This window comes from Enterobacter cloacae complex sp. P15RS, assembly GCF_014895905.1.
Taxonomy (GTDB): domain Bacteria; phylum Pseudomonadota; class Gammaproteobacteria; order Enterobacterales; family Enterobacteriaceae; genus Enterobacter; species Enterobacter quasihormaechei.
In genome coordinates this window covers 155,471-239,907 of record NZ_JADBQL010000025.1, presented here as the reverse complement: position 1 = coordinate 239,907, position 84,437 = coordinate 155,471, and the positions used below count along the sequence as shown (strand labels likewise).

The following is an 84,437-nucleotide window of genomic DNA, read 5'->3' as shown; positions in this document are numbered from 1 at the left end:
ATAATACATTAAGTATTTCTAATTTCATATTGTCGATATTTTCAGGTGGTTTTAATTAAATATTTATGGTCTTTATGCGATATTAAGCCAGTATTGGGCGTTTCATAACCCATGTGACATATTTTAGAAAGTGCGAGTATTAAGCCGTTTTGTACTTAGGGATGCAAGCGTGTTTAACCTCGTAGGGTTTGCTCGTCATTAAATAAATGTATTAAAGACATGGAGGGTCTATGTTGCCATTGAATGGTAAACACGGAGTTGTGATCAGTAGAGTACCCGTAATGCAAAATGGGTTAGGGGGCGTCATGACGCGCCATTTTCCCGATTTTGAGATAACGTACTGCCGTTCGATGCAGGAGTTGACGCTACTCCAGCTGCGTCGCGCTGGGGTCGTTATTGCCGATATTTCGGGTGAATATCGTAATCCGCGTGGCACGCTTGAGCAGTATTATGGATTAATGAATCAGTACCGGGATATTCACTGGATTTTTCTCGTCTCGCGTCCTCTTTATCCGCTTGCGGTAGAGCTGCTTATGCGCCCGGAAAGCACGCTGCTTTCAGATATGGAACCGATTGAAGGCGTAATTAACGCTATTCGCGCGGGCAGTGAACGTGCCGAGCGAATAAGCCAGACGTTATTAATACCAGAAAATCCTGATATTGAAGAGGAGAGTGAGCAAGCGATCGCGCTCACCCACTCTGAACGTAAGGTGTTGCGTTTATTGGGTAAGGGTTGGGGAATCAACCAAATAGCCACGCTGCTGAATAAAAGTAATAAAACGATCAGTGCACAGAAAAACAGTGCAATGCGCCGCTTATCACTGCGCAGCAATGCCGATATGTACGCGTGGATAAGCAGTACTCAGGGAATGCGAGAACTCAGTTTAATGTCGGCTTATGGAGAGTTTGAGGAATGGAAAAGACCACTGCAACAAGACATATCGCCGTCATCGAAAGCTGCTCAATGAGCGCTGTGGGGCTGAAGCATCTCTTTGCGATGCCCGTCCTGAGCCCTTACCAGGTGCATCTGTTTAGCCGATTCGACAGCTTCAGAGCGGCGCTCTCGGAAATCTCATTCTTTTCGGTAATCTATTCATTGTCTGATGAGCGTGAGGAGCGGCGAAACTGTCTGGCCTGTTTGCGGGATCTCACTTTCACCCACAGCGACGTCCAGCGTATCGTGCTGGCTTCTGATGAAATGGAGGCGAGGCTGGTCAGCCAGCTTTCGCCTTCTCGCTTACATGGGATCATCAGTAAATCGGTTCCGCTAAAGCAATTATTGGAAGGGCTGGAGACACTGCTCAGCGAAACACATCAGGTGAATGATAACGTGTACAATCAAGGGGATATGAGCCAGAATCGCATGTTAAGCCCAACCGAAAGGGCCATACTGCGCTATATGTCCTCGGGTTTTTCGATCCCTGAAATTGCGGCACAGCTTGAACGCAATATTAAAACCATTCGGGCGCATAAGTTTAACGCAATGGTAAAGCTGGGCGTCAATTCTGACGTGGGGTTACTGGATGCGGCGGATATCCTGGCGCATCTCCCCGCCAGGGAAGTGCATCGCTCCGCTCTCACCGTTCCTTCCTTCTCTTAGCGTTAAGAGGTGCGCCAGAGTGCTTCTGGCGCAACGTTCAAATACAGACATCAACCCATTTTGCTGCGGTCAGTTCCGCCATTCTGTCGGGCGAGATACGCACCGCGCTGTGGATGGCACCCGCTGCGGGTAATACTTCCGCGTACTGTTTTAATGTGATGTCACAGTAAACAGAGAGGGGGTTTTCCAGCCCGAAAGGGCAGACGCCGCCCACAGGATGACCCGTCAGGGTGACGACCTCATCGCTGCTGAGCATGCGGGCTTTTGCACCGAATGTCTCTTTGAGCTTTTTGTTATCAAGACGCGCATCGCCTTTTGCGACCACCAGAATCACGTCATTTTTAATCTTCAGTGATAGCGTTTTGGCAATCTGGCCGGGTTCAACGTTGTGCGCGGCAGCAGCAAGTGCAACAGTCGCTGTGCTTTGATTAAGCTCAATGATCTCTATATCCGGAGCGTGTTCGGCGAAAAACTGCTGTACAGACTGCAAACTCATTGATTCCTCCTGACAAATATCCTGCGTAATCTGTCATAAGAATTTAGTCGCTGTAAATATCCCTTAAGTAACAAATATTCGTCAGGGTCGATTTCTGGATCGCCTTCACATTCACAGAAACCGGTTACAGTAACCGGTTGCAGAGCGTGATGCAGAGATGAATACTGAGGGTGTAACTTCCCCTGTATCTAATAATAAGAGCTAATTATGAAACCATTCCGTTTGAGCAGTACCGCGGGTACACGATCCGGCAAGGTTGTGACGCTGAATTATGGAACAACGTGTGACGTGAGAACGTCCGAAACGAACGTCTGACAGGAGATCTGCTATGTCTGCCAACCATGCTGCATTTAATCTGATTTTCCGCTTCGTTGAGAATTACGTCAGCCCCGTTGCCGGGCGGATCTCTTCTCAGCGTCATGTGATGGCGATTCGCGACGGGTTCATCTCGGCGATGCCGTTTATGATCGTGGGTTCGTTTTTGTTAGTGTTCGCTTATCCACCTTTTTCGCCTGATACCACCTGGGGTTTTGCCCGCGCCTGGCTGGATATGGCGAAGCAGTTTGAAGGACAAATTCTGACGCCGTTTGATATGACGATGGGCGTGATGTCCCTTTATATCTGTGCGGCTATCGCCTACAACCTGGGCAAACATTACGTTAAAACCCATCAGCTGGATCCGTTCATGTGCGCCATGCTGTCGCTAATGGCGTTTCTGCTGGTGGCGGCCCCTAAAACCAAAGGCGCTTTGCCAGTCGATAGCCTGGGAGGGACCGGGATTTTCACCGCGATTCTGGTGGCGATTTATTGCGTTGAGATGATGCGTTTTCTGAAGGCACACAACATCGGGATCCGTCTGCCGGACCAGGTGCCGCCGATGATCAAAAACTCGTTTGACCTGCTGATCCCGGTACTGGTGGTGGTGTTGACGCTTTATCCGCTGAGCCTGCTGATCCAGTCGCAGTTCGGCATGCTGATCCCGCAGGCCATTATGTCGATCTTTAAGCCGCTGGTCTCTGCGGCTGACTCGCTGCCTGCCATCCTGCTGGCGGTGCTGATTGGCCACCTGCTGTGGTTTGCCGGGATCCACGGCGCAGCGATTGTCTCCGGGATGCTGCAAATGTTCTGGCTGACCAACCTGGGGGCGAACCAGACCGCGCTGGCGGCGAGCCTGCCTTTGCCACACATCTTTATGGAGGCCTTCTGGACGTTCTTTATCGTTATCGGTGGGTCCGGCGCGACGATGGGGCTGGTGTTCTGCTACCTGCGCAGCCGCTCCGCGCACCTGCGTTCGATTGGCCGCCTCAGCGTGGTGCCGAGCATATTCAACATCAATGAACCGGTAATTTTTGGCACGCCGATTGTGATGAACCCGGTGTTCTTTATTCCTTTTCTGCTGGCGCCGATGGTCAACGCCGTGCTGGCCTGGGCAGCGATGAAGTTTGATCTGATTGGCCGCGTGATTTCCGTGGTGCCGTGGACGGCGCCGGCGCCGGTTGGTGCGGCCTGGGCGCTGGGTTGGGATTTCCGCGCCGCCATTCTGGTGCTGGTCCTGGCCTGCGTTTCCGCCATTATCTATTTCCCGTTCTTCAAGGTGTACGAGAAGCAGCTGCTTCAGCAGGAAGCGGAAGAAGCACAGCGTAACGGGGAAGAGGAAAATCAGCAGATAGCGTAGGTAAAAGCAAAACGGCAACGCAGGTTGCCGTTTTTAGTGTTTGTTGCCTCTCCCCCGTGGGTGAGGGCATCAAGTCCGGGGCAGACTACTTAAGCGTGCAATCGCCGCACTGCTGCACGTCCGGCAGACGGTAGCGCTGGCAGCAGGTACGACGCACCAGAAGTCCCTCACGCGGAACGACGGTGCGGTAAAGAGGGTTATCCCGTCCATCTGAAAGCTGTTTGGCAAAGAAACAGCTCTGACGCAGTGCATCCACTTTTTCGTCGCCGAGCAGCGGCTTCATCTCCGTCAAATACCAGTGGATAAGATATCCGGTATTACTCCAGATCAGTTTGCCGTTAATCTCTCCCGTCGCTTCCAGGGCATCCACCACCGGAACCAGCGCACGCGTAATAAGCGATTCCATACGCGCCTGCGCAGACAGGTGCATCGCGCTGCGATCCTCATGCACGTCAATCCAGAAACAGGCGGCACGCCCGGTCTCATGAAATTCTACGTGGAAATGCTCCGAAGAGAGATCGAGCATGGTTTCCTGGGTCAACAACGCCAGCATGATCGGTGGCACCATCAGCCCGATATACCACTGAGCCCAGAGGGAAAGCAGCGGTTTGTTTTCCCGCGCAAGCGTAGGCTGATTACGGTAGATATGATCGGAATAGGCCGCCAGCAGTGAGCGCAGCTCGGCAGGACGTTGCCACTGGGACAGCGTCAGAGCATGATGCGGTGGGGCTTCATCCAGCTTGATGAAATCCAGCAGATGGGCGCGCGTTACGGCGATTTTTTCCCGAATGGCGTCCGCAAGCGTCGTCTCCCCGGCGGAGAGTGGAGCGCGCCAGAGCAGGGGCTCAACGATGTGTGCAGTACGAGTCGCCATAGTGTGGATTACAAATCTAAATGATAATGATTGCCAATCCTAACTATAGATAAAACCGAGCGCAAGAGATTTATCCTGGCTCTGTGAGGGGGGTCAGGCGGTATGCAGCTCTTCGCTCATCAGAATGCTGTTGCGTCCCATGTGCTTGGCTTCATAGAGGGCTTTATCGGCTTTCGCCAGCGCACCCTCAACGTCTTCACCTTCGTACATGGCAATGCCAATGCTGATGGTCACGTTAGTGGCGACGCTTTCGTTAAACATATGGGGGATTTTAAGATCGTAAACTTTCTGGCGTATGCGTTCTGCCGTCTGGCGTGCTTGCTCCAGCGGAATGTTACTCAACAGAACCATAAATTCTTCCCCGCCAAACCGGGCGACCACGTCGCGTGAACGCACGGCATCGCGGATCGCTGCCGAGACGCGGATCAACGCCTGATCGCCCATCATATGGCCGTAATGGTCGTTATAGGCTTTGAAATGGTCGATATCCATCAGCAGCACGAAGTGCTCGCCGCCGTCGGGCGTGGGGAGATTCTCCAGCCGGCTTTGCAGCCCACGACGGTTATACAAGCCGGTCAGCGGGTCCATCATGCTGAGATCGGTCAGGGTTTCACGCTCCTCCAGCAGTTCGGAGAGCAGCTCCTGAGCGAAACGGTCGTTGCGCCGCTGGATCACGTGATGAATGCCAATGGCGACCATAGGCAGCGCGAAGAAATAGGTCATTCTCAGCCAGTTTTCGGCAGGGCTTAACCACAGGCAGATAATAAACGCAGGTAATGAATGTAGCGTAAATGCTTTGATATTACTGGCAAACGCCAGAGCCCCTATAAAAAGCACCGTTAAAAGCGCCATCATTAAAAACGGCGCGCGATCGTGCGTGATAACCAAAAATTTAGAGACGATCTGCCAGGCCCATAAAAAGCCGAAAATCGCGGAAACCGCAGGAATATTTATTTTCCGCGCGCTGTTTTTCCAGTGCCAGATGAGTAAGCCGGTGCTGATAGTCAATACGGCAACCAGGGGCACCGATAACACGCGCACGGAATAGAGCGGGTTTGTTATCGAGAACAGCGCTGAGGCGGCATTCAGAAATAAAAATAAACGTAAAGATAACTGATATTTCTTGTTGACCAAAGACAGCCAGGATTGTGATGTCATATGCGTGCGTTTTTATTAAAACTCAATTAAAACAATGCGCCAGGCGTTATTTATTCGTTATGGATGCAAGGAAATTGAATTCTTATTATCAGAAAAACTTTATAGAAAGTTAACAGGTGTGCAATTTATCACCTTACACATTCTCTGTCATTATGGGAAAGCGATTGTCGAGGCAATTTGTGCCCGCGCATGCTGACAGGTGATAATTATTATCATATGATATTGGTTATCATTATCAGTGTGAGAGGATAAACCATGTTGAGCAAAGCGCTGGGAAGTGGGTGGGGGATTTTACTGCCTGGTGTCATCCTTGGCGGCCTGACGTTTGCCGATCTCTCCATTGACGTCTGGAAGGCGATCATTGTTTCAGGGCTGCTGGTGACGTCAGCGATGATCTGGCATAAACAGCTTCGGCATTACGTGCTGCTGCCGTCTTGCGTTGCGCTGGTCAGTGTAATACTGGTGATTTTGATGAGTCTGAAATAGCCGGGAAAAACGAGAGGTACTGCCGGGAGGATGTAAGATAATTGGTGCGAGGGGGGGGACTTGAACCCCCACGTCCGTAAGGACACTAACACCTGAAGCTAGCGCGTCTACCAATTCCGCCACCTTCGCATACCATCGACACTGTAAAAGTATCGTAACCACGGAGGCGCATTCTAGATGTTTTCAGCTTTACGTCAACAGAAAATTGCGCACGTTGTTTTGATTGCTGCAAAAATGGGCGATGGCAGCGTCAGCCATCGCCGGACAAAGGCGGGGATTACTTTTTCGCCTGGCGCGTCATTACGGTGCGATACACCTTAAAGCGGCCCGTCTGGGCGATCACCTCGTGGAAGCCAAAGGTTTCATCCAGCACTTTCGGATAGGCCAGGAAGGCGTTCGCCACGATACGCAGCTCGCCGCCGCTGTTAAGGTGACGGGTTGCGCCACGGATCAGGGTTTGCGCCGCTTCGAGGCTGGTTTCCATCCCGTCGTGGAACGGCGGGTTAGAGATGATCATATCAAAGCGACCGGTCACGTCGGAGAAGACGTTGCTGGCAATAACGTCGCCTTCAATACCGTTCGCCGCAAGCGTGGCGCGGCTGGCTTCCACCGCCGGAGCGCTCACGTCACACAGGGTTAAACGCACCTTCGGCGAGTGGCTGGCGAGAACCGTTGACAGCACGCCCGCGCCACAGCCAACGTCCAGCACCTTGCCTTTGGTGTGCGGCGTCAGGGTGGACAGCAGCAGCTTGCTGCCCGTATCGAGCGCGTCACGGCTGAATACGCCCGGCAGCGTTTTGATGGTCAGACCGTCGAGCTGATACTCGTCCCAGAAGGTGTCGGCATCAAAGGTTGTCTGTTTTTCCAGACGGCCATGATACAGGCCGCAGCGACGGGCGCTGTCGATTTTCGTCAGCGGCGCGTAGGCTTCGAGCATCTGCTCTGCGCTACGCACTCCGCAGCGGTTCTCACCGACGACGAAAATATCGCAGCCGACCGGCAGCAGAGAAAGCAGGTTCATCAGCTGGAACTGGGCTTCCGGTTTGTTCTTCGGCCAGTAGTAAATGAACGTATCGCAGTCAGCAATATCGCTCTGCTCCGCCACCAGGCTAAAGCGCGCGCGCTCGCCCATCTGGCGGCTCAGTACCTGCCAGTGGTGGTAGTACTGGGTGTGGGCACGGCTTTCAGCACAGTCGAAACGCGCGGGCAGGTCATCCTGCATATCTCCGGCAAACAGAATACGGCTTTCTTCGAAATCATCACTGTGACGCAGCAAGACTTCACTTGCCGGGGTAAATGCAGACATGAATTGTTCCTCAATAAACTCAGGCGGGGATTATAGTAGGTAGATGGCGCAGTTTCGACACATTTGCTATATTTGCGCGCCTGAGAGACAGGAGTTTTCGCTATGACATCCCGACGAGACTGGCAGTTGCAGCAGCTGGGCATCACCCAGTGGGCTTTGCGTCGCCCGACGGCGTTGCGGGGCGAAATAGCCATCTCCATCCCTGCGCATGTCCGCCTGGTGATGGTGGCAGACGCGCCGCCTGCCCTGAATGAACCCCTGATTGAAGATGTCCTTCGCAGCCTGAAGGTGACAAACGATCAGGTATTACAGCTGGCGCCCGAAAGCGTCGCGATGCTTCCCCCTGACAGCCGCTGTAACAGCTGGCGAATCGGGGCGGTGGATGAGCTACCCCTTGAAGGCAGCCAGATCAGCTCGCCAGCGCTGGACGAACTGAAAGCCAACCCAAAGGCGCGTAGCGCGCTATGGCAACAAATTTGCGAATATGAACACGATTTCTTCCCTCACGACGGCTGACCTGACCACCGCGTTCGCGATTGAAACCCGCGCCCATGCCTTTCCGTGGAGCGAAAAGACGTTTGCCAGCAATCAGGGCGAACGCTATTTAAATCTGCGCCTGGACGTGGACGGCACCCTGGCCGCGTTTGCCATTACGCAGGTTGTTCTGGACGAAGCGACGCTGTTTAATATCGCGGTCGATCCCGCTTACCAGCGCCGCGGGCTGGGCAGAGAACTGCTTGAGCACCTCATTCGTGAGCTGGAAACCCGTGACGTTTTCACTCTGTGGCTGGAGGTGCGCGCGTCTAATGTCGCCGCCATCGCACTTTATGAAAGCTTAGGCTTTAACGAGGCGACCATCCGCCGTAACTACTACCCCACCGCAGAGGGACGTGAAGACGCCATTATCATGGCTCTGCCGATTGGATAACGAAAATAAGGTTGTAACGATGAAATGGGACTGGATTTTCTTTGATGCCGACGAAACGCTGTTTACGTTTGACTCGTTCGGCGGCCTACAGCGGATGTTTCTCGACTATAGCGTGACCTTCACCGCTGAAGATTTTCAGGACTATCAGGCGGTGAATAAACCGCTGTGGGTGGACTACCAGAACGGAGCCATCACCGCGTTACAGCTTCAGCATCAGCGTTTTGACGCCTGGGCGGAGCGGTTAAAAGTCAGTCCAGGGGCGCTGAACGAGGCGTTCCTGAATGCGATGGCGGATATCTGCGCGCCGCTGCCCGGCGCCGTTTCCCTGCTGGATTCACTGAAAGGAAAGGTGAAGCTTGGGATCATCACCAACGGTTTTACCGCGCTTCAGCAGATCCGCCTTGAGCGTACCGGCCTGCGCGATCATTTCGACGCGCTGGTGATCTCCGAGCAGGTGGGCGTACCGAAGCCGGATCCGCGTATTTTCGATTATGCGCTGGCGCAGGCTGGCAATCCTGACCGCGATCGTGTGCTAATGGTGGGCGATACCGCAGAATCTGATATTCTGGGGGGTATGAAATCGGGTCTGTCGACCGTCTGGCTGAACGCGCATGGTCGCGAGCTGCCGGAAGGCATCAAGCCGACCTGGACCGTCACGTCATTGAACGAACTGGAGCAGCTCCTGTGTAAACAATGATTGCCTGCCCCCTGTTGATGGGTAAAATAGCCGCATTTTCCGTATTCCATGATGCGCGGCCTGCTGCCGCGCCTACCTAAGAAGAATTGATTATGACGTTGTCTCCTTATCTGCAAGAGGTGGCCAAACGCCGCACTTTTGCCATTATCTCGCACCCGGATGCCGGTAAAACGACCATCACCGAGAAGGTGTTGCTGTTCGGACAGGCGATCCAGACCGCGGGTACCGTTAAAGGCCGTGGCTCCAGCCAGCATGCAAAATCTGACTGGATGGAGATGGAAAAGCAGCGTGGTATTTCGATTACCACCTCCGTGATGCAGTTCCCGTATCACGACTGCCTGGTGAACCTGCTGGACACCCCGGGGCACGAAGACTTCTCCGAAGATACCTACCGTACCCTGACGGCGGTGGACTGCTGCCTGATGGTGATCGACGCCGCGAAAGGTGTTGAAGATCGTACCCGCAAGCTGATGGAAGTGACCCGTCTGCGCGATACGCCGATCCTCACCTTTATGAACAAACTCGACCGTGACATCCGTGACCCGATGGAGCTGATGGATGAAGTGGAAAACGAGCTGAAGATCGCCTGCGCGCCCATCACCTGGCCGATTGGCTGCGGCAAGCTGTTCAAAGGGGTTTATCACCTCTATAAAGACGAAACCTACCTGTACCAGACCGGTAAGGGCCACACCATTCAGGAAGTCCGCATTGTAAAAGGTCTGGACAACCCGGAGCTGGACGCCGCCGTCGGTGAAGAGCTGGCCGCCCAGCTGCGCGATGAGCTGGAGCTGGTGCAAGGCGCCTCTCACGAGTTCGACAGAGAGCTGTTCCTGAGCGGTGAAATTACCCCGGTCTTCTTCGGTACCGCCCTCGGCAACTTCGGCGTTGACCATATGCTCGACGGTCTGGTTGAGTGGGCCCCGCAGCCGATGCCGCGTAAAACCGATACCCGTGAAGTCGAAGCGAAGGAAGAGAAGTTCTCCGGCTTCGTCTTTAAAATTCAGGCCAACATGGACCCGAAACACCGCGACCGCGTCGCCTTTATGCGCGTAGTGTCCGGTAAATACGAGAAGGGCATGAAGCTGCGTCAGGTGCGTATCGGCAAAGACGTAGTGATCTCCGACGCGCTGACCTTCATGGCGGGCGACCGTTCGCACGTGGAAGAAGCCTATCCGGGCGATATCATTGGTCTGCACAACCACGGTACCATTCAGATTGGCGATACCTTCACGCAGGGCGAAATGATGAAGTTCACCGGTATCCCGAACTTCGCGCCGGAACTGTTCCGCCGCATTCGCCTGCGCGATCCGCTGAAGCAGAAGCAGCTGCTGAAAGGCCTGGTTCAGCTTTCCGAAGAGGGGGCTGTACAGGTGTTCCGCCCAATCGCCAACAACGATCTGATCGTGGGCGCGGTGGGTGTGCTTCAGTTTGACGTGGTGGTTGCCCGTCTTAAGAGCGAGTACAACGTGGAAGCGATTTACGAATCGGTGAACGTGGCGACCGCGCGCTGGGTTGAGTGTTCAGACGTGAAGAAATTCGAAGAATTTAAGCGTAAGAACGAAGTTCAGCTGGCGCTGGATGGCGGCGATAATCTGACCTATATCGCCCCAACCATGGTGAACCTGAACCTGACGCAGGAACGTTATCCTGACGTTCAGTTCCGCAAAACGCGCGAGCATTAATTCCCTCTCAGAGCACGGCAGCCGCCGTGCTCTTCTTTAATTCCTGTGTTATTAAACCCTTGCGGAATGTTCTTAATTCAACGCAATTTTTCGCTATTCGTTCGTTTTTTCCCCAATTCTGAATGCACCCCCGTAATTGTGATCTATATTTAACTCAGTGTTTAGCACCGGGCATGGATGAATTAACTGTTCAATGCATGTCCACTGGTTCTCCATTTCGCCCGTGTGTTAATTCGCAATATATAAAACCAAGATTTAGGGAAGTATGTCGCCCGAATAACGGGCAAAACACAGGAATAAATCGATGAATATGACAAGACTGAAGATTTCTAAAACTCTGCTGGCTGTAACGTTGGGTAGTGTCCTGGTAAGCGGTTCTGCTCTGGCGGAAACCAGCACCATGGATAAAGCACAAAATACTGCCAATACCGCAGGGGAAAAAATCGATAGCTCTATGAATAAAGTCGGTAATTTCATGGATGACAGCTCTATCACAGCAAAAGTGAAAGCCGCACTGGTGGATCATGAATCCATTAAGAGCACCGATATTTCTGTTAAAACCGACAACAAGGTTGTCACCCTGAGCGGTTTCGTTGAAAGCCAGACCCAGGCCGAAGAGGCCGTTAAAGTGGCCAAAGGCGTTGAGGGCGTAAGCTCCGTCAGCGACAAACTGCACGTACGTGACAGCAAAGAGTCTTCGGTGAAGGGTTATGCCGGAGATGCAGCAACTACCAGCGAAATCAAAGCTAAACTGTTAGCGGACGACATCGTGCCGTCCCGTATGGTGAAAGTTGAAACCACCGATGGTGTGGTTCAGCTGTCCGGTACGGTTGAGAACCAGGCACAAAGCGATCGTGCTGAATCAATTGCGAAAGCGATTGATGGTGTGAAAAGCGTTAAAAACGATCTGAAAACGAAGTAAAGCAGCACCACTCGCCCGTCTGGCTTAACGCCGCGGGCGAAATAAAAACGACTCTGGAAAAACGCCGGTGAGTGGCCTGAGCGCTCACGTTTAGCGGCCGACATTAACTATGGTAAAGGAGAGGCTTATGTTTCGTTGGGGCATTATATTTCTGGTTATCGCGTTAATTGCCGCCGCATTGGGCTTTGGTGGACTGGCGGGTACCGCGGCATGGGCAGCGAAAATTGTCTTCGTCGTCGGTATTATTCTGTTCCTGGTGAGCCTGTTTACGGGTCGACGTCGCCCGTAGCAAACGCAATATTCATTAAACAAACTCAAGCCAGTCCTCGTGACTGGCTTTTTCTCGTTTGAGAACCGGCAGGGATCTGCGTTACTGTGTCTGAACATAATAATGAAAACAGGAAGGCAGAGGTGGGGCAGCGAATTCCCGTGACGATCGGCAATATTGCGCCGCTGACGTTAAAACCATTCCATGCAGGCCAGCTTGCGCTGGTCTGTGAAGGGGGCGGACAGCGCGGTATTTTCACAGCAGGCGTGCTGGACGAATTTATGCGCGCTGAGTTTAACCCGTTCGATCTCTATTTCGGCACCTCTGCCGGGGCGCAGAATCTCTCTGCCTACGTCTGTAACCAGCCCGGCTATGCGCGCAAAGTGATTATGCGCTACACCACCTCCAAAGCGTTCTTCAACCCGGTACGCTTCGTGCGCGGCGGGAACCTGATCGATCTCGACTGGCTGCTGGATGCCACCTCCAGCCAGATGCCGCTGGCCATGGATACCGCGTCACGACTGTTCGATACCGGAAAAGAGTTCTGGATGTGCGCCAGCCGCGGCGATGACTATTCACCGGGTTACTTTTCGCCGCAGAAAGAGAACTGGCTGGATATCATCCGTGCCTCCAGCGCGATCCCCGGATTCTACCGCACCGGCGCGCTGCTGGAGGGGATCAGCTATCTTGATGGCGGTATCAGCGACGCGGTACCGGTACAGGAGGCGGCGCGGCGTGGGGCGAACACCATTGTGGTGATCCGTACGGTGCCTTCGCAGATGTATTACACCCCACAGTGGTTTAAGCGTATGGAACGCTGGCTGGGCGACAGCAGCCTGCAACCGCTGGTAAATATCGCAAAGCAGCATGAAACGACCTACGGCGCGATGCAGCGCTTTATTGAAAAACCCCCGGGCAAGCTGCGCATCTTTGAAATTTATCCGCCTAAGCCGCTGCTGAGCATGGCGCTGGGCAGCCGGCTGCCTGCGTTGCGTATGGACTACAAAACGGGGCGGCTGTGCGGACGTTACTTCCTGGCGACCGTCGGGAAAATGCTGGCCGAGCAACCGCCGCTTCATCGGCATAAAAGCATCATATTGCCGCCCGCCGTTGTGGCCAATGACGCGGTGGCGATGCCGCTGGTGGACGCGCCACAGGCCAACGATAGCCTACTCGATAATGAGGATCTGGCGTGACGCACTGCTTTATCGATACCCATTGCCACTTTGATTTCCCCCCGTTTAGCGGTGAGGAAGCCGCAAGCATCGCGCGCGCGGCTCAGGCCGGCGTGAGGGCCATTATTGTCCCGGCTATTGAGGCGGCGAGGTTTGAGAAAGTCCTGGAACTTGCCCGCGTTCACGATGCGCTGTACGCCGCGCTGGGTCTGCATCCGATCGTGATTGAGCACCATCTTGATGAACATATCGACAGGCTGGATGCCTCGCTGCAAAACGCGGATACGAAGCTGGTTGCTATCGGGGAGATCGGCCTCGATCTCTATCGTGAAGATCCGCAGTTTGAACGCCAGCAGACGATCCTGGATGCGCAGCTCCGGCTGGCAAAGCGTCACGATCTGCCGGTGATCCTCCACTCCAGACGTACCCATGACAAACTGGCGATGCACCTGAAGCGCATCGATTTGCCGCGCACGGGCGTGGTCCACGGTTTCGCCGGCAGCCTTCAGCAGGCGCAGCGTTTTATCGGGCTGGGCTATAAGATTGGCGTCGGCGGCACCATCACCTATCCGCGAGCCAGCAAAACCCGCGACGTGATGGCGCAACTCCCCCTGTCTTCGCTCCTGCTGGAAACGGATGCGCCTGACATGCCGCTGAATGGTTTTCAGGGCCAGCCCAACCGCCCGGAGCAGGCGGCGCGCGTTTTTGACGTGCTGTGTGAACTGCGTCAGGAACCTGAAGAGGTGATTGCCGGCGCGCTGCTGGAAAATACCCGCGCGGTCTTTGGCATCACGCTATAGATAAAGGGCCGGGCGGATCACCGTAATGTGCTGCTGTTCCAGCGCCCGCGCCAGCGGCTCGACGTCCTCCGGCGTGGCGCTCCGCCATTGCGCCGCCTCCCCGTAAACCCCATGGGCATGAAACGCGTTGATCCGGACCGGAACGTTCCCCAATGCGTGGATAAAAGCGGTCAGCGATGGCAGATGTTGCAGATAATCACACCGATCGGGGATCGCCAGCAGGCGCAGTTCCGTCAGGCGATGACGCTCGGCCAGCCAGCGGATGCTCTGCTTGATCAGCGAATTTTCGCGCCCGGTCAGAAAACGGTGATGCTCATTGCCCCAGGCTTTCAGATCCACCATCGCGCCGTCAAACACCGGTAACAGCTTTTGCCAGCCGGTTTCGCTTAACATACCGTTGCTGTCTACCAGGCACGTCAGATGGCGCAGGGACGGATCGGCTTTGATCGCGGTGAACAGCGCCACCACAAACGGCAGCTGTGTGGTGGCTTCACCCCCGCTGACGGTCACGCCCTCAATAAAAGGCGCAGACGTGCGGACCCGGGCGAGGATCTCCTCGACGCTGTAGCGCTGCGCCATCGGCGTCGCCTGCTGCGGACACAGGTGCAGACAGGTGTCGCACTGCTGACAGTGACTTTCCTGCCACCAGACGCGCCCGGCCTGAAGAGTCAGCGCGTCATGAGGGCAGTGAGGAACGCACTCGCCGCAGTCGTTGCAGCGCCCTATCGTCCACGAATTGTGGCAGGTTTTGCAGCGCAGGTTACAGCCCTGGAGGAACAGCGCCAGGCGACTGCCCGGCCCGTCCACGCAGGAGAAGGGGATGACCTGACTAACTAAAGCGCATCTGTTGTTCATGACTAATCACGCGCGGCTGACGTTCCAGAATACGGGTATTGCGCGCGGCCTCTTCACCCAGCCACGTGGTGTTCGTTCTCGAACCCGCTTCCCGGTATTTCTCCAGATCCGACAAGCGAACCATATACCCGGTAACGCGCACCAGTTCGTTTCCCGCCACATTCGCGGTGAATTCACGCATACCGGCGTTAAACGCCCCCAGGCACAGCTGCACCACCGCCTGAGGATTGCGTTTGACCGTCTCATCAAGGGTAAGAATATCGCTGATCCCCGAGTGATAGTGTTTATGGTGTGGCGCTACGGCGAGCAGGTGGCTGATGGGATCCGGCTCGTCACCGTACGGCAGACGCGCCCCCGGCGTGGTGCCCGAATCAGAACTGATCCCTGACTGCGCATGCAGCATTGCGCGATGCTGCCAGCCGTATTTCACCGGCGTGTTTTCAACAAACGCCGCAAGCTGTTCACTGATGCGGTAGCCCAGCGCATTGGCCTGCTCGCTTTTACCGTACCGTCCCGCTATGCCTGCTTTCTCGCACAGTACGTTCACCGCTTCGGCCAGGCCGTACATACCAAACATCGGCACAAAACGATCGGCATCAATCAGCCCCTCTTTTACCAGGAAGCTATTCTCAAAGAAGCCGGACTGCTCATATAAAAAATCGCAGCGCGCGTCGATTATTGCGATTTGCTGCTGACAGTAGTGGGGCAGGGTACGGGTGAAAAAGTCTTCCGGGGAGTGGCTGTGCTCCGCAATCGCTTTCAGGTTAAGGCGCACCAGCGTGCTGCCGCCGCCTGCGAGCGGCAGGGAGTTGTAACAGCTCACCACGCCATAGCGACCTTTTGTGAAAATTTTATCATTCACCGGACCGTTGGAAATATGCGGCTTGCTGCACTCACAAATGTTTTTCGCCACGCTCAGCAGCAAATCGTCGGGGGTAACGTCCGGGTCGTAGATAAAGGTCAGATTCGGCGCAACCTGCTTCAGTTCAGCATCTGCGCGCAGAATGGCGCGGGTGACGGGCGTATCCGCCGGGCCGATATTAGCATGCATAAAGGCGTCTGGCAGGGTGCGGTCCAGATAGCGCCAGAAACGTTTTATTCGGCTATCGATTTCATCCTGTGTTAGAATTTTAACATAAGGACTGAGGATTTCATCAAGCTGGCCCAGATAGACCGGCATGGACGTGACGGACGGAACGTGGTGGTAAAGGATAGTGAGCAGCGAGAGGGCATCATCCAGATCGTTCGCCCCTTCCAGCTCCAGCCATTCTGAACCGTTAGCCAGGAATTTAGCGTAGTCCGGCAGCACGTAGCGCGGTTTGTAAGGCGCATGGCCTTCGAACATGTCGCAGATAAATCCCTCATCCAGCGCGGCGCGTGCCGCCTCTGGCAGAGCGGGATAGGGCAGATTGTTTTCCGCTTCCAGCGCCAGAAAATGACGTTTTTGTTCCGGGGTTAACACCGGGCTTGTCACAATGTGCTGGCATCGTTGTTGCAGGGCGTCGGGCATGTTCAACTTCCTTGAGGGTTCTGCGGATGGTGAACGAATTGTAGAAAGCCAGCCCGTTGGCGCTTTTGATCCGACAGGGGGTATCGCTGCTTTAGTCGGCGGTTGGTGCATGAAAGTTTGAAGAAGATCTCATTACAGTAATGCAAATTTGCACACAGTTTTCATTAACTGTGATGAATGTCGAAGTGTAGAGGCGGGTGAATGTTAGAATACTCACAGACCCGCAAGGTAAAATTGATACGGCACTGCCGTTGGAGAATGTTATGACCGATTTAACTGCAAGCAGCCTGCGCGCGTTGAAGCTGATGGACCTGACCACCCTGAACGATGACGACACCAATGAAAAAGTCATCGCCCTGTGCCATCAGGCGAAAACGCCAGTGGGTAACACCGCCGCCGTTTGTATCTACCCGCGCTTTATCCCGATTGCCCGCAAAACGCTGAAAGAGCAGGGCACGCCGGACGTGCGCATTGCAACCGTGACTAACTTCCCGCACGGCAATGACGACATTGAGATTGCGCTGGCGGAAACCCGCGCGGCGATTGCCTACGGCGCAGACGAAGTTGACGTGGTCTTCCCGTACCGCGCGCTGATTGCCGGCAATGAGCAGGTTGGCTTTGACCTGGTGAAAGCCTGTAAAGACGCCTGTGCGGCGGCAAACGTGCTGCTGAAAGTGATCATCGAAACCGGCGAGCTGAAAGAAGAAGCGCTGATTCGTAAGGCGTCTGAAATCTCCATCAACGCTGGCGCAGATTTCATTAAAACCTCTACCGGTAAAGTGCCCGTCAACGCCACGCCGGAAAGCGCGCGCATCATGATGGAAGTCATTCGCGATATGGGCGTATCCAAAACCGTTGGCTTCAAACCTGCGGGCGGCGTACGTACCGCCGAAGACGCGCAGCAGTTCCTGGCAATTGCCGACGAGCTGTTTGGTGCCGACTGGGCGGATTCCCGTCACTACCGTTTCGGCGCGTCCAGCCTGCTGGCCAGCCTGCTGAAAGCGCTGGGTCACGGCGACGGTAAGAGCGCAAGCAGCTACTGATTGCCAGACAATGCCGGATGACGCTTCGCTTATCCGGCCTACAGGATCGCAGGGCGGGTAAGTGTACCCGCCACAACTCCCCCGATTCCGCATGGAGGTTACCGTGTTTCTCGCACAAGAAATTATTCGTAAAAAACGTGATGGTCTTGCTTTAAGCGACGAAGAGATCCGCTTCTTCATCAACGGCATTCGTGACAACACCGTCTCAGAAGGGCAGATTGCTGCCCTGGCGATGACCATTTTCTTCCACGATATGTCGATGCCTGAGCGCGTGTCGCTGACCATGGCGATGCGAGATTCAGGAACCGTTCTGGACTGGAAAAGCCTCAACCTCAACGGCCCGATTGTGGACAAACACTCCACCGGCGGCGTGGGGGATGTGACTTCGCTGATGCTCGGCCCTATGGTGGCAGCCTGTGGCGGTTACGTTCCCATGATCTCCGGGCGCGGCCTGGGCCACACCGGCGGTACGCTCGACAAACTGGAAGCCATTCCGGGCTTCGATATCTTCCCGGATGACAATCGCTTCCGCGAGATTATTAAAGACGTTGGCGTGGCGATTATCGGCCAGACCAGCTCTCTTGCGCCGGCAGACAAGCGTTTTTACGCGACGCGCGATATTACCGCCACCGTAGACTCCATTCCGCTGATCACCGCCTCTATCCTCGCCAAAAAACTGGCGGAAGGGCTGGACGCGCTGGTGATGGACGTGAAGGTGGGCAGCGGCGCGTTTATGCCGACCTATGAACTCTCTGCTCAGCTTGCCGAAGCGATCGTTGGCGTCTCCAACGGCGCGGGCGTGCGCACCACCGCACTGCTGACCGACATGAACCAGGTGCTGGCCTCCAGCGCCGGTAACGCCGTTGAAGTCCGCGAAGCCGTGCAGTTCCTCACTGGCGAATACCGCAACCCGCGCCTGTTCGACGTCACCATGGCGCTGTGCGTGGAGATGCTGATTTCCGGCAAGCTGGCCAAAGACGATGCGGAAGCCCGCGCGAAGCTTCAGGCGGTGCTGGACAACGGCAAAGCGGCGGAGATCTTTGGCCGTATGGTGGCGGCGCAGAAAGGCCCGACCGACTTCGTGGAAAACTATGCGAAATACCTGCCAACCGCGATGCTCAGCAAGGCGGTCTACGCGGACAGCGAAGGTTTTGTCTCCGCCATAGACACCCGCGCGCTCGGCATGGCTGTCGTGTCTATGGGCGGCGGTCGTCGTCAGGCATCGGACACCATTGATTACAACGTCGGCTTTACCGATATGGCCCGTCTGGGCGACAGCGTTGACGGTCAACGTCCGCTGGCGGTGATCCACGCGAAGGACGAAGCCAGCTGGCAGGACGCGGCGAAAGCGGTGAAAGCGGCAATATCTCTTGACGATAAAGCACCGGAAACCACACCGACGGTCTATCGTCGTATCACTGAATAGCGGTATACTGATCTGATCGCATTTTTATGAAGCACTAAGTACGGAGAACAATTATGAAACGTGCATTTATTATGGTGCTGGACTCATTCGGCATCGGCGCAACCGAAGATGCAGAACGTTTTGGTGACGTGGGTTCCGATACCCTGGGTCACATCGCGGAAGCCTGTGCAAAAGGCGAAGCGGATAACGGTCGTAAAGGCCCTCTGAACCTGCCAAATCTGACCCGCCTCGGGCTGGTAAAAGCGCATGAAGGCTCTACCGGTAAAATCGCAGCCGGTATGGACGGTAACGCGGAAGTCGTGGGCGCCTACGCCTGGGCGCACGAGCTCTCTTCCGGGAAAGATACCCCGTCCGGCCACTGGGAAATCGCCGGTGTGCCGGTGCTGTTCGACTGGGGTTACTTCTCCGATCACGAGAACAGCTTCCCGCAGGAGCTGCTCGATAAGCTGGTGAAGCGCGCCAACCTGCCGGGCTACCTCGGTAACTGCCACTCTTCCGGTACCGTGATTCTGGATCAGCTCGGCGAAGAGCACATGAAAACCGGCAAGCCGATTTTCTACACCTCTGCTGACTCCGTGTTCCAGATTGCCTGCCACGAAGAGACGTTTGGCCTGGATAAACTCTACGAGCTGTGCGAAATCGCCCGTGAAGAGCTGACCGAAGGCGGCTACAACATTGGCCGCGTGATCGCACGTCCGTTTATCGGCGACAAAGCGGGTAACTTCCAGCGTACCGGTAACCGTCACGACCTGGCCGTTGAGCCACCGGCACCTACCGTGCTGCAAAAGCTCGTCGACGAGAAAGGCGGTCAGGTCGTTTCCGTCGGTAAAATCGCGGACATTTACGCCAACTGCGGCATTACCAAAAAGGTCAAAGCGACCGGTCTGGATGCGCTGTTCGACGCTACCATCAAAGAGATGAAAGAGGCGGGCGATAAGACCATTGTTTTCACCAACTTCGTGGACTTCGACTCCTCCTGGGGCCACCGTCGCGATGTAGCAGGTTACGCGGCAGGGCTGGAGCTGTTCGACCGCCGTCTGCCAGAGCTGATGGAGCTGGTGGGGGAAGATGACATTCTGATCCTGACCGCCGACCACGGCTGTGACCCAACCTGGACCGGTACCGACCACACCCGCGAGCACATTCCGGTGCTGGTGTACGGCCCGAAAGTAAAACCGGGTTCGCTGGGGCACCGTGAAACCTTCGCGGACATCGGCCAGACAATTGCGAAATACTTTGGTACGTCTGACATGGAATATGGCAAGGCTATGTTCTGATGTCATTGCCGGGTGGCGGCTGAGCCTAACCCGGCCTACAAAACCGTAGGCCCGGTAAGCGAAGCGCCACCGGGCAAAAAAAAACAAATGAAAAGGAACTGAAGATGGCAACTCCTCACATTAATGCAGAAATGGGTGATTTCGCTGACGTCGTATTGATGCCTGGCGACCCGCTGCGCGCGAAGCACATTGCAGAAACTTTCCTCGAAGACGTGCGTGAAGTGAACAACGTGCGCGGCATGCTGGGCTTCACCGGTACCTATAAAGGCCGCAAAATCTCCGTTATGGGCCACGGTATGGGTATCCCGTCCTGCTCCATCTACACCAAAGAGCTGATCACCGATTTCGGCGTGAAGAAAATCATCCGCGTTGGCTCCTGCGGTGCGGTGCGTATGGACGTTAAGCTGCGTGACGTGGTGATCGGCATGGGCGCGTGTACCGACTCTAAAGTTAACCGCATCCGCTTTAAGGATCACGATTTTGCGGCAATCGCCGACTTCGACATGGTGCGTAACGCGGTTGACGCGGCAAAAGCACTGGGCGTTGACGCGCGCGTGGGCAACCTGTTCTCTGCCGATCTGTTCTACTCGCCAGAAGGCGACATGTTCGACGTGATGGAAAAATACGGCATCCTGGGCGTAGAAATGGAAGCGGCCGGTATCTACGGCGTGGCGGCTGAGTTTGGTGCGAAAGCGCTGACCATCTGCACCGTGTCTGACCACATCCGTACCCACGAGCAGACCACCGCTGCCGAGCGTCAGACCACCTTCAACGACATGATCAAAATCGCGCTGGAATCCGTTCTGCTGGGCGATAAAGAGTAAGAGCTGTTGTGCCGGGTGGCGGCTTTGCCTGACCCGGCCTACGGTTTTCCAGGCCCGCTAAGCGCAGCGCCAGCGGGCTTTTTTACTAGCGTACTGCCTGCGCAATCCACGCCGATAAGTCCCGCAACTCTTGTTCCTGTTCCGGAAAATCAACAAGTACCGCGTCACACTCCTGTTGCAGCATATCCGCCCGATACAAACAGCCCTGCAACCGTGCCGCCAGCGCCTCCAGCGGTGCCGGATTCAGGCTATCGGTAAACACCTGCGTACGGGTGATATGGCCTTTTTCCACGTCAAAGTGCAGCTCGACGCCGCCCCAGGTGAAGCGCTCGTCCAGCAGGTGTGAAAACGCCGGTGCCTGGCCGAAGTTCCACTCCCAGCTGCTCTGGCGGGCAAAGGTTTCAGCGAAGTTGGGCAGGTCGGGGGTCTTATCGGGGGAGATCACTTCCGCCTCCACGCGCTCGCCGTAATGCTCAAAGAAGGCTTCACGGATCGCATCGCAAATTTGCTCGTGAGTAATGCCCGGCAGCAGTTCCACCAGATTCGTCACGCGACCGCGTACGGAGGTGATCCCTTTCGCCTGGAGCTTTTTCTTGTCCGGGTTGAGGTAGTTCGCCAGACGGCTCAGGTCGGCGTTCAGCAGGAGGGTACCGTGGTGGAATCCGCGATCCAGGGTCTCGCGGTAGGCGGAGCCTGACACTTTCCGGTCGCCCTCGGGCGTTTTCACGACCAGATCGTTACGTCCGGAGGCTTCGGCCTTCACGCCGAGCGCATTGAGCGCGTTGAGGACAATGGTGGTCGAGATGGTTTTATCGTATTCAGGCTTGCCCGCCATAAAGGTAAAGCAGGTATTGCCCAGATCGTGAAACACCGCGCCGCCGCCGCTGCTGCGGCGCGCAAGGCGGACGTTGTCCTCTTCCATACGGCGGGTGTTACACTCTTTCCACGGGTTTTGCGCGCGGCCAATGACGACCGTATCGGCGTTGCGCCAGAGAAACAGCACGCGCTGAGTGGCGGGCATCTGGCGGAAGATGCACTCTTCCACCGCGAGATTAAACCAGGGATCGTAAGAGTCAGAGATAAGCAGGCGTAACGTCGTCATGGCAGAGTTCCTTTTCCGAATCATCTGCCTACTTTATCACTATTCTTTCTTCTCGCTCTCTTCCTCTTCGGGAACCGGCTTGCTGGCGGTTAGCAGGAACGGCGACTGCTGCCAGCGGGTACGTTTGCCTTGCAGCAGCGTACGCGCCAGTACCACGCCAATCGCCAGCGAGAGGAGCAGCATCAGGCGCAAAATATTGGTGGTGTTATCCACCTGTTTGGCTTCGGTTGGCAGGGTGTGGGTATCGAGCGTCAGGCGTAAATAGCCGAGTGGACCATTTTTGCCCTCAATAGGTTCGACGATTTGCTGACTGAAATAACCGCCGGCTTTTTTGCCGTCCAGCGCCAGCCTGTCGCGCACGTCGACATGCTCACCCGCGCGGGCAATCAGGTCGCCCTGTTCATCGTACACGCCCGCATCCAGAATGCGGCTGTTTTCCGTGAGCTGGCGCAATACCTGGGCTATCCGCTTGTCGTCCGGCGTTTCGGTGCGCATAGACGGCGCGACGTTAAGCGTCACCTGGCGCGCCAGCGTGCGGGCCAGCTCTTCAAACTGCGGGTTACGTTGCCGTTGGTGATTCTGGCTAAACCAGGATGCCCCCTGCATCAGCGCCACTAACAGGGCGAGACAGATCAGGACAATCACGGCGCGATGAAGCCGGAATTTCAGTTTTGCGCGAGCCATATTCCACCTGCTGAAAATTTACGGCTTAATGTTGCCAGAAGTGATGGTTACAGGGTAGCCTCATGCGTTATTTTCCCTCGGGAACCTTCCGGCGCGAACGAAATTACAGGAGCTTCAATGCCGAACATTACCTGGTGCGACCTGCCAACGGATGTCTCTTTATGGCCAGGATTGCCGCTCTCGTTAAGTGGCGATGAGGTGATGCCTCTCGATTACCACGCTGGCCGTAGCGGCTGGCTGCTGTACGGACGCGGCCTGGATAAGCAACGCCTGACCCAGTATCAAACCAAACTGGGCGCAGCGATGGTCATCGTTGCGGCCTGGTGCGTGGAAGATTATCAGGTCATTCGCCTCGCGGGTTCCCTGACGCAGCGCGCTACGCGCCTGGCACACGATGCCGGGCTGGACGTTGCCCCGCTCGGCAAGATCCCGCACCTGAAAACGCCGGGCCTGCTGGTGATGGACATGGACTCTACCGCCATTCAGATCGAATGTATCGACGAGATCGCTAAACTGGCGGGCAGCGGCGAGCTGGTGGCGGACGTCACCGAGCGCGCGATGCGCGGCGAGCTGGATTTCACCGCCAGCTTGCGACAACGCGTGGCGACGCTGAAGGGAGCCGATGCGAACATTTTGCGTCAGGTGCGCGATGAACTGCCCCTGATGCCGGGGCTGACGCAGCTGGTGCTCAAGCTGGAGACGCTCGGCTGGAAAGTGGCGATTGCCTCCGGTGGGTTCACCTTCTTTGCCGATTACCTGCGTGACAAGCTGCGTCTGACAACCGTGGTGGCAAACGAGCTGGAGATCATGGACGGCAAGCTGACCGGACAGGTCATCGGCGACATCGTGGATGCGCAGTACAAAGCCAGTACGCTGACGCGTCTGGCGGAAAAATATGACGTTCCGGTCGAGCAGACCGTCGCCATCGGCGATGGCGCGAACGATCTGCCGATGATCAAAGCTGCCGGTCTGGGTATTGCCTACCACGCCAAGCCAAAAGTGAATGAAAAGACGGAAGTCACTATCCGTCACGCTGACCTGATGGGGGTGTTCTGCATTCTCTCCGGCAGCATCAACCAGAAATAACGGTCTGCGCTGTAGGCCGGGTAAGCGTAAGCGCCACCCGGCACGCAGGCCGCACAGAAATAACGAGGTAAACCGTGGCGAAAGCTCCAAAACGCGCATTTGTCTGTAATGAATGTGGTGCGGATTATCCGCGCTGGCAGGGGCAATGCAGCGCCTGTCATGCCTGGAACACCATCACCGAAGTGCGTGGTGTGGCGGCTTCGCCGAGCGTGGCCCGCAATGAACGGCTGAGCGGCTATGCGGGCAATGCAGGCGTGTCGAAAGTACAAAAACTTTCGGATATCAGCCTTGAGGCGCTGCCGCGCTTCTCAACCGGATTCAAAGAATTTGACCGCGTGCTCGGCGGCGGCGTGGTGCCGGGCAGCGCGATTCTGATCGGCGGTAACCCGGGCGCGGGCAAATCGACCCTGCTGCTGCAAACGCTCTGCAAGCTCGCCGAACAGATGAAAACCCTGTACGTGACGGGTGAAGAATCCCTCCAGCAGGTGGCGATGCGCGCTCACCGTCTCGGCCTGCCGACCGGTAACCTGAATATGCTGTCGGAAACCAGCATCGAGCAAATCTGCATGATCGCCGAAGAAGAGCAGCCGAAGCTGATGGTGATCGACTCCATCCAGGTGATGCACATGGCGGACATTCAGTCCTCGCCGGGCAGCGTGGCGCAGGTGCGTGAAACGGCTGCGTATTTAACGCGCTTTGCCAAAACGCGCGGCGTGGCGATTGTGATGGTCGGCCACGTCACCAAAGACGGCTCGCTGGCGGGGCCGAAGGTGCTGGAGCACTGTATCGACTGCTCGGTGATGCTCGACGGCGATGCGGACTCCCGCTTCCGTACCCTGCGCAGCCACAAAAACCGCTTCGGCGCGGTGAATGAGCTGGGCGTTTTTGCCATGACCGAGCAGGGGCTTCGCGAAGTCAGCAACCCGTCGGCCATCTTCCTGAGCCGTGGCGACGAGATTACGTCCGGGAGTTCGGTGATGGTGCTGTGGGAGGGGACGCGTCCGCTGCTCGTCGAAATTCAGGCGCTGGTGGATCACTCGATGATGGGCAACCCACGGCGCGTGGCGGTCGGTCTGGAACAGAACCGCCTGGCGATCCTGCTGGCGGTGCTGCACCGTCACGGCGGCCTGCAAATGGCGGATCAGGATGTGTTCGTCAACGTGGTGGGTGGCGTAAAGGTGACCGAAACCAGCGCGGACCTGGCGCTGCTGCTGGCGATGGTCTCCAGCCTGCGCGACAGACCGCTGCCGCAGGATCTGGTGGTGTTTGGCGAAGTGGGGCTGGCGGGCGAAATTCGCCCGGTGCCGAGCGGACAGGAGCGTATCTCCGAAGCGGCAAAACATGGCTTCCGCCGCGCGATTGTTCCGGCCGCCAACGTGCCGAAAAAAATCCCGGAAGGGATGCAGGTTTTTGGCGTTAAAAAACTCGCTGATGCGTTAAATGTCTTTGACGACTTATAATTACGTATTCGATTTTGCAGGAGGCACCGTAATTTATGTCATCATTTGACTACATCAAGACCGCGATCCGCCAGAAGGGCTGCACGTTGCAGCAGGTGGCGGACGCCAGCGGCATGACCAAGGGCTACCTGAGCCAACTGCTGAACGCCAAAATCAAAAGCCCCAGCGCGCAGAAGCTTGAAGCGCTGCACCGTTTTCTGGGGCTTGAATTTCCGCGGATGCAAAAGAACATTGGCGTGGTGTTCGGCAAGTTCTACCCGCTGCATACCGGGCACATCTATCTGATCCAGCGCGCCTGTAGCCAGGTCGACGAGCTGCATATCATCATGGGTTACGATGAGACCCGCGATCGCCAGCTGTTTGAAGACAGCGCTATGTCGCAGCAGCCCACGGTGCCGGACCGCCTGCGCTGGCTGCTTCAGACGTTTAAGTATCAGAAAAATATTCGCATTCATGCCTTTAATGAAGAGGGCATGGAGCCGTATCCGCACGGCTGGGACGTGTGGAGCAACGGCGTCAAAGCGTTTATGGAAGAGAAGGGCATTACGCCTAACTGGATCTACACCTCTGAAGAGTCCGACGCGCCGCAGTTCCGCGAGCATCTGGGCATCGAGACGGTGCTGATCGATCCTAAACGCACCTTTATGAACATCAGCGGGGCGCAGATCCGCGAGAACCCGTTCCGTTACTGGGACTACATCCCGACCGAGGTGAAGCCGTTCTTCGTGCGTACGGTGGCGATCCTTGGCGGCGAGTCGAGCGGCAAATCGACGCTGGTCAATAAGCTGGCGAATATCTTCAACACCACCAGCGCGTGGGAGTACGGACGCGATTACGTCTTCTCACACCTCGGCGGTGACGAGATGGCATTGCAGTATTCCGACTACGATAAAATTGCGCTGGGACACGCCCAGTACATTGATTTTGCGGTGAAATACGCCAACAAAGTCGCGTTTATTGATACTGATTTCGTCACCACGCAGGCGTTCTGTAAAAAGTACGAAGGACGCGAGCACCCGTTTGTGCAGGCGCTGATTGACGAATATCGCTTTGACCTGGTGATCCTGCTGGAAAACAACACGCCGTGGGTGGCCGACGGCATGCGCAGCCTGGGCAGCTCGGTAGACAGGCGCGAGTTCCAGACCATGCTGGTTGAGATGCTTAACGAAAACAACGTTGAGTTTGTGCATGTTGAAGAGTCGGACTACGACACCCGTTTCCTGCGCTGCGTCGAGCTGGTGAAAGAGATGATGGGGGAGCAGGGTTAGGGTGAGGGGAATTATCCACTCAGCACTCAACCACTACTCCCCACGCATACACCCCTGCGGCGCAATCATTTCACTGACCTGTGCTCCTCGATGAAATGCGTCTTGTTGAGGCTAGTCTGGTAAGGGGTCAGCTGCGTGATAAGATGGACAATCCAGAGCTCACCGTTCGCACGGGGTGAACAATCATGTTTAAACAGCTTCAGGATATGGCGCTGTTTGCGCTGGTGGCTGAAATGGGCAGCTTTACCGCGGCGGCGCTGAAAGCTGAGCTGCCGAAATCCAGCGTCAGCCAGCGCATCAGCCAGCTTGAACAGCAGGTGGGGATCCGTCTGCTGAATCGCACCACGCGCAGGATCAGCCTGACGTTCGCGGGCGAGCACTATCTGGTGCACTGTCGCGAGATGCTGGCGGCCAGCGAGCGGGCGGAGTATGCCATTCAGCGCCTGCGCGAAAACCCCAGCGGACGGCTGCGTATTACGTGTCCGGCGGGGATTGGCGCGACCCTGCTGGCGCATATGAATGCCGAGTTCCAGCTTCGCTATCCTGACGTTTCGCTCGATGTCTCAATTTCAGATGATGTCCTCGATCTTGTGGAGTCGGGTTTCGACGTTGCCCTGCGAACCGGGAAACCTCAGGACTCTTCCCTGATCGGCCGCATGATAGGGCACTGTCCACGCTACATGCTGGCATCGCCCGACTATCTGGCGCGCCGGGAGCCGTTAACCCATCCCCGACAGCTGGTGGATCACCGTTGTATTATCCATAAATCCTGGGCTGAATGGTTGTTGCAGAGCGAGAGCGAGGATTATCGCTTTCTGCCGGATAACGCCCATCTGACGGATAACCTGGTGTACGCCCGCGAGTGCGCGATTGCCGGGGCGGGGATCACGCTGTTACCCGCATTCCTGCTGGAAGACAAAATCGAAAGGGGCGCGCTGGTGAAAGTGCTGCCCGAGTGGAGCGTTGAGGGAAACGATCTGTGGCTGGCCTATCCGAGCCGTAAGCTCAATTCGCCCGCGCTGATGAGCTATATCGAGTTTGCGATGCAGTTTGACGAGGTGAAGCGGTATTACGTGGGCAAATAAAAAAGCCGGGTGGCGGCTTCGCCTTACCCGGCCTACAAACAGCGCAGAACCTTAGGCCGGGTAAGCGTGAGCGCCACCCGGCTTTTTTGGGCACTTACTTAGCAATACGCTTGTACTTAATACGCTTCGGCTCCAGCGCGTCAGCGCCCAGCGTGCGTTTCTTGTACTCTTCGTATTCGGTGAAGTTACCTTCGAAGAACTCCACTTTACCTTCGTCCTGGTAGTCCAGGATGTGGGTCGCGATACGGTCCAGGAACCAGCGGTCGTGCGAGATAACCATGGCGCAGCCCGGGAACTCCAGCAGGGCGTTTTCCAGCGCGCGCAGGGTTTCGATGTCCAGGTCGTTGGTCGGTTCATCGAGCAGCAGAACGTTGCCGCCAACCTGAAGCAGTTTCGCCAGGTGCAGACGACCACGCTCACCGCCGGACAGCTCGCCCACGCGTTTGCCCTGGTCGGTGCCCTTGAAGTTAAAGCGGCCAACATAGGCGCGGCTTGGCATCTCGGTATTGCCGATACGCATGATATCCAGCCCGCCGGACACTTCTTCCCACACGGTTTTGCTGTTGTCCATCGCGTCGCGGAACTGGTCCACGGACGCCAGCTTCACGGTCTCACCGAGGGTGATAGAGCCGCTGTCAGGCTGCTCCTGACCGGACATCATGCGGAACAGGGTCGATTTACCCGCGCCGTTCGGACCGATAATGCCCACAATCGCACCTTTCGGTACGGAGAAGGTCAGATCGTCGATCAGCAGGCGGTCGCCGTATGACTTACGCAGGTTGGTCACTTCAACCACTTTATCCCCCAGACGTGCTCCAGGCGGGATAAACAGTTCGTTGGTTTCGTTACGCTTCTGGTATTCGGTGTTGTTCAGCTCTTCGAAGCGCGCCAGACGGGCTTTGCCCTTGGACTGACGGCCTTTCGCGCCCTGACGAACCCACTCCAGCTCTTTCTCAATAGACTTACGGCGCGCCGCTTCCTGAGAAGCTTCCTGCGCCAGACGCTGATCTTTCTGCTCCAGCCAGGAGGAGTAGTTGCCTTCCCACGGAATCCCTTCACCGCGGTCCAGCTCCAGGATCCAGCCTGCCACGTTGTCGAGGAAGTAACGGTCGTGGGTAATGGCCACCACAGTACCTTCGAAGTCGTGCAGGAAGCGCTCCAGCCAGGCCACGGATTCCGCATCCAGGTGGTTGGTTGGTTCGTCGAGCAGCAGCATGTCTGGTTTTTCCAGCAGCAGGCGGCACAGCGCCACGCGGCGGCGTTCACCACCGGAGAGATTCGCGATTTTCGCATCCCAGTCCGGCAGACGAAGGGCATCCGCCGCGCGCTCCAGCTGCACGTTCAGGTTGTGACCGTCGTGCGCCTGGATAATCTCTTCATATTTGCCCTGCTGAGCGGCCAGTTTGTCGAAGTCCGCATCCGGCTCGGCGTATTTGGCATACACTTCATCCAGACCTTTCAGCGCGTTAACCACCTCGGACACCGCTTCTTCAACGGATTCACGCACGGTGTGCTCCGGGTTCAGCTGAGGTTCCTGTGGCAGGTAGCCGATCTTGATGCCAGGCTGCGGACGGGCTTCACCTTCGATGTCTGTATCGATGCCGGCCATGATGCGCAGCAGGGTGGACTTACCGGCACCGTTGAGACCCAGAACACCAATTTTTGCGCCCGGGAAGAAGCTCAGCGAGATATTTTTAAGAATATGACGTTTCGGCGGGACAACTTTGCCGACACGATGCATGGTATAAACGAATTGAGCCACGTTGGACTTCGCCTCTTTTATCGTGATGAGAATGAATTTCAGCCTCGAAGTGTAGCCTTTTTCACGCCCTAATCCCAGCCAGGAACGTCGGGAGTGTTAAAACGCGCAAGAAAGGTAAAAAAGTGTCCACGACGTGGCGCGTTGTGGGATGCCTGGTTAGCATAAGTTGAGGTAACTTTGACGTGGCAAGACGCTGCAACTAACGAAAAACAATGAGGAAGAGCTTGTGGAAAAAGCCAAACGGGTGGTCTGGCGTCTGCTGGCTGCCAGCGTATGCGTAATGGCGGTAAGCCAGGCGGTGCATGCCGATTCACTGGATGAACAACGTAACCGCTATGCCCAGATTAAACAGGCATGGGACAACAAGCAGATGGATACCGTGCAGGCGCTGATGCCGACGCTGAAGGATTATCCGCTGTATCCGTACCTTGAGTATCGCCAGATCACGGACGATCTCATGAATCAACCGACCGTCACCGTGAATAACTTCATTCAGGCGAACCCGACCCTGCCGCCTGCGCGCACCCTGAAATCCCGGTTCGTGAACGAGCTGGCCCGTCGTGAAGACTGGCGCGGCCTGCTGGCCTTCAGCCCGGATAAACCGGGTGCGACGGAAGCGCAGTGTAATTACTATTATGCGAAATGGGCGACCGGTCAGCAGGAGGAAGCCTGGGCCGGGGCGAAAGATCTGTGGTTGACGGGCAAAAGCCAGCCAAACGCCTGTGACCCGCTTTTCAGCGCCTGGCGCGCCTCGGGCAAGCAGGATCCGCTCGCTTACCTGGAACGTATTCGCCTGGCAATGAAGGCCGGAAACACCCGACTGGTCAACGTGCTGGCGGGCCAGATGCCAGCGGATTATCAGACCATTGCGTCTGCCGTTATCGGTCTGGCAAACGATCCCAACACCGTGCTGACGTTTGCGCGTACCACCGGCGCGACCGATTTTACCCGTCAAATGGCGGCGGTAGCCTTTGCCAGCGTGGCGCGTGACGATGTGGAAAACGCGCGGCTGATGATCCCGCAGCTGGTGCAGGCTCAGCAGCTTAATGACGATCAAACCCAGGAGCTGCGCGACATTGTAGCGTGGCGACTGATGGGCACGGATGTCACCGACGAACAGGCGCGCTGGCGTGACGATGCGATCATGCGCTCAAACTCGACCTCGCTTGTCGAGCGCCGCGTGCGCATGGCGCTGGGCACGGGCGACCGCCGCGGCCTCAATACCTGGCTGGCGCGTCTGCCGATGGATGCCAAAGAGAAAGATGAGTGGCGTTACTGGCAGGCGGACCTGCTGCTGGAGCGTGGCCGTGAAGACGAAGCCAAAGCGATCCTCCACTCCCTGATGCAGCAGCGCGGCTTCTACCCAATGGCGGCGGCACAGCGTCTGGGTGAGGAGTACACGCTTAAAATCGACAAAGCGCCCGCCAACGCGAACCCGGCGCTGACCCAGGGGCCAGAAATGGCCCGCGTGCGCGAGCTGATGTACTGGAATCTGGATAATACCGCGCGCAGCGAGTGGGCCAATCTGGTGACCAGCCGTACCGTCGATGAGAAGGCGCAGCTTGCCCGCTACGCGTTTGATAATCGCTGGTGGGATCTGAGCGTACAGGCGACGATCGCCGGCAAGCTGTGGGATCATCTCGAGGAGCGTTTCCCGCTGGCGTACAACGATCTCTTTGAGCGCTACACCCGCGACAAAGATATCCCGCAGAGCTACGCAATGGCGATCGCGCGCCAGGAGAGCGCCTGGAACCCGAAAGTGCGTTCTCCGGTGGGGGCCAGCGGCCTGATGCAGATTATGCCGGGCACCGCGACGCACACGGTGAAGATGTTTAATATCCCGGGATACAGCAGCCCGTCCCAGCTGCTGGATCCGGATACCAACATCAATATCGGTACCAGCTACTTGCAGTATGTCTATCAGCAGTTCGGTAATAACCGCATCTTCGCGTCAGCGGCGTACAACGCAGGGCCTGGGCGCGTGCGGACGTGGCTCGGCAACAGCGCAGGGCGACTCGACGCCGTGGCGTTCGTTGAAAGCATTCCGTTCTCGGAAACGCGCGGATACGTGAAGAACGTGCTGGCGTATGACGCCTACTATCGGCACTTCATGGGGGAGAAAGATGCCCTGATGAGCGATGCCGAGTGGCAGAGACGTTACTGATCGGCGTGGGTTGTGTTATGCTGTACTCGTTAATGAGTACAAGAGGCAGCATAACATGACCCAGCATTCCCCGTATTCCTCGGCCATGGCCGAACAGCGTCATCAGGAGTGGCTTCGTTTTGTGGAGCTGCTTCGACAGTCTTACGAGCAGGATTTGCACCTACCCCTCATGCAGCTGATGCTTACGCCGGACGAGCGTGAGGCGCTGGGCACGCGCGTGCGGATTATTGAAGAGCTATTACGCGGTGAGATGAGCCAGCGCGAGTTGAAAAACGAGCTGGGCGCGGGCATCGCGACGATCACCCGTGGATCGAACAGCCTGAAGTCTGCGCCGGTTGAGCTGCGCCAGTGGCTGGAAGCGGCATTGCTGAAAAACGCCGGATGACGGCTTCGCCTTATCCGGCCTACAAACTTAACGATAAATCGCGTTATGAAACGGGCTCAGCGCCAGGATCACCGCCTGGTGATAAACGCTCGAACGGGTGAGCTTGCCGGCGGTAAAGACGCCAATCGCCCCTTCTTTACGCCCAATTTCATCAATGCCGGTGTACTGTGACATCACCGGCCCGAGCGCTTCACCTGCGCGGACTTTTTCCAGAATGACCTCCGGCAGCGGCAGGGTGGCTGAACGCGCTTCGCCGCGCTGCTCGCGGCTTTCGATGACAACCCAGCTAAAGGTTGCCCCTCCGTCGATGCCCGCTTCAATCGCGACCCAGAAGTCAGCGTCGGGTGCGGCGGCTTTTGCATTCGCCACGCGATTTCGTGCGCCAGCGCGCGTTTCCTCGCTGCCAAACGGCTGTTCCGGCACGCCACTCTCGACGCCGACGGCGTCCATATGGCAGGATCCTTCGCCGAAGATCTCTTCAAATGCCCTTAGAATTGCCTGAATTTTGGCAGGATTGGTGGTAGCAGAGACAACATGGTGCATAATTAAGCTCGATTAAAAAATTCATCGCAGTATAACGGAAAAAAAGCATGTTACAGGTATACCTTGTTCGCCACGGTGAAACGCAGTGGAACGCCGAGCGACGTATTCAAGGCCAGTCAGACAGTCCTCTCACCGACAAGGGTGTGCAACAAGCGTGGCAGGTGGCGGAGCGCGCCAGAACGCTGGGCATCACTCACGTTATCTCCAGTGATTTAGGCCGCACGCAGCAGACGGCACGCATCATCGCCGATGCCTGTGGCTGTGACGTCACCCTCGAACCGCGCCTGCGCGAGCTGGATATGGGCGTGCTGGAAAAACGTCCTATCGATACGCTGACGGAAACCGAAGAAGGCTGGCGTCGCATGCTGGTGAACGGTACCGAAGATGGTCGCATCCCGGAGGGGGAATCCATGCAGGAGCTGAGCGTGCGTATGCATGCCGCGCTGGCCGAGTGCCTGAAGCTTCCGGCTGGTAGCCGTCCGCTGCTGGTGAGCCACGGTATCGCGCTGGGTTGCCTGGTGAGCACCATTCTGGGTCTGCCGGCTTACGCCGAGCGCCGTTTGCGTCTGCGCAACTGTTCCATTTCCCGTATCGACTATCAGGAAAGCGCCTGGCTGGCATCGGGGTGGGTGGTTGAAACGGCAGGGGACATTTCGCATCTTGATGCCCCTGCACTGGACGAATTACAGCGTTAACGACGTACCGGAATCAGGAATTCCATACGCAGATTGATAGGGCCTTCTTCCGGTTTAGCATCCTGTGCCGGATAGTAGCGCTCAATGTCCTGACCTTTACGGCGATTCAGATTCAGCATCGGCATGCAGGTCCCGTAAACGGTCAGGATGAACTCCTGAACGCCCGTTCCTAACCCTTCGTATGAGAACATTACATATTCGCCGCCTTCCAGCACGACAGGCTGCGAGCCATGAATGTACCCGTTCGCCATGTCAGGCGTGAGCGCCGTGGTATAAAACACCTCCTGCTCGTCGTCTTTTTCCTGGCTTGGATGCGTTTCGTTCAGGCCATACAGAATCGGCGGGATCGCCGGCGCGTGGCTTAAAAATTCGCGCCAGAACTGAACGCGCATCTGATGGCGGAACTCGGAGATCTGCTCCAGGGAACAGGAGTAGCTCTGGGTGGTGCCGACCAGGTGCGTTTCCGGCAGGGTGATGATTTCATATTTTGGCATCGCAAATTCGCCCAGACGCAGCGGCGGACGCATACCAAAGGAGCTCCAGTCAGGCGAGCGGCGATAAAGCGCAGGCGTTAACGAGAACTGTTTCTTAAAGGCGCGGGTAAAGGTTTGCTGTGAATCGAAGCGATATTGCAGGGCAATATCGAGGATGGGTCGCGCGGTCAGGCGCAACGCAACAGCAGACTTTGATAACCGACGTGCACGAATATAGGCACCGATAGCATGACCGGTGACATCCTTGAACATCCTTTGCAGATGCCACTTGGAATAGCCTGCTTTTGCCGCCACATTATCCAGTGACAATGGCTGGTCGAGATGACCTTCCAGCCAGGTGAGCAGGTCGCGAATAATTCCAGCCTGATCCATATACTATCCTCATCCTTAAAACTGCCGCAGGTGCCTGTTTACAGGTTAGCGGATAATAGCATTTTTTGACGTTTTAGCATTCAGTGTTTTTTTTGCGCATAAATGCTTTTTGTAGGGGTTTATGTGCGGATATATTCTAATCCTGTGATCTTGCTACATTTTTAGCTAACGTGTTGAATAATCGCTCAGCGTAATTTTTTATGAATGGTAACAATATGAAATACAAGGCTTTACTCTTTACGGCGTTGGTACTCATGGCGGGAAGCGCAGCGCAGGCTGAACAGGTGGGCTCTGTGGATACCGTGTTCAAAATGTTTGGGCCGGACCACAAAATTGTGGTGGAGGCCTTTGACGATCCGGATGTTAAAAACGTCACCTGCTATGTCAGCCGGGCAAAGACGGGCGGGATTAAAGGCGGGCTGGGGCTGGCTGAGGATACGTCTGACGCGGCCATTTCCTGCCAGCAGGTCGGCCCGGTTGAATTGAGCGACAAAATCAAAAACGGCAAAGCGCAGGGCGACGTCGTATTCCAGAAACGGACCTCGCTGGTGTTCAAAAAGCTACAGGTGGTGCGTTTCTACGATGCGAAACGCAACACGTTAGCTTATCTGGCTTATTCCGACAAAGTCGTGGAAGGCTCACCGAAAAACGCGATCAGCGCGGTGCCCATTATGCCGTGGCATTGATAAAAAAAACGGCGCAAATGCGCCGTTTTTTACTGCGTGACGTGACGGATTATTCCTGTAGGTCACCGCAGAAACGATAGCCTTCACCATGGATGGTGGCGATGATTTCCGGCGTATCAGGCGTAGATTCGAAATGTTTACGAATACGACGGATGGTAACGTCAACGGTACGATCGTGTGGCTTCAACTCACGACCGGTCATTTTCTTCAGCAGTTCTGCACGGGACTGGATCTTGCCCGGGTTTTCGCAGAAGTGCAGCATCGCGCGGAATTCACTGCGCGGCAGTTTATACTGCTCACCGTTCGGGCTAATCAGCGAACGGCTATTGATATCAAGTTCCCAGCCGTTGAATTTGTAGCTGTCGACGCTACGACGCTCTTCACTGACCGTACCCAGATTCATGGTGCGGGACAGCAGGTTGCGTGCACGAATGGTTAACTCGCGTGGGTTAAACGGCTTGGTGATGTAGTCGTCCGCGCCGATTTCCAGACCAAGAATTTTATCAACCTCGTTGTCACGGCCTGTCAGGAACATCAACGCGACGTTCGCCTGTTCACGCAACTCGCGCGCCAGAAGAAGGCCGTTTTTGCCCGGCAGGTTGATATCCATAATCACCAGGTTGATATCATTTTCAGAAAGGATCTGATGCATCTCTGCGCCATCGGTCGCTTCAAAGACATCGTAGCCTTCTGCTTCGAAAATGCTCTTTAACGTGTTGCGTGTTACCAACTCGTCTTCAACGATAAGAATGTGCGGGGTCTGCATGTTTGCTACCTAAATTGCCAACTAAATCGAAACAGGAAGTACAAAAGTCCCTGACCTGCCTGATGCATGTCGCAAATTAACATGATCGGCCTAACGTGACTAAAGTACGTAATTGCGTTCTTGATGCACTTTCCATCAACGTCAACAACATCATTAGCTTGGTCGTGGGTACTTTCCCTCTGGACCCGACAGTGTCAAAAACGGCTGTCATCCTAACCATTTTAACAGCAACATAACAGGCTAAGTGACACCGGACACCCAATAAAACTACGCTTCGTTGACATATATCAAGTTCAATTGTAGCACGTTAACAGTTTGATGAAATCATCGTAGCTGAATGCTAGCCTTTGTCACAATTTTTCAATAAACCAACTAGTTGCGGACATTGATTGATAAACGATACGAATCCAATCAGAAAAGAGTATTCATATGGTCATTATCATTACAAAACATAAGGATAATAGACTTCTGTTAACATTCTAACTGATTGTTCAGTCACAAAATAGTTTAGCTTTTTTTAATTGTTATGAAACGCTATTTCGGTGATTTGTGTTGCAAAATTGTAAATTCGTGCTGCGTAATATGTTGAAGTGAATCACATTTTTACCTGCTAACTGATTAAAAAGAGAGCATAAATGCATCTGTCGATTGTGCTGGTGGCACCAGCAAGAGCTGAAAATATTGGCGCTGCGGCGCGTGCCATGAAGACCATGGGTTTTACCGATTTGCGTATTGTAGACAGCACGGCGCATCTGGAGCCTGCCGCACGGTGGGTGGCGCACGGTTCGGGTGATATTCTCGATAATATAACCACTTACGCGACGCTCGCTGACGCCCTGCACGATATTTCCTTTACCGTCGCGACCACCGCGCGCAGCCGGGCGAAGTTTCACTATTACGCCACGCCTGCTGAACTGGTGCCCATGCTGGAAGAAAAAAGCCAGTGGCTGGAGAAAGCCGCGCTGGTGTTTGGGCGCGAAGATTCGGGGCTGACGAATGAAGAGCTGGAGCTGGCTGACGTGCTGACGGGCGCGCCGATGGTGGCGGATTATCCGTCACTTAACCTGGGCCAGGCGGTGATGGTTTACTGCTATCAATTAGCATCCTTAATACAAATTTCTCAGCCACCGGTGACAGCAACGGATGAAAACCAGCTGGCGGCCCTGCGCGTTCGCGCTGACAAACTGCTTATGCAGCTGGGCGTGGCTGACGATCGGAAAATGGTGGACTGGTTGCAGCAGCGCTTGGGGCGTCTGGAACAGCGCGACACGGCAATGCTGCACCGATTGCTCCATGATATTGAAAAAAAATTAGCCGAGTAAAATGCTGTTATAAGTTTTTAATATGGCCGATCTTGCTGATAAATGGGGTTGCATATGGGGTATTCGGATGAAAATAAATCTGCTCGCAGCGGGACGTGAGAATGTCCCGAAGTGTGATCAAAGTAAAAATTCATTGACTTAAGGTGCCCGATCCTTTAACCCTAAAAGAATAGAGCACAGACAGATAATAATGACAGAGTACACAACATCCATGAAACGCATCAGCATCACCACCATTACTACAACCACCATCATTACCACAGGTAACGATGCGGGCTGACGCGTACAGGAAAAACAGAAAAAAGCCCGCACCTGAACAGTGCGGGCTTTTTTTTCGGCTAAAGGAAATGAGGTAGAACCATGCGAGTGTTGAAGTTCGGCGGTACGTCAGTGGCAAATGCGGAGCGTTTTCTGCGCGTTGCCGATATCCTGGAAAGCAACGCCAGGCAGGGGCAGGTTGCCACCGTGCTCTCTGCCCCGGCCAAAATCACGAACCACCTGGTGGCGATGATTGAAAAAACCATTGGTGGTCAGGATGCACTTCCGAACATCAGCGACGCTGAGCGTATCTTCACCGAGCTGCTTCAGGGGCTGGCAGATGTCCAGCCGGGGTTCCCGCTGGCGCAGCTGAAAACCACCGTTGAACTCGAATTTGCCCAGATTAAACAAGTCCTTCACGGTATCAGCCTGCTGGGTCAGTGCCCGGACAGCATCAACGCGGCGCTGATTTGCCGGGGTGAAAAACTCTCCATCGCCATCATGGCGGGCGTGCTGGAAGCGCGCGGTCACCGCGTGACGGTCATCGACCCGGTTGAAAAACTGCTGGCGGTGGGCCACTACCTCGAATCCACCGTTGATATTGCCGAATCAACCCGCCGTATCGCTGCGAGCAAAATCCCTTCTGACCATATGATCCTGATGGCGGGCTTTACCGCCGGGAACGAGAAGGGCGAATTAGTCGTGCTGGGCCGTAACGGCTCTGATTACTCCGCCGCCGTGCTGGCCGCGTGCCTGCGTGCAGACTGCTGTGAGATCTGGACTGACGTCGACGGCGTTTATACCTGCGATCCGCGCCAGGTGCCGGACGCCAGGCTGCTGAAGTCCATGTCGTATCAGGAAGCGATGGAGCTTTCCTACTTCGGCGCCAAAGTACTTCACCCGCGTACCATCTCCCCGATTGCCCAGTTCCAGATCCCATGCCTGATTAAAAACACCGGTAACCCGCAAGCGCCGGGCACGCTGATTGGCGCCAGCGCGAATGAAGATGACCTGCCGGTGAAAGGCATTTCAAACCTGAATAACATGGCGATGTTCAGCGTCTCCGGCCCGGGTATGAAGGGGATGGTCGGCATGGCTGCACGCGTGTTTGCCGCCATGTCCCGCAACGGGATCTCGGTGGTGCTGATCACCCAGTCCTCTTCCGAATACAGCATCAGCTTCTGCGTACCGCAGGGCGATTGCCTGCGCGCCCGGCGTGCGCTGGAAGAAGAGTTCTATCTGGAGCTGAAAGAGGAGCTGCTGGAGCCGCTCTCTATTCAGGAGCGTCTGGCGGTGATCTCCGTCGTTGGCGACGGCATGCGCACCCTGCGTGGTATCTCTGCCAAATTCTTTGCCGCGCTGGCGCGTGCCAATATCAACATCGTGGCGATTGCGCAGGGCTCGTCCGAGCGTTCAATTTCAGTTGTAGTCGATAACGACGATGCGACCACCGGCGTGCGCGTGGTTCACCAGATGCTGTTCAACACCGATCAGGTCATCGAGCTGTTCCTGATTGGCGTCGGCGGCGTCGGCGGTGCGCTGCTGGAGCAGGTGAAGCGCCAGCAGGAGTGGCTTAAGAAAAAGCACATCGATCTGCGCGTCTGCGGAATTGCGAATTCGAAAGCGCTGCTCACTAACGTCCACGGTCTGAACCTGGAAAACTGGCAGGCGGAGCTGGAAGAGGCGAAAGAGCCGTTCAACCTGGGCCGCCTGATCCGCCTGGTGAAAGAGTATCATCTGCTCAACCCGGTGATCGTCGACTGTACCTCGAACCAGGCCGTGGCCGACCAGTACGCGGACTTCCTGCGCGAAGGTTTCCACGTGGTGACGCCGAACAAAAAGGCCAACACCTCGTCGATGGATTACTATCACCAGCTGCGTCTGGCGGCGAGCAAGTCGCGCCGCAAGTTCCTGTACGACACTAACGTGGGCGCGGGCCTGCCGGTCATCGAGAACCTGCAAAACCTGCTGAACGCGGGCGACGAATTGCAGCGCTTCTCCGGCATCCTCTCCGGCTCCCTGTCGTTTATCTTCGGCAAGCTGGATGAAGGGATGAGCCTCTCGGAAGCCACCCGTGCCGCGCGCGAGCTGGGCTACACCGAGCCGGATCCGCGCGACGATCTCTCCGGGATGGACGTGGCGCGCAAGCTGCTGATCCTGGTGCGCGAAACGGGCCGCGAGCTGGAGCTTTCGGATATTGTGATTGAGCCGGTGCTGCCAGCAGAATTTGATGACAGCGGCGACGTCAGCGCCTTTATGGCGAATTTACCTCAGCTTGACGATGCCTTTGCCGCACGCGTGGCGAAAGCCCGTGATGAAGGTAAGGTATTGCGCTATGTTGGCAACATTGAAGAGGATGGCGTCTGCCGGGTGAAGATTGCCGAAGTGGATGGCAACGATCCGCTGTACAAGGTGAAAAACGGCGAGAATGCCCTGGCGTTCTACAGCCACTATTATCAGCCACTGCCGCTGGTGCTTCGCGGCTATGGCGCAGGGAATGATGTGACGGCGGCGGGCGTGTTTGCCGATCTGCTGCGTACCCTGTCATGGAAGTTAGGAGTTTAAGATGGTTAAAGTATATGCCCCGGCTTCCAGCGCCAATATGAGCGTCGGATTTGACGTGCTGGGTGCGGCGGTGACGCCGGTGGACGGTTCGCTGCTGGGCGATACGGTAACGGTTGAGGCGGCAGAGCGCTTCAGCCTGACTAACGTGGGCCGTTTCGCCAGCAAGCTGCCGCCTGAACCACGCGAGAATATTGTTTATCAGTGCTGGGAACGCTTCTGTCAGGAGATCGGCAAAAACGTGCCGGTCGCCATGACGCTGGAAAAAAGCATGCCGATTGGCTCGGGACTGGGCTCCAGCGCGTGTTCGGTAGTCGCCGCGCTGGTGGCGATGAACGAGCACTGCGGCAAGCCGCTGAACAACAGCCGTCTGCTGGCGCTGATGGGCGAGCTGGAAGGGCGCATCTCCGGCAGTATTCACTATGATAACGTCGCACCGTGCTTCCTCGGCGGCATGCAGCTGATGATTGAAGAAAATGGCATCATCAGCCAGCAGGTGCCCGGGTTTGACGAGTGGCTGTGGGTGCTGGCCTATCCTGGCATTAAGGTCTCGACTGCGGAAGCGCGCGCGATCCTGCCGGCGCAGTATCGTCGTCAGGACTGTATCGCTCACGGGCGTCACCTGGCGGGCTTTATTCACGCCTGCTACACCCGCCAGCCGCAGCTGGCGGCGAAGCTGATGAAAGACGTGATTGCCGAGCCGTACCGTACGAAGCTGCTGCCCGGCTTTAACGAGGCGCGACAGGCTTCAATGGATATCGGCGCGCAGGCATGCGGCATCTCCGGCTCCGGCCCGACGCTGTTCGCCCTGTGCGACAAACCAGACACCGCGCAGCGCGTGGCGGACTGGCTCTCTAAACACTACCTGCAAAATCAGGAAGGCTTTGTTCATATTTGCCGTCTGGACACGGCTGGCGCACGAGTACTGGGATAACGAATGAAACTCTACAACCTTAAAGATCATAACGAGCAGGTCAGCTTCGCGCAGGCGGTCACGCAGGGGCTGGGCAAAAATCAGGGGCTGTTCTTCCCGCACGACCTGCCGGAATTCCAGCTGACCGAAATCGATGAGCTGCTGAAGCAGGACTTTGTCACCCGCAGCACCAAAATTCTGTCTGCGTTTATTGGCGATGAAATCCCGCAGGAGCTGCTGGAAGAGCGCGTGCGTGCGGCGTTTGCTTTCCCGGCTCCGGTTCAGCAGGTTGAGCCGGACGTCGGCTGTCTGGAGCTGTTCCACGGCCCGACGCTGGCGTTTAAAGACTTCGGCGGCCGCTTTATGGCGCAGATGCTTACCCACATCAGCGGCGACAAACCGGTGACGATTCTGACCGCGACCTCCGGCGATACCGGTGCGGCGGTGGCCCATGCGTTCTACGGCCTGAAAAACGTCCGCGTGGTGATCCTCTATCCGAAGGGCAAAATCAGTCCGCTTCAGGAAAAACTGTTCTGCACCCTTGGGGGCAACATTGAAACCGTGGCGATCGACGGCGATTTCGATGCCTGTCAGGCGCTGGTGAAGCAGGCCTTCGACGACGAAGAGCTGAAAGTGGCGCTGGGCCTGAACTCCGCCAACTCGATCAACATCAGCCGTCTGCTGGCGCAGATCTGCTACTACTTCGAAGCGGTGGCGCAGCTGCCGCAGGACGCGCGCAATCAGCTGGTGGTTTCCGTGCCAAGCGGCAACTTCGGCGACCTGACGGCGGGCCTGCTGGCGAAATCACTCGGTCTGCCGGTGAAGCGCTTTATTGCCGCCACTAACGCCAACGACACCGTACCACGCTACCTGAAAGACGGGAAATGGGCGCCGAACGCGACGCAGGCCACGCTCTCCAATGCGATGGATGTGTCACAGCCTAACAACTGGCCGCGTGTAGAAGAGCTGTTCCGCCGTAAGGTCTGGCGTCTGGGCGACCTCGGCTACGCTGCGGTGACGGATGAAACCACCAAAGCGACCATGCGTGAGCTGAAAGCCGTGGGCTATACCTCTGAGCCGCACGCGGCGATTGCTTACCGTGCGCTGCGCGACGCGCTTCAGCCGGGCGAGTATGGCCTGTTCCTCGGAACCGCTCATCCGGCGAAGTTTAAGGAGAGCGTGGAAGCGATCCTGGGTGAAACGCTGCCGCTGCCAAAAGAGCTGGCCGAGCGCGCCGATCTGCCGCTGCTGTCCCATGAGCTGCCGGCAGATTTTGCGGCACTGCGTAAGCTGATGATGACCCGAGCGTGATTCTCTTGCCCGGTGGCGGCTACGCCTTACCGGGCCTACAAGATCCATAACGACCCCAACGAACCCAATCGTAGGCCGGGTAAGGCGCAGCCGCCACCCGGCTTTTTTATGGAGAAATTAAGGAGAAAAACAGCAGGAAAAAAGCAGAAATTCCCAATAAATGCGGCCACTTAGCGTTTAGGATTGCAGAGAATAACATCCGCCGTTCCCATCACGTACTCTCCTTACATCGGCCCACGCTGGGCAAGAAGAATAAGGAGTCACCTATGTCTACCCTGAAACCTGCACTCATCGCGCTCTCACTGATGCTGGTCGCTCCCATGGCGGTGCAGGCCGCTGAGATCACCCTCGTGCCTGCGGTAAAGCTGCAAATTGGCGATCGGGATAATAAGGGACACTACTGGGATGGCGGCCGCTGGCGCGACCATGACTGGTGGAAAGCGCACTATGACTGGCGCGACAACCACTGGCGTCCGCACGATAAACATCGCGATCGTCACGATCGCCACCGTCATGACGATCATCGTCCGGGCCCGGACAGGAAACACCATTAACACAAACCCCGCCAGCTGGCGGGGTTGTCTTTTATTGCTCGTGACGCTTAAACACCAGCTCGTTTTTGCCTGACGATGCCTCGTCGAAGAAATACCCTTCGCTGTTAAAAGCGGTGAGCTGCTCCGGCTTTGTCAGGCGGTTTTGAATGATGAAGCGGCTCATCAGACCGCGCGCTTTTTTGGCGTAGAAGCTGATCACTTTAAATTTGCCGTTCTTCTCGTCGAGGAACACCGGCTTGATAATATCCGCATTCAGCTTTTTCGGCTTCACCGATTTGAAGTACTCGTCGGAGGCCAGGTTGATCACCACGTTATCTCCCTGGGCTTGCAGCGCCGCGTTAAGCTTGTCGGTGATCACATCGCCCCAGAAGTGGTACAGATCTTTGCCTTTGGCGTTTTCCAGGCGAATACCCATCTCCAGACGATACGGCTGCATCAGATCCAGCGGGCGCAGTACGCCATACAGGCCGGACAGCATGCGCAGATGCTGCTGGGCAAAATCGAAGTCGGCTTCGCTAAACGTTTCTGCTTGCAGGCCAGTGTAGACGTCACCTTTAAAGGCCAGCAGCGCCTGGCGCGCGTTGTCGGGCGTGAAGTCAGGCTGCCACTCGTGAAAACGGATGGCGTTCAGGTCGGCGAGTTTATCGCTGATGCTCATCAGCGAGGCGATCTGCGGAGCCGACAGTTTACGCGCCTCGTGGATCAGCTGTTGCGAGTAGTCCAGCAGTTCCGGCTGGGTATAACGCTCAGTGGCGAGCGGGCTCTGGTAGTCGAGCGTTTTTGCAGGTGAAATCAGAATTAGCATATCCAGTCCTTGCAGGAAATTTAGAGCGACTTTAACAAAAAATCGCCCTGATTTGATCGATAGCTGTTATTGCCGCGGCAAATCATCCCAGGTGCCAGGGGCAATTTGTGACTCGATTTCGGGATAGCGTGTGGCGTCAAAGACGGGCGGCACGCCAAGCTTGCGCTGACGCAGATAATCCCGCGCGATCAGCGCCACAACCGGTGAAAGCAGCAAAATGGCCGTCAGGTTAGTGATGGCCATCAGCGCCATAATGACGTCCGCTATTTGCCAGACCAGCGGCATGCTGAGCAGGGAGCCGACGAACACCATCCCCAGCACAGCCGCGCGAAGGACGTTGCGCGCCAGACGCGAATCGACGTTCAGGAAGACAAGGTTGTTTTCGGCATAGATATAGTTCACCGCAATGGAGCTGAAGGCAAAAAGCCCCACGACAAGGGCGACAAGACCGGCGCCCCAGCCGCCAACGAGTGAGACCAGCGCCTGTTGTACCCAATGAATGCCTGCCGTACTGCCGGATGGATGTTCAACGGCGCCGGCCAGCAGCATTATCATCGCACTGGCGGAGCAGATAACAATGGTGTCCGTGAAGACGCCAATCATCTGCACAATGCCCTGCGCGGCGGGATGCGGGGGCCAGGATGCGGCCGCGGCGGCGGCATTTGGCGTGGAGCCCATTCCCGCTTCGTTGGAGAACATCCCCCGCTGAAACCCGGCAGTGAGGGCCTGGCTAACGGTGTAACCCAGAGCGCCGGACGCCGCTTCGCGCCAGCCAAACGCGCTTTTGAAAATGGTGGCGATGACGTTCGGCACCTCGTCGATATGTATCGCGCATACCAACAGGCTGGTGGACACCCACAGCAGCGCCATCAGGGGAACCAGCCACTGCATCAGGCGGGCTACCCCTTTAAGACCGGTCACAATGGTCAGCAGGGTGAGAAGGGCAAGCGCGCCGCCCGTCAGCCACTCCGGACAATTGAAGGCAAAGCGCAGCGCGTGGGCGACGGAATTTGCCTGAACGGTATTGAAAATCAGGCCATACGCCACCAGCAAAAAGATCGAGAACAGAACGCCCATCCAGCGCATTCCCAGCCCGCGAGCCATATACCAGGCAGGTCCGCCGCGAAACTGGCCTTTGCTGTCTTTTTCTTTGTAGAGTTGGGCCAGCGAGCACTCGGCAAAGGCGGTGGCCATGCCGATAATCGCCGTCACCCACATCCAGAACACCGCGCCCGGACCGCCCGCGCCGATCGCCAGCGCAACACCGGCCAGGTTACCGCTGCCGATGCGTGCGGCGAGGCTGGTACAGAGCGCCTGAAACGAGGTCAAACCGCCCGGCTGCGGGGTGACGCTGTTTTTCAGACTTCTGCCAAATTTGCGGATATAGCGAAACTGAATCAGCCCGCTGCGCCACGTAAACCAGATACCTGCCCCTGAAAGCAGGTAAATCATGATCGAACCCCAGAGGACTTCGTTGATAAAGAAAAAGAAATCAGGCACTAACGTCCCTCTTGTTGATGCCAACGTGAATATGTAAGCGCTACCACTGATTGTGCATGCTGTTACTTAGCAGCCTGTTAATATTATGAGTTTATCATACTCTGCCTAAGCGCACTGTCTGCGGTTGCGCTGCCTCTCACTCGTGTTATCATCAGGGCAGACCGGTTACATCCCCCTAACAAGTAAACCTGTCATTTTTCCGCTGCTGGCAGGCTGTCGGTAGTGTGAATTATCCAGGGAACGTTAAAAGAGAAACACTATCATGACGGATAAATTGACCTCCCTTCGTCAGTTCACCACTGTCGTCGCTGACACCGGAGATATTGCGGCAATGAAGCTGTACCAGCCGCAGGATGCTACAACCAACCCTTCTCTGATCCTTAACGCTGCGCAGATCCCTGAGTATCGCAAACTGATCGACGAAGCGGTGACCTGGGCGAAAGCGCAGAGCAATGACCGCGCGCAGCAGGTTGTGGATGCTACCGACAAACTGGCGGTGAACATCGGTCTGGAAATTCTGAAACTGGTTCCTGGCCGTATCTCAACTGAAGTTGATGCTCGCCTGTCCTACGACACCGAAGCGTCTATCGCCAAAGCAAAACGCCTGATCAAACTGTATAACGATGCGGGCATCAGCAACGACCGTATCCTGATCAAACTGGCCTCTACCTGGCAGGGCATTCGCGCCGCCGAGCAGCTGGAAAAAGAAGGGATCAACTGTAACCTGACTCTGCTGTTCTCCTTCGCGCAGGCGCGTGCCTGTGCCGAAGCTGGCGTATACCTGATTTCTCCGTTCGTGGGCCGTATTCTGGACTGGTACAAAGCCAACACCGACAAGAAAGAGTACGCGGCGTCTGAAGATCCAGGCGTGATTTCCGTGACGGAAATCTACGAATACTACAAACAGCACGGCTATGAGACCGTTGTGATGGGCGCAAGCTTCCGTAACGTCGGTGAAATTATCGAGCTGGCCGGCTGTGACCGCCTGACCATCGCCCCTGCGCTGCTGAAAGAGCTGGCAGAAAGCGAAGGCGCTATCGAGCGTAAACTGTCTTACACCGGTGAAGTGAAAGCGCGCCCGGAGCGTATCACGGAATCCGAGTTCCTGTGGCAGCATAACCAGGATCCAATGGCAGTAGACAAGCTGGCGGACGGTATCCGTAAGTTTGCTATCGACCAGGAAAAACTGGAAAAAATGATCGGCGACCTGCTGTAATCATTCTGCGTGACCGGGCTCCCGGTCACGCGTCTTTCCCCCGCCTCTGTCTGAATTTTCTCTCTGCGTGTATCATTCCCAATAATCAGTACTTTTTGAATGGAATGGATATGAATACCTTACGCATCGGCTTAGTGTCGATTTCTGACCGCGCCTCCAGCGGTGTTTATCAGGATAAAGGCATCCCTGCTCTGGAAGAATGGCTGGGCAGCGCGCTGACTACCCCGTTTGAGATCCAGACTCGCCTGATCCCGGACGAGCAGCCGATCATCGAGCAGACCCTGTGCGAGCTGGTGGATGAGATGAGCTGCCACCTGGTGCTGACGACGGGCGGAACCGGCCCCGCGCGCCGCGACGTGACGCCTGACGCGACGCTGGCTATCGCCGATCGGGAAATGCCGGGCTTCGGTGAACAGATGCGCCAGATCAGTCTACACTTTGTTCCGACGGCCATTCTTTCCCGTCAGGTCGGGGTGATCCGCAAACAGGCGCTGATCCTGAACCTGCCGGGGCAGCCGAAGTCGATCAAAGAGACGCTGGAAGGCTTAAAGGCCGAGGATGGTAGCGTCATCGTCCACGGTATCTTTGCAAGTGTACCGTATTGTATACAACTGCTTGACGGGCCGTACGTTGAAACTGACGACAACGTGGTAGCAGCATTTCGTCCGAAAAGCGCCCGCCGCGAGACAATCTCCTGAAGTTGATTAAAATGTGACATTCGCGCCAGCGGCAGTAGCGTGTAAATGGATTTACGATATAGTAATTTTTTCTTTACGATTGCTGTAAAAATAAATCCACAACACACGCACAATGGTTCGCTATGTCACATAACGCCCGACCTCTGAATCGACAGGACTACAAAACCCTCACGCTCGCTGCCTTAGGCGGCGCGCTGGAGTTTTACGACTTCATCATCTTCGTCTTCTTCGCCGCCGTCGTGGGTGCGCTGTTCTTCCCGGCGGATATTCCGGAATGGCTGCGCCAGGTGCAAACCTTCGGCATTTTTGCTGCCGGGTATCTGGCGCGTCCGCTGGGCGGCATCGTCATGGCGCACTTTGGCGATCTGGTCGGGCGCAAGAAGATGTTTACCCTCAGTATCCTGCTGATGGCCGTGCCGACGCTGGCCATTGGCCTCTTGCCGACCTATGCGTCGATGGGCATTATCGCTCCGTTATTGCTGCTGCTGATGCGCGTGCTCCAGGGCGCGGCCATTGGTGGAGAAGTGCCGGGCGCGTGGGTGTTTGTCGCCGAGCACGTCCCGGCGCGCCGTATCGGCATTGCGTGCGGAACGCTGACGGCCGGGCTAACGGTTGGCATTCTGCTTGGCTCCGTGGTGGCAACCCTCATCAATACCAGCATGACGCAGCAGGCCGTTTACGACTGGGGCTGGCGTATTCCTTTCCTGCTGGGGGGAGCGTTCGGGCTGGTGGCGATGTACCTGCGTCGCTGGTTGCAGGAGACGCCAATATTTCTGGAAATGCAGCAGCGGAAGACGCTGGCACAAGAACTGCCGGTAAAAACGGTGGTGGGGCGGCATAAAAAAGCGGTGGTGGTGTCGATGCTGCTCACCTGGCTGCTGTCTGCGGGTATCGTGGTGGTCATTTTGATGTCGCCGGTCTGGCTGCAAAAGCAGTACGGTTTTGCGCCTGAGGTAACGTTGCAGGCAAACAGCATCGCGACGATTATGCTCTGCTTTGGCTGTCTGGCCGCCGGGCTGGCGGCGGATCGTTTTGGTGCCAGCGTGACCTTTATCGTCGGCAGTCTGCTGCTGGCCGCGTCGAGCTGGGCTTTTTATCATCTGGCGGGCACCCATCCTGAACAGCTGTTCCTGCTGTACGGCATCGTTGGGCTGTGCGTGGGGGTCGTTGGCGCCGTACCGTACGTGATGGTCCGGGCCTTCCCGCCGGAGGTACGCTTCACCGGGATCTCGTTCTCTTATAACGTCTCGTATGCCATTTTCGGCGGGCTAACGCCAATAGTGGTTACGGTGTTGATGGGCGTGTCGCCGCTCGCACCAGCGTGGTATGTGCTGGCGTTATCGCTGATGGGGCTGGTATTGGGGATATGGCTTCGTCAGTCTGGGGGTTATCGTGCCCGCGATGCGGGCACGACAGAGGGATCAGTGTTTTTCACCAATCGGTAATACGGTGCGGCCGAACTGTTCGTTCAGCACTTCACCCATTGCCAGGTAGATAGCGCTTGCGCCGCACACCAGACCGACCCAGCCGGCAATGTGAACGATGCCTTCGTTATCCGCCAGGTGACCCATTGCCAGCAGGGCGAACAGCACGGTCAGGCTCAGGAAGACGAATTGCAGTGCGCGGTTCGCCTTCAGGGTGCCGAAGAACATGAACAGAGTGAAGACGCCCCACAGTCCCAGGTATACGCCCAGGAAGTGGGCGTTTGCCGCATCCGCCAGGCCCATTTTAGGCATCAGCAGAATCGCGACCAGCGTCAGCCAGAACGAACCGTAAGAGGTAAAAGCGGTTAAGCCGAAGGTATTGCCTTTCTTATATTCCAGCAGGCCCGCGAAGATTTGCGCGATACCGCCGTAAAAAATGCCCATCGCCAGGATTACGCCGTCCATCGGGAACATCCCGATATTGTGCAGGTTCAGCAGAATGGTGGTCATGCCAAAACCCATCAGGCCCAGCGGAGCCGGATTAGCCAACTTAGTGTTGCCCATAAGTCCTCAAAAAAATCATCATTAAAATGGTGAAATGGTTAAACCCGCGTCAGTTCTACCTGACAGGGCGCGGCATCATAATGGGCGGCATCGGCGCCGTCTATGATCTCATCAGGGTGAAATTAAAAATTTTTTTATGTCTCCCCCTTGATGGATGACGTTGCGACCCCATCTTGTAAGCAACCGCAGTGTGTGGACCTGAAAAAAATCAAATCTGGGCAGTTGAAAAAGCACGTTCTGCCCTTATTACAGGTACACAACCACATGTTGACTGAATTTTTAGTGGAGACGTTTAGATGGGTAAAATTATTGGTATCGACCTGGGTACTACCAACTCTTGTGTAGCGATTATGGATGGCACTACTGCACGCGTGCTGGAGAACGCCGAGGGCGATCGCACCACGCCTTCTATCATTGCTTATACCCAGGATGGTGAAACTCTGGTTGGTCAGCCGGCTAAACGTCAGGCAGTGACAAACCCGCAAAACACCCTGTTTGCGATCAAACGCCTGATTGGCCGCCGCTTCCAGGACGAAGAAGTTCAGCGTGACGTTTCCATCATGCCTTACAAAATCATCGCAGCCGATAACGGCGATGCATGGCTTGATGTGAAAGGCACCAAAACTGCACCTCCGCAGATCTCTGCTGAAGTGCTGAAGAAAATGAAGAAAACCGCTGAAGATTACCTGGGCGAACCGGTAACTGAAGCTGTTATCACCGTACCTGCTTACTTCAACGATGCTCAGCGTCAGGCAACCAAAGATGCTGGCCGTATCGCAGGTCTGGAAGTAAAACGTATCATCAACGAACCAACCGCAGCGGCACTGGCTTACGGTCTGGATAAAGAAGTCGGCAACCGTACTATCGCGGTGTACGACCTGGGTGGTGGTACTTTCGATATCTCTATTATCGAAATCGACGACGTTGACGGCGAAAAAACCTTCGAAGTTCTGGCAACCAACGGTGATACCCACCTGGGTGGTGAAGACTTCGATACCCGTCTGATCAACTACCTCGTTGACGAGTTCAAGAAAGATCAGGGCATTGACCTGCGTAACGACCCGCTGGCGATGCAGCGCCTGAAAGAAGCCGCTGAGAAAGCGAAGATCGAACTGTCTTCCGCTCAGCAGACCGACGTGAACCTGCCGTACATCACCGCAGACGCGACCGGTCCTAAACACATGAACATCAAAGTGACCCGTGCGAAACTGGAAAGCCTGGTAGAAGACCTGGTGAACCGTTCTATCGAGCCACTGAAAGTTGCATTGCAGGACGCTGGCCTGTCCGTGTCTGACATTCAGGACGTTATCCTGGTAGGTGGTCAGACCCGTATGCCAATGGTTCAGAAGAAAGTGGCTGAATTCTTTGGTAAAGAGCCACGTAAAGACGTGAACCCGGACGAAGCGGTAGCTATCGGTGCTGCGGTTCAGGGTGGTGTATTGACCGGTGAAGTGAAAGACGTACTGCTGCTGGACGTTACCCCGCTGTCTCTGGGTATCGAAACCATGGGTGGCGTGATGACTCCGCTCATCAACAAAAACACCACTATCCCGACGAAACACAGCCAGGTGTTCTCTACCGCTGAAGACAACCAGTCTGCGGTAACCATCCATGTGATTCAGGGTGAGCGTAAGCGTGCGGCAGATAACAAATCTCTGGGTCAGTTCAACCTGGACGGTATCAGCCCGGCGCCACGCGGTATGCCACAGATCGAAGTCACCTTCGACATTGATGCTGACGGTATCCTGCACGTGTCTGCGAAAGACAAAAACAGCGGTAAAGAGCAGAAGATCACCATCAAGGCATCTTCTGGCCTGAACGAAGCGGAAATCGAAAAAATGGTTCGTGATGCCGAAGCTAACGCGGAATCCGACCGTAAGTTCGAAGAGCTGGTTCAGACCCGTAACCAGGGTGACCATCTGCTGCACAGCACCCGTAAGCAGGTTGAAGAAGCGGGCGATAAACTGCCAGCGGAAGACAAAACTGCGATCGAAACTGCACTGAGCGCGCTGGAAACGTCTCTGAAAGGCGAAGACAAAGCGGACATCGAAGCGAAGATGCAGGAGCTGGCACAGGTTTCTCAGAAACTGATGGAAATCGCTCAGCAGCAGCACGCACAGCAGCAGGCGGGCGCTGATGCTTCGGCGAACAACGCGAAAGACGACGACGTTGTCGACGCTGAGTTCGAAGAAGTGAAAGATAAAAAATAATCGCCCTGATGCAGGGTAATTAATCGGCACGGGCGTAGGAGAATTCTCCACGCCCGTGCTCGCATGTTAAGGGGCTTAAAAAAACCAATGGCAAAGCAAGACTATTACGAGATTTTAGGCGTTCCGAAAACTGCGGAAGAGCGTGAAATCAAAAAGGCGTATAAGCGCCTGGCCATGAAATATCATCCAGACCGCAATCAGGGTGATAAAGAGGCTGAAGCCAAATTTAAAGAGATTAAAGAAGCCTACGAAGTCCTGACCGACGCGCAAAAACGCGCGGCTTATGACCAGTATGGTCACGCGGCCTTTGAACAGGGCGGCATGGGCGGCGGTGGATTTGGTGGCGGCGGCTTCGGCGGCGGCGCTGATTTCAGCGATATCTTTGGTGATGTATTCGGCGATATCTTCGGCGGCGGTCGTGGTCGCCAGCGCGCGGCGCGCGGCGCAGACCTGCGCTACAACATGGAGCTGACGCTGGAGGAAGCGGTTCGCGGCGTCACCAAAGAAATCCGTATTCCGACGCTGGAAGAGTGTGACGTTTGCCACGGCAGCGGCGCGAAAGCGGGGACTCAGCCACAAACCTGTCCAACCTGTCACGGTTCCGGTCAGGTGCAGATGCGCCAGGGCTTCTTCGCGGTGCAGCAGGCGTGTCCGCACTGTCACGGTCGCGGTACGCTGATCAAAGATCCGTGCAACAAGTGTCACGGCCACGGTCGCGTTGAGAAAACCAAAACCCTGTCCGTTAAGATCCCGGCAGGCGTCGATACGGGCGACCGCATCCGTCTGGCAGGCGAAGGCGAAGCGGGCGAGCACGGCGCACCGGCAGGCGATCTGTACGTTCAGGTTCAGGTGAAGCAGCACGCCATTTTCGAGCGTGAAGGCAACAACCTGTACTGCGAAGTGCCGATCAACTTCGCGATGGCGGCGCTGGGCGGCGAAATCGAAGTGCCGACGCTGGACGGTCGCGTGAACCTGAAGGTGCCGGGCGAAACACAGACCGGCAAGCTGTTCCGCATGCGCGGCAAAGGCGTTAAATCCGTTCGCGGTGGCGCGCAGGGCGACCTGCTATGCCGCGTGGTAGTCGAAACGCCAGTTGGCCTGAACGACAAGCAGAAACAGCTGCTGAAAGAGCTTCAGGAAAGTTTTGGCGGCCCGACGGGTGAGAAAAATAGCCCGCGCTCCAAAAGCTTCTTCGATGGCGTCAAAAAATTCTTCGATGATTTAACCCGCTAACCCGTCAGCTGGTTACTATCCTTTAAAGCCCGGAAGCGATTCCGGGCTTTTTCTTTACAGCGTTATTGCTCGGTTAAACTGAATCCATACCCAATATTAATCTGTTTTTACCGATCTGTTTGCGCTGATATTATGGTTTTACCGAGGTATTGTTGTAAAAGAGAGAATTAACGTGAAATTACTACACCGTTTCTTTAGCAGTGAGGCATCCGGCGGCGTCATCCTGATTATTGCTGCTGCGGCCGCCATGCTGCTCGCCAATATGGGTATGACGCGCGATCTCTATCACGCATTTCTGGAAACGCCCGTCGAGCTGAAGGTCGGGGCGCTGGAAATCAACAAAAACATGCTGCTGTGGATCAACGATGCGCTGATGGCGGTATTTTTCCTGCTGGTGGGCCTGGAGGTCAAACGTGAGCTGGTGAGCGGCTCGCTTGCCAGCCGTCAGCGCGCGGCGTTCCCTGCGATCGCGGCGATTGGCGGGATGATCGTGCCGGCGCTGCTTTTCCTCGCGTTCACGTGGCAGGATCCGGTTGCGCGCGACGGCTGGGCGATCCCGGCCGCAACGGATATCGCGTTTGCGCTCGGGGTATTAGCCTTGCTCGGTAGCCGCGTCCCGGTAGCACTGAAAATTTTCCTGATGGCGCTGGCGATTATCGATGACCTGGGCGCTATCGTGATTATCGCGCTGTTCTACACCAGCGATCTGTCCGTTCTGTCGCTGAGCGTGGCGGCCGTGGCTATCGCGGTGCTGGCGTTGCTGAACGTCTTCAACGTCCGACGCACGAGCATTTATATCCTGGTGGGAATGGTGCTGTGGACGGCGGTGCTGAAATCCGGCGTGCACGCCACGCTGGCGGGCGTCATCGTTGGTTTCTTCATCCCACTGAAGGAGCAGGACGGCAAATCGCCTGCCAGACAGTTAGAGCACGTGCTTCACCCGTGGGTAGGCTTTATGATCCTGCCGCTGTTTGCGTTTGCCAACGCGGGCGTTTCCCTGGCAGGGGTGACTTTGGACGGCCTCACCTCCGTGCTGCCGCTGGGTATTATCGCCGGTCTGTTTATCGGTAAGCCGCTGGGCATCAGCCTGTTCTGCTGGCTGGCGCTGAAGCTTAAGCTGGCGTCATTGCCAAACGGGACCACCTTTAGTCAGATTATGGCCGTCGGGGTGCTGTGCGGTATTGGATTCACCATGTCGATCTTTATCTCGACGCTGGCGTTTGGCGCAAGCGCGCCTGAGCTTATCGTCTGGGCGAAACTCGGCATTCTTATCGGGTCGCTGCTGGCCGCGGTTATCGGCTATACCTTGTTGAAGGTGAAGTTGTCCGGACAGGCTGTCCAGGCATAACGGGAAACCGGGAGGAGGGAAGCCTTCTCCCGATAAACTATCAGGGAGTGAAAACGTGATGTCTCATTTGAACTACAACCATCTCTATTACTTCTGGCATGTCTACAAGCAGGGCTCGGTCGTGGGAGCCGCAGAGGCGCTCTACCTGACGCCACAGACCATTACCGGGCAAATCAAAGCCCTGGAAGAGCGCTTGCAGGGCAAGCTTTTTAAGCGGAAAGGGCGTGGCATTGAGCCGAGCGAGCTGGGTGAGCTGGTGTTCCGTTACGCGGACAAGATGTTCACCCTGAGCCAGGAGATGCTGGATATCGTTAACTATCGCAAAGAGTCTAATCTGCTCTTTGACGTGGGCGTGGCGGATGCGCTATCCAAACGGCTGGTGAGCGGCGTGCTGGATGCGGCGGTGGTGGAAGATGAACAGATTCATTTACGCTGCTTTGAGTCCACCCACGAGATGCTGCTGGAACAGCTGAGCCAGCATAAGCTGGATATGATTATCTCGGATTGCCCCATCGACTCCACCCAGCAGGAAGGCTTGTTCTCGGTGAAAATTGGCGAGTGCGGCGTCAGCTTCTGGTGCATCAATCCGCCACCGGAAAAACCGTTTCCGGCCTGCCTGGAAGAGCGTCGCCTGCTGGTGCCGGGAAGACGGTCAATGCTCGGACGTAAGCTGCTGAACTGGTTTAACTCCCAGGGGTTGAACGTGGAAATCCTCGGTGAGTTTGACGATGCCGCGCTGATGAAAGCCTTTGGCGAGGCGCACAACGCGATCTTCGTTGCCCCGACGCTGTACGCGCACGATCTCTATTCAGACGACAAGATTACGGAGATTGGCAGGGTGGAAAACGTGATGGAAGAGTATCACGCCATATTCGCCGAAAGGATGATTCAGCACCCCGCGGTGCAGCGTATCTGCAACCGGGACTACTCGGCGCTGTTTACGCCACCGGCAATCTGAAGACATAAAAAAACCCGCGTTAAGCGGGTTCTTTCAAACAAGCAACAACAAGTGGCGATTAAGCCAGTTTGTTGATCTGCGCGGTCAGGTTTGCTTTATGACGCGCTGCTTTGTTTTTGTGGATCAGACCTTTAGCAGCCTGACGATCCACGATTGGTTGCATTTCGTTAAATGCGTTCTGCGCTGCAGCTTTGTCGCCAGCTTCGATTGCTGCGTATACTTTCTTGATGAAAGTACGCATCATAGAGCGACGGCTTGCATTGTGCTTACGAGCCTTTTCAGACTGAACGGCACGTTTCTTAGCTGATTTGATATTAGCCAAGGTCCAACTCCCAAATATGATCTATGTGGACAATTCAAAGGCCGAGGAATATGCCCTCTATACCTTCTTTTGTCAATGGATTTGTGCAAATAAGCGCCGTTAATGTGGCGACGCTACGTTACGTAGTGATGGCGCAGGATTCTACCAGCTTGTCGTCCGTGAATACAGCTTTTCGGCGTAAAAAACGCTGTTCGCGGGCAGATTTTTTTGCTGTGAAAGGTCAGCGTGATGAAATCATACGGCTTTCTGTTTCGCGTGAACAATCGCCGGTTAACCTTAACCGCTGTACAAGGTATACTTTGGCGATTTTCACTGTTTTGAGCCAGTCATGAAGCTGATACGCGGCATACATAATCTCAGTCAAGCCCCGCGCGGGTGCGTGCTGACCATTGGTAATTTCGACGGCGTGCATCGTGGGCATCAGGCGCTGTTGCAGGGATTGCGTAAAGAAGGCGAGGCGCGAGGCCTGCCCGTCGTGGTGATGATTTTCGAGCCTCAGCCGCTGGAGCTGTTTGCGGGTGAGAAATCCCCCGCACGGCTGACCCGCCTGCGCGAGAAGTTACGCTATCTGGCGGAGTCCGGTGTGGACTACGTCCTGTGCGTACGTTTTGACCGTCGCTTTGCCGCGCTGACCGCACAAAACTTTGTCAGCGATCTGCTGGTCAGGCAGCTTGGCGTGCAGTTCTTAGCGGTAGGGGATGATTTCCGCTTTGGCGCTGGTCGTCAGGGCGATTTCTTGTTATTACAGAAGGCTGGTCTGGAGTACGGGTTTGACGTCACCAGTACGATGACCTTCTGCGAGGGCGGCGTACGCGTCAGCAGCACGGCGGTACGCCAGGCGCTGGCGAACGATGATCTGGACACGGCAGAAACGCTGCTGGGCCACCCGTTCACGATTTCAGGTCGCGTGGTCCATGGCGATGCGCTGGGCCGCACCATAGGTTTCCCGACGGCGAACATACCGCTGCGTCGTCAGGTCTCCCCGGTTAAAGGGGTATATGCGGTGGAAGTGACAGGACTGGGCGAGAAGCCTTTCTACGGTGTCGCCAACATTGGCACGCGTCCAACGGTTGCCGGTGTGCGTCAACAGTTAGAAGTACACCTGCTGGACGTTGTAATGGACCTCTACGGTCGCCATATAGATGTGATACTGCGTAAAAAAATACGCAATGAACAGCGATTCGCTTCGCTGGACGAGCTTAAGGCGCAAATCGCGCGAGATGAATTGACGGCCCGCGAGTTTTTTGGGCTTTAGAACCGGCTTAACTGCCTACGTGATAAATACGGAACCGAGAATCTGATGAGTGACTATAAATCAACCCTGAATTTGCCGGAAACAGGGTTCCCGATGCGCGGCGATCTCGCCAAGCGCGAACCGGGAATGCTGGCGCGTTGGACCGATGATGACCTGTACGGCATCATTCGTGCAGCCAAAAAAGGCAAAAAAACCTTCATTCTGCACGATGGCCCTCCATATGCGAATGGCAGCATTCATATTGGTCACTCTGTAAACAAGATTCTGAAAGACATTATCGTGAAGTCCAAAGGACTCGCGGGATATGACTCGCCTTACGTTCCGGGCTGGGACTGCCACGGCCTGCCAATCGAGCTGAAAGTTGAGCAAGAGTACGGCAAGCCAGGCGAGAAGTTCACCGCCGCTGAGTTCCGCGCGAAATGCCGCGAATATGCTGCCACCCAGGTTGACGGCCAGCGCGCAGACTTTATCCGTCTGGGCGTGCTGGGCGACTGGTCGCACCCGTACCTGACCATGGACTTCAAAACCGAAGCCAACATCATCCGGGCGCTGGGCAAAATCATCGGTAACGGTCACCTGCACAAAGGCGCTAAGCCGGTGCACTGGTGCGTGGACTGCCGTTCTGCGCTGGCAGAAGCGGAAGTGGAATATTACGACAAAACGTCTCCTTCTATCGACGTGGCTTTCGAAGCGGTCGATCAGGACGCGATCAAAGCTAAATTCGGTCTGCCTGGCGTAAGCGGCCCGATCTCGCTGGTGATCTGGACCACTACCCCGTGGACGCTGCCAGCCAACCGTGCAATCTCTCTCTCCGGCGAGTTCGAATATGCGCTGGTGCAGGTTGACGGCCGCGCGGTTATCCTGGCGAAAGATCTGGTAGAAAGCGTGCTGAAGCGCGCGAACATCACCAACTACACCGTGCTGGGCACCGTGAAAGGCGACGCGCTGGAGCTGATGCGCTTCAAACACCCGTTCCTGGACTTCGACGTTCCGGCGATCCTGGGCGACCACGTCACGCTGGACGCGGGTACCGGTGCGGTGCATACCGCTGGCGGTCACGGTCCTGACGATTACAACATCAGCCTGAAATACGGTCTGGAAATCGCCAACCCGGTTGGCCCGGACGGGTCTTACCTGCCTGGCACCTACCCGGCGCTGGACGGTATCAACGTCTTTAAAGCCAACGACATCATCGTTGAGATGCTGCGTGAGCGTGGTGCGCTGCTGCACGTTGAAAAAATGCAGCACAGCTATCCGTGCTGCTGGCGTCACAAGACGCCGATCATCTTCCGTGCGACCCCGCAGTGGTTCGTCAGCATGGATCAGAAAGGCCTGCGCGAGCAGTCCCTGAAAGAGATCAAGGGCGTGCAGTGGATCCCGGACTGGGGCCAGGCGCGTATCGAATCCATGGTGGCTAACCGTCCTGACTGGTGTATCTCCCGCCAGCGTACCTGGGGCGTGCCGATGTCGCTGTTCGTGCACAAAGAGACGCAGGAACTGCATCCGAACACCCTGGAACTGATGGAAGAAGTGGCGAAGCGCGTTGAAGTTGACGGCATTCAGGCGTGGTGGGATCTCGACGCCCGCGACATCCTGGGCGCGGACGCGGATAACTACGAGAAAGTGCCGGATACTCTGGACGTGTGGTTCGACTCCGGTTCAACCCACGCCTCCGTGGTTGACGTGCGCCCTGAGTTCGCCGGTCACGCTGCCGACATGTATCTGGAAGGGTCTGACCAACACCGCGGCTGGTTCATGTCATCGCTGATGATCTCTACCGCCATGAAGGGCAAAGCACCTTACCGTCAGGTACTGACCCACGGCTTCACCGTGGATGGCCAGGGCCGTAAGATGTCCAAGTCCATCGGTAACACCGTTTCGCCGCAGGACGTAATGAACAAGCTGGGCGCGGACATCTTGCGTCTGTGGGTAGCCTCTACCGACTACACCGGCGAAATGGCGGTGTCTGACGAGATCCTGAAACGTGCTGCCGACAGCTATCGTCGTATCCGTAACACCGCGCGCTTCCTGCTGGCGAACCTCAACGGGTTCGATCCGGTAAAAGACATGGTGAAGCCGGAAGATATGGTCGTGCTCGATCGCTGGGCGGTAGGCTGCGCGAAAGCGGCGCAGGAAGATATCCTGAAAGCCTATGAGTCTTACGACTTCCACGAAGTGGTGCAGCGCCTGATGCGCTTCTGCTCCATCGAGATGGGCTCGTTCTACCTCGACATCATCAAAGACCGTCAGTACACCGCGAAAGCGGACAGCGTGGCGCGCCGCAGCTGTCAGTCTGCGCTGTACCACATCGCAGAAGCGCTGGTGCGCTGGATGGCGCCGATCATGTCCTTCACCGCCGATGAAATCTGGGGTTACCTGCCGGGCGAGCGTGAGAAGTATGTCTTCACCGGCGAGTGGTACGAAGGTCTGTTCGATCTCTCCAGCACCGAAGCGATGAACGATGCCTTCTGGGACGAGCTGCTGAAAGTGCGTGGCGAAGTGAACAAGGTTATCGAACAGGCGCGTGCTGACAAGAAAGTCGGCGGCTCTCTGGAAGCGGCAGTAACCCTGTACGCCGAACCGGAGCTGGCGGCGAAGCTGACGGCGCTGGGCGATGAATTACGATTTGTCCTGTTGACCTCCGGTGCGAAAGTTGCGGATTATGCTGACGCGTCTGCTGATGCTCAGCAGAGCGAACTGCTCAAAGGACTGAAGGTCGCACTGAGCAAAGCCGACGGTGAGAAATGCCCGCGTTGCTGGCATTACACTACCGATGTCGGTCAGGTGGCGGAACACGCAGACATCTGCGGACGCTGTGTAAGCAACGTCGCCGGTGACGGCGAAAAACGTAAGTTTGCCTGATGAGTAAAACTCTCTGTTCAACAGGACTGCGCTGGCTGTGGCTGGTGGTGGTGGTGCTGATTATCGATCTGGGCAGCAAGTTCCTGATCCTCCAGAACTTTGCTCTGGGGGATACGGTCCCGCTGTTCCCGTCGCTTAACCTGCACTACGCCCGCAACTACGGCGCGGCGTTTAGTTTCCTGGCCGACAGCGGTGGCTGGCAGCGCTGGTTCTTCGCAGGTATCGCAATGGGTATCTGCGTTGTGCTGGCGGTGCTGATGTACCGCTCGAAAGCAACGCAAAAGCTGAATAACATCGCCTACGCGCTGATCATTGGCGGCGCGCTGGGCAACCTGTTTGACCGCCTGTGGCACGGCTTTGTGGTCGATATGATCGACTTCTACGTCGGCAACTGGCACTTCGCGACCTTTAACCTCGCCGATAGCGCAATTTGCATCGGTGCGGCGTTAATCGTGCTGGAAGGCTTCTTGCCTAAACCGGCGGCGAAAGAGCAAGCGTAACCAAACCAGCCGGGTGACGCGTAGCGATCCCGGTCTACGGTTAATATAGGCCCGGTAAGCGCAGCGCCACCGGGCAAAACAAGCGAGCAATTTGCATGTCTAAATCCGTACAGAGCAACAGCGCGGTACTCGTTCACTTCACGCTGAAGCTGGATGACGGCTCCACGGCTGAATCCACCCGCAATAACGGCAAACCGGCGCTGTTTCGTCTGGGCGATACCTCCTTGTCTGAAGGCCTTGAGCAGCAGCTTCTGGGTCTGAAAGAGGGCGAGACAAAGGCGTTTTCGCTGGAGCCGGATGCGGCATTTGGCGTGCCAAGCCCGGATCTGATCCAGTACTTCTCGCGCCGTGAGTTTATGGATGCGGGCGAGCCGGAAATCGGAGCGATTATGCTCTTTACCGCTATGGACGGCAGCGAAATGCCTGGCGTGATCCGCGAAATCAACGGGGACTCCATCACCGTTGACTTCAACCATCCGCTAGCCGGGCGTACCGTTCATTTTGATGTAGAAGTGCTGGAGATCGATCCGGCACTGGAGGCCTGAAATGCAGATCCTGTTGGCTAACCCGCGCGGTTTTTGCGCCGGTGTAGACCGCGCTATCAGCATTGTTGAAAACGCACTGGAAATTTACGGCGCGCCGATTTACGTGCGTCATGAAGTGGTACATAACCGCTACGTGGTCGACAGCCTGCGCGAGCGCGGGGCGATTTTCATCGAGCAAATCAGCGAAGTGCCGGACGGCGCTATCCTGATCTTCTCCGCGCACGGCGTTTCGCAGGCCGTGCGTAACGAAGCCAAAAGCCGGGATCTGACCGTCTTCGACGCCACCTGTCCGCTGGTCACCAAAGTGCATATGGAAGTGGCGCGCGCCAGCCGTCGCGGTGAAGAGTCGATCCTGATTGGTCACGCCGGTCACCCGGAAGTCGAGGGTACCATGGGCCAGTACAGCAACCCGGAAGGGGGGATGTATCTGGTTGAGTCGCCGGAAGATGTCCTGACGCTGAACGTGAAAAACGAAGCGCGTCTGTCGTTTATGACCCAGACCACGCTCTCCGTAGACGACACCTCAGACGTGATTGACGCCCTGCGCCAGCGCTTTCCGAAAATCGTCGGGCCGCGTAAGGATGATATCTGCTACGCCACCACTAACCGTCAGGAAGCGGTGCGCGCGCTGGCGGAACAGGCGGACGTGGTGCTGGTGGTCGGTTCAAAAAACTCCTCTAACTCTAACCGTCTGGCCGAACTGGCACAGCGAATGGGCAAGGCGGCGTTTTTAATCGACGACGCAACGGACATACAGGAAGCGTGGGTTAAAAACGCGGCCTGCGTCGGCGTCACCGCAGGGGCTTCTGCGCCGGATATCCTCGTGCAAAACGTCATTGCCCGCCTGCAAGAGCTGGGCGGTGGTGAAGCCGTTCCGCTCGAAGGCCGCGAAGAGAATATCGTCTTCGAAGTGCCGAAAGAGCTGCGAATCGACGCCCGCGAAGTGGAATAACTTCTTTTCTGATGAAAGGCCAGCACCTCCTGTGCTGGCCTTTTTTTTGCCCCGGACTTTATCGTGACGACAAAATCATGTCTTTTACTGATATCTGAGTCGGTTTCACGTTAAATTCTAATTATTGGTGTTTTCAGTTGGCAGCCTTTACGAAGGCTGGTTAATCTGAAAACGGTTTACATCATTTTAACGTAAGAGAATAACTATGCATGAAGCACAGATCCGTGTCGCCATTGCGGGCGCGGGTGGACGTATGGGTCGCCAGCTGATTCAGGCGGCAATACAAATGGAAGGCGTGGCCCTCGGCGCGGCGCTGGAGCGTGAAGGTTCATCCTTGCTGGGATCCGATGCGGGTGAACTGGCCGGCGCGGGTAAGACAGGCGTTATCGTTCAGAGCAGCCTTGATGCGGTGAAAGATGACTTTGACGTGTTCATCGACTTTACCCGTCCGGAAGGTACCCTGATTCACCTGGCGTTTTGCCGCCAGCACGGTAAGGGGATGGTGATTGGCACCACCGGCTTCGATGATGCGGGTAAACAGGCCATTCAGGATGCCGCCACCGACATTGCGATTGTCTTTGCCGCGAACTTTAGCGTAGGCGTTAACGTCATGCTGAAGCTGCTGGAAAAGGCGGCGAAGGTGATGGGCGACTACACCGACATTGAGATTATTGAAGCGCACCACCGTCATAAAGTCGATGCTCCATCAGGCACGGCGCTGGCGATGGGCGAAGCGATTGCTTATGCAATGGATAAAGATTTAAAAGACATCGCAGTCTATTCCCGTGAAGGGCATACCGGAGAACGCGTGCCGGGCACCATTGGTTTCGCAACCGTCCGGGCGGGCGATATCGTCGGCGAACACACGGCGATGTTCGCCGATATTGGCGAACGTGTTGAGATTACGCACAAAGCGTCAAGCCGCATGACGTTCGCCAATGGCGCAGTACGTTCCGCGTTGTGGCTGAAATCGAAAGAAAAGGGTCTTTTTGATATGCGAGATGTGCTTGATCTCACTAATTTGTAAGCGTTATTACCCATCGTGATGTGGTTATTGCAGTCGTAATGTATTGATTGCATAGGGCAATAATTTATTGCCCTCTTATTTTACCTGTTTTAGATGGAATTCGGTTTTTAATGGTTATAAAGCTGAGTTTTATGCCATTATTCTGTGAATTGAATGTAAATTTTGACCATTTGGTCCACTTTTTATCGCCCCCGCCTCTCAAATTCCATAAAACCTACCGCGCAAGCGTTTTCCAGGATGATTTACCTGATCTTTTTGCCCGTTAAACCCCATTCAAGCCGCCAGCCCTGCAAAAGAATAAACAAAATACCCGTTTTAAGTTGACTTTTACATGCCAAATCCCCAGAATGCCGCCGTTTGCCAAAAATCCGCTGGCAACACATTTGCATTGATTCATGACGTGGTTATGAATTAATATGCAAATAAAGTGAGTGAATATTCTCTGGAGGGTGTTTTGATTAAGTCAGCGCTATTGGTTCTGGAAGACGGAACCCAGTTTATCGGTCGGGCCATAGGGGCAACGGGTTCGGCGGTTGGGGAAGTCGTTTTCAATACTTCAATGACCGGTTATCAAGAAATCCTCACTGATCCTTCCTATTCTCGCCAAATCGTTACTCTTACTTATCCTCATATCGGCAATGTCGGCACCAATGCGGCTGACGAAGAATCCTCTCAGGTACATGCGCAAGGCCTGGTCATTCGTGACCTGCCGCTGATTGCCAGCAACTTCCGCAACACCGAAGACCTTTCTTCTTACCTGAAGCGCCATAACATTGTGGCGATTGCCGATATCGATACCCGCAAGCTGACGCGTCTGCTGCGCGAGAAGGGTGCACAGAACGGCTGCATCATCGCAGGGGATAACCTCGACGCGACGCTGGCGCTGGAAAAAGCGAAAGCCTTCCCGGGCCTGAACGGTATGGACCTGGCGAAAGAAGTGACTACCGCCGAAGCCTACAGCTGGACGCAGGGGAGCTGGACGCTGGAAGGCGACCTGCCGGAAGCGAAAAAAGAGAACGAACTGCCGTTCCACGTGGTGGCCTACGATTTTGGTGCCAAGCGCAACATCCTGCGCATGCTGGTTGACCGCGGCTGCCGCCTGACGGTGGTTCCGGCACAAACGTCCGCTGAAGAGGTGCTGAAGATGAACCCGGACGGCATCTTCCTTTCTAACGGCCCAGGCGACCCGGCGCCGTGCGATTACGCTATCGACGCCATCAAGTCCTTCCTCGAAACCGATATCCCGGTATTCGGCATCTGCCTCGGCCATCAGCTGCTGGCGCTGGCGAGCGGAGCGAACACCGTGAAGATGAAGTTTGGCCACCACGGTGGGAACCACCCGGTGAAAGACATCGACAACAACACGGTGATGATTACCGCGCAGAACCACGGCTTTGCCGTCGATGAAGCCTCGATGCCCGCTAACCTGCGCGTGACGCACAAATCCCTGTTCGATGGCACCTTGCAGGGCATCCATCGCACCGATAAGCCTGCGTTCAGCTTCCAGGGCCACCCTGAAGCCAGCCCGGGCCCGCACGATGCCGCGCCGCTGTTCGATCACTTCATCGAACTCATCGAGCAATACCGTAAGACCGCTAAATAATCAGGAGCTGAGAAGACCATGCCAAAACGTACAGACATAAAAAGCATCCTGATCCTTGGCGCTGGCCCGATCGTGATCGGCCAGGCCTGTGAATTTGACTACTCCGGCGCGCAGGCGTGTAAAGCCCTTCGCGAAGAGGGTTACCGCGTTATCCTGGTGAATTCTAACCCGGCCACCATCATGACCGACCCGGAAATGGCAGATGCGACCTACATCGAGCCAATTCACTGGGAAGTGGTACGCAAAATCATCGAGAAAGAGCGTCCGGACGCGGTGCTGCCAACCATGGGCGGCCAGACGGCGCTGAACTGCGCGCTGGAGCTGGAGCGTCAGGGCGTGCTGGAAGAGTTCGGCGTGACCATGATCGGTGCAACCGCCGACGCGATTGATAAAGCTGAAGACCGTCGCCGCTTCGACGTGGCGATGAAAAAAATCGGCCTCGACACCGCGCGTTCCGGTATCGCACACAATATGGAAGAAGCGCTGGCCGTTGCGGCTGAAGTGGGTTATCCGTGCATCATCCGTCCTTCCTTCACCATGGGCGGCACCGGCGGCGGTATCGCCTACAACCGCGAAGAGTTTGAAGAGATTTGCGAGCGCGGCCTGGATCTCTCCCCAACCAAAGAGCTGCTGATTGATGAATCGCTGATTGGCTGGAAAGAGTACGAGATGGAAGTGGTGCGTGATAAAAACGACAACTGCATCATCGTCTGCTCCATCGAAAACTTCGATGCGATGGGGATCCACACCGGCGACTCCATCACCGTTGCGCCAGCCCAGACGCTGACCGATAAAGAGTATCAAATCATGCGTAACGCCTCGATGGCGGTACTGCGTGAAATCGGCGTGGAAACCGGCGGCTCTAACGTGCAGTTCTCGGTGAACCCGAAAACCGGTCGTCTGATCGTTATCGAAATGAACCCGCGCGTGTCCCGTTCCTCCGCGCTGGCCTCTAAAGCCACCGGCTTCCCGATTGCGAAAGTGGCGGCGAAGCTGGCGGTGGGTTATACCCTCGACGAGCTGATGAATGACATCACCGGTGGCCGCACGCCAGCCTCCTTCGAGCCGTCTATCGACTACGTTGTGACCAAAATTCCACGCTTCAACTTCGAGAAATTCGCCGGCGCTAACGACCGTCTGACGACCCAGATGAAATCTGTGGGTGAAGTGATGGCGATTGGCCGCACGCAGCAGGAATCCCTGCAAAAAGCGCTGCGCGGCCTGGAAGTGGGCGCGACCGGCTTTGACCCGAAAGTGAGCCTGGACGACCCTGAAGCATTGACCAAAATTCGCCGCGAGCTGAAAGACGCGGGTGCAGAGCGTATCTGGTACATCGCCGATGCCTTCCGCGCGGGCCTGTCCGTCGATGGCGTATTTAACCTGACTAACATCGACCGCTGGTTCCTGGTGCAGATTGAAGAGCTGGTGCGTCTGGAAGAGAAAGTGGCGGAGCTGGGCATCAACGGCCTGGACGCAGACTTCCTGCGCATGCTGAAGCGTAAAGGCTTCGCCGATGCGCGTCTGGCTAAACTGGCGGGCGTGCGTGAAGCGGAAATCCGCAAGCTGCGCGACCAGTATGACCTGCACCCGGTTTACAAGCGCGTGGACACCTGTGCGGCAGAGTTCTCGACCGACACCGCGTACATGTACTCCACTTATGAAGACGAGTGCGAGGCGAACCCGTCCGTCGACCGCGACAAGATCATGGTGCTGGGCGGCGGTCCAAACCGTATCGGCCAGGGCATCGAGTTCGATTACTGCTGCGTACACGCCTCGCTGGCGCTGCGCGAAGACGGTTACGAGACCATCATGGTCAACTGTAACCCGGAAACCGTGTCGACCGACTACGACACCTCCGACCGCCTCTACTTCGAGCCGGTAACCCTGGAAGACGTGCTGGAAATCGTGCGCATCGAGAAGCCAAAAGGCGTGATCGTGCAGTACGGCGGCCAGACTCCGCTGAAGCTGGCACGCGCGCTGGAAGCCGCAGGCGTGCCGGTTATCGGCACCAGCCCGGACGCGATTGACCGCGCGGAAGACCGTGAGCGTTTCCAGCAGGCGGTTGACCGTCTGAAGCTGAAGCAGCCGGCGAACGCCACCGTGACCGCCATTGAAATGGCCGTTGAGAAGGCGAAAGAGATTGGCTACCCGCTGGTGGTGCGCCCGTCCTACGTGCTGGGCGGCCGCGCGATGGAAATCGTCTACGACGAAGCCGACCTGCGCCGCTACTTCCAGACGGCGGTGAGCGTTTCCAACGATGCGCCAGTGCTGCTTGACCGCTTCCTCGACGACGCGGTTGAGGTGGACGTGGATGCCATTTGCGACGGCGAAATGGTGCTGATTGGCGGCATCATGGAGCATATCGAGCAGGCAGGCGTGCACTCCGGTGACTCCGCCTGTTCTCTGCCGGCCTACACGCTGAGCCAGGAAATTCAGGACGTGATGCGTCAGCAGGTGCAGAAGCTGGCCTTTGAGTTGCAGGTTCGTGGCCTGATGAACGTTCAGTTCGCGGTGAAAGACAACGAAGTTTACCTGATTGAAGTCAACCCGCGTGCGGCGCGTACCGTACCGTTCGTCTCTAAAGCAACCGGTATTCCGCTGGCGAAAGTGGCGGCGCGCGTGATGGCTGGCCAGACGCTGGCGCAGCAGGGCGTCACCAAAGAAATCATCCCGCCGTATTACTCGGTGAAAGAGGTGGTGCTGCCGTTCAACAAATTCCCGGGCGTTGACCCGCTGTTAGGGCCAGAGATGCGCTCTACCGGGGAAGTGATGGGCGTGGGCCGTACCTTCGCAGAAGCGTTTGCCAAGGCGCAGCTGGGCAGCAGCTCTACCATGAGAAAATCGGGCCGTGCGCTGCTCTCCGTTCGCGAAGGCGATAAAGAGCGCGTGGTTGACCTGGCCGCCAAGCTGCTGAAACAGGGCTTCGAGCTGGACGCAACCCACGGTACGGCGATTGTGCTGGGTGAAGCGGGTATCAACCCGCGTCTGGTGAACAAAGTGCATGAAGGTCGTCCGCACATTCAGGACCGCATCAAGAATGGCGAGTACACCTACATCATTAACACCACCGCAGGCCGCCAGGCGATTGAAGACTCCAAGCTGATTCGCCGCAGCGCGCTCCAGTACAAAGTGCACTACGACACCACTCTGAACGGCGGTTTCGCGACGGCCATGGCGCTGAATGCGGACGCCACCGAGAAGGTGATTTCGGTGCAGGAAATGCACGCTCAGATTAGCAAATAATCTGCGTAGGCGCGGCAAGCGGTAGCGCCGCCGGGCATATGGCGGGTGGCGCTTCGCTTACCCGCCCTACGGTTTTCTTTACCCATCTTAAGAACCTTCTGGTTTTTCATCCGCTTTCAGTCAGTTAGCCTAAAATAGTTAGGTCGATAACGAAAATTCAACTGAGAGCAGGGGAAAACACCATGCAAAATAAACTACTGATCGCTTCCGTTCTGGCTGCCACCGCAATGTTCACCGTAGCGGGCTGTTCGTCCAATCAGGCCGTAAAAACCACCGATGGCAAAACGATTGTCACCGACGGGAAACCGCAGGTGGATGACGATACCGGGCTGGTGTCGTACAAAAACGCCGAAACCGGTCAAACTGAACAGATTAACCGCGACCAGGTGAAATCCATGGGCGAACTGGATAACTAATTCAGTTTTCTGACGTTAGCCCGTCAATAATATTCACTATTAGCCTGTTGAATTACTGTCTACACTCTTCTGGTAAAAGAAGGCAGTAAAACAACAGGCTACTCAATGATTCTGATAATTTATGCGCACCCTTATCCGCAGCACTCGCACGCGAATAAGCGGATGCTTGAGCAGGCAAGGACGCTCGAAAACGTAGAGATACGTTCCCTCTATCAACTCTATCCCGATTTTAATATCGATATCGCCGCCGAACAGGAGGCGCTCTCTCGTGCCGATCTAATCGTCTGGCAGCATCCGATGCAGTGGTACAGTACGCCACCGCTGCTGAAACTGTGGATCGACAAAGTCTTCTCGCACGGTTGGGCATACGGACACAACGGCAAAGCGCTTCAGGGCAAAAGCCTGATGTGGGCCGTAACCACCGGCGGCGGTGAAAGCCACTTTGAAATTGGCGCTTTCCCGGGATTTGAGGTGCTGGCGCAGCCGCTTCAGGCTACCGCCCTTTACTGTGGCCTGACCTGGCTTCCGCCTTTTGCAATGCACTGTACCTTTGTCTGCGACGATGAAACCTTGCAGGCGCAGGCTCGTCACTACAAACAACGTTTACTCGAGTGGCAGGAGGCGCACAATGGATAGCCATACGCTGATACAGGCGCTGATTTACCTCGGCGCGGCGGCATTAATTGTGCCGGTAGCGGTGCGTCTGGGGCTGGGATCGGTCCTCGGCTATCTGATTGCCGGATGTGTCATTGGCCCCTGGGGCTTCCGCCTGGTGACGGATGCCGAGTCGATCCTGCATTTTGCAGAGATCGGCGTGGTGCTGATGCTGTTTGTGATTGGTCTGGAGCTGGATCCGCAGCGGCTGTGGAAGCTGCGCGCCTCGGTATTTGGCGGAGGCGCTCTGCAAATGCTGGGCTGCGGCCTGCTGTTAGGCGGATTCTGTATTTTGTTAGGCATGGAGTGGAAAGTCGCGGAGCTGATCGGCATGACGCTGGCGCTCTCCTCGACGGCGATTGCCATGCAGGCAATGAACGAGCGTAACCTGACGGTCTCGCAAATGGGGCGCAGCGCCTTTTCCGTTCTGCTGTTCCAGGATATTGCCGCGATCCCGCTGGTGGCGATGATCCCGCTGCTGGCAACCAGCGGCGCGTCAACGACGCTGGGAGCATTTGCCCTCTCGGCGCTGAAGGTTGTCGGCGCGCTGGCGCTGGTGATCCTGCTGGGCCGCTACGTAACGCGTCCGCTGCTGCGCTTTGTTGCGCGCTCTGGCCTGCGCGAAGTGTTCAGCGCCGTTGCGTTATTCCTGGTGTTTGGTTTTGGATTGCTGCTGGAAGAGGCCGGGCTGTCGATGGCGATGGGTGCCTTCCTTGCGGGCGTTTTACTGGCAAGCTCCGAATACCGGCACGCGCTGGAAAGCGATATCGAGCCGTTTAAAGGGCTGCTGCTGGGGCTGTTTTTCATCGGCGTCGGGATGTCTATCGACTTCGGAACGCTGGTTACCCATCCGCTGCGCATCATCATTCTGCTGGTGGGCTTCCTGGTTATAAAAATGACCATGCTGTGGCTGATTGCCCGTCCGTTAAACGTGCCAAAACCGCAGCGCCGCTGGTTTGCCGTGCTGCTGGGGCAGGGGAGTGAGTTTGCGTTCGTGGTCTTTGGCGCGGCGCAAATGGCCAACGTACTCGATCCGGAATGGGCAAAAGCCCTGACGCTGGCGGTCGCGCTGTCGATGGCCGCAACGCCGATCCTGCTGGTGCTGCTGACGCGTCTGGAAAAAGCGGGAAGCGAACAGGAGCGAGAAGCCGACGAGATCGACGAAGAGCAGCCGCGCGTAATCATCGCTGGGTTTGGCCGCTTCGGGCAAATCACTGGCCGTTTACTGCTCTCCAGCGGTGTGAAAATGGTTATCCTCGATCACGATCCCGACCATGTCGATACGCTGCGTAAGTTCGATATGAAGGTGTTTTACGGCGATGCGACCCGGGTTGACCTGCTGGAATCCGCCGGTGCGGCGAAGGCCGAGGTGTTGATTAACGCCATCGACGATCCTGAGACCAGCATGCAGATGGTTGAGCTGGTCAAAGAGCACTTCCCGAACCTGACGATTATCTCGCGTGCGCGCGACGTGGATCACTACATCCAGCTGCGTCAGGCGGGAGTGGCGGCACCGGAGCGTGAAACCTTTGAAGGGGCGCTCAAATCGGGCCGCATGGCGCTGGAAAGCCTGGGGCTTGGCGCGTATGAAGCGCGTGAGCGTGCCGATCTGTTCCGTCGTTTTAATCATGAGATGGTGGAAGAGATGGTGGCGATGGCGAGCAGTACGGCAACCGAACGCGCAGCGGTGTTTAAACGCACCAGCACCATGCTGACGGAGATCATTAACGAGGATCGTAATCACCTGTCGCTGGTTCAGCGCCACGGCTGGCAAGGAACGGAAGAGGGCAAGCATACCGGTAATCCGGAAGATGAACCGGAGAGTAAACCCTCTGCGTGAAGTGGAGTTGCCAGCAATATTAAAAAATTTCTAATTCTTTACCCTGCCGCCAGTCGACGAAAGATTAAGCTTTCCGTATAGTGGCGGCAATTTTTTGCATCCGGGAAATTTTCAATGATCAGTCTGATTGCAGCGCTGGCGGTAGACCGCGTTATCGGCATGGAAAACGCCATGCCGTGGAACCTGCCTGCCGATCTCGCATGGTTTAAACGTACTACGTTAAACAAGCCGGTAGTGATGGGCCGCCTGACCTGGGAGTCGATTGGTCGTCCATTACCAGGGCGTAAGAATATTGTGATCAGTAGCCAGCCGGGCACAGACGATCGCGTTCAGTGGGTTAAGTCCGTTGATGAAGCGATTGCCGCCTGCGGTGATGCCGAAGAGATCATGGTGATCGGCGGCGGTCGTGTTTATGAGCAGTTCCTGCCAAAAGCGCAGAAGCTGTATCTGACCCACATTGATGCGGAAGTGGAAGGGGACACGCATTTTCCGGATTACGATCCGGATGAGTGGGAGTCCGTGTTCAGCGAGTTTCACGATGCGGATGCGCAAAACTCACACAGCTACTGCTTCGAAATTCTGGAACGTCGTTAATGGTTTTATCCTCTCCCGGTGGGAGAGGATAAACGTTCTCAGGAAGCGACCGCTTCACCCTCACCTAAGTCCAGCTGTCGGTTGGATGGCTGCACAAAGTAAGCTTTATCTTCCCAGCGTAAGCAGGTTAAATCCCCACCCCAGCAGCATCCGGTATCCAGCGCATAGATATTTTCCGGCGTACCTTTCCCTTCCAGCGAGGCCCAGTGGCCAAATACCACGCTGTATTCATTCGTCACGGGGCCCGGAATGGCAAACCACGGCTTAAGCGGCGCAGGGGCATTTTCCGGCGTATCTTTGCAATACATATCCAGCTGCCCGTTCGGGAAGCAGTAGCGCATCCGCGTAAACGCATTGGTGATAAAACGCAGTCGCGCCAGGCCGCTGAGGTCATCACTCCAGTTGTTCGGCATGTCGCCGTACATCGCATCGAGGAAGAACGGATAGGAGTCGCTCGCCAGCACCGCTTCCGCGTCGCGCGCGCAGGTTTTTGCCGTCTCAAGATCCCACTGAGGCGTGATGCCGGCATGGGCCATCACCAGTTTTTTCTCTTCGTCAATCTGGAGCAGCGGCTGGCGACGCAGCCAGTTGAGCAACTCGTCGGCGTCCGGTGCTTCCAGCAGGGGGGTAATACGATCTTTCGGCTTATTACGGCTGATCCCGGCGTATACGGCCAGCAAATGCAGATCGTGGTTGCCCAGCACCAGCCGCACGCTGTCGCCCAGAGATTTGACATAGCGGAGGACGTCCAGCGAGCCAGGACCGCGCGCCACTAAGTCGCCTGTGAGCCAGAGCGTGTCCTGCCCGGGAATAAAGTCGACCTGTTTTAATAATGCGATCAGTTCATCGTAGCAACCGTGAACGTCGCCAATCAGATATGTAGACATTAGATTAATGAATAAGTGTAGGTACGGCGAGACGGAATACGGGAATGGCAATGCGGAAGGCATTACCGTCGGCATCGACCATTTCGTAATGGCCCTGCATGGTGCCCAGCGGCGTTTCAATTACCGCGCCGCTGGTGTACTGATACTCTTCGCCAGGGGCGATATGAGGTTGTTCACCGACCACACCTTCACCCTGGACTTCAATTTCGCGGCCATTGCCGTTGGTGATAAGCCAGTAGCGCCCGAGCAGTTGCACGGGCATCCGCCCCAGATTGCGAATGGTTACGGTATAAGCAAAGACAAAACGTTCTTCATCCGGTGTGGATTGGGACTCAATGTAGACGCTTTGAACCTGAACACAGACGCGGGGCGAATCAATCATGGCTTAGCTCTCCTTCGGCGGCGCATTGTCGCTGATGTAATTAGCCAGCTTGCAGTACTGCTCAACGGAAATATTTTCCGCACGCATTGCCGGGTCGATACCCAACTCAGCTAACACGTCAACGGTAAACAGATTGCCAAGGCTGTTACGAATCGTTTTACGACGCTGGTTAAAGGCTTCAGTGGTAATACGGCTCAGCACACGCAGGTCTTTGACCGGGTACGGCATCGTTTTGTGCGGCACCAGGCGTACCACCGCAGAATCCACTTTTGGCGGCGGCGTGAACGCGGTAGGCGGTACTTCTAATACCGGGATCACGTTGCAGTAATATTGCGCCATCACGCTTAAACGACCATACGCCTTACTGTTCGGCCCTGCAACCAGACGGTTAACGACCTCTTTTTGCAGCATGAAGTGCATGTCGGCAATGGCATCAGTATAGCTAAACAGATGGAACATCAGCGGGGTGGAGATGTTGTACGGCAGGTTACCGAACACGCGTAGCGGCTGGCCCATTTTTTCTGACAGTTCGCCGAAGTTCATGGTCATCGCATCTTGCTGATAAATCGTCAGCTTCGGCCCGAGGAACGGATGCGTTTGCAGACGCGCGGCCAGATCGCGGTCAAGTTCGATAACGGTCAGTTCGTCAAGGCGTTCGCCTACCGGCTCGGTCAACGCGGCAAGGCCCGGGCCGATTTCGACCATGGCCTGGCCTTTCTGCGGATTAATGGCAGAGACGATGCTGTCGATCACGAACTGATCGTTGAGAAAGTTTTGCCCGAAGCGTTTACGGGCTAAGTGGCCCTGATGGACTCGATTAGTCATTGAGTATTAACAATCATTTTGATGGCGAGATTAAGCGCCGTAATAAAACTGCCGACATCCGCTTTTCCCTGGCCTGCCAGATCCAGCGCAGTACCGTGGTCAACGGACGTTCGAATAAAGGGTAAACCGAGGGTGATATTCACCCCGCGGCCAAAGCCCTGGTATTTTAGCACGGGCAGACCCTGATCGTGGTACATCGCGAGCACGGCGTCAGCATTATCCAGGTATTTGGGCTGGAAAAGGGTGTCGGCAGGCAATGGCCCGCTGAGGTTCATCCCCTTCGCCCGCATCTCCTCAAGTACCGGAATGATGGTGTCGATCTCTTCGGTGCCCATATGTCCGCCCTCACCCGCGTGCGGATTCAGGCCACAAACCAGCACATGCGGCTGCGGAATGCCGAATTTGGTTTGCAGATCGTGATGCAAAATGCCGATGATCTCACGCAGGAGTTCAGGCGTAATGGCATCCGGAATGGCTTTGATGGGCAGGTGAGTCGTGACCAGCGCAACGCGCATTTCTTCGGTTGCCAGCATCATGACCACTTTCGGGCTGTGCGAACGCTCTTCGAAAAATTCGGTATGCCCGGTAAATGGAATGCCCGCGTCGTTGATGACCCCTTTATGCACCGGACCGGTGATCAGGGCGGCAAATTCGCCCTTCAGACACCCGTCACAGGCGCGCGCCAGCGTCTCGACAACGTAGTGGCCGTTTTCGGTGTGTAACTCACCGGGGACAACAGGTGCACGAAGCGGAACAGAGAGCAGGGTGAGGGTGCCAGCCTGCTGCGGTGCGGGCTGTTGGCCTTCAACGTAAGGGATGAGCGTTAAAGGCAGACCGAGCAAGGCTGCCCGGTCTTGTAACAGTGTTGCATCAGCGCAGACAACCAACTCGACCGGCCAGCTGCGCTGGGCGAGCTGAACCACAAGGTCAGGCCCAATCCCAGCGGGTTCGCCGGGAGTGATCGCAACACGATGCGGCTTCATCAGTTGCTCAGGACCTTCACGTAAGCGCTGGCGCGTTGTTCCTGCATCCAGGTTGCGGCTTCTTCAGAGAACTTACGGTTGAACAGCATACGATACGCTCGGTCTTTCTGTGCCGCGTCGGTTTTATCCACGTTGCGGGTGTCCATCAGCTGGATCAGATGCCAGCCGAAGGAGGAGTGCACTGGTGCGCTCATCTGGCCTTTGTTCAGCTTCATTAACGCATCGCGGAAAGCCGGATCGTAAATATCGGCTGCCGCCCAACCCAGGTCGCCGCCCTGGTTAGCAGAGCCAGGATCCTGAGAGAACTCTTTTGCCGCTTTATCAAAGGTGGTTTTACCGCTCTTGATGTCTGCCGCGATCTGTTCCAGCTTCGCACGGGCCTGATCGTCAGTCATGATCGGAGACGGTTTAAGCAGGATATGACGCGCGTGAACTTCGGTGACGGAAATGTTCTGGCTCTGGCCGCGCAGATCGTTCACTTTCAGAATGTGGAAGCCCACACCGGAACGGATAGGACCGACGATGTCGCCTTTCTTCGCCGTGCTCAGCGCCTGTGCAAACAGGGATGGCAGCTCCTGAATACGTCCCCAGCCCATCTGGCCGCCTTTCAGCGCCTGCTGATCAGCAGAGTACGTGATGGCCAGCTTGCCGAAGTCATCGCCATTACGCGCCTGCTCAACGATAGCGCGCGCCTGGCTTTCTGCCTCAGCCGCCTGATCGGAGGTTGGGTTTTCCGGCAGTGGGATCAGGATGTGGCTCAGGTTAAGCTCGGTGCTGGCATCATTCTGATTACCCACCTGTTTTGCCAGAGCTTCCACTTCCTGAGGCAGGATGGTGACGCGGCGACGGACTTCATTATTACGCACTTCTGAAATCAGCATCTCTTTACGGATCTGATTACGGTAGGTGGCATAGCTGATGCCGTCATAGGCCAGGCGGCTACGCATCTGATCCGGGGTAATGTTGTTCTGCTTTGCGATGTTGGCGATCGCCTGATCGAGCTGCTCGTCAGAGATCGTCACGCCCATTTTCTGGCCCATTTGCAGGACAATCTGATCCATGATCAGACGTTCCAGGATCTGGTGGCGCAGCGTGGCGTCATCCGGAAGTTGTTGACCTGCTTCGCCCGAATTGAGCTTTACAGATTTCATCAAACCGTCAACGTCACTTTCAAGCACGACGCCGTTGTTAACCACAGCCGCGACTTTATCGACAACCTGTGGGGCCGCGAAGCTGGTATTCGCAACCATAGCGACACCGAGTAGCAGCGTTTTCCAGTTCTTCATACTTTTTCCATTTCAATTAACCGCAAAGCGGATTACGTTGTAAATCAAGCACATTACAATGAACTACGATACGGCAGAATGTTCGAGCGCAGCATCTGCTGCGTGCCCAGACCGTAGTTAGAACTCAGGCCGCGCAACTCGATATTAAAGCCAATCACGTTATCGTATTTGCCCTGACTGTTTTGCGTATCCCAGCCGTTAAGTTTGCGTTCGTAACCGACACGTATTGCGTAACAGCAGGAGTTATATTGCAGACCTAACATCTGGTCGGCAGGTTTTTGGGCATTCGTGTCATAGTAGTAGGCCCCGACGACTGACCAGCGATCGGCGATCGGCCAGCTCGCGGCAGTACCTACCTGTGAAATACCGTCTTTGTATTGGTCCGTATTCGCATAGTTAGGCAGCGTCGCCTGGATATACTCCGGGCTGGCGTAACGATACGTCAACTGCAACATGCGGTCTTCATCACGACGATACTCAATGGCAGCGCTGCCCGTCGCGATATTGTCCAGTCGTGTATCGTACTGAACACCACCGCGCAGACCCCAACGGTCCGTCATGCGCCAGTAGGTGTCGCCTGCCCATACCAGTGAGCCCGTTTTGTTGTCTTTCTCCCAGTTAATGTCGTCATCACCGGTACGAGACTCGGTGAAATAGTAGATTTGACCAACAGAAACGTTAAAACGTTCAACGGCAGCATCATCATAAACGCGCGTTGTGACGCCGGTCGTTAACTGGTTAGCAGACGCAATACGGTCAAGGCCGCCGTAGGTACGGTCACGGAACAGGCCGCTGTAGTCTGATTGCAGGAAAGATGAGTCGTAGTTTTGAATTTTGCTCTGATCGCGATAAGGCACGTAGAGATACTGCATACGCGGCTCAAGCGTCTGGGTGTATCCATCGGCGAGAAGGCCCATATCACGTTCGAAGATCAGCTTCCCGTCCATTTTGAACTGCGGAAGCGTACGGTTTACCGACTCTTCAAGATCGGTGCCATAGCGTTTGTTATACCAGTCCAGATTTTTCTGCTGGTAGTGGGTGGCCATCAGCTTGGCTTCGGTGTTCAGGCTCGCCCAGTCGTTTGACCATGGCAGATTGATCGTCGGCTCGATATGCAGACGCGTTGATTCCGGCATATCCGAGTTGGTGTTGACGAAATGAACCGCCTGAGCATAAACGCGCGTGTCGAAAGGACCCACATCGTTCTGATACCAGTTCACGTCCAGCTGCGGCTCTGCACCGTAGGTACTGCGCGATTGCGTATCAAATACCTGGAACTGCTTGGTCGACACGGTGGCGTCGAAGTTCTCAATGGCGTAGCCCACGCTGAATTTCTGCGTGGCGTAACCGTCGGTACTGGACCCGTATTTAGAGTCAAAGTCGTTGAAGTAATACGGATCGCTGACCTTGGTATAGTCGACGTTGAAGCGCCATACCTGATCCAATACCCCGGCGTGCTTCCAGTAGTACATCCAACGGTGCTTATCACCTTCGGAAGGATGCTCGTCCTGGAACACTTTATCTGATGGCAGATAATCAAATTCCATCAGACCCGCGCCCGCCTTGGTCAGATAGCGGAACTCGTTCTCCCACATGATGTTACCGCGCTTGTGGATATAGTGCGGCGTGATCGTGGCGTCCATGTTGGGCGCAATGTTCCAGTAGTACGGCAGGTAGAACTCAAAGTAGTTCGACGTGCTGTACTTGGCGTTCGGGATCAGGAAGCCCGAACGACGTTTGTCGCCCACCGGCAATTGCAGGTAAGGACTATAGAAAATCGGCACCGGGCCAAGCTTGAAGCGAGCGTTCCAGATCTCGGCGACCTGTTCTTCACGGTCGTGGATCACTTCACTGCCCACGACGCTCCAGGTATTTGACCCAGGCAAACAGGACGTAAACGTGCCGTTTTCGAGAATGGTGTAGCGGTTTTCGCCGCGCTGCTTCATCAGGTCTGCGGTTCCGCGCCCCTGACGACCCACCATCTGGTAATCACCTTCCCAGACGTTGGTATCTTTCGTATTCAGATTGGACCAGGCTTTCGGACCTTTCAGGATGACCTGATTGTCGTCATAGTGCACATTACCCAGCGCATCCACCGTACGGACAGGCGCCTGGGCACCTTCCGGTTGCTTCTGGTGCAATTGCACTTCGTCAGCCAGCAGGCGGCTGTTTCCCTGGTTAATATCGACATTGCCCGTAAAGGTCGCGTTGTCAGGATAATTACCTTTTGCGCTGTCGGCATTAATGGTGACGGGTAAGTCATTCGTATCGCCTTTCACCAGTGGGCGATTGTAACTTGGGACGCCAAGCATACACTGCGAGGCGAGATCGGCTGCGAGCCCCTGTTGGTTATACAGGGCGGTGCCAATCATTGTGGCCAGAAGGGTGGGGATACGTTTTTTCATACGTTGTATTTTATTGTTCCGTCATCAGTGGCTACGGCTTACAAACGCTCAGAGACTATCTTACTCATCAGCGCAGTACCAGCGTTAATCCTGCCCGTTTGCGCGCCAGAGTGTTAGGCTCGCTATCGAATGACGAGTATGATAATGCAAATTATAGGCGATGTCCCTCAATTGACCGTGGCGCGACCACTGTAATGATGGCGTTGCGTCGGCCAGGAACATGACCATTCGGGGAGTATATGCAGTATTGGGGTAAAATAATCGGCGTTGCGTTCGCAATTATTATGGGTGCCGGATTCTGGGGCGTCGTTCTTGGCCTCATTATCGGCCATATGTTTGATAAGGCACGCAGCCGCAAAATGGCCTGGTTTGCCAACCAGCGCGAGCGCCAGTCACTCTTTTTCTCCACCACCTTTGAGGTGATGGGGCATTTAACCAAATCAAAAGGGCGCGTAACGGAAGCCGACATTCAGGTCGCCAGCGTCTTTATGGACCGCATGAATCTGCACGGTGAATCACGCATCGCGGCGCAGAATGCGTTCCGGATTGGTAAATCAGATAACTACCCGCTGCGAGAAAAAATGCGGCAGTTCCGTAGCATCTGTTTCGGGCGCTTTGATTTAATTCGGATGTTTCTGGAAATTCAAATCCAGGCCGCTTTCGCGGATGGCTCTCTGCATCCGAATGAACGGGACGTCTTATACGTAATTGCCGAAGAGCTGGGCATTTCCCGCATGCAGTTCGACCAGTTCCTGCGCATGATGCAGGGCGGTGCGCACTTTGGCGGCGGTTATCAGCAGCAATCGTCCGGCGGCGGCTGGCAGCAGGCGCAGCGTGGCCCTACGCTTGAAGATGCCTGTAACGTCCTCGGCGTGAAGCCGTCTGACGATGTCACGACCATCAAACGCGCGTATCGTAAGCTGATGAGCGAGCACCATCCGGATAAGCTGGTGGCGAAAGGCCTGCCGCCAGAGATGATGGAGATGGCGAAACAGAAAGCGCAGGAAATCCAGAAAGCCTACGAGCTGATTAAAGAGCAGAAAGGTTTTAAATAAAAAAAAGGCCCGACACAACGTCGGGCCTATTTTTCAGAAGTCCACTGGGGCTTTGAACGTCATGGTGTTGCCGAAAGCAGGGTGGGTGATGGTGAGCGTCAGCGCATGCAGTTGCAGGCGCGGCGCTAACGCCAGCGCTTCCGGCGGCGCATAAAATCTGTCTCCCAGAATGGGGTGACCCATCGCCAGCATATGCACGCGCAGCTGGTGGGAGCGCCCGGTAATCGGCTTCAGCAGGACGCGGGCGGTGTTATCCGGCGCGTACTCCAGCACTTCATACTCGGTTTGCGCTGCCTTGCCGGTTTCATAACACACCTTCTGCTTTGGCCGGTTCGGCCAGTCGCAAATCAGCGGTAAATCCACCAGCCCTTCCGCCTGCGCCGGATGGCCCCACACGCGGGCGACATACTGCTTCTTCGGCTCGCGCTCGCGGAACTGACGTTTAAGCTCGCGCTCAGCCGCTTTATTCAGCGCCACCACAATCACGCCGCTGGTGGCCATATCCAGACGATGGACAGACTCGGCCTGCGGATAATCGCGCTGAATGCGCGTCATCACGCTGTCCTTGTGCTCATCCAGACGGCCCGGCACGGACAACAAGCCGCTTGGCTTGTTGACCACCATAATGTGCTCATCCTGATACAGAATGACCAGCCACGGATCCATCGGGGGATTGTAGGGCTCCATTACCATCTTGCGCTCCGCTTACTGATGCGTCACAACGATAAGGCGCAGGGCGTCGAGACGCCATCCCGCCTGATTCAGGCTTTCCAGCACCTGCTGACGGTTGCTCTCAATCGCGGCCAGTTCATCGTCACGAATGTTCGGGTTCACCGCTTTCAACGCTTCCAGACGCGACAGTTCAGCTGACAGCTTCTCGTCAGCTTCGCTGCGCGCCGCATCGATCAGCTCTCTGGCCGCTTTTTCGGCCTGGGCTTCACCCAGTTGCAGGATGGCATGCACGTCCTGCTGCACCGCATTCACCAGCTTGCTGCCGGTATGGCGGTTGACCGCGCTCAGCTGGCGGTTGAAGCTTTCAAACTCCACCTGGCCGGCCAGGTTCGTACCGTTTTTATCCAGCAGCAGACGCACCGGCGTTGGCGGCAGGAAGCGGTTAAGCTGAAGCTGTTTCGGCGCCTGCGCTTCCACAACGTAGATCAGCTCCACCAGCAGCGTGCCCACGGGCAACGCTTTGTTCTTCAACAGGGAGATGGTGCTGCTGCCGGTATCGCCGGAGAGGATCAGATCCAGACCGTTGCGGATCAGCGGGTGCTCCCAGGTGATGAACTGTGCGTCTTCGCGGGACAGCGCCACATCACGCTCAAAGGTGATGGTGCAGCCATCTTCCGGCAGGCCCGGGAAATCCGGCACCAGCATATGATCGGACGGGGTCAGCACGATCATGTTCTCGCCGCGATCGTCCTGGTTAATGCCGACGATGTCGAACAGGTTCATGGAGAAGCTGATCAGGCTGGTGTCGTCGTCCTGTTCTTCAATACTTTCGGCAAGCTGCTGCGCTTTTTCGCCGCCGTTGGAGTGGATCTCCAGCAGGCGGTCGCGCCCCTGCTCCAGCTGGGCTTTCAGCGCGTCGTGCTTCTCGCGGCAGGATTTGATCAGCTCATCAAAGCCGTCGGTATTTTCCGGCGCCGCGAGATAACCGATCAGATCGCCATGCACCTGGTCATAAATGGTGCGGCCCGTCGGACAGGTATGTTCAAACGCATCCAGCCCTTCGTGATACCAGCGAACCAGAACGGACTGAGCGGTTTTCTCCAGATACGGAACGTGGATCTGAATGTCGTGCGCCTGACCGATACGATCCAGACGGCCGATACGCTGCTCCAGCAGATCCGGGTTAAACGGCAGATCAAACATCACCAGATTGCTGGCAAACTGGAAGTTACGGCCTTCAGAACCGATTTCGGAGCACAGCAGAACCTGTGCGCCGCTGTCCTCTTCACCAAACCAGGCCGCAGCGCGGTCGCGCTCGACAATGGACATACCTTCGTGGAACACGGCGGCGCGAATACCTTCACGCTCGCGCAGAACCTGTTCCAGCTGAAGCGCGGTGGCGGCTTTGGCGCAGATCACCAGCACCTTCTGGGAACGGTGCGCGGTCAGGTAGCCCATCAGCCACTCCACGCGCGGATCGAAGTTCCACCAGGTGCCGGTGTCGCCTTCAAACTCCTGATAAATCTGCTCCGGGTAGAGCATGTCGCGCGCGCGATCTTCCGCCGATTTACGGGTGCCCATGATGCCGGAGACTTTAATCGCGGTCTGATACTGGGTCGGCAGCGGTAACTTGATGGTGTGCAGCTCGCGTTTCGGGAACCCCTTCACGCCGTTACGGGTGTTGCGGAACAGCACGCGGCTGGTGCCGTGACGGTCCATCAGCATGTCGATCAGCTCTTTGCGCGCGGATCCGGCGTTATCGCTGTCGCTGTTCGCGGCCTGAAGCAGCGGCTCGATGTCCTGCTCGCCAATCAGATCGCTCAGGGTGTTGAGTTCATCATTAGAGAGACGATTACCTGCCAGCAGCAGCGCGACGGCATCCGCTACCGGACGGTAGTTTTTCTGCTCTTCAACAAACTGCTCGAAATCGTGGAAACGGTTTGGGTCGAGCAGGCGCAGACGGGCGAAGTGGCTCTCAAGACCCAGCTGCTCCGGCGTTGCGGTCAGGAGCAGAACCCCCGGTACGCGCTCGGCAAGCTGCTCGATCGCCATGTATTCACGGCTTGGCGCATCTTCGCTCCAGACGAGGTGGTGGGCTTCGTCGACGACCATCAGATCCCATTCAGCATCGCACAGATGCTCCAGGCGCTGCTTGCTGCGGCGCACGAAGTCCAGGGAGCAAATCACCAGCTGTTCGGTTTCAAACGGGTTATCCGCGTCGTGCTGGGCTTCGGCATAACGCTCGTCGTCGAACAGGGAGAAGCGCAGGTTAAAGCGGCGCAGCATCTCCACCAGCCACTGGTGTTGCAGCGTTTCCGGCACCACAATCAGCACGCGCTCGGCAGCGCCAGAGAGCAGCTGCTGGTGCAGGATCATGCCGGCTTCGATGGTTTTACCCAGGCCCACTTCGTCAGCCAGCAGCACGCGAGGTGCATGGCGACGGCCCACGTCATGGGCGATGTTCAGCTGATGGGGGATCAGGCTGGTACGCTGACCGCGCAGGCCACTCCACGGCATGCGGTACTGTTCACTCTGGAACTTACGCGCGCGGTAGCGCAGGGAGAAGCGATCCATTCGGTCGATTTGCCCGGCAAACAGACGGTCCTGCGGCTTGCTGAACACCAGTTTGCTGTCGAGCAGCACTTCACGCAGGATGACGTTTGTCTCGTCGGTATCAAGGCGCGTTCCGATGTAGGCGAGCAGTCCATTCTCTTCTTTTACGTCTTCAACCTTTAGCTGCCAGCCGTCATGGCTGGTCACGGTATCACCCGGATTGAACATTACGCGGGTAACAGGGGAGTCATTGCGAGCGTACAGGCGGTTTTCACCGGTAGCAGGGAAAAGGAGGGTAACCATGCGCGCATCGACGGCAACGACGGTTCCTAATCCAAGTTCGCTTTCTGTATCGCTGATCCAGCGTTGACCAAGTGTAAAAGGCATAGTTGTTCGGCTCTAATCTTTAATTGCAGGCAATAGTTCGACCCCCGTCAAAAAAGACGGTCATCGAAAAATGGGTCCGGGAATGGAAAGGGCGCTATGGTACTGGATGGCAACGGTTTCGTCACGCGTCAAAATAGCCCAAGTTGTCCTGTCACTAGTGTAGCAAAGTCGTCGTCGATGAACGGTAAAATTCCCTCCGCAACCGGCTGAAGCTGACGGGTGAGGTAGTGATCGTAATCGAGAGGCGACTGTTGATAATCAACGGGTTCCGGTCCGTTCGTCGTCCAGACGTATTTTATCGTCCCCCGGTTCTGATACTGCGGTGCGCGTCCCCGACGAACGTTCTCTTCGTCCGCCAGCCGCGCCGCGCGCACGTGAGGGGGAACGTTACGCTGATACTCTGCCAGCGGGCGGCGCAGGCGTTTGCGATACACCAGCTGGTCATCCAGTTCACCCGCCATCAGGCTGGCGATGGTGTCGCGCACGTAATCCTGATAAGGCTCGTTGCGAAATATTCGCAGGTAGAGCGTCTGCTGGAACTGCTGCGCCAGTGGCGTCCAGTCGGTGCGCACCGTCTCCAGCCCCTTAAACACCATCCGCTGCGCTTCACCTTCCTGAATCAGCCCGGCGTAGCGCTTCTTGCTGCCCTGGTCGGTTCCGCGAATGGTAGGCATTAAAAAGCGGGTGAAATGGGTTTCAAACTCCAGCTCTAACGCGCTGGTTAACCGCTCTTTTTGCAAAGTTTCGCGCCACCAGTCGTTCACAAAGGCGACCAGATCTTTGCCGATTTGCGCGGCGTCGTCTTCCGAATGGGCGGCTTTCAGCCAGACAAAGGTGGAGTCGGTATCGCCATAAATGACGTCATAGCCCCGGGATTCAATCAGCGCTTTGGTCTGGCGCATAATCTCGTGCCCGCGCATGGTGATGGACGACGCCAGACGCGGATCAAAGAAGCGGCAGGCGCTGGTACCTAGCACGCCGTAAAAGGCGTTCATAATGATTTTCAGCGCCTGCGAGAGCGGTTTGTTGCCGTGGCGTTTCGCCTCGTCGCGGCCGTGCCAGATGTTTCCCACGATTTCCGGCAGGCAGTGTTTTTCGCGCGAGAAGCGTGCCCCGAGAAAACCTTCGGTGCTGTGTTCATCATCTGGCTGCGCCATCCCCTCCACCAGCCCTACCGGGTCAATCAGGAAGGTGCGGATAATCGACGGGTACAGGCTTTTATAGTCCAGCACTAGAACCGAGTCATACAGCCCGGGCCGAGAATCCATCACGTAGCCGCCGGGGCTGGCCTGCGGCGGCACGTCGCCAAGGTTGGGGGCGACGTAGCCCGCGCGGTGCATTCGTGGGAAATAGAGGTGGCTAAAGGCGGCTACCGAGCCGCCGTGCCTGTCGACCGCCAGGCCGTTCACCGTCGCGCGCTCCAGCAGGAACGGCATGATCTCGGTTTTGTGGAAAATCTGCGTCACCAGCTCGCAGTCCTTCAGGTTATAGGTGGCGAGCGCCGGCTTATCCTGGTTAAAGCGCCGGTCAATCTCGTCCATTCTGTCCCAGGGATTGTCGATGGATTTCCCTTCGCCGAGCAGCTCCCGGGCGACCGCTTCGAGGGAGAATGACGAGAAGTTCCAGAAGGCGGATTTCAGCGCCTCGATGCCGTCGAGAATCAGGCGACCATTGGCCTGGGCAAAGAAAACGCCGTTCTTGAAACCGTGCTCACGCCACTCCAGCTCGCTGTTGCCGCGTCCCAGTATTAAGGGAATGCGGTAACGTTCGGCATGTTTTTGCAGCACGCGCAGGTCAAACTGGACGACGTTCCAGCCTATCAGCACGTCCGGATCGTGCTCGGCAAACCACTGGTTAAGCTTCTCCAGGAGCTGCGGGCGGCTGCTGACGTACTCAAGCTGAAAATCCAGCGCGGACGCATCGCCGTTCGGCGGCCCGAGCATATAGACAACCCGCTGCCCGCAGCCTTCCAGGCCAATGCAGTACAGTTCGCCGTGACGGGTGGTTTCGATGTCCAGCGAGACCCACTTGAGCGGCGGGCGATAATTCGGGTTAGGCTTGAGGCGCGCGTTCACGAGACTGCCATTCTGTTCCGCGCCGTCCACCCAGACGGGCGCGGTAATAAACCGCTCCATCAGAAAACGTTCCGGCGGGCGAATGTCCGCTTCGTAGAGCGTTACGCCCGCTTCGCGCAGCAGTTTTTCGTAACGCATCAGCTGGCGATGGGCGCGGCAGTAAAGGCCATACACCGGCTGACGGTGGAAATCTTTTAGCTCAAGAGGCGTGAGACGCCAGCCGTTTTCACCGCGCAGCAGTTGCTTTACCTTTTCGACGTGGCCTTCAGGGATAAACGCCACGGACTCCTGAGGCGGCAGGGTAACGTGCAGCGGGCCGTTATCCGTCGCCAGCCAGAACGCAACCTCGGTGCCCTGAGGAGTATCCCGCCAGTGTCGGGTCAGTAAAAAGCCTTCTTGCGCCTGTGCCACGCTGCGATCCCACAAAACAAAACCAGGCCTGATTATAGCCTGGTTTGCTGTGTTTTTATACAGCATTTATTTTGCGATTTCAAAAAACTCAAGTTCCAGAGTGTTGCCTTTTTTATATACACAATAGCGTTGATAATCATTGCTGTAATCGTTATGGTTTTTATAAACCCATGAACAGTTATATTTGCTAATCCCTTTGAATTTATTAATGAAGTTAAATATTTTTTGTTCCTGCTTAGTAATGTCTTTTATGTTTTTATATTGGATGCTTAC

General features: G+C 56.1%; 76 protein-coding genes, 1 tRNA gene, 2 pseudogenes and 1 other annotated feature. Of the genes and pseudogenes, 52 read left to right on the top strand and 27 right to left on the bottom strand.

Going from position 1 to position 84,437, the window contains the following annotated elements:
* Positions 1-230: 230 nt before the first annotated feature.
* Together IM267_RS16490 and bglJ are read left to right on the top strand one after the other, a co-directional pair.
* A complete protein-coding gene (locus tag IM267_RS16490) occupies positions 231-968 on the top strand; it encodes a LuxR C-terminal-related transcriptional regulator (protein ID WP_193033837.1) in 738 nt (245 codons plus the stop codon).
* Positions 965-1,600: a DNA-binding transcriptional activator BglJ gene (gene bglJ / locus IM267_RS16485; protein ID WP_193033838.1), complete on the top strand. Its 636-nt coding sequence runs from the start codon at positions 965-967 to the stop codon at positions 1,598-1,600. Before IM267_RS16490 ends, bglJ begins: the two co-directional genes overlap by 4 nt.
* A 37-nt stretch (positions 1,601-1,637) precedes the next feature.
* On the opposite strand, the gene IM267_RS16480 is transcribed toward bglJ, so the two are convergent.
* Positions 1,638-2,096 (bottom strand): YbaK/EbsC family protein, encoded by a 459-nt coding sequence (locus IM267_RS16480; protein WP_003856572.1) that lies wholly within the window; start codon positions 2,094-2,096, stop codon positions 1,638-1,640.
* Between the two features lie 328 nt (positions 2,097-2,424).
* On the opposite strand from IM267_RS16480, the gene IM267_RS16475 reads away from it, so the two are divergent.
* The gene (locus IM267_RS16475) at positions 2,425-3,771 is read left to right on the top strand and encodes a PTS sugar transporter subunit IIC (RefSeq protein ID WP_063450736.1); all 1,347 of its coding nucleotides are present in this window, start codon (positions 2,425-2,427) and stop codon (positions 3,769-3,771) included.
* A gap of 85 nt (positions 3,772-3,856) precedes the next feature.
* Here IM267_RS16475 and fhuF read toward each other — a convergent pair whose 3' ends face one another.
* Together fhuF and IM267_RS16465 are read right to left on the bottom strand one after the other, a co-directional pair.
* Complete coding sequence (fhuF, locus tag IM267_RS16470; protein ID WP_107534651.1) at positions 3,857-4,645, bottom strand: siderophore-iron reductase FhuF; 789 nt, start codon at positions 4,643-4,645, stop codon at positions 3,857-3,859.
* Between the two features lie 93 nt (positions 4,646-4,738).
* Complete coding sequence (locus IM267_RS16465) at positions 4,739-5,803, bottom strand: GGDEF domain-containing protein (RefSeq protein WP_063867396.1); 1,065 nt, start codon at positions 5,801-5,803, stop codon at positions 4,739-4,741.
* Positions 5,804-6,058: 255 nt separating this feature from the next.
* Between IM267_RS16465 and IM267_RS16460 the strand changes: the two genes are divergently transcribed.
* Positions 6,059-6,289: a DUF1435 domain-containing protein gene (locus IM267_RS16460; RefSeq protein WP_193033836.1), complete on the top strand. Its 231-nt coding sequence runs from the start codon at positions 6,059-6,061 to the stop codon at positions 6,287-6,289.
* 42 nt (positions 6,290-6,331) lie between these two features.
* Here the strand turns inward: IM267_RS16460 and IM267_RS16455 are convergent.
* Positions 6,332-6,418: transfer RNA gene (locus IM267_RS16455), tRNA-Leu, on the bottom strand.
* A gap of 148 nt (positions 6,419-6,566) precedes the next feature.
* Positions 6,567-7,595 (bottom strand): 16S rRNA (guanine(1207)-N(2))-methyltransferase RsmC, encoded by a 1,029-nt coding sequence (rsmC, locus tag IM267_RS16450; RefSeq protein ID WP_193033835.1) that lies wholly within the window; start codon positions 7,593-7,595, stop codon positions 6,567-6,569.
* Positions 7,596-7,697: 102 nt separating this feature from the next.
* Here rsmC and IM267_RS16445 point away from each other — a divergent pair, with 102 nt between their 5' ends.
* From IM267_RS16445 to IM267_RS16410, 8 genes are all read left to right on the top strand, one after another.
* The gene (locus IM267_RS16445) at positions 7,698-8,111 is read left to right on the top strand and encodes a DNA polymerase III subunit psi (RefSeq protein ID WP_063867399.1); all 414 of its coding nucleotides are present in this window, start codon (positions 7,698-7,700) and stop codon (positions 8,109-8,111) included.
* Complete coding sequence (rimI, locus tag IM267_RS16440) at positions 8,080-8,523, top strand: ribosomal protein S18-alanine N-acetyltransferase (protein WP_193033834.1); 444 nt, start codon at positions 8,080-8,082, stop codon at positions 8,521-8,523. The genes IM267_RS16445 and rimI overlap by 32 nt, the downstream gene beginning before the upstream one ends.
* A gap of 19 nt (positions 8,524-8,542) precedes the next feature.
* Positions 8,543-9,220: a pyrimidine 5'-nucleotidase gene (gene yjjG, locus IM267_RS16435; RefSeq protein WP_193033833.1), complete on the top strand. Its 678-nt coding sequence runs from the start codon at positions 8,543-8,545 to the stop codon at positions 9,218-9,220.
* Between the two features lie 92 nt (positions 9,221-9,312).
* Positions 9,313-10,902 carry a peptide chain release factor 3 gene (gene prfC / locus IM267_RS16430; RefSeq protein WP_063450728.1) on the top strand — a complete coding sequence of 530 codons (1,590 nt, stop codon included), beginning with the start codon at positions 9,313-9,315 and terminating at the stop codon, positions 10,900-10,902.
* A 304-nt stretch (positions 10,903-11,206) separates the two neighbouring features.
* A complete protein-coding gene (gene osmY / locus IM267_RS16425) occupies positions 11,207-11,824 on the top strand; it encodes a molecular chaperone OsmY (RefSeq protein WP_063450727.1) in 618 nt (205 codons plus the stop codon).
* 127 nt (positions 11,825-11,951) lie between these two features.
* Positions 11,952-12,113: a DUF1328 domain-containing protein gene (locus IM267_RS16420; protein WP_003856556.1), complete on the top strand. Its 162-nt coding sequence runs from the start codon at positions 11,952-11,954 to the stop codon at positions 12,111-12,113.
* Between the two features lie 122 nt (positions 12,114-12,235).
* Entirely contained in the window at positions 12,236-13,288 is a 1,053-nt protein-coding gene (locus tag IM267_RS16415; protein WP_193033832.1) for a patatin family protein, read from the top strand.
* Positions 13,285-14,067, top strand: a complete 783-nt coding sequence (locus IM267_RS16410; RefSeq protein ID WP_193033831.1) for a TatD family hydrolase — start codon at positions 13,285-13,287, stop codon at positions 14,065-14,067. Before IM267_RS16415 ends, IM267_RS16410 begins: the two co-directional genes overlap by 4 nt.
* Here IM267_RS16410 and IM267_RS16405 read toward each other — a convergent pair.
* Both IM267_RS16405 and IM267_RS16400 read right to left on the bottom strand, forming a co-directional pair.
* Positions 14,062-14,922, bottom strand: a complete 861-nt coding sequence (locus IM267_RS16405; RefSeq protein WP_193033830.1) for a YjjW family glycine radical enzyme activase — start codon at positions 14,920-14,922, stop codon at positions 14,062-14,064. The genes IM267_RS16410 and IM267_RS16405 overlap by 6 nt on opposite strands.
* A complete protein-coding gene (locus tag IM267_RS16400; RefSeq protein WP_193033829.1) occupies positions 14,897-16,432 on the bottom strand; it encodes a YjjI family glycine radical enzyme in 1,536 nt (511 codons plus the stop codon). Before IM267_RS16400 ends, IM267_RS16405 begins: the two co-directional genes overlap by 26 nt.
* A gap of 263 nt (positions 16,433-16,695) precedes the next feature.
* Here IM267_RS16400 and deoC point away from each other — a divergent pair, with 263 nt between their 5' ends.
* From deoC to deoD, 4 genes are all read left to right on the top strand, one after another.
* Complete coding sequence (deoC, locus tag IM267_RS16395; RefSeq protein ID WP_063867406.1) at positions 16,696-17,475, top strand: deoxyribose-phosphate aldolase; 780 nt, start codon at positions 16,696-16,698, stop codon at positions 17,473-17,475.
* Positions 17,476-17,578: 103 nt separating this feature from the next.
* Complete coding sequence (gene deoA / locus IM267_RS16390; protein ID WP_193033828.1) at positions 17,579-18,901, top strand: thymidine phosphorylase; 1,323 nt, start codon at positions 17,579-17,581, stop codon at positions 18,899-18,901.
* Between the two features lie 53 nt (positions 18,902-18,954).
* Positions 18,955-20,178: a phosphopentomutase gene (deoB, locus tag IM267_RS16385; RefSeq protein ID WP_063867407.1), complete on the top strand. Its 1,224-nt coding sequence runs from the start codon at positions 18,955-18,957 to the stop codon at positions 20,176-20,178.
* Between the two features lie 104 nt (positions 20,179-20,282).
* Positions 20,283-21,002, top strand: a complete 720-nt coding sequence (deoD, locus tag IM267_RS16380; protein WP_003856538.1) for a purine-nucleoside phosphorylase — start codon at positions 20,283-20,285, stop codon at positions 21,000-21,002.
* 85 nt (positions 21,003-21,087) lie between these two features.
* On the opposite strand, the gene lplA is transcribed toward deoD, so the two are convergent.
* A complete protein-coding gene (gene lplA / locus IM267_RS16375) occupies positions 21,088-22,104 on the bottom strand; it encodes a lipoate--protein ligase LplA (RefSeq protein WP_193033827.1) in 1,017 nt (338 codons plus the stop codon).
* 39 nt (positions 22,105-22,143) lie between these two features.
* Positions 22,144-22,788 carry a YtjB family periplasmic protein gene (locus tag IM267_RS16370; protein ID WP_063867409.1) on the bottom strand — a complete coding sequence of 215 codons (645 nt, stop codon included), beginning with the start codon at positions 22,786-22,788 and terminating at the stop codon, positions 22,144-22,146.
* 117 nt (positions 22,789-22,905) lie between these two features.
* Here IM267_RS16370 and serB point away from each other — a divergent pair, with 117 nt between their 5' ends.
* The 4 genes from serB (at position 22,906) to IM267_RS16350 (ending at position 27,687) form a co-directional block, all read left to right on the top strand.
* A complete protein-coding gene (serB, locus tag IM267_RS16365; protein ID WP_107534658.1) occupies positions 22,906-23,874 on the top strand; it encodes a phosphoserine phosphatase in 969 nt (322 codons plus the stop codon).
* 74 nt (positions 23,875-23,948) lie between these two features.
* On the top strand, positions 23,949-25,334 hold the full coding sequence (gene radA, locus IM267_RS16360) for a DNA repair protein RadA (RefSeq protein WP_003856523.1): 1,386 nt from the start codon (positions 23,949-23,951) through the stop codon (positions 25,332-25,334).
* Positions 25,335-25,369: 35 nt separating this feature from the next.
* Complete coding sequence (gene nadR / locus IM267_RS16355; RefSeq protein ID WP_063867411.1) at positions 25,370-26,602, top strand: multifunctional transcriptional regulator/nicotinamide-nucleotide adenylyltransferase/ribosylnicotinamide kinase NadR; 1,233 nt, start codon at positions 25,370-25,372, stop codon at positions 26,600-26,602.
* A gap of 185 nt (positions 26,603-26,787) precedes the next feature.
* A complete protein-coding gene (locus tag IM267_RS16350) occupies positions 26,788-27,687 on the top strand; it encodes a LysR family transcriptional regulator (protein ID WP_193033826.1) in 900 nt (299 codons plus the stop codon).
* A 94-nt stretch (positions 27,688-27,781) separates the two neighbouring features.
* On the opposite strand, the gene ettA is transcribed toward IM267_RS16350, so the two are convergent.
* On the bottom strand, positions 27,782-29,449 hold the full coding sequence (gene ettA / locus IM267_RS16345) for an energy-dependent translational throttle protein EttA (protein ID WP_006810191.1): 1,668 nt from the start codon (positions 29,447-29,449) through the stop codon (positions 27,782-27,784).
* Positions 29,450-29,675: 226 nt separating this feature from the next.
* Between ettA and sltY the strand changes: the two genes are divergently transcribed.
* Both sltY and trpR read left to right on the top strand, forming a co-directional pair.
* Positions 29,676-31,613, top strand: coding sequence for a murein transglycosylase (gene sltY / locus IM267_RS16340; RefSeq protein ID WP_193033825.1), 1,938 nt, complete (start codon positions 29,676-29,678; stop codon positions 31,611-31,613).
* Positions 31,614-31,668: 55 nt separating this feature from the next.
* Positions 31,669-31,998: a trp operon repressor gene (gene trpR, locus IM267_RS16335; protein ID WP_193033824.1), complete on the top strand. Its 330-nt coding sequence runs from the start codon at positions 31,669-31,671 to the stop codon at positions 31,996-31,998.
* A 27-nt stretch (positions 31,999-32,025) separates the two neighbouring features.
* Here trpR and yjjX read toward each other — a convergent pair whose 3' ends face one another.
* Complete coding sequence (gene yjjX, locus IM267_RS16330; protein WP_193033823.1) at positions 32,026-32,541, bottom strand: inosine/xanthosine triphosphatase; 516 nt, start codon at positions 32,539-32,541, stop codon at positions 32,026-32,028.
* 47 nt (positions 32,542-32,588) lie between these two features.
* On the opposite strand from yjjX, the gene gpmB reads away from it, so the two are divergent.
* Positions 32,589-33,236: a 2,3-diphosphoglycerate-dependent phosphoglycerate mutase GpmB gene (gene gpmB, locus IM267_RS16325; protein ID WP_063867415.1), complete on the top strand. Its 648-nt coding sequence runs from the start codon at positions 32,589-32,591 to the stop codon at positions 33,234-33,236.
* Here gpmB and robA read toward each other — a convergent pair.
* A complete protein-coding gene (gene robA, locus IM267_RS16320; protein WP_063450712.1) occupies positions 33,233-34,102 on the bottom strand; it encodes an MDR efflux pump AcrAB transcriptional activator RobA in 870 nt (289 codons plus the stop codon). The genes gpmB and robA overlap by 4 nt on opposite strands.
* 215 nt (positions 34,103-34,317) lie before the next feature.
* On the opposite strand from robA, the gene creA reads away from it, so the two are divergent.
* On the top strand, positions 34,318-34,788 hold the full coding sequence (creA, locus tag IM267_RS16315) for a protein CreA (RefSeq protein WP_063450711.1): 471 nt from the start codon (positions 34,318-34,320) through the stop codon (positions 34,786-34,788).
* Between the two features lie 49 nt (positions 34,789-34,837).
* Here creA and arcA read toward each other — a convergent pair whose 3' ends face one another.
* Positions 34,838-35,554 carry a two-component system response regulator ArcA gene (gene arcA / locus IM267_RS16310; RefSeq protein ID WP_003856501.1) on the bottom strand — a complete coding sequence of 239 codons (717 nt, stop codon included), beginning with the start codon at positions 35,552-35,554 and terminating at the stop codon, positions 34,838-34,840.
* Between the two features lie 95 nt (positions 35,555-35,649).
* On the opposite strand from arcA, the gene yjjY reads away from it, so the two are divergent.
* The 7 genes from yjjY (at position 35,650) to IM267_RS16275 (ending at position 42,474) form a co-directional block, all read left to right on the top strand.
* Positions 35,650-35,790 (top strand): protein YjjY, encoded by a 141-nt coding sequence (yjjY, locus tag IM267_RS16305; RefSeq protein ID WP_001541509.1) that lies wholly within the window; start codon positions 35,650-35,652, stop codon positions 35,788-35,790.
* Between the two features lie 399 nt (positions 35,791-36,189).
* Positions 36,190-36,876, top strand: a complete 687-nt coding sequence (locus IM267_RS16300; RefSeq protein ID WP_112792008.1) for a tRNA/rRNA methyltransferase — start codon at positions 36,190-36,192, stop codon at positions 36,874-36,876.
* A gap of 211 nt (positions 36,877-37,087) precedes the next feature.
* Entirely contained in the window at positions 37,088-37,156 is a 69-nt protein-coding gene (gene thrL, locus IM267_RS16295) for a thr operon leader peptide (protein WP_072039575.1), read from the top strand.
* Positions 37,095-37,212 (top strand) — a sequence feature (Thr leader region). It overlaps the preceding gene by 62 nt.
* A 24-nt stretch (positions 37,213-37,236) precedes the next feature.
* The gene (thrA, locus tag IM267_RS16290) at positions 37,237-39,699 is read left to right on the top strand and encodes a bifunctional aspartate kinase/homoserine dehydrogenase I (RefSeq protein WP_193033822.1); all 2,463 of its coding nucleotides are present in this window, start codon (positions 37,237-37,239) and stop codon (positions 39,697-39,699) included.
* Between the two features lies 1 nt (position 39,700).
* On the top strand, positions 39,701-40,630 hold the full coding sequence (gene thrB / locus IM267_RS16285; RefSeq protein WP_193033821.1) for a homoserine kinase: 930 nt from the start codon (positions 39,701-39,703) through the stop codon (positions 40,628-40,630).
* A gap of 3 nt (positions 40,631-40,633) precedes the next feature.
* Complete coding sequence (gene thrC / locus IM267_RS16280; RefSeq protein WP_063450707.1) at positions 40,634-41,920, top strand: threonine synthase; 1,287 nt, start codon at positions 40,634-40,636, stop codon at positions 41,918-41,920.
* Positions 41,921-42,186: 266 nt separating this feature from the next.
* Positions 42,187-42,474, top strand: coding sequence for a DUF2502 domain-containing protein (locus IM267_RS16275; protein ID WP_193033820.1), 288 nt, complete (start codon positions 42,187-42,189; stop codon positions 42,472-42,474).
* Positions 42,475-42,505: 31 nt separating this feature from the next.
* Here IM267_RS16275 and yaaA read toward each other — a convergent pair whose 3' ends face one another.
* Together yaaA and IM267_RS16265 are read right to left on the bottom strand one after the other, a co-directional pair.
* Entirely contained in the window at positions 42,506-43,279 is a 774-nt protein-coding gene (gene yaaA / locus IM267_RS16270) for a peroxide stress protein YaaA (protein ID WP_107534664.1), read from the bottom strand.
* A gap of 66 nt (positions 43,280-43,345) precedes the next feature.
* On the bottom strand, positions 43,346-44,779 hold the full coding sequence (locus IM267_RS16265; protein ID WP_193033819.1) for a sodium:alanine symporter family protein: 1,434 nt from the start codon (positions 44,777-44,779) through the stop codon (positions 43,346-43,348).
* 262 nt (positions 44,780-45,041) lie between these two features.
* Here IM267_RS16265 and tal point away from each other — a divergent pair, with 262 nt between their 5' ends.
* The 3 genes from tal to IM267_RS16250 all read left to right on the top strand — a co-directional run bounded on the left by tal (position 45,042) and on the right by IM267_RS16250 (position 48,138).
* The gene (tal, locus tag IM267_RS16260) at positions 45,042-45,995 is read left to right on the top strand and encodes a transaldolase (RefSeq protein WP_003856481.1); all 954 of its coding nucleotides are present in this window, start codon (positions 45,042-45,044) and stop codon (positions 45,993-45,995) included.
* 110 nt (positions 45,996-46,105) lie between these two features.
* Complete coding sequence (gene mog / locus IM267_RS16255) at positions 46,106-46,693, top strand: molybdopterin adenylyltransferase (protein ID WP_063867421.1); 588 nt, start codon at positions 46,106-46,108, stop codon at positions 46,691-46,693.
* Between the two features lie 122 nt (positions 46,694-46,815).
* Positions 46,816-48,138 carry an MFS transporter gene (locus IM267_RS16250; RefSeq protein ID WP_193033818.1) on the top strand — a complete coding sequence of 441 codons (1,323 nt, stop codon included), beginning with the start codon at positions 46,816-46,818 and terminating at the stop codon, positions 48,136-48,138.
* On the opposite strand, the gene satP is transcribed toward IM267_RS16250, so the two are convergent.
* The gene (gene satP, locus IM267_RS16245) at positions 48,115-48,681 is read right to left on the bottom strand and encodes an acetate uptake transporter (protein WP_193033817.1); all 567 of its coding nucleotides are present in this window, start codon (positions 48,679-48,681) and stop codon (positions 48,115-48,117) included. The two genes, IM267_RS16250 and satP, sit on opposite strands and share 24 nt — an antisense overlap.
* Positions 48,682-48,977: 296 nt before the next feature.
* Here satP and dnaK point away from each other — a divergent pair, with 296 nt between their 5' ends.
* The 4 genes from dnaK to nhaR all read left to right on the top strand — a co-directional run bounded on the left by dnaK (position 48,978) and on the right by nhaR (position 54,430).
* Entirely contained in the window at positions 48,978-50,891 is a 1,914-nt protein-coding gene (gene dnaK / locus IM267_RS16240; protein WP_063450699.1) for a molecular chaperone DnaK, read from the top strand.
* Positions 50,892-50,978: 87 nt separating this feature from the next.
* On the top strand, positions 50,979-52,124 hold the full coding sequence (gene dnaJ / locus IM267_RS16235; protein WP_063450698.1) for a molecular chaperone DnaJ: 1,146 nt from the start codon (positions 50,979-50,981) through the stop codon (positions 52,122-52,124).
* A gap of 172 nt (positions 52,125-52,296) precedes the next feature.
* Positions 52,297-53,472 carry a Na+/H+ antiporter NhaA gene (gene nhaA, locus IM267_RS16230; protein ID WP_193033816.1) on the top strand — a complete coding sequence of 392 codons (1,176 nt, stop codon included), beginning with the start codon at positions 52,297-52,299 and terminating at the stop codon, positions 53,470-53,472.
* A 58-nt stretch (positions 53,473-53,530) separates the two neighbouring features.
* Entirely contained in the window at positions 53,531-54,430 is a 900-nt protein-coding gene (nhaR, locus tag IM267_RS16225) for a transcriptional activator NhaR (RefSeq protein ID WP_063450696.1), read from the top strand.
* A 58-nt stretch (positions 54,431-54,488) separates the two neighbouring features.
* On the opposite strand, the gene rpsT is transcribed toward nhaR, so the two are convergent.
* Positions 54,489-54,752, bottom strand: coding sequence for a 30S ribosomal protein S20 (gene rpsT / locus IM267_RS16220; RefSeq protein WP_003856458.1), 264 nt, complete (start codon positions 54,750-54,752; stop codon positions 54,489-54,491).
* Positions 54,753-54,867: 115 nt separating this feature from the next.
* On the opposite strand from rpsT, the pseudogene IM267_RS21570 reads away from it, so the two are divergent.
* The 13 genes and pseudogenes from IM267_RS21570 to folA all read left to right on the top strand — a co-directional run.
* A pseudogene (locus tag IM267_RS21570) lies at positions 54,868-55,073 on the top strand (DUF2575 domain-containing protein); the annotation flags it as partial.
* A 7-nt stretch (positions 55,074-55,080) separates the two neighbouring features.
* On the top strand, positions 55,081-56,007 hold the full coding sequence (gene ribF / locus IM267_RS16215; protein WP_193033815.1) for a bifunctional riboflavin kinase/FAD synthetase: 927 nt from the start codon (positions 55,081-55,083) through the stop codon (positions 56,005-56,007).
* A 45-nt stretch (positions 56,008-56,052) separates the two neighbouring features.
* A complete protein-coding gene (ileS, locus tag IM267_RS16210; RefSeq protein ID WP_193033814.1) occupies positions 56,053-58,869 on the top strand; it encodes an isoleucine--tRNA ligase in 2,817 nt (938 codons plus the stop codon).
* The gene (lspA, locus tag IM267_RS16205) at positions 58,869-59,369 is read left to right on the top strand and encodes a signal peptidase II (RefSeq protein ID WP_063867426.1); all 501 of its coding nucleotides are present in this window, start codon (positions 58,869-58,871) and stop codon (positions 59,367-59,369) included. Before ileS ends, lspA begins: the two co-directional genes overlap by 1 nt.
* A gap of 95 nt (positions 59,370-59,464) precedes the next feature.
* The gene (gene fkpB, locus IM267_RS16200) at positions 59,465-59,914 is read left to right on the top strand and encodes an FKBP-type peptidyl-prolyl cis-trans isomerase (protein ID WP_063867427.1); all 450 of its coding nucleotides are present in this window, start codon (positions 59,465-59,467) and stop codon (positions 59,912-59,914) included.
* A gap of 1 nt (position 59,915) precedes the next feature.
* The gene (ispH, locus tag IM267_RS16195) at positions 59,916-60,866 is read left to right on the top strand and encodes a 4-hydroxy-3-methylbut-2-enyl diphosphate reductase (protein WP_028015471.1); all 951 of its coding nucleotides are present in this window, start codon (positions 59,916-59,918) and stop codon (positions 60,864-60,866) included.
* A gap of 205 nt (positions 60,867-61,071) precedes the next feature.
* Positions 61,072-61,893: a 4-hydroxy-tetrahydrodipicolinate reductase gene (gene dapB, locus IM267_RS16190; protein WP_193033813.1), complete on the top strand. Its 822-nt coding sequence runs from the start codon at positions 61,072-61,074 to the stop codon at positions 61,891-61,893.
* Between the two features lie 454 nt (positions 61,894-62,347).
* Positions 62,348-63,496: a glutamine-hydrolyzing carbamoyl-phosphate synthase small subunit gene (carA, locus tag IM267_RS16185; protein ID WP_193033812.1), complete on the top strand. Its 1,149-nt coding sequence runs from the start codon at positions 62,348-62,350 to the stop codon at positions 63,494-63,496.
* Between the two features lie 18 nt (positions 63,497-63,514).
* Positions 63,515-66,739 carry a carbamoyl-phosphate synthase large subunit gene (gene carB / locus IM267_RS16180; protein WP_023315370.1) on the top strand — a complete coding sequence of 1,075 codons (3,225 nt, stop codon included), beginning with the start codon at positions 63,515-63,517 and terminating at the stop codon, positions 66,737-66,739.
* A 182-nt stretch (positions 66,740-66,921) separates the two neighbouring features.
* Positions 66,922-67,155 carry a YgdI/YgdR family lipoprotein gene (locus tag IM267_RS16175; RefSeq protein ID WP_003856439.1) on the top strand — a complete coding sequence of 78 codons (234 nt, stop codon included), beginning with the start codon at positions 66,922-66,924 and terminating at the stop codon, positions 67,153-67,155.
* Between the two features lie 105 nt (positions 67,156-67,260).
* Positions 67,261-67,791, top strand: coding sequence for a glutathione-regulated potassium-efflux system oxidoreductase KefF (kefF, locus tag IM267_RS16170; RefSeq protein ID WP_063867430.1), 531 nt, complete (start codon positions 67,261-67,263; stop codon positions 67,789-67,791).
* A complete protein-coding gene (kefC, locus tag IM267_RS16165; protein WP_063867431.1) occupies positions 67,784-69,649 on the top strand; it encodes a glutathione-regulated potassium-efflux system protein KefC in 1,866 nt (621 codons plus the stop codon). Before kefF ends, kefC begins: the two co-directional genes overlap by 8 nt.
* A 114-nt stretch (positions 69,650-69,763) precedes the next feature.
* Positions 69,764-70,243, top strand: coding sequence for a type 3 dihydrofolate reductase (gene folA, locus IM267_RS16160; RefSeq protein WP_003856431.1), 480 nt, complete (start codon positions 69,764-69,766; stop codon positions 70,241-70,243).
* Between the two features lie 38 nt (positions 70,244-70,281).
* Here folA and apaH read toward each other — a convergent pair whose 3' ends face one another.
* Genes apaH through lptD form a run of 6 tightly spaced genes read right to left on the bottom strand, consistent with a single transcriptional unit; the run spans position 70,282 to position 77,011 of the window.
* Complete coding sequence (gene apaH, locus IM267_RS16155; protein WP_063867432.1) at positions 70,282-71,130, bottom strand: bis(5'-nucleosyl)-tetraphosphatase (symmetrical) ApaH; 849 nt, start codon at positions 71,128-71,130, stop codon at positions 70,282-70,284.
* Between the two features lie 4 nt (positions 71,131-71,134).
* Positions 71,135-71,512: a Co2+/Mg2+ efflux protein ApaG gene (gene apaG, locus IM267_RS16150; RefSeq protein ID WP_003856425.1), complete on the bottom strand. Its 378-nt coding sequence runs from the start codon at positions 71,510-71,512 to the stop codon at positions 71,135-71,137.
* Positions 71,513-71,515: 3 nt separating this feature from the next.
* Positions 71,516-72,337 (bottom strand): 16S rRNA (adenine(1518)-N(6)/adenine(1519)-N(6))-dimethyltransferase RsmA, encoded by an 822-nt coding sequence (gene rsmA, locus IM267_RS16145; RefSeq protein WP_063450688.1) that lies wholly within the window; start codon positions 72,335-72,337, stop codon positions 71,516-71,518.
* The gene (pdxA, locus tag IM267_RS16140) at positions 72,334-73,320 is read right to left on the bottom strand and encodes a 4-hydroxythreonine-4-phosphate dehydrogenase PdxA (RefSeq protein WP_063450687.1); all 987 of its coding nucleotides are present in this window, start codon (positions 73,318-73,320) and stop codon (positions 72,334-72,336) included. Before pdxA ends, rsmA begins: the two co-directional genes overlap by 4 nt.
* A complete protein-coding gene (gene surA, locus IM267_RS16135; RefSeq protein ID WP_063867433.1) occupies positions 73,320-74,606 on the bottom strand; it encodes a peptidylprolyl isomerase SurA in 1,287 nt (428 codons plus the stop codon). The genes pdxA and surA overlap by 1 nt, the downstream gene beginning before the upstream one ends.
* Before the next feature lie 53 nt (positions 74,607-74,659).
* Entirely contained in the window at positions 74,660-77,011 is a 2,352-nt protein-coding gene (gene lptD, locus IM267_RS16130) for an LPS assembly protein LptD (protein WP_193033811.1), read from the bottom strand.
* Between the two features lie 239 nt (positions 77,012-77,250).
* Between lptD and djlA the strand changes: the two genes are divergently transcribed.
* On the top strand, positions 77,251-78,066 hold the full coding sequence (gene djlA, locus IM267_RS16125) for a co-chaperone DjlA (protein ID WP_102750036.1): 816 nt from the start codon (positions 77,251-77,253) through the stop codon (positions 78,064-78,066).
* A 33-nt stretch (positions 78,067-78,099) separates the two neighbouring features.
* Here djlA and rluA read toward each other — a convergent pair whose 3' ends face one another.
* From rluA to IM267_RS21340, 4 genes and pseudogenes are all read right to left on the bottom strand, one after another.
* The gene (gene rluA / locus IM267_RS16120) at positions 78,100-78,759 is read right to left on the bottom strand and encodes a bifunctional tRNA pseudouridine(32) synthase/23S rRNA pseudouridine(746) synthase RluA (protein ID WP_112791998.1); all 660 of its coding nucleotides are present in this window, start codon (positions 78,757-78,759) and stop codon (positions 78,100-78,102) included.
* A gap of 12 nt (positions 78,760-78,771) precedes the next feature.
* Positions 78,772-81,678 carry an RNA polymerase-associated protein RapA gene (gene rapA, locus IM267_RS16115; protein WP_063867437.1) on the bottom strand — a complete coding sequence of 969 codons (2,907 nt, stop codon included), beginning with the start codon at positions 81,676-81,678 and terminating at the stop codon, positions 78,772-78,774.
* Between the two features lie 128 nt (positions 81,679-81,806).
* A complete protein-coding gene (polB, locus tag IM267_RS16110; RefSeq protein WP_193033810.1) occupies positions 81,807-84,164 on the bottom strand; it encodes a DNA polymerase II in 2,358 nt (785 codons plus the stop codon).
* Positions 84,165-84,230: 66 nt separating this feature from the next.
* Positions 84,231-84,437, bottom strand: a pseudogene (locus IM267_RS21340) (hypothetical protein); the annotation flags it as partial.

Coding starts and splice junctions, on each gene's coding strand:
- IM267_RS16490 (WP_193033837.1), top strand. CDS start 231: ATGTTGCCATTGAATGGTAAACACGGAGTTGTGATCAGTAGAGTACCC.
- bglJ (WP_193033838.1), top strand. CDS start 965: ATGAGCGCTGTGGGGCTGAAGCATCTCTTTGCGATGCCCGTCCTGAGC.
- IM267_RS16480 (WP_003856572.1), bottom strand. CDS start 2,096: ATGAGTTTGCAGTCTGTACAGCAGTTTTTCGCCGAACACGCTCCGGAT.
- IM267_RS16475 (WP_063450736.1), top strand. CDS start 2,425: ATGTCTGCCAACCATGCTGCATTTAATCTGATTTTCCGCTTCGTTGAG.
- fhuF (WP_107534651.1), bottom strand. CDS start 4,645: ATGGCGACTCGTACTGCACACATCGTTGAGCCCCTGCTCTGGCGCGCT.
- IM267_RS16465 (WP_063867396.1), bottom strand. CDS start 5,803: ATGACATCACAATCCTGGCTGTCTTTGGTCAACAAGAAATATCAGTTA.
- IM267_RS16460 (WP_193033836.1), top strand. CDS start 6,059: ATGTTGAGCAAAGCGCTGGGAAGTGGGTGGGGGATTTTACTGCCTGGT.
- rsmC (WP_193033835.1), bottom strand. CDS start 7,595: ATGTCTGCATTTACCCCGGCAAGTGAAGTCTTGCTGCGTCACAGTGAT.
- IM267_RS16445 (WP_063867399.1), top strand. CDS start 7,698: ATGACATCCCGACGAGACTGGCAGTTGCAGCAGCTGGGCATCACCCAG.
- rimI (WP_193033834.1), top strand. CDS start 8,080: ATGAACACGATTTCTTCCCTCACGACGGCTGACCTGACCACCGCGTTC.
- yjjG (WP_193033833.1), top strand. CDS start 8,543: ATGAAATGGGACTGGATTTTCTTTGATGCCGACGAAACGCTGTTTACG.
- prfC (WP_063450728.1), top strand. CDS start 9,313: ATGACGTTGTCTCCTTATCTGCAAGAGGTGGCCAAACGCCGCACTTTT.
- osmY (WP_063450727.1), top strand. CDS start 11,207: ATGAATATGACAAGACTGAAGATTTCTAAAACTCTGCTGGCTGTAACG.
- IM267_RS16420 (WP_003856556.1), top strand. CDS start 11,952: ATGTTTCGTTGGGGCATTATATTTCTGGTTATCGCGTTAATTGCCGCC.
- IM267_RS16405 (WP_193033830.1), bottom strand. CDS start 14,922: ATGAACAACAGATGCGCTTTAGTTAGTCAGGTCATCCCCTTCTCCTGC.
- IM267_RS16400 (WP_193033829.1), bottom strand. CDS start 16,432: ATGCCCGACGCCCTGCAACAACGATGCCAGCACATTGTGACAAGCCCG.
- deoC (WP_063867406.1), top strand. CDS start 16,696: ATGACCGATTTAACTGCAAGCAGCCTGCGCGCGTTGAAGCTGATGGAC.
- deoB (WP_063867407.1), top strand. CDS start 18,955: ATGAAACGTGCATTTATTATGGTGCTGGACTCATTCGGCATCGGCGCA.
- deoD (WP_003856538.1), top strand. CDS start 20,283: ATGGCAACTCCTCACATTAATGCAGAAATGGGTGATTTCGCTGACGTC.
- lplA (WP_193033827.1), bottom strand. CDS start 22,104: ATGACGACGTTACGCCTGCTTATCTCTGACTCTTACGATCCCTGGTTT.
- IM267_RS16370 (WP_063867409.1), bottom strand. CDS start 22,788: ATGGCTCGCGCAAAACTGAAATTCCGGCTTCATCGCGCCGTGATTGTC.
- serB (WP_107534658.1), top strand. CDS start 22,906: ATGCCGAACATTACCTGGTGCGACCTGCCAACGGATGTCTCTTTATGG.
- nadR (WP_063867411.1), top strand. CDS start 25,370: ATGTCATCATTTGACTACATCAAGACCGCGATCCGCCAGAAGGGCTGC.
- IM267_RS16350 (WP_193033826.1), top strand. CDS start 26,788: ATGTTTAAACAGCTTCAGGATATGGCGCTGTTTGCGCTGGTGGCTGAA.
- trpR (WP_193033824.1), top strand. CDS start 31,669: ATGACCCAGCATTCCCCGTATTCCTCGGCCATGGCCGAACAGCGTCAT.
- yjjX (WP_193033823.1), bottom strand. CDS start 32,541: ATGCACCATGTTGTCTCTGCTACCACCAATCCTGCCAAAATTCAGGCA.
- gpmB (WP_063867415.1), top strand. CDS start 32,589: ATGTTACAGGTATACCTTGTTCGCCACGGTGAAACGCAGTGGAACGCC.
- robA (WP_063450712.1), bottom strand. CDS start 34,102: ATGGATCAGGCTGGAATTATTCGCGACCTGCTCACCTGGCTGGAAGGT.
- creA (WP_063450711.1), top strand. CDS start 34,318: ATGAAATACAAGGCTTTACTCTTTACGGCGTTGGTACTCATGGCGGGA.
- arcA (WP_003856501.1), bottom strand. CDS start 35,554: ATGCAGACCCCGCACATTCTTATCGTTGAAGACGAGTTGGTAACACGC.
- IM267_RS16300 (WP_112792008.1), top strand. CDS start 36,190: ATGCATCTGTCGATTGTGCTGGTGGCACCAGCAAGAGCTGAAAATATT.
- thrA (WP_193033822.1), top strand. CDS start 37,237: ATGCGAGTGTTGAAGTTCGGCGGTACGTCAGTGGCAAATGCGGAGCGT.
- thrB (WP_193033821.1), top strand. CDS start 39,701: ATGGTTAAAGTATATGCCCCGGCTTCCAGCGCCAATATGAGCGTCGGA.
- thrC (WP_063450707.1), top strand. CDS start 40,634: ATGAAACTCTACAACCTTAAAGATCATAACGAGCAGGTCAGCTTCGCG.
- IM267_RS16275 (WP_193033820.1), top strand. CDS start 42,187: ATGTCTACCCTGAAACCTGCACTCATCGCGCTCTCACTGATGCTGGTC.
- yaaA (WP_107534664.1), bottom strand. CDS start 43,279: ATGCTAATTCTGATTTCACCTGCAAAAACGCTCGACTACCAGAGCCCG.
- tal (WP_003856481.1), top strand. CDS start 45,042: ATGACGGATAAATTGACCTCCCTTCGTCAGTTCACCACTGTCGTCGCT.
- mog (WP_063867421.1), top strand. CDS start 46,106: ATGAATACCTTACGCATCGGCTTAGTGTCGATTTCTGACCGCGCCTCC.
- IM267_RS16250 (WP_193033818.1), top strand. CDS start 46,816: ATGTCACATAACGCCCGACCTCTGAATCGACAGGACTACAAAACCCTC.
- satP (WP_193033817.1), bottom strand. CDS start 48,681: ATGGGCAACACTAAGTTGGCTAATCCGGCTCCGCTGGGCCTGATGGGT.
- dnaK (WP_063450699.1), top strand. CDS start 48,978: ATGGGTAAAATTATTGGTATCGACCTGGGTACTACCAACTCTTGTGTA.
- dnaJ (WP_063450698.1), top strand. CDS start 50,979: ATGGCAAAGCAAGACTATTACGAGATTTTAGGCGTTCCGAAAACTGCG.
- nhaR (WP_063450696.1), top strand. CDS start 53,531: ATGTCTCATTTGAACTACAACCATCTCTATTACTTCTGGCATGTCTAC.
- ribF (WP_193033815.1), top strand. CDS start 55,081: ATGAAGCTGATACGCGGCATACATAATCTCAGTCAAGCCCCGCGCGGG.
- ileS (WP_193033814.1), top strand. CDS start 56,053: ATGAGTGACTATAAATCAACCCTGAATTTGCCGGAAACAGGGTTCCCG.
- lspA (WP_063867426.1), top strand. CDS start 58,869: ATGAGTAAAACTCTCTGTTCAACAGGACTGCGCTGGCTGTGGCTGGTG.
- fkpB (WP_063867427.1), top strand. CDS start 59,465: ATGTCTAAATCCGTACAGAGCAACAGCGCGGTACTCGTTCACTTCACG.
- ispH (WP_028015471.1), top strand. CDS start 59,916: ATGCAGATCCTGTTGGCTAACCCGCGCGGTTTTTGCGCCGGTGTAGAC.
- dapB (WP_193033813.1), top strand. CDS start 61,072: ATGCATGAAGCACAGATCCGTGTCGCCATTGCGGGCGCGGGTGGACGT.
- carB (WP_023315370.1), top strand. CDS start 63,515: ATGCCAAAACGTACAGACATAAAAAGCATCCTGATCCTTGGCGCTGGC.
- IM267_RS16175 (WP_003856439.1), top strand. CDS start 66,922: ATGCAAAATAAACTACTGATCGCTTCCGTTCTGGCTGCCACCGCAATG.
- kefF (WP_063867430.1), top strand. CDS start 67,261: ATGATTCTGATAATTTATGCGCACCCTTATCCGCAGCACTCGCACGCG.
- kefC (WP_063867431.1), top strand. CDS start 67,784: ATGGATAGCCATACGCTGATACAGGCGCTGATTTACCTCGGCGCGGCG.
- folA (WP_003856431.1), top strand. CDS start 69,764: ATGATCAGTCTGATTGCAGCGCTGGCGGTAGACCGCGTTATCGGCATG.
- apaH (WP_063867432.1), bottom strand. CDS start 71,130: ATGTCTACATATCTGATTGGCGACGTTCACGGTTGCTACGATGAACTG.
- apaG (WP_003856425.1), bottom strand. CDS start 71,512: ATGATTGATTCGCCCCGCGTCTGTGTTCAGGTTCAAAGCGTCTACATT.
- rsmA (WP_063450688.1), bottom strand. CDS start 72,337: ATGACTAATCGAGTCCATCAGGGCCACTTAGCCCGTAAACGCTTCGGG.
- pdxA (WP_063450687.1), bottom strand. CDS start 73,320: ATGAAGCCGCATCGTGTTGCGATCACTCCCGGCGAACCCGCTGGGATT.
- surA (WP_063867433.1), bottom strand. CDS start 74,606: ATGAAGAACTGGAAAACGCTGCTACTCGGTGTCGCTATGGTTGCGAAT.
- lptD (WP_193033811.1), bottom strand. CDS start 77,011: ATGAAAAAACGTATCCCCACCCTTCTGGCCACAATGATTGGCACCGCC.
- djlA (WP_102750036.1), top strand. CDS start 77,251: ATGCAGTATTGGGGTAAAATAATCGGCGTTGCGTTCGCAATTATTATG.
- rluA (WP_112791998.1), bottom strand. CDS start 78,759: ATGGTAATGGAGCCCTACAATCCCCCGATGGATCCGTGGCTGGTCATT.
- rapA (WP_063867437.1), bottom strand. CDS start 81,678: ATGCCTTTTACACTTGGTCAACGCTGGATCAGCGATACAGAAAGCGAA.